Source organism: Lysinibacillus sp. NPDC097231 (assembly GCF_044761885.1).
Lineage (GTDB): Bacteria > Bacillota > Bacilli > Bacillales_A > Planococcaceae > Lysinibacillus.
The window spans coordinates 6,879-122,221 of record NZ_JBIWDH010000005.1 but is presented as its reverse complement, the minus strand read 5'-3'; the positions used below and the strand labels follow the sequence as shown (position 1 = coordinate 122,221).

Genomic DNA, 115,343 nt, shown 5'->3' with positions numbered 1-115,343 from the left:
GCCCATCGTTCTTTAACATGTGCTTGTAAAAATTGCTGTTGTTCAAGATAATGCCACTCAGGTGCAAGCTCTGCTAAAAGCTCAGCATTGGTTAATAGGGTACGATAAAGAGTCTTTATATTATGTTTGGAAAAGCGGCGCATATAAACAGACGCTGTGGATTTTGCCTCTTTCTCAATAGCAGGAATTCGTTCGTCCCGTTCATCGATAAATTTTGTGACGATGCGACGGCGTTTTTCATCCTGCCGAATACCATCTAATGCTTTGCCAATCGCCACATCATATTTTTGATTCAGCGTATTTAAGACAGCTTGTTTCTTTTGACGAACATGACTTGCTAGAACCTTTTTAATATGTGCGAGTCGTTTTTCGATGGGCATATAAGAAAATTCATATAAAAATAGTTTCTTTAAATGGGATGCTCTCATAATGCAATATTTTTCGATGAAAACATCCTCGAATTGGTTGGCGATTTCCTGCTCTATCTTTAGAAAGTATCGTTCTATAACATCACGATAAAAAAGTGAACCTTTCATTTCGGATATCCAGGTTGTTTCCTGTCGAGTTCCTCCTGCAACAAGTGATTCTAACTGATCATTAGGGTTCTGAAGTTTGAGTTTCAGCTTAGTCGCAGCTAACACATAATCGGTAAAGGTTGTCTGGCAAATTTTCTCGACTCCAAGCTCTGGTAAAACATCACCAATATAATCGATAAATAACTTATTCGGTGCTAAAATCATGAGCTGCTCAGGGTTAAAATGCTCGCCCATTGTATAGAGGAAGTATGAAATACGGTGGAGTGCAATCGTTGTTTTTCCGCTACCAGCAGCTCCCTGTACAATAATAGGCTGACGAAGATGTGCGCGAATAATTTCATTTTGCTCCTGTTGAATGGTTGAGACGATTTCTGTTAAACGAACATCTGCCTTGCCCGCTAACGCCTCTTGAAGCAATTCATCATTTGTCGTTAGATCTATATCACGAATATCGAGCAATTCACCATCCTTGATTTTATATTGTCGCTTGGCAAATAAATGTCCTTTGTGAATTTCCCCACGAACATCATATTCCATATCACCTAGGCGACCATCATAATAGACATTTGCTACGGGTGAACGCCAATCAACAATAATAGGCTCATGAGTCTCTCGATGGAACAAAGAAGTTTTACCGATATAAAGAAATTCTTCAGGATCTCCAGTCTTTTGAAAATGGATTCGCGCAAAATAAGGCTTTTTTTGAACTGCCTCCAAACCTTCTTTTTGGTGACGAGCCATTTCAAAGAATCGAGCATTTGTTAAGATATTTAAATAGCTCAAACTAGAATCTAAATAATCAAGGTCTGCCATCGACTTACGAATATTTTCCTGAGCTGATCGTAAATCTCTTTGCGATTCATTTAAAATCTGCTGCATATAATTTTTCGTGTAAGCTAGCCGTTCCACTTCATCCTGAAAATCTGGATGTTGTACAGTCATTTTTTAGCACCTCCTAAGTACTTACAATTTCAAGTAGATTCTCATACTACTATATAAAATATTTACCATCAAGTGAAAGCGTAATAGGCTGATTGTGTTACTCTTAGTTCAAGATACAGTGAAACTCAATTTCCTATACTCATTCTCTATTAAGGGATGCATGTTTTATTGTATTACTGGCTGGTAATGTGGAATAAAAGGGGGTTATGATTTGGATATTTTTGCACATAGGGGTGTTTCTGCCCATTATCCTGAAAATACTATTGCTGCTTTTAAGGCTGCATCAAAATTGCCTGTTACGGGTATTGAACTGGATGTTCACTTAACTGCGGATGGGGAGTTAGTGGTTATTCATGATGAAACGATCGATCGAACATCTAACGGCTCTGGCTATGTAAAGGACTATACACTGCAAGAGCTACGTACATTTGATTTTGGTTCATGGTTTTCTACGGAATTTGAAGGTGAAGGCCTTCCAACTCTAGGTGAAATATTAGAGTTGTTTATAGGTACAAATCATCGTATTAATATTGAGCTCAAAACAGATGTATTTCCGTATGACGGAATTGAAGCATTAGTGATTAAGGAAGTAGCCGCATATCAAATGACAGAAAGAGTAATTATCTCTTCCTTTAATCATGAGTCAATTCAAATCGTTTCACAAATAGCTCCGTACATTGAAAAGGCGGCTCTATTTGCGGAAATTTTAGTTGATTTTAATGGTTATACGTCTCGAATTCCTGCAAATGCGATACATGTAAGCTTGCCTACAGCGTTTCGAAAATCTGTCGGAAAAGCTTTGCAAGAAGGTGCAATTGTACGTGTATACACAGTCAATAACATCGAGTATGCATATCAATTACAGCAGCTTGGTATACAGGCAATATTTACAGATGATCCAGAGAAGATCAAATCTGCATTGGCTATGGAGTAAGAAAGATTCTTAATAGGGGACTGATAACTGCCAAGAATCTAACACGCGGGGAATAGCTGATTGTCCGTGCGTTAGATCCTAGTAATATTTGATATTTAGTTTTTAGAGACTTTTACTTTTGTAAAGTTAATGATATTGTTTGCTTCTATTTTTGTACTAAAATAGGTATTCTATCCTTACCATTTCGCAAGATGTTCTTCGATACAACCTAGCATTTGCTGAATGATAAGTGTTTCACCATTGTCTAGTAAAACAGAGCCGTCGTAGTAGCCAAACATCTGATGTACTTCAGATTTTACGAGTCCTGCATTTGTTTCAGCAATTCGCTCGAAAAACGGGGAGAATGTTAATGAAACTTGGTTAGAAAATTTAGTTTTAACTTTCCACCTTTGCATAAAGTCCTCTCTATCATAATGGAACAGTAAATCCTCGTGTATTTTGGTCATTTTACCATCAACGAAAACAGCATTCTCTGTCATTCCAGTTCCGTCTGTCCACTTACCACCTAAATTGAGTCCAATCCGTCTACCCCGAACTCTCTGCGAGGCCATTCCCCAATTCCATGTAGCTTCACGTGGCCAAACTCCGCGACCATAATCTAATACAGCAAAGTTTTCCTCGGGTGAAAATGTAAAGCGGCGAGTACCAATTGTTACAACTCCAGAAGTGGGAAGTATATGATGCTTGCCTGTAAATTGGAATGTTTTACGGTTCCAGGGAATGACTACATTCAGTGACTCATCTGTAGGTGGATGCTGAATGATAAGCTTCGCGCGTAAAGCATCTCCATCGAAGTTTGGGATTGAAACTGATAGATGTGTTTCATTTTGTATATAGGTCATATCAATCATCATTTCACTGTTTTTAAATGATACTGATTCTAGCACCTGTGTAGGCATTTTTAGTTTGCCACCCAATGGTATTGTAATTGTTTTTTCAAAGTAGCGCTGTGTTTCATATTCAAGGAAATAGACGAAGCAGACCGCTGCATAGTCTAGGTGGCTAATCGTAGCAGAAAATAAGATCTCATCACCATAGACACACCAATAATTCCATTTCTTTTTGCGCATAATATGGCCGCTTAAATTGCTGTTTATAAGAGGTTTGCGTGCAAATCCGATGGCAGCTGGATTTAAGTTACCTTTTTTATCGCATAAAAGAGTAGGTTGTAAAATTTCTTTCTCAGCATGCTGCTTCACATTCAACATCCCTTCTGGTCGTAAAATAAAAATCTATACTACTGTTAACCTTATTGTAGCAAAAACTATCTTAAAATTGGAAAATATAGTGCTGGATGAGGCCGCTTTCAGCAATTTTACGAATAAGGACCTAACTAATAGAAATGCCTATATGTACATATGATGAACATAAGGAGGAGAAGCGTGGCAAAAATGTATAACAGGCAGGCCGCCGTAAAATATGCGAATTTGTGGTGGAACAGGCGTAATCCAGCATTTCCGAACTTTACTGTTGATTGTACGAGTTATATATCTCAATGTTTACTAGCTGGGGGGGCACCCATGAGGGGGGCTCCAAACAGAGGGAACGGTTGGTGGATACAACAGGGCAATTGGAGCTTTAGCTGGTCTGTTGCACATTCCCTAAGATGGTATATAGATAGCTCTAAAACCGGTTTGAAGGGTAGGCGTGTACAATCTGCAGAGGAATTGGATCTTGGAGATATTATTTTTTACGATTTCCAAGGTGATGGGAGGATTGATCATTCGGTAATTGTGACTAGTATTCAGAATGGGATTCCATATGTTAATGCACATACTTCAGATAGTATTAATCGACCATATTTTTATGAAGATTCAACAGCCTATACGCCAAGTATGACTTATTATTTCTACCATATAGATGATAGTTTTGCTTAGAAAGATAGCAGTTTTAAAGCTCATCATTTTGTGATAATGTGAAGGGTAGAAGATATTAATTCTAATATGTTGTATTGCTATAGAAGGAGATATGAGTATATGAGCGAACAATTTTTGTCTGTTAAGGATGCAATCATTCAGCGTCGTTCGATTAAAAAGTTTAATGGTCAACCTGTAGATCGTGAAGATTTAATGGCCATTATCGACGATGCAGTATGGGCACCGAATCACGGTAATAGAGAGCCTTGGCGTTTAGTAGTTGCATGTGGTAAGGAGTTATTTGCACTTCATAATTTATTACGTGATTTAGCTATACCGAAATGGCAAGAGCTTTCGAGCGAAGATTTAGCGAAGCAAATGACGAAATTTACATTACCAGGTGGCTATGCATTTGTTATTGTTCCAGAGGATGCACGACAAAAAGAACGTTTAGAGGATTACGCAGCAGCAAGTATTTTTATTCAAAATATTCAATTGCTAGCATGGGATAGAGGAATCGGTTCATGCTGGAAAACTCCTGCTTTTTTAGATAATCCAAAATTCCGCGAAGCCTTAAAGGTTCAGCCAGGCGAACGTGTTATCGCAATGCTACAAGTCGGTTATTTTGATGAAGTACCAAAAGGTAGAGAACGTAAAAAATCAGCAGATGTTGTAACCATTTTTGGAGAATAACATAGTAAAATCCCCTCGTTAAAATGAGCGAGGGGATTTATTAATTTGTATCGGCGGAGGGCTTTAGGCCAACAAGATGTTGGTCACTCAGTCGTGTGTTGTTGCTGTTGTTGTTGCTGTCGCTTCGCTTTCGCACAGAAAAAACCGTGTTGCTGTCGCTTCGCTTTCGCACAGATAAATTGTCACAGGACGTGGCGTTTTTAGACTGAGTTCCTCTATTTCAGCGGATGTCTTTTGTACCGAAAGCGTAGCGACAGGTACAGATGTTTGGACATCCGCTGAAAGAAGTTGAAATTACTTTTATAATTCAGCGATCTCAAATAAATAATCACTTAAAACGCGAAGCCCTTTATCGAAGTTTTCTAAATGGAAGTGTTCATTTGGTGCATGGAAGTTTTCACTTGATAAACCAAAGCCCATTAGAACAACAGGCAATCCTAAAATATCATCAAAGGAAGCCACGATAGGGATTGATCCTCCTCCACGTGTGTAAGCAGTTGGTACGTTATATACCTTTTCATATGAGCGACCAGCAGCTTGAATAAATGGATGATCAAATGGTGTTAAAAATGGACGACCTTTATCGAATTCAGAGATTGTCACTTCAACGCCAGTTGGCTTATGTTTTTCGATATGCGCCTTTAATAGTGCGACAATTTCATTTGGCTCTTGGTTTGGAACAAGACGGCATGTGATTTTTGCGCCAGCCTCAGCAGGCAGCACCGTTTTAATGCCTTCACCAGAGAAGCCACCAAACACACCATTTACTTCTAAGGTCGGACGTGCCCAGGTACGCTCTAAATAAGAATATCCAGCTTCACCGAATAATTCCTTCACACCAACTTCATCCTTCACCGATTCTTCATCGAAACCAAGAGCTTGGTATGCTTCACGTTCTTCTTCAGTTAACGGTAATACTTTGTCATAAAAACCCTCAACTTGAATTGTGCCATGCTCATCACGGAAGGATGCTAAAATTTCAGCTAATGCATGGATAGCGTTTTGTACACCACCGCCGTAAAGACCTGAGTGAAGATCACCTTTTGCACCGCGAACATCAATTTGAACACCTGTTAAGCCACGTAAACCATAGCATACAGCGGGCTTACCAGGACCATATAGACCTGTATCAGAAATCAAAATTAAGTCTGCTGCTAATTTTTCTTTATGTTTCTCAACATAGGCAGGAAGGTTAGGACTGCCAATCTCTTCTTCACCTTCATAGATAAATTTCACATTCACAGGTAAAGTACCGGTTGTCGCAAAAAGTGCTTCAATCATTTTTAAGTGCATAAACACTTGTCCTTTATCATCACTAGCACCACGAGCAAACAATTTGTTATCACGGACTGTAGGGTTGAAAGGCTCGCTCTCCCATAAATTTAATGGATCAACAGGTTGTACATCATAATGACCATAAAACAGAATTGTAGGTTTGTCTTCTGCATGTAACCAATCAGCATAAACCACTGGGTGACCGGCAGTTTGAGTAATGGAGATGTTTTCAAGATTTAATTTTTGAAAAGCGTTGGTTAACCACTCGGCAGCATTTTGGATATCTCCTTTATGCTCAGATAAAGAACTAATACTTGGAATACGTAAAAATTCCTTTAATTCATCTAAATGTTTTTCACGGTGTTCAGTAAAATAAGCATCTAATTGCTGTAGATTTACCATCTAGTATCCCTCTTTTCAAATATTTCGATAATAGAAATAGTATAGCATAATGTGGCTGGGGAATCTTGTTATAGCAATGTTTTCGGAGACTTTTTAACCCCAACTTGCTAAGACTCTACCGATTCTTTCATGATCTGGCTGTGTTCAAATCATGTTCTGTGATTGTGAACACATTTTGCCGATTATTTAATAGGATGGCTGCATGAGTATGTCTTAATCCATATAGCGAAATTCTAGAGTTTCCATGTTCAACTGTGACCTCATAGGGTGTAAGAAACCATTCGCCGAATAATAATTATGGAGGAAACTAAAAGACACTGTAAAAATGCCTCTACAGTGTCCTTTAGATGGTTCATCATCAGCGAAGGGTAACTTATAAGATATTAACCTCAATTTGAAAACCTTTATTTATTTTTCGATTTACTGCTACTAATATTTGGTGATGGGGGAGAGTTATAAACACGAGAATATGGTGGGATTGAATTCATTAGCCAAATGTTACTGCCTAAAACTGAATCGTGACCAATCGTTGTCTCGCCACCTAGGATTGTCGCACCTGCATAAATAACAACATTATCCTCAATATTCGGATGACGTTTAATCCCTTTAATTGGATTACCATTTTCATCTAGAGGGAAGCTTAATGCCCCCAACGTTACACTTTGATATATTTTCACGTTATTGCCGATTATACATGTTTCACCAATAACAACGCCTGTACCGTGGTCGATAAAGAATGATTCACCAATCGTCGCACCTGGGTGAATATCGATTCCTGTTAAACTGTGCGCATACTCTGACATAATACGTGGCACAATCGGTACGCCCATTTCATATAGTTCATGTGCAATGCGATGTATATATACTGCAACGATTGATGGATAGCTTAATAAAATTTCTTCTGTAGAAAGTGCAGCAGGGTCCCCAGTGTATGCCGCCTGAATATCCGTTTGCAAAATTTTTCGGATTTTCGGAAATTGCGAAATTAAATTCATCACAATACGGTCCGCATCCTCTTGGCAAGTGCAGTTTTCTGATTTGCTATATTCCATATTGTAAATTAATACTTTTTCAATAATATCTCGTAAATCTAATGCCGTTTCACGCAATTTATTACTACTTATAATATTGATACGTGTATTATCAATCGGTGGAGCAGTATGAATGCCAGGAAACAGGACTTCATGAAAATTATCTAAAATTTTGTAAATTTGATTACGCCCTACAAAGCCAATTGAATTTTCAATATCAACATATTGCCGATTAATATCGTTTAACGCACTCGTAATTTCTGGTACCTTTTCATTTAGCCAATCATTTAAACCCATAACAAAATCGCATCCCTTCCATTTCATAATTAAACATATAACACTACTGACTTTAATAAAAGTATAAAAGATTTCATCCATTGCGAGGTAAATACTTTTAAGCAGCTCTTTTAGCTTTAAATATACTAATATTTATAATATAAAAATATACTCGCATTTTGAGAAGAATTCTAATAAATAATCCATAGCTTCTATATTGTTTTATAATAAATTAATATTTTCTCCTTTGCTTTATTCTAACAGTGTCTATTGATACAAGTGATAAAACAGTTTGGGAGATTTTCATACATAGAAATGCAAAGGTGAACATTTGAAGTTGCCAATGTTACTCATTACTACAATTAACACAATAAAATAGGCCTACTCATAAACTGTGCACTATCGAAAAAAAGTGGTTTATGGGTAGAGTTAAATACTAGGCATGGTCTTTTATAAAATGAATCCATGCCTTTTTGGTGAATTTCTAAAAAACTCTTATTTATAAGGGTTTTACTTTAAAACCTCTAATAAAACATTCCCTAAATAATATTCCTGAAAATATAAAATGAACTATTTATATTGCTAAATTGTTACTTGTGTAGAAATCGGAAAAGGAGGTGGGATTGTGGAACAATTTAGCGATGAGAGGGTTTTGTTTCAAACATATTATAAAGACGTCTTCAGGGCCTGCTATTACTTGCTTCAAAATAAATACGATGCGGAAGACCTTTGTCAGGATGTATTTGCGAAAGCTTTGAGCGAAGATTTTCGAGCCATACAAAATCAAAAATCTTGGTTACTTAGTATCGCCATGAATATGTCTCGAAATTATTTAAAGAAAAAGAACAGACTGCTATTAAAAGGGAATTTTGATTTCCTATCATCTAAACGGTTTGACAATACCCAAAATATTGAGCGAACAATACAGCTCAATGAAAATAAAAGTGAGTTAGTCGATTTAATGAACAAACTGCCTGTTCGTATTCGGAAGGTAATGGTGTTGAAATATGTGCATGATTGTAAAGATAGAGAAATTGCTCAAATTCTAAAAATTCCTGAGGGTACAGTTAAGTCGAGGCATTTTAAAGGTAAAAAATTAATGGAAAAGTTTATACAAGTAGATGAAAATTTGTTATTTGAATGGAGGGGTCATCGTGAGTAATATGGACGATTTCATAAAAGAAAAAGTAAAGTACGATCAAGTAGATTATCCTAATGAAAATGAAATGTGGAGTAAAATCATCCGTAAACAACAAAATCGTAATTATAAAACTGAAAGACATAGTTATAAACCTCGAATTATAGTAAGTGCCATTTTGTTTACAATTGTTTTATCATCCACACCTGTATTTGCTAAATATTCAACAGAAATATTGGACTGGATGCGAAATATGAATAGAACGGGCGTTATTACTTCCTTAGAAAATGGATTTGGACAAGAAATCAATAAAACTGCAGAAAACGAAGCTGGTGTATTAACTATCCATAATGTTATTTCAGATCAAAATGGTACTACTATTAATTTTAGCTTAGATATTGATCACGATTATCCAATAGATTATGCAGACTTCGAACAAGCATTACTCAAATTAGGTGACGGAAAAGAAATACAGATGGAAGCAAGTGCAGTATATAATCAGGAAACGGATAAATTAGTAGGGGTCCTTCATACAGATGAGGAAATCCCGCATAACAGCAATGTTACACTTCAACTAGGTGGTGTAAAGGAGATACAACTGAAAAGTATAGAGCTAAAAGATTTGGCTCAATCGAACGTATATCCTGAAAAGATTAACATTCACCAAGATGGAATATCACAAATAGATTTCATTTCAAATGATTATCAAAACGGACAATATATATTGGATTATCTCATCGAACTGGAGGAGCCTAATAACGTAGAACACGCATATTTATCCTATACCATTGAAAATGAACCCATTGTGAATTCTGGCGTTACTGATAAACGTCCACAACCAAATGTCATTAAACAAAGTGATTTACTGGAGATACAAAAAGACGCGGTAGCAAAATTAAGCGTATTTTTAAATTATAATGATACGGTAAGTTATAAATCAGAAACATGGAACCTAGATTTTCAATATAATCATGATCTTGCAAAACAATCTACCTTTGTTATAGACGTGGACAAAAAAGTTGAGCTAGGCTCTCGGGAACTTCAATTTAAAGAGCTTGTGATTACACCGAGTAAGGTGAAGCTTTATTTTGATGAAAAAAATATAGATGCTAAATCTAGTCTAGTTTATATCAAATATGATCAGATTAAATTACGCATTGGTGAACAAGAATTGTTAGGGAATTATTGGGGTGATTATCTTTCCTTTGAAACACAGGAGCTAATAAAGGATATTACGAATAAAGAAATTGCTCTTACTTTAAATGATGCGAGCGTTGAATATGAAGCCGAAAAGCAAGACAAAGTAGAGCTAACAAATATTTCTGATGTACCACAAACCATAAAAACAGAATTAAATGGATATCCAATTGATATTACCTACTATGCTAATGGTAGTGATTTAATTGTTGAATCAGAAAGTAAGAACGAGCAATTTGGTGGTATTGTTCAAAATGTTATTTATCAGGATGGCAAAAGAATCTTTGCAGAAGATCGTTCTAATGATGGATTGTTTAGTATAAACAAACAAGTAGAAACATTTAATAATATCAAAGATAAAGACATTACATTAAACTTCTTCCTTTATACTGTTAATGAAGACCGCTCCGAAACTATTATTTTTCAGTAAATCTTTTGTAGTGTTTCAGGTGCTAATTAAAGTTTAAGGTAAAATGGCTTGATACGTTAAAAAAGGTCTGAATTCGAATGATGCCGAATTCAGACCTTTTCCTATATTGGTGAACAGTATAACCGCCAACAATGGCAATTACATTAATTGGTGGTGGTTTAAGTGAATACTATTGAAATTATAATGAAAAAGGAGGAGGAGGGGCGTCTAAAGTTGCTTTTCTACGTATAAGAGATATAGTAGTAAAACAATTTTTACGAATATTACAAGTGGAAGCATCTAAGCTTACACGATTGTAATGAAATTGAAAGCCAATACGATAGAGTGTAATACATTATTTTGCGAGAATGTGTATAGAAGCAAGAACAAGAAGCGGAGGAATACACAATGAATGAAAAATTAGAAGGCGTATATGAAGAATACAACCGTTATATATACCACTTATGTTTAAAACTTACTCGCAATAATGTAGAAGCAGAAGATTTAATGCAAGAGGTCTGGGTAAAAGTTGTACGCTATGAAGACAGCGTTGCCGAGGTAGAGCATATTAAAGCTTGGCTGACAACAATTACAATGAATACATTTAGAGATCGCTATCGTAAAAAAGTGCGACGTAGCAAATATATGATGAACCAACCTGAAACATTAGACGTACCGATTTTAGATTTGGTTCCCAACAATGATATTTCGACAGAAGAAAAAATTGAAAAAGATATTGTTACAAAATTAGTGCAAGATAAAATGGAGCAATTAGATGCCATTTACCGAAAAACTTTATGGTATTTCTACATAGACCAATATTCACTAGCTGAAATCTCTACGATTATGAAAGTTTCCATTGGTACTGTGAAATCTCGTTTATTCCGTGCAAAAGCTCGTTTAAAAGAAATGCTAATGTCCGATGTTTCAATTGTGGAATCTATACTGCCAGCGTAATTAACTACATTGGCCGCACATCGCAATTACTTAGACGGAAGTATTCGTACGGCTAATCCAAAAAAAAGATGTATTGCAAAATTACTTTGCGATGCATCTTTTTTTATGCGATCCAATCCTTTTGATAAGGATCAAACTCAGAGTAAACATTTAGCAAAAATATCACGCAAGGTTTGAACCTCCTCAGCTGAGAGCATCCCGAACATATTGTTGATAATTTCGCTAACTTGTTGGCGAGATTCTTGTAGAATATTTTCACCTTCAGCAGTAATGACTAATTGAGAGGCTCGTCGATCTGTTGCGTGCTGTGTTTTTTCAATAAAACCAGCATTAATCAGCTTACTTGTTAAAACAGTGACACCGCCTGTTGTCACTTTTAACCGATCAGCAATGGCAGAAGGGCGCTTTGGGCCCTCCTGCGATAAATAGTCTAATATTAAAATATGGGATTTTGAAAAGCCGAGTACATTATGATTATTCCACTCGTTTGCCCACTTACGCTCAATGGAAAAAACTACTTCAAATAACGAGGTAATGGCTTTTTGTTTTTCTTGATCCATATAAGGTCATCTCCAAAACTGTTTTAACTTTCTTGTGCCAATCTTGTCATCGCATTTAATTCGTAAGCACGTACTTTACGTGGAATAAAACGACGGATGTCCATCTCATTGTACCCAACTTGAATACGTTTTTCATCAATTAAGATAGGGCTGCGCAACATTCTTGGATGTGCTTGTATGATTGCAAACAACTCTTGAATAGAAAGTTGTTCAATATCAATATTTAGATTTTTAAAATCGTTTGAATTGGTTGCGATAATTTCATCCGTTCCATCTTCTGTCATGCTTAAAATTTCTTTAAACTCTGCAAGTGTAAGTGGATGAGAAGTAATACGTTTCTCTTTATATTCGATGTTGTGATCTTTTAACCATTTTAGTGCTTTTCTGGATGAAGAACAGCTCGCTTGTGAATAAATAGTAACTGTCATTCTTCATTCCCCGCTTTCTTTTTTGGATTATATTTTATAAATATCTTATCAGTAAGTTAAATAGGTTATACATATATCTTACTAGTAAGCTATATATAAATCAATAACTAATTGAAAAAACTTTATATAGAAATTAAATTTTTGCAACTATATTAAAATATACGCAGAAAAGAGTGAAAAGTTTCGTTAATTCAGCTTACAATGATGTAAGTTTACTTAATATTAATAATAGATGCTCATAGTATAAGGAGAATTGTCCTGATATAGAAAGAAATAGTCTGACTTAAGGAAACGAGATAAAGTGTTAATCCACTGATTATTAATATGATTGAATGCAGGCTTTTATGCATAGAAGAATAAAGTTTTTTTGAAGGCTTAGAAGGAAGAAAATCCTAAAGTTCGGGTAGGATAGAAAAATGCTCAGGTAGTTCGGGAACAGCTCAGGTAGGACAGAAAAACGCTCAGGAAAGCCCGGGAACAGCTCGGGTAGGACAGAAAAACGCTCAGGAAAGTCCGGGAACAGCTCGGGTAGGACAGAAAAACGCTCAGGTAAGTTCGAAAACTACTCGGGAAAGTCGAAAAAATGCTCAGGTAAGTCCAAGAGCCTCTCAGAAACCACGTCGCATGCTATGCATGTTCCATTATTAGTTACTAAAAGAAGGGCAGTCCCGAGTGATCCATGAATCACACCGGCAACTGCCTACATAAATAATACTTCTAGCTTTGTTGTCCTGAAGTAAACCAGTCTTGGACATTCCAAACCTTTGTTGCTAAACCTTCATAGAAATCAGGTTCATGGCTTACTAGTACGATTGTGCCTTTAAATTCTTTCATGGCACGCTTTAGCTCATCTTTTGCATCGACATCTAAGTGGTTTGTCGGTTCGTCAAATACAAGCCAGTTTGCCTCTTCCATCATTAGCTTACATAAGCGTACCTTTGCTTGCTCACCACCAGATAAAGAGTTAAGTGGGCGCGTAATATGCTCAGTTTTTAGTCCTGCGCGTGCTAAAGCTGCACGCACTTGTGCTTGCTCCATAGAAGGGAAAGCATTCCACACGTCATCGATTGGCGTTATTTTGTCTGCCTTCACCTCTTGCTCAAAGTAAGAAGGGGAAAGATAGTCACCACGAATAACTTTTCCATCTAGCGGATTTATTTTACCTAGCATCGTTTTTAATAATGTTGATTTACCGACACCATTCATACCGACTAGAGCAATTTTCTCTCCACGCTCAATAGCAAAGGTAAGCGGAGGAAGTAATGGCTTTTCCTTGTCATACCCTATGACTAAGTTTTCAGCCTCCACTACATAACGACTTGAAGAACGTGCCTCTTTAAAGCCAAATTCAGGCTTTACAGCTGTTTCAGGACGATCAATACGCTCTAGACGGTCAAGCTGCTTAGCACGGGATTTTGCGCGACCTGTAGTTGAGTAGCGAGCTTTATTTTTCGCAATAAAATCCTCTTGCTTTTTAATGAATTCCTGTTGTTTTTCATAGGCATCGATATGCTGGCGTTTATTAATTTCAGCAAGCTCTAAAAACTTTTCATATGTCGCTGTATAGCGAGTTAATTTTGAAAACTCTAGTTGGAAAATAACATCCACAGTTTCATTCATAAACTCTGTATCATGCGAAATTAATAAGAATGCATGAGGATAATTTTTTAAATAGTTTTTCAACCAAGTAACATGCTCTTCATCAAGATAGTTTGTTGGCTCATCGAGTAATAATACTTTTGGTTTTTCTAATAATAGCTTTGCCAATAAAACCTTTGTACGCTGTCCACCGGAAAGAGCAGCAACATCACGCTCTAAACCGATTGCATCAAGACCAAGTCCACGCGCAACCTCTTCAATTTTCATATCAAGGGAATAGAAATCACCTGCATCAAGAGCATCTTGAACCTCAGCCATTTGCTCTAATAAGACCTCTAATTCTTCAGGTGTAGCTTCAGCCATTTTTCCTGTAATATCATTGAGTTCTTCTTCTTTTTTATATAAAGGAAGAAAGGCATCACGTAATGCATCACGCATAGTACGACCAGCTGTCAGTACAGTATGCTGATCTAAATAACCATAATGCGTTCCTGGAAGCCATTCAACTTTTCCAGTATCGTGGATTGCTTGGCCCGTAATAATGCCCATTAATGTTGATTTACCGACACCATTTGCACCTACAAGACCAATATGATCACCTTCAACTAAGCGAAAGGAGACATCTTTAAATAGAGTACGGTCACCGAAAGAATGACCTAAATTTTCAACTGTTAATATTGCCATATATGTTCCTCCAAATTAAATCAAATCAATACATTTTATGTGAATTGGCTGTCTCCCAACAAAGACAACGGCTAACTGACCTGCATCATGTTGCTGTCGCTACGTTAGCACTGCGCTTTCGCACAAAAAACATCTGCAGGCCTAGGCACAATTCAAAATAAAGACGCAATTACGCCAAGGCGAAATTGATTTTTAAAGCTCTGCTAATTGTTTATTTAACTCTGCTAGCTTTGTTTCCATGTTGGCAAGGCGTTGCTCTGCTTTTGCCACTTGATCATTATGACCTGTAGATTCAAGCTTTTCGATGTCGCCTTGTAAATTCATGTAATCCATTTTTAGCTCTTTAATCTGATATTCAATATCACTTTTTGATGGCATGGTGGTGATGCTCCTTTATGAGTATATTTGTATAACGAATGCGTGTAAAAGCGATGGAGGTTTATTTTATCCCCCACCGCTTATTAGTTAAAATCAATCGGGTACTTATAATGTTTGAATTCACTGATGTTACACCTAGTAATAGGAGATCAACGAAAGTGAAAAATTCTAATATATTGTATCATATCCTCCTTCAAAGAATCACTAAGTAGAAGCGATATTATGTCGATCATAAGCGAAATCTAATAACAATGACTGTAGAGCTTCATTGTTGCTTGCGAGATTTAGCTGTCGTTGTTTTTTGACCGCTCGTTCGCTACGAGCCTCATGTAATAGGAACTCCATTACAGCATTTTGAATTTGTGATTGCTTCATTTTGCGACCAAGACCAAGATGAATAAAACCGTTCTGCTCGCGAGGGAAAGCGTGAAGAAGCTCTGTCTCTGTCTGCGCAAGAGTAATACAAGGTACGCCATAAGAGGCAATTTTGTATGGCGTATAATTAGCATTACAAATGATAACATCCGCTTTTGGCAATAGTTTTAGGAGTGCGTTTTTGTCACGTAGAATGGCAGTATTACGACGACTTAGCACCATCATTTGCAAATCCTCTGTTGCATGTAGATAGTTATCGTCAATCATCACTGTAATTTGTAGTGGAATTTGTAGCTGCGTTAAGTGCCGAAGAGTACGGTAGGTTAAGTTATGCTCGTCCCCATCCTCGAAAGCAACAACAATATGAGGTGGGTTTTCAGGTGTTTTACTTTCGGGTATTTCACCGAAGTTCTGATAAGTTTCTGGAAGTGCAAAGGCAAAACTTCCACCAATATAATGTGATGGCAAATAATCTTTAACTTCTTGATAGAGTGCTAGTAATACACAGTCGCAGGCTTGGCCACCATCACCAAAATCATCAAAATGGATGATTGTTTTGCAAAATGGACGTAAATTTTGAACCTGCCAGCTTTCGGAGTTACGGCCGTCCCTTACGATTAAATCAGGTTGAATTCCCTTCATTTGCTTCGGTAACTCGTCGAAATGTTCGAATAAGATAGGTGAGATATTTTCATTCATTAAAATTTGAATGCCATCATTTGAAGGGGTCTTTACAAATATGAAAACTTTTTCATTTGCAAGTAGCTTAGCCAGCGTTGCAACCCGTTCAAAAGGATACGGCCCTTTATCAATACAGCTTTCAATAATGAAAACAATCGTCTTTTTCAGTTCCATTGCTTGAGTTTCGTTATGCAAGTGTATCCCATCCTTTCATCTGTCTATTTAAATTATGGTGAGTAATGGGCAAGTATGTGTAAAAATTAGGATTAGATAAATAATGACATAATATGAAATGTAGAATTCTTCATTTAATAGCTCTCATTTCCCATTATTTTATTAATAAAAAGCTTCTTCTTTTACCGATAAATAAAGTAGAACGCTTAGCTGTAGAAAATATGTATAAAAATGAGTAAGACAGCTAAAAGAGTTTAATCGCAATTGTCTAGATGAGCTATTGAAGCAAGAGAAGCGGTTCATCATGCCAATCTCCAAATATCATGACTGTCTGGAATTTAATAAAGGAATTTACGTGAAAGGGGTACGATAAATGGGAATGCGTGCAGCGATTGTTGTAGGGGCTACTGGTTTAACTGGTACCTCTCTTGTAAAACAGTTATGTGAAAATGATGAATATGTTTCAGTTACGGTTATTGCACGAAGAAAGCCAGCATTTACACATCCGAAACTAGAAGTGAAAATTCGTAATTTTGATACCTTAGAAGAAAAAGATATTGAATTTGCACATGAACTTTACTGTTGTTTGGGGACAACAATAAAAAAAGCGGGATCTCGTGAGGTTTTTGAGAAAGTGGATTTTGAATATCCACTTGCAATCGCCTCGTTAGCAAAAAAACGCGGAATCCCGCATATGCTTGTCATCACAGCGATGGGGGCAAATGAGAATTCTCCACTTTACTATAATCATGTAAAGGGAAAGCTGGAACATGATCTTATGGAGCTAGGCTTACAAAGGCTTTCTATTATTCGCCCATCATTATTAGTAGGAGAGCGGGAGGAATTTCGCTTGGGTGAGAAGGCGGGAGAGAAAGTTTTAAAGTTAGCAAAGCCGATATTAGTAGGGCCACTCAAACGTTCGAGGGCTATTGAAGCTTCACAGGTTGCGAAGGCAATGATCGTTATTGCATTGCATGGTAAAAAACAGCCTGTAACAATTTATCAATCACAAGAATTGGCTAAGTTAGATTTTCCTGAAACTAAGGATGAAGATGTTTCGCGAGAAAATTTATTTAACTGGGAGAAGCACAAATTATCGGGTTCAAGCGACGATGGAGACAAAGTAAATCGTGAAGTCGTTATTAATCATGATAAGTATAAAATAGAGGAAACCGTTGTAGATAAAGAAGTAAACTTTCATCGTCGTGAGGATAAATAAAAGGTTTATCACGAAAATTATTCATAAATATGTATAAAAGTTCACATAGGATGTTAGCCTGAAATCATCGCATCCATGCGATAACGACTAACTGACCTGCATCGGTAAAAACGCACGTCCTGAGGCTATACCAAAATGACCGACATCGTGTCGGCCCTCGTGTTGTTGTTGCTGTCGCTACGCTTTCGCACAGATAAAACCGTGTTGCTGTCGCTACGCTTTCGCACAGATAAAACCGTGTTGCTGTCGCTACGCTTTCGCACAGATAAAACCGTGTTGCTGTCGCTACGCTTTCGTGCAAAAAACATTTGCAGGCATGAGCACAAAGCCGATTCTGGACGCAATTATGCCCATGCATAATTGATTAACAAGTAATCGAAATACCAAAGTCTCTAAAGCAATATTTCTTGTGTAGACTATGTTCCGCCTAAAGACTGAATTTACGGTTTTAACCACTACACTTCTTTCCGTGCCACTTTTCATTTGTTACAATATTATTGTAGAAGATGAATGTGGAGGCAAAGTGAAAATGAAAATTTTACTCGTTGATGGCACAATGTTTGGTCGTAAAACTGGTGCTATTTTAGAGCAAGTGGAGCAATATATTAAAGAATTAGATGCTAGTTTCGATTTAGAAATTATGCATTTTAGTCAATATAAGCATCAAATTGTAGACGGTTCACCGTTAAACGATGATATGAAGAATATGATTCAAAAATTTGAGGAAGCCGATGCGTATATTATCGCTACACCGATCTTCCAAGCATCAATTCCAGGCGTATTGAAAAATGCATTTGATTTCTTACATCCAAAAACAATGCGCTATAAACCAGTATCTATCGTGGCAAATGGTGGTACGTATCAACACCATTTAGTAGTAGAAAATCAATTGAAACCAATTTTAGACTACTTCCGTGCACTTGTAACTCCGAACTATGTATACACACACACATCTCATTTTGATGCAGATAATAATATTGTAGACGAAGATGTTCATAACCGTTTGCGTGAATTGGCTCGCGTTTTTGTTCAGTACTGTGAAATGAGCAAAACTTTGCCAAAAGAAACGCTTGATCAGCATTAATATAAAATACTCATCCCTTGTACAGTGGAAGGAAATCACTGTGCAGGGGATTTTTCTTTTCAAGTATCCTTTTACAATGTGATAAAATAGAATTTTAGCGAAACGGAAGGGAGGGCTGCTCGTGCAGAACATAGCTTTACTAGAAAAACAACGCTGTAATCTCATTCTGACAAATAAGGCGAAGGAAGCGGTAGAGGAATGCTCAGCAAATGAGCATGCCTTTTTTGCGTTGCAAAAAACGTTCACCGTCTACATCGAAAAACGCAAGGCAAAAACACTTGGTGAAACGTTTTTATCGATTTATTTTAATGCAGAGCAAAATGAAAAATTAACAGATGCCATAGCAGAAAAAACAGCCATCATGGATTGTGTCTTAAAGGCAGAAGGGTTACTAGCTACAAATATACGTTTTGTACATATGCGAGGGCCTATTCATACTAATCGACGCTTATCAGCAGCATTACAATTTGTGACAAGGCCAAATAATGGTGTAGGGATTCCGCTTGATCTTCATAAAAAAATAAGAGAGCTACCAATTGCCGAGGAACGTACTGAATATGTGAAAAAGCGTATTGCGAGCTGGGAAGGTTATTTAAAGATTCAAGAGCGCAATGCCACAATTGATGATATTCATACAGAATTTAAACAAAGCTATTTTAATGAAGATTTTACTCGACTGACAATTGTATGTCCCTATATAAAGTCAAAGGAATGGAAGCAGCTTGAAGGGTTAAGCGTTAACATTCAAGGGGTTCGTGGTGAAATTGGACAAGTATTAAAGGCTCATGCAGGAAAGCAGACAGTAGAGATAGATTTAAAGCCTTTTGTACAGGATTTAGCTCGTAAAGATCAGCTTAATCTACGCTCAAAGCAAGCGGGTTTTAGCAACTTTGCCACATTGAGTCAAATTAGACGATTACGCAATGGTTTTACAAAGCTAGAAAAGGGCGAGGCGGTTAATCCCAATTTAGAGACAATATTATTTGAAAAACGTCCAACTGTCCGAACAGCAAAAGTACGAGAGGATATTGTTTTTCATAATACTTTAAACGAATATCAGCGACGAGCTGTTTTAGGAGCGTTGTCTGTTGAAGATTTGTATGTGATTCAGGGACCTCCTGGCACCGGAAAGACAACCGTTATTTCTGAAATTTGTCAGCAAAATGTCAAAGCTGGCTTAAAAACACTCGTGGCTTCTCAATCAAATTTAGCTGTTGATAATGCATTAGGACGACTTCTCTCGAATCAAGAAATTCGAATTTTACGCTATGGTAGAACAGAAAGCATTGAAGAAGAAGGTAAAAAATTTATAGAGGAAAATGTTGCACTTCAATGGCGCGAACAAACACTATTAGCGATTGAAGAGGAGATCACAGCCTTTACTGAGCGTGAGCAAGAACTAAAATCAAGCATTATTAAGGCTAAAGAAGAGTTAGACAAGCTTGAGGCGTGGCTTGAGGAGCTGACGACAGAGATAGCTGCCAAAGAGCAGGCCGCAATAGATGAGCCCATTTTACAGCAAGAGATTCAAGCACTTAAAAAAGAATTAAAAGCGGCAAAGGCTGAGCAGCAAGAGTGTGAGGCACAAAAAGAGCATTACCAAAAACAGCTGGCACAAATCGAGCCTACAGTAAAATCGCTGGAACAAGTCCTTGTCGAAAATCCTTCAGCTGAGCAGTTACAGCTTACTATACAGGAGACTACTCAAAAGATTGAGCAATTGGAAGCAGCTAGTCAATATAAGGAGTTACAAGAGCAAAAGCAACAGCTGTCGCTTCAGTTCAAAGATATCCAATTGAAATATGAAGAAGAAGTTAATAGACTTCGTTTAATGAAGGAAGCAGAAAAGTATATTGGTACTTTAACGTCCTATGAACGCATCCAACGTTTTTTACAGCATTATCAAGTTCGCTCTTCCTATGTACTGACACAACAAATCAGTCGGTTACAGCATTTAGAGGATGCCAAAGATTTAGATGCATGGGCAACAATCAATGCACGTCTACAAAAGGCTATACTAAAGCTGGAGGCATTAGTATCAGATGAAGAGAAGGAACGTGCCCTTGCCAAAAGCAGATTACAGCCAATCCAATCGTTTTCATTGCAAAATCTAACAGGTGTCTTTGCGCAACTAAATAATACCTTTCAAGAAGGGCAATCACCACCTAATGAGCAAGTTGAGAGTTACTTGCTCGGTCTGTATATGCGCCGTGATTTTGTTTGGCAAAAAGGTATAGCACTGAAACAACAACAAGAGCATAAAGATCAAGAATTTGAGTCTTTGCGTAAAAGCATTGAAGGCATATTACATCAAGAGTGCGCGATTACAAGCTTCGATGTTCAAAGTTTACAGCGACAATTGCAACCGTATTTACAGCATACAGAACGACTTCAGCAGCTAGCTGAGACGTTCCAAATTGACGCTGAGCCAGAGGAATCTGTTGAGCATTTGAAAATACTTGTATCGCAATCAAAATCTTCTCTTCAAACAATGCAAAGGCAGCTTGAGGCTGTTGAGCAGGCAAATACACAACTTCTACCAAAGAGAGCAATCCTTCAAACAGCACAGAATAGTTTACAAGAGATTGAACAGCAGCTTGCACAATTAGAAGATAGTATAAAAGAAATTAATGTAGCTGGATTGACGAAAGAGAAGCAGCACACAACTTGCACAAAGCTCCTACAATCAACACCAGAGCGCACTTATGAGGAAGTAGAGGAAGCTATTGCATCTTCACAAACGGTCATAGAGGAATTACAGCGTAAGGAACAACAGCTACCGCTTAGAAAAAAATTGCAAGAGCAATGGCGAGACAAGCTACAAAACGCTACTGAATATGATTTGGATGAAATTCGTAAATTATATGTGCGACACGCGAATGTTATCGGTACAACATGTGTTGCTTCAGCAAGTAAAGAATTTATGGAAAACTATCCGACATTTGATGTAGTTATTATCGATGAAGTATCAAAAGCAACTCCACCAGAGCTATTATTACCAATGCTAAAGGGTAAGAAAATTATTTTAGTGGGCGATCATCATCAGCTCCCACCTCTACTCGGAGATGATACATTAGAGGAAACGTTAAAGGCGATGCTAGATGAACATCCAAACTTTGACGGCGCACAGGAATTAAAAAATCTACTGCGCGAATCATTATTTGAACGCTTATTTAATAATTTGCCACAAACACATAAGCAAATGCTGGCATTGCAGTACCGAATGCATGAAAAAATTATGCATAGTATTACACCATTTTACGCGAAAGAAGAAAATGGTCTGAAGTGTGGCTTGCCAGATTCAGACGCAGCTCGGGATCATTGCTTAGAAGGACAATTTATGAGCCGAGATGATCATTTGCTATGGATTGATATTCCTACTGAAAAACCTTATCTTGAGGAGCAGGTTAAGGGGGGAACAAGTCGTTATAATGAGGGTGAATTACAAACAATTCGTCGTATTTTAATAGATTTGAATGATGCTGTTATAGAGGCTAAAGAAGCGGGCCGCATGCCTCAGGATGCACGAAAAAGCGTAGGAGTTATTAGCTTCTACGGGGAGCAAGTAAAGAAAATTAATCGCCTTATTCAACAGGAATTACAGCTACCGCATCTTCAATTTAGAACAGGGACAGTCGATAAATTCCAAGGTATGGAGATGGACGTCATATTAGTCAGTATGGTACGTAATACACCTAAAGGGGGAGACGTTGGTTTTGCAAAGGATTACCGCCGTTTAAATGTTGCTTTATCTCGTGCCCGAGAGTTATTACTACTTGTCGGAAGTGCAGAAATGTTTGCAAAACGTGCGAAGCATCAAGATACTCAAGAGATGTACAGCAATCTGTTAGAAACAGTGAAATCCTATAACGGCTTACGTAATCACGAAGGACAGGTGATGTAAGATTGTCAAAACTACAGCAGCGATTAATGAGAGAACTGCAACAAAATCGAAATGTTAAAATCGTTAAAACCGATGAATGGTGTATACCAATCCGAACGGTAGAAGTAACCTATGAGCCAGTCCGCCGTTCCACTATGGATGTCTTGATGACAATGCTGTTAATCAGCATACAGGAAGCGGATATTGCAAGTGCCCAGGATTTAAGTGAGTTATTGCTAGTTGATCCGTTATTTATTGTGGACCTAGTATCGTTAATGTCTCGAGTAAGTCTTATTGAGCAAAAGGACGGCTTCTATAGATTAACATCTAAAGGGCAGCAGCAACTGGAACATGGCATCTTCGAAGAGGAGCTAGATGTAGAAATGGCCAACCTTTACTATAGCCCATGCCATCTTGCATTTCTTGCTGTCGACGAGGACAATATGGAAGAATATGATGATCTACCAGAGCTATATCGCTTTGTGGATGAAAAGGCAGAGAAGCAGGAGCATTTCGAAGAAGCAATGTTAATAAAAGCATTACAGCAAGAGGATCACGAAGAAGCTGGAGCCTCGCAAAAAATAATTGCAAAAATTGTTCAAACAGATGCTAAACAAATTAATGATATTCCATGCCTTGAATTTGTCTTGCATGATAAAGAGCAAGATATTTTGTTTGTTCGTGTATGGAATGCGCTGTTAAATCAATGGGATTCGCACCTAGAACAACAGCTCACAGAAAAAGAACAACTACAATGGCGTGAACAATACTTATAAAACAAAAAACGGACGTATACAGCGTTCGTTTTTTTGTTTTTGCTTTTTGAGCTGTTTGTCGATAAAACGGAAAAGTTAGGCGATAAATTCAAAAAATAGGGCGATAAAATGGTAAAAAGCCTCGATAATTTTTTACGCTTGCATATATTACTACAAAAAAGGAGGGGACAGATGTTTACGATTAGTTTATGTATGATTGTCAAAAATGAAGAATGTATTATTGAAAGATGCCTAGATTCTGTTCAACATTTAGTGGATGAAATCAATATTATTGATACAGGCTCAACTGATCGTACAAAAGATATCGTCCAAAACTATACTTCTAGGATTTTCGACTTTACTTGGTGTGATGATTTTGCAAAAGCTCGTAACTTTTCTTTTCAGCAGGCAACGAAAGATTTTATTTTATGGCTCGACGCAGATGATGTAATCACAACAGAACATCAGCAAAAGTTCCTACAGCTTAAGCAATCTCTTTATCACCCAAACGTCGATGCTGTTTCAATGGATTATTATGTGGCGCTGGATGCTGATGGCTGTGTAGAATCAAGTGAAAAAAGATTTCGTCTCGTAAAACGTGCATGTAATTTCCAGTGGTTGGGGGCTGTCCATGAGTATTTAGATGTATCTGGCCAGCTCTATCATAGTGATATAGCGGTTACGCATTTGCCATTAAAAAAAGATGCCCATCGCAATATTCTTATTTATGAGCGTTTAAAGAAAGAAGGGCATCTATTTTCGGCAAGAGATACATTCCATTATGCAAATGAGCTGAAAGAGCATCAGCGATGTTTAGAAGCTATTAATCAATATCATCTTTTCATAGATACTGCTAAAGGATCTGTTGATGATAATATACAGGCTTGTTTAAATTTAGCGGATTGCTATCAACAGCTACAAGATTCAAAACAAGCTACTCAAGCTATTTTACAATCATTATTGTATGATCGACCAAGACCAGAAACGTGCTGTCGGATTGGTCAATTTTTTATGGAGCAACTGAAAAATAAAGAGGCTATTTATTGGTATTCACAAGCATTACAGCATCCTACAGAAACATTCGGTATTCATAAGAGATCTTATTCCACATGGCTTCCACATTTTCAATTGAGTTTGTTATATAACCGTTTGCGTCTCTATGAAAATGCTCAACAACATAATGAGGAGGCACGTAGATTTAAGCCAAATGATCAGCGCATACTGGACAATCGAAAATATCTGCTAAGTCAGTTAAAGAACTAAAAACCATACTTCCATCATGGAAAGGGAACATCAATAAAATTTATATATATACCGTATCCAATTAACATCGATACAAAAACAACAATTGTCATAAAAATCACGTTCCGAGGTCTGAAAGTTCGAGCATCCATTCATTCATCCCCTTTCGATTTTGTGAACATTCTGTTAACTCAACATATGTTTTGAGAGTTAGAGTATGCAATTGATCGTAAATATTTTTTTGAAGCACGGAAAAAGAGCAAATTCACAATAAGCGTGAATTTGCTTTATACATTGATTGGTAATGACTATTATGTAGAAGTAGATGGCTCTAAGCAATTTCTGCCTTTAACTTATGGTATATTAGACATTACATAGTTAGTAAAGGAGTACGAATATATGGTTAAAAGTGTAGTTATTGCTGAAAAACCTTCAGTTGCACGTGATATAGCAAATGTATTGAAATGTAATAAAAAAGGAAATGGATTTTTAGAAGGTGACAAATATATAGTTACTTGGGCATTAGGGCATTTAGTGACATTAGCAGATCCAGAAGCCTACGATAATAAATATAAAACGTGGAATTTAGAAGACCTTCCAATGTTGCCGGAACGAATGAAATTAGTTGTTATGAAGCAAACAGGGAAGCAATTTAATGCAGTTAAATCACAATTAACACGTTCAGATGTAAATGAAATCATTGTGGCTACTGATGCAGGACGTGAAGGTGAGTTGGTTGCACGTTGGATTATTGAAAAAGCCAATGTTAAGAAACCAATTAAGCGTTTATGGATTTCATCTGTCACAGATAAAGCGATCAAAGAAGGATTTGCTAATTTAAAACCGGGTAAAAACTACGATAATTTATATGCTGCAGCTGTCGCTCGTTCCGAAGCAGATTGGTATATTGGCTTAAATGCGACGCGGGCTCTAACAACAAGATTTAATGCACAGCTAAACTGTGGTCGTGTGCAAACTCCGACTGTTGCGATTATTGCTGCACGAGAAGATGAAATTAAAAATTTTAAACCACAGACGTACTACGGTATTGAAGCACAAACAGATTCGTTAAAGCTAACATGGCAAGACGTAAACGGTAATTCACGTAGCTTTAATAAAGACAAAACTGACGTTATTGTCAAAGCATTGGGCAACCAAGATGCAAAAATTGTTTCAATTGATCGCAAGCCTAAAAAATCATTTGCCCCAGGTCTTTATGATTTAACAGAATTACAACGTGATGCCAATAAATTATTTGGCTATTCTGCAAAAGAAACATTAAATATTATGCAAAAGCTATATGAATCTCATAAAGTGCTGACATACCCTCGTACAGATTCACGTTATTTATCTTCTGATATTGTTGGCACATTACCTGAGCGTCTAAAAGCTTGTGGCATTGGTGAATATCGCACATTAACAAATAAAATCTTAACAAAGCCGATTAAAGCAAATAAATCATTTGTAGATGACAGTAAAGTATCCGATCACCATGCCATCATTCCAACTGAAGGCTATGTGAACTTATCTGCATTCAATGATAAAGAACGTAAAATTTATGATTTAGTAGTAAAACGATTTTTAGCTGTATTATTCCCAGCACATGAATTTGAGCAATTAACAGTACAGGCTCAAATAGGTAATGAGAAATTTATTGCAAAAGGGAAAACTGTAACCAATGCTGGCTGGAAAGAAGTATATCAAAATCGTTTTGATGATGAGGAATCAACGGATGATGTACAAGAGCAACTACTTCCTCGTTTAGAACAAGGGCAAGTGTTAAAAACAAAGCTAATTACCCAAACATCTGGACAAACAAAGCCACCAGCACGTTTTACAGAGGCGACTTTGCTATCAGCTATGGAAAATCCTACGAAGTATATGGAAACGAACGACAAGAAGCTAGTAGATACTTTGAAATCAACAGGTGGACTTGGGACAGTTGCGACACGAGCAGATATTATTGAAAAGTTATTTAATTCATTCTTAATCGAAAAACGTGGTGGCAAAGAAATTTACATTACATCTAAAGGTCGTCAATTGCTTGACCTAGTGCCTGAAGAATTACGTTCCCCTGCGACAACAGCCGAGTGGGAGCAAAAGCTTGAGCTAATTTCAAAAGGTAAGCTGAAAAAAGATGTGTTCATCAATGAAATGAAAAAGCACACGAAAGAAATAGTTGCTGAAATTAAAGCAAGTGATAAAAAATATAAGCATGACAATATCTCAACAAAGTCCTGTCCTGATTGTGGCAAGCCAATGCTTGAAGTCAACGGTAAAAAAGGCAAAATGCTTGTCTGCCAAGATCGTGAATGTGGCCATCGTAAAAATGTATCACGTGTGACAAATGCACGCTGCCCGGAATGTAAGAAAAAGCTAGAATTACGTGGTGAAGGTGAAGGCCAAATCTTCGTATGTAAATGTGGTTATCGTGAAAAGTTATCTGCATTTGAAGCCCGTCGTAAAAAAGAAGGCGGTGGTAAAGTAGATAAGCGTAGTGTACAGAAATACTTGAAGCAGCAAGAAAAAGAAGCTGAACCTCTTAATAATGCATTTGCGGATTTATTAAAAGGGATGAAGTTTGATGAATAGATGTAAACGCAGGAATGTTAATTATTATTAACGCTCCTGCGTTTTTTTTGTAGCAAGGGAAAAATGGAGGCAGGAAATTTACTTCACATTAATGGGCAAAGTGAAACGTAGGTATAAGAAGCCTTAAAATTGAGCGAAAGTAAAAAATTTAGGTGGGAGAATAACTGCCCGTAAAAGCCTGATTGAGGCCAACACGATGTTGGTCACACAAGCGTTTCCGTAGGATGAGGAGTACTTAGCTTGTGTTCCACTACAATAATCAATGGGGATGAAGATAAACCACTTTATAAATCAACGCGCTACTCTAGTTTGTAAAAGTAAAGCATATTAATTAGCGGTTATTAACTTTTTGTGAAATGGTATATATAAGAGGTGCATATAAGCGTTTTCTACAAGTTTAATTTATAAACAGAAATTTCAGAAAAAATATTGAATTGCGAAAAATATTGTGGTAGGCTAAGTTACATGAAAATGAAGTTTAAACTTCAAAAAATAAAATAAAAAGGATGCACTTCTTTGATGGAAAATCAAACAATTCAACAAGTCATTCAAGATAAATATCAGGAGCTTTCAAAAAGTCAACAAAAGGTGGCAATCTTCATACTCAAAAATTTGCAAACGGTTGGTGTTCATTCCGCTTCATATGTGGGGGAAAAAGCCGGCGTTAGTGAAACGACAGTCATACGCTTTTGCTACGCAATAGGATTATCGGGTTATGCGCAATTGCAGCGAGAGATTACAGTGCATCTATTCAATGAAGGGAATACTAGTAGCCTGCAAAATTATTTGCAATCGAAGCAGGCACTTTTTGAAAATCCACGCTTTTATGAGAAAACAATGGAAAAGGATGCATCAAGCATTTTAAACGTAGCAAAAAACATTAACGAGGAAGATTTTAATCGTGCTTCGATACTGCTACATACGAAGAAGAAAATCTATATTGCTGGTAATGGTTCTTCGCATTTAGCTGCACAATGGCTGCATTTTACATTAAATCTATTACGACCAAATGTAACACTTTTGAATTTTGAAACGAGTGAGGTTATTAGATCGATACAGGAAATTGATGAGGAAAGTGTTGTTATTGTTTTATCGTTCCATCGTTATTTTAAAGAACCAATTCAATTTGCAGCGGAAATTCAAGAAAAAAATTGCGAGATAATTGGTATTACAGATTCTCGCATTGCGCCTATCACGCAGTATGCAACCATCACTTTTGTAAATGAACAACAAGAAATGTCTACGATTGATGCTATGCCAGCACTTATTTCATTTTTAAATACGCTAATTGCGGGTATGACGGCACATAATCACAACTATTATGAGAATCGGCGCGTAAAATATGATGATTTCCAAAATAGCTTTTTAGCAAATCGATGGAGTTGAATATCATGAATCAAGTTTTACAAAGCCTACAGCCCAAATTGGCAGAAATTTTTACACATCTACATGAGCATCCAGAAATTAGCTGGCAAGAAGAGAAAACAACACAGTACATTTCGAATCTATTAAAGGAGGCGCAAATGGAGCCTCAGCTATTCGATGATATGACTGGACTTTATGTAGATATTGGAAAAGGGACACCAAAAGTAGGCTTCCGTACAGATATAGATGCGTTGTGGCAGGAGGTAGAGGGTGAATTTAAAGCTAACCATTCTTGCGGTCACGATGGTCATATGACGATGGCTATTGGGACAGCACTATTGTTAAAGGATATGGAGCATTTACTTCCTGGTGCAGTACGTATTCTTTTTCAGCCTGCTGAAGAAAAGGCGCAGGGCGCTCGTGCATTTGTAGAAAAAGGACTTATTGATAATCTAGAATTCTTATTTGGTGTCCATGTTCGTCCGTTAAAAGAGTTACAGGACGGTAACTATGCCCCAGCATTGTATCATGGTGCAGCGAAGCTTTTTACTGGGACAATTATTGGAGAAGAGGCACATGGTGCTCGACCCGAACTGGGAATAAACGTTATAGAGGTAGGGGCAGCCATTGTCGAAGGTCTACAAAAAATTTGGACGGACCCGAATGTCTCTGCATCAGTGAAAATGACGCAATTTCATGCAGGAGGTACCTCCACAAATATTATTCCTGGAAAAGCAACATTTAGTATTGATGCACGTGCACAAACGAATGAAGTTATGCAAGCTATCACAGAAGGTCTTGAGCGCGTAAAAGCATCAGTAGAGGCGATGTATGGAGCAAAGATTTCATTAAATGTCGATGCTCATATAGTAGCTGCATTAGTGAATGATGAGGCATTAAAGCATATGAACTCGGCTATTATTGATGTGGTAGGTGAAAAAGCTTGTGCTTCACCAGTCGTCACTCCTGGTGGAGAGGATTTTCATTTTTATACGTATGAGCGTCCTAACCTTAAAGCAACGATGCTTGGTTTAGGTTGTGGTGTAACACCAGGTTTACACCATCCAAAAATGACATTTAATCGAGAGCGGCTTATTACAGGTGTAAGCATCATTACGAGGGCTATTTTAAGAGCATTATAAAATGAATTTTACGGGCAGTTATCTATGACTTCTAGCAAGCATGCCATTGAAGGAATTTACTGCCCGTTATAACGAGAAAAAGAATGGAAAGAAGTGATAACTGTGTTTGACATAAGGGAAATAAAGACAATCAAACAGCTTGAGCAAGTTCAACAATTGGAATATGACGTATGGGGCATGCCACCTATTCCAATTCATCAAACGTTAACAGCTGTGAAAAATGGTGGTATTGTTGTTGGTGCTTATGATGGTGATAGATTAGTAGGGTTTAGCTATGGTTTTTCGGGTTTTAGAGAGGGGAGAAGCTATTTATGCTCCCATATGTTAGGGATAGATAAAAATTACCGCTCCCAAGGAATAGGAGAAAAATTAAAACATGCCCAGCAAGCCATTGCTGTTGAAAGAGGCTATAATTTAATGGTATGGACCTTTGATCCGCTTGAAACACGTAATGGTTATTTAAATCTTTCTAAATTAAATGGTATTTGTTATACGTATATAGAAAATTGTTATGGTGAAATGCAGGATGGTTTAAATAAGGGACTACCCTCAGATCGTTTTGAGGTGAGCTGGTATTTAACCTCTGATTACGTGGTTAAGAATGTATCAATAGAGTCAGCGGTTGCTGTACCAGTGGCAAGTTGTGTACTAAATGAGCAGGGCCTTCCATGTTTACAAATAACTGAAAATTTAAAATATGATGACAACTCTTATGTATTACCTGTGCCAAAGGATTTTCAAGCATTAAAAGTGCAAGATCCAGCATTAGCATTGGACTGGCGTTTCAAAACAAGGCATATTTTACAACGATTATTTGCGCAAGGTTATGCAGCAGTTCAACTACAGCAGCAAGAAAATTACAACGAGTATGTGCTCGTAAAATTATCAACATTAAAGCTAGAAGGAGCAAATTAATATGAAAATTACTGAAATTACAATTCGACAACTAAAAATGAAATTAAAGGCACCGTTTTCCACTAGTTTTGGCACGTTCGATAATAAAGATTTTTTAGTACTAGAGGCAAAAGATGAATCAGGAACAATTGGTTGGGGAGAATCTGTTGCGTTCCATTCTCCTTGGTACAACGAGGAAACACTGCAAACGAACTGGCATATGCTAGAGGATTTCTTAATTCCTCTTATTCTAAACAAAGAGATCCATCACCCAGATGAGGTGAATGAACTATTTCAGCCCATTCGAAAGAATAATATGGCGAAATCAACTATTGAAGGTGCTATTTGGGATATTTATGCCCAACAGACTAATCAATCACTTGCTGCTGCACTTGGCGGGAAAAAGGACAAGATTGAAGTAGGTATCAGTATTGGTATCCAAAAATTGATCGAGGATTTAGTAGCGTTAGTAGATGGTTATATTAAAGATGGCTATAAACGAATAAAAATTAAAATCAAGCCAGGTTGGGATGTAGAAGTAATGCGAACATTACGTGAAACGTTCCCTGATGTGGCGTTTATGGCGGATGCTAACTCAGCTTATCGTCTCGCAGATGCTGAAACGCTAAAGCAACTTGATGCATTTAATTTAACAATGATTGAGCAACCATTGGCGTCAGATGACATTATTGATCATGCAACATTACAAAAAATGATTGATACACCAATTTGTTTGGACGAAAGTATTCACTCTTTAGAGGATGCACGTAAAGCTGTTGAGTTAGGCAGTACAAAAATTATTAACATTAAAATCGGTCGTGTTGGTGGCTTAACAGAAGCAAAGAAAATACATGATTATTGTGAAGCAAATAACATCCCAGTTTGGTGTGGAGGCATGCTGGAGTCCGGTATTGGTCGTGCACATAATGTGGCGTTAACGACATTATCGAACTTTATTTTACCTGGTGATACAGCAGGCTCAAATCGTTATTGGGAAAAAGATATTATTGATCCAGAAGTTATAGTGAATGACGGCTTTATTGAAGTACCACAAAAGGCTGGAATTGGTTATGAAGTAAATAGAGAGACGATTGATTCATTCACAGTAGCTCAGAAAACATATAAATAATGTGGCAAAACTTATTTTAAAAATTATATCGATATATTTATGTGAGGATAGTTAGCTGCAGAACTTGGATTGTTCAACGACCACCCGTAGATAGCGACCTGCTGTAACGAGATGAGCCCTTGGGTGGAGTAAATGGGTGAGGAATTATCGGATTGGAAATTTACCTATATTAAAGAATAGATTAGTAGGTGTTCTATGAAAAAAAGTTGGCAAATAGGTGGCGCATTTGTAGGATTAATCATTGGTGCTGGTTTCGCATCAGGGCAAGAAATTATGCAATACTTTACGAGCTTTGGTCTTTACGGTATAGCAGGAGGAATTATCGCAACAATCGCATTTGCTTTTTTAGGGATGAGTCTAGCGCAATTAGGAGCAGATTCTCAAACGACATCTCATAAAGAGGTTATATATCACATTGGTGGGCGTTATGTTGGGGTTATATTAGATATAGTCATTACGTTTTTCTTATTTGGTGTTGCTGTTGTTATGTTTGCTGGATCGGGTTCAACGTTCGAGCAAATGTTCAGTATGAACTCGATGATTGGCAGTATTTTTATGGTAATAATTACAATTTTAACTTTACTATTAAACGTGAAAAATATTATTAACATAATAGCTTTAGTGACACCATATTTAATGGGGATTGTTTTTATTATTTTAATTTACTCTATTTTCACAATGGACTTAACAATTGCAGAACAGAATATGTTAGCAAAGGAGCAAACATCTGCGGCTTCGAATTGGATATTGGGAGCACTGCTCTATGTATCTTATAACATAGCTGCTGGTACAGCCATGTTAATTGTTATGGGGGGAACAGTAAAAGAGCGCAAGATTGCTGGTTTAGGCGGTCTTCTTGGCGGCATAATGCTTGGTGTATTAATAATACTTATAAATATTGCTTTGTTCGTTAAAATAGACGTAGTTAGTGGTGTAGCAATGCCAACATTAGAGCTAGCAAAACAAATTCATCCTGTAGTAGGTATCTTAATGTCCATTGCTTTATTAGGCATGATGTACAATACAGCTGTAGGGATGCTTTATGCATTTACAGTACGCTTTATAGCCCCTGAACATAAATATTTTAAACTAAGCATTGTTGTCATTGGTTTAATAGGCTTTTTGGCAAGCTTAGTAGGCTTTACAACATTGGTTGGAAAAGTATATTCAACGATGGGCTATTTAGGTTTCGCCTTAATTATTGCTGTTATTATTTCATGGCTACGAAAAATACCGAGAGTTTCATAAACGTGTCCTTTGACATTCCCTAGTGCAATGGCTTTGTGCTAGGGAATTTTTTTATGAATTTTAGTGATGAAAACAGGAGGAAAATCATACAGTAAATGTGTGTTTGCAGAATTTCGATCTTAATTCTACTTTATGTACAAAAAATTCTCGTAATTTTAAATAAAATCTACTTTGTTACTAGACACTAATTTTAGTGAGTGCTATATTAAAGGTGTCATAGTATTTTTATAATTAGAAAAAATATCATTCGTCAAGAATTAGGGTGACTTTCTGACATCCTAAGTTAAGTGGGGAAGCGAAGTTAGTATAGGTTTTTCTAATTATAAGGAGTGATAGAGTAAAGAGCTATATGAAGGATGATAGATGCCTATGGTAAAGAAAACGTTAAAACAAAGAATTGTAGACGCTTCTGTCTTGCTGTTTCAACAGGATGGCTATCACAATGTAACTGTTGATCGCATTGTTGAATACATTGGTGCATCAAAGGGTGGATTTTATCATAATTTTAAATCGAAAGATGAACTGTTATATGAAATTCACGATGTGTTTATTTCTTATGTTATTAAACAGTCACAGGAAGCATATGACAAATATGATACGCCGATAAAACGCTTATGTGCAATGCTACAAACGCTGACGCAAGTGTTTGATATGTATCAAGCACATATTACTGTTTTTTATGAGGAAAGCCGTTCACTACCAGAGGAATATAGTGAAATTATTCATAAAAAACGAGATCAATATCGGGATATTTTACAAATAGTCATAGTGGAGGGCCAGCAAACAAAGGATTTCCGTACAGAGTTACCTTGTACTATAGTAACGATGGCCATTGTCGGGATGATCAACTGGACATACAAATGGTTTAAACAATCAGGGCCATTGACGATGGAAGAAATAACAGAGGTCTTTACGGACATGGTATTACGCGCAATAGTTACGGAACAAGCAATGGAGGAAGCAGCGCAATTTATGGTAAAGGGGTAGCCAGTAACAAAAACTGGTTTTATTAATTGTTCAAAACAAACCGACTGGTCGGTATTTCTTTATGCAACTGTCGTCTAAGCAAAATCTGCTATGGCAAATTTGAAACTAGGGGGACTAGGGATGAACTTTGAATTAACGAAAGAGCAAGCAATGATTCGGGACATGGTGCGTGATTTTGCAGAAAAAGAAATTAAACCGTATGCTCGTGAGGTTGATGAGACATCGACAATGAGAATAGAAAGCTTTCAAAAAATGGCGGAACTAGGCTTATTGGGTATCCCATTTCCTGAAGAATACGGGGGTTCAGGTGGGGACACAGTGTCTTACGCTTTAGCAGTTGAAGAAATTGGCCGTGCATGTGGTGGTACAGGATTAAGCTATGCAGCAGCAGTTAGCTTAGGTGCCTCACCCATTTATAATTTCGGCACAGAGGAGCAAAAGCAAGAATGGCTTGTTCCGTTAGCAAAAGGTGAGACATTAGGATCATTCGGTTTAACAGAGCCTAATGCAGGTTCAGATGCTGGTGGCACACGCACTACAGCAGTTATTGATGGTGATGACTACATCATTAACGGTGAAAAATGCTGGATTACCAATGCAGGCCACGCTCGACAAATCATTGTAACAGCAGTGACAGGTAAACGCGAAGACGGCAAGAAAATTATTTCAGCCATTATTGTACCAACGAATACACCTGGCGTAACGATTAATTGCAATTACGATAAAATGGGTGTTCGTGGCTCAAATACGTGCGAGATTATTTTGCAAAATGTTCGTGTTCCAAGGGCTAATCTTTTAGGGGATGAAAAACGTGGGTTTAGTCAATTTCTAAATACGCTAGATGGTGGCCGTATTTCAATCGCTGCCCTATCTGTAGGAATTGCACAGGCTGCTTATGAAAAGGCATTAAAATTCGCAAAAGAACGTGAGCAATTCGGTGCACCAATATCAAAACTACAGGCTATTCAGTTTAAATTAGCTGATATGGCAATGGAAATAGAGCTTGCGCGTACGTTAGTACATAAGGCGGCATGGCTTAAGGATCAAAAGAAAGCATTTGGAAAGGAAGCAGCGATGGCAAAATTATTTGCTTCTGAAATGGGCTTCCGTACTTGTAACCAGGCAATTCAAATTCATGGCGGTTCAGGCTATATGAAAGAATATGACGTAGAGCGTCATCTGCGTGACATTAAGTTAATGGAAATCGGTGAGGGAACATCTGAAATTCAACGTCTCGTTATTTCTCGTCTAATTGGCTGTTAATCTTAATCAATTATGCCTCGGCATAATTGCGTCCGGAATCAGCTTTGTGCTTAGGCCTGCGTGAGGGCCGACACGATGTCGGTCATTTCGGTAATGCCACAGGACGTGGTGTTTTTACCGATGCAGGTCAGTTAGCCGTTATCGCATGGATGCGATGATTTTAGGCTAACATCCCCTAAGCACTCCTTTCAGATTCCGTGACATCCGCCGGAGGCATTAGGCCAACGTGATGTTGGTCACTCAGTCTTGCCACAGGACGTGGCGTTCTTAGACTGAGTTCCTCTATTTCAGCGGATGTTTGGACACCTATGAAAAGTGACTTAAATCCGCATTCTTCTCACCACCTATAGAGGTGGGAGACTTCTGTAACTGCCGTTTCACTTACGTTACAAATCACTTGCTGAAAGAAGTTAAATAGCATAAATAAGGGGGATTTTCATGGCAGAGCTTGTGTATCAAACTATTGGTCAATTGCTAGATGAACAATCTAAAAAGTATCCACAGCGTGAAGCATTGGTGTATGCAGATAGGGATTTACGTATGACCTATGAGGAGTTAAATCATCAAAGTCGCATAGTAGCGAGGGGATTAATGGCTCTTGGAATAGAGAAAGGTGAACATATTGCAGTATGGACGACGAATGTTCCTGAATGGGTACAACTGCAATTTGGCACAGGAAAGATGGGTGCCCCAATCGTCACAGTAAATACTAATTATCGTTCAAGTGAGTTGGAATATTTATTAAAGCAATCTGATGCAAAAACGATTTTTTTAATTGAAAATTATCGAGACCATTCATTTATAAATACACTGCAAGAGTTATGTCCAGAGCTTCAACATTGTGAACCTGGTAATTTGCAATCAAAGCGACTACCTTTATTGAAAAATGTTATTTTAATTGGCGAGACGAAATATCCTGGAGTGCTTAATTGGTCTGACGTGTTATCTGCTGCTGAGCAAATAACTGAGGAGCAGTTAAATGAAAGACAACAGGCGCTTCATTATGATGATGTGATTAATATTCAATATACTTCGGGGACAACTGGTTTCCCAAAGGGTGTTATGTTAACACATTATAACTTAGTAAATAATGCGATTAATATTGCAGAATGTATGCGTTTATCTTCTGAAGATCGTTTATGCATTCCTGTACCATTTTTCCACTGCTTTGGCTGTGTCATTGGGACATTAGCGATTACAACTAGTGGAGGGACGATGGTACCAGTGCAGGAATTTTCACCTGCAGAGGTGCTACGAACAGTTGAAAAGGAAAAATGCACCGCGTTACATGGCGTACCAACGATGTTTATCAGTGAACTGAATTTACCGAATTTTTCATCTTTTGACTTATCAACATTGCGTACAGGTGTGATGGCTGGTTCAAACTGTCCTATCGAAGTTATGAAGGCCGTTATTAACAAAATGGGTATGACGGACATCACTATTTGTTATGGGCAAACAGAATCCTCTCCTGTTATTACACAAACGAGAATAGAAGACCCGTTAACATTAAAGGTAGAAACGGTTGGTCGTGCATTGCCAAATCTAGAAGTTAAGATTGTCTTACCTGGTACAGATCAAGAAGCTGCGCCGAATGAGCAAGGAGAGCTATGTACGAGAGGCTATCACGTCATGAAAGGTTATTATAGAAATCCAGAAGAAACGGACCTGGCAATCGATCAGGATGGCTGGCTGCATACTGGGGATTTGGCAACAATGGATGAAGCGGGCTATGTTCGTGTAACAGGGCGTTTAAAAGATATGATTATTCGCGGCGGTGAAAACTTATATCCCCGAGAAATTGAAGAATTCCTTTACACACACCCAAAAATTGCAGACGTGCAGATTGCAGGTGTCCCAGATCCAGTTTATGGAGAGGAAGCGGCTGCTTGGATTATTTTGCGAGAAGGAGAGCAGGCAACAGAGGAAGAGATTCGTGATTATTGTCGGGATAAAATTTCTAGACATAAAATCCCACGGCATATTTTCTTTATCGACAACTATCCGATGACTGCTTCAGGAAAAGTTCAAAAGTATAAATTACGTGAGGATTTTGTCGCGACAGTGAAGTAGGGAGGGGGCAGTGTTATGTTTAAGAAAGTTTTAATTGCAAATCGTGGAGAAATAGCCAGACGTATTATAAGAACATGTAAACGGCTAAATGTTCACACAGTTGCGGTATATTCCGAGGCAGATGCTGAAAGCTTGCATGTAAAGGAGGCTGACGAGGCGTATTGTGTAGGGAAACCGCCTGTTGCGCAAAGCTATTTAAATATGGACCGTATTCTTGAAATTGCAAAGGAGAGCGGTGCGGACGCTGTTCATCCTGGCTATGGTTTATTATCGGAAAACGCTGAATTTGCTAAGCGTTGTACAGATGCAGGTTTAGTTTTTATTGGGCCGAGTGCTGAGGTTATTGCTTCAATGGGTAGTAAATTAGAAGCACGTAAAACAATGAAAGCAGCAGGTGTACCGATTGTAGAAGGCGTGGAGACACCAGTGAAAGATGTAACAGATGCTATAGAAATTGCTTCCCAGCTTGGCTACCCTATTATGTTGAAAGCCTCTGCTGGCGGTGGTGGCATAGGCATGCAACTAGTTGAAAATGAAGAGGAATTGGCAAAAGCCTTTGAGGGCAATCAAAAGCGTGCACAATCATTCTTTGGTGATGGCACGATGTATATGGAACGATTTATTGCTAATCCACACCACGTTGAGGTACAAATTATTGCCGACCATGAAGGTAATGTCGTACCGCTATTTGAACGTGAGTGCTCCATTCAACGAAGAAATCAAAAAGTAGTGGAGGAAGCACCATCTCCTTTCATTTCAGAAGAAACAAGAAAACGTATGCTAGATGCTTCCGTTAAGGCAGTTCAACATATTGGGTATGTTAATGCAGGTACGATTGAGTATTTAGTAGATGCTGATCAAAATTTTTATTTCTTAGAGATGAATACGCGCTTACAGGTAGAGCATCCAGTGACAGAGGAAATAACGAAACTGGATCTTGTGGAGGAGCAATTGAAGATTGCGGCAAAGCAACCATTGGCATTTACTCGCGATAACATTCAAAAAGAAGGGCATGCGATTGAAGTACGTATATACGCTGAAAATCCTTCGACCTTCTTCCCTTCTCCAGGCACAATCACGGCTCTTGAATTACCTACAGGTGAAGGAATTCGCCATGAATGTGGGGTAAAAGCAGGCACTACGGTAACGCCTTTTTACGATCCGATGATTAGTAAACTAGTAGTATGGGGAGAAACACGAGCAATTGCGTGTGAAAGGCTTATTCAAGCACTTAAAACGTATAAAGTGGAAGGAATTCAAACAAATATTCCTATGCTGTTAAAAACAGTTACACATGAACAATTTTTAAAGGGCTATACAACTACAAAATTTGTCGATGAATATTATCTACCCCAATTAGCAGAGACGAAGTAAAGTTTTTTTTAAAAAGCATTCGCACTTAACATTTAGTGCGAATGCGCTACAAAAATTGAAATTTTTTAATTGAGATAACTTGCGGACATCCGTACATTAAAACACTTTGGAGGGATTCAGAATGACAACAGTTAAAGCGAGCATGGCAGGAACAGTATGGAAAATCGTTGTAGCGGAAGGCGAGAAAGTGACGGCAGGACAAGATGTAGCAATTTTAGAATCGATGAAAATGGAGATTCCTATTGCAGCAGAAGAGGACGGAGTTGTAACAAAAATTATTGCAAACGAAGGAGATTTCATAAACGTTGATGATGATATTTTAGAAATCGAGTAAGGAGGCTTCTTTATGCAGCTACCAAAGCATGTAACGTTAAAAGAAGTAGGTCCTCGTGACGGTTTGCAAAATGAGAAGGCGCATATTGCAACCACCGATAAAGTACAGTTAGTGAATTTACTTAGTCAAACAGGATTGAACTATATAGAGGTAACGTCCTTCGTACATCCGAAATGGATTCCACAGCTGGCAGATGCAGTGGAGGTTCTTCAAGCCATTAAACGACAAAAAGATATTACGTATGCTGCACTAGTACCGAATACTCGTGGCTTAGAACGTGCATTGCAGGCCGACGTAGATGAAGTGAGTGTTTTCATGTCGGCCAGTGAAAGTCATAATCAAAACAATATTAATAAAACGATTAATGAAACATTTCCTATATTAGAGGAAGTTGTTATAGGGGCAAAGGCAGCACATAAAAACGTGCGTGGGTATATCTCAACAGTGATAGGTTGCCCGTATGAGGGCTACATACAACCGGAAAAGGTTTTGCGAGTAACAGAAAAATTATTAGAAATGGGTGTCCATGAAATTTCACTTGGTGACACAATTGGTGTTGGCGTACCGACACAGGTGGAAAGTCTCTTAGAAGAATTGCTAAAAAGATATCCTGTAGAACACTTTGCAATGCATTTCCATGATACACGTGGTACAGCACTAGCGAACATCCTGAAGTCACTAGAAATGGGTATTACTAAGTTTGATAGTGCAGTTGGAGGGCTTGGTGGTTGTCCATACGCTAAAGGTGCATCAGGCAATGTAGCGACAGAAGATTTATTGTACTTATTAGATGGAATGGGAATTAAAACAGGCGTAGAACTGGACAAAGTGCTAGATGCGGCGCTTTTTATTGAACAGAAACTTGGAAAGGCAGTTGCCTCTAAACAAATGGCGATTGTCCGTAATGAAAGGAGTGCAAATCAATGATGACGCAACTCGTTCGTTTTGAGTTATTAGATGGTAGCATTGGGCTTATTACACTTTCAAGGCCAGAAGCTGCTAATGCAATGTCTATACAATTACTCCAAGAACTCAGTGATACACTCGACAAAATCAATGGTGATCCAGCAGTGCGAGTTGTCCTACTAACTGGTGCAGGGGAAAAGGCTTTCTGCGCGGGAGCAGATTTAAAAGAGCGTAGAGGAATGCCTGATCGACAAGTAAAGCAAATAGTGCAATTGATCGGTGCCACGGTAGCAAAAGTAGAAGCACTCGCTCAGCCAGTGATTGCCGTATTAAATGGCGTTGCTTTTGGTGGTGGTCTTGAACTTGCGTTAGCCTGTGATTTACGTATTGCAGCTGCACATACAAAGATTGGCCTTACGGAAACGTCTCTCGGTATCATCCCAGGGGCAGGAGGAACACAGCGACTTCCAAGGCTTATTGGTATTGGAAAAGCGAAGGAATTAATTTATACAGCACGCCGATTAAATGCAGAAGAAGCAAAAGACTTTGGTATTGTAGAGTATGTTTATGAGGGGCATGAAGTACTTGAAAAGGCTCAGCAACTTGCACTTGAAATGGCGAAAAATGCTCCACTTGCATTAGTGCAGGCAAAAATCGCTATTAATCAAGGCGTTGAAGTAGATATAGCTACAGGTTTAAAAATTGAATCACTTGCATATAGTGCTTTGATTCCTACAGAAGATCGCTTAGAGGGTCTACTTGCCTTCCAGGAAAAGCGAGCACCGCAATATTTAGGAAAATAAGCTGTGTACGGCAAGTATTATTATAGGGTATAACCGATTGGGCAAAAGGAGGAATTCAATATGAGCAATGTATCGACAGAAAATACAGCGAATACAATGAAGGAACAAATTTTAGCTGGTGGTCTGCCAAAATATCATGATAAAAATGCACAGCAAGGCAAGCTATTTGTACGTGAACGTCTCGAATTATTATTAGATGATGGACTACAATCAGAGGATGGCTTGTTTGCGAATTGCTTAGCTGGTGATTTACCAGCAGACGGTGTCGTAACTGGAATCGGTAAAATCCATGGCCGTACTGTTTGCGTTTTAGCAAATGATTCGACGATTAAAGCAGGCTCTTGGGGTAAACGTACAGTAGAAAAAATGATTCGTATTCAAGAGACAGCGGAGAAGCTAAATTGTCCGTTATTGTATTTAGTCGATTCAGCAGGTGCGCGCATTACTGATCAGCTAGAAATGTTTCCAGGTCGAAGAGGAGCTGGACGCATTTTCTATAATCAGGTAAAGCTTTCCGGGAAAGTACCTCAAATATGTCTATTGTTTGGTCCATCCGCAGCAGGTGGCGCATACATCCCTGCATTCTGCGATATCGTAGTGATGGTAGAGGGTAATGCTTCCATGTATTTAGGATCTCCCCGTATGGCTGAAATGGTTATTGGTGAAAAAGTAGACTTGGAGACGATGGGTGGCGCAAAAATGCACTGTTCGGTTTCAGGCTGTGGTGATGTGCTCGCTAAAACGGAGCAAGAAGCCATTGCGTATGCTCGTAAATATCTAGGATATTTTCCGAATAACTTTGCTGAGCGCAGTAAGGTAGAGGCGCCAAAACCACCAGCTTCATTTGACAAGTCCATTGCAGAATTAATACCCGAAAATCAAAACGTGCCATTTGATATGTATAAGCTAATTGATCGTATCATTGATGAAGATTCGTTTTGTGAGGTGAAAAAATTATTTGCTCCAGAATTAATCACAGGGCTTGGACGCATTAATGGTCAATCTGTTGGGATTATCGCCAATCAACCGCGCGTAAAGGGAGGCGTATTGTTCCACGATTCTGCTGATAAAGCAGCAAAGTTCATTTCACTTTGTGATGCGTTTAATATCCCTCTTATTTTCCTTGCTGACGTACCAGGCTTTATGATTGGTACTCAAGTTGAAAAAGCCGGGATTATACGCCATGGTGCGAAAATGATTTTTGCAATGAGCGAGGCCACTGTTCCTAAGTTAACTGTCATTGTCCGTAAGGCATATGGCGCAGGGTTGTATGCTATGGCAGGTCCAGCTTTTGAGCCAGATTGCTGTATTGCGCTATCCAATGCACAAATTGCTGTAATGGGTCCTGAAGCGGCGGTCAATGCGGTCTACGCAAACAAAATTGCAGAACTCCCTAAAGAGGAGCAAGCAAGCTTTATTGCTGAGAAACGTAAAGAATATCAAGAGGAAATTGATGTATACCGTCTAGCATCAGAACTTATCATTGACGATGTAATTGAGCCAAATGATTTAAGGAAAGCACTTGAATCCCGCTTAGAGCTTTATATGTCAAAGTACTTATTATTCTCAGAACGCAAGCATGGGGTTAATCCAGTATAAAGTAAACGTCAATCTTTTAAGGGTAGATTTTACTTCACTTACATTTTGAAGTGGAAGTCTTGTACCTGACGCTTCGCTTTCGGTTCAACAAGTTTACTATTAAAAAGCTGTCTCATTGAGGCAGCTTTTTCGATTTGATAGAAAGAGAATGCAAATGGAGATGTTTGAATATAAATATTAACTAGTATTACTTATTGTTACCTCTTGCATAGGGTGGGGGTGCATATTAAAATATGGGAAGGAATAAGGAAGTAGGTAGTTCAGGCATGCAAAAAAATAACATATCAAATGTGCAAGGTGATGCAAAGCTACCATTACCTTATCGTTCGTTGATTGATACATATTATTTACCTATAAAGATAGTAGGTTGGATTTTTTTTAGTATTTATTCGTTTATGGCTTTTTATAAATTGGTGATCAACCGTCTAGTGGATGTAGTTATTATAGTATTCAAGGGTAAATATTCTCTTGTTGAATTAGGGCTGTTTGATTATAGTGACTGGCGATTAACCACAAATTTTGTTCCCTTTGAAACAATTCTCCGCTATATAAATTACTCTCGGTATTTTGATTTGGATATCATCATTATCAATTTACTTGGCAATTTATTAATATTTACACCGATGGGATTTTTACTGCCACTGTTGTCGAAAAAGTTCCGTAAAGCTTGGATAGTTATTTGTGTAGGCTTCATCTCTAGCCTAGCTGTAGAATCTATACAATTTATTTTTACTGTTGGATCAGCAGATATTGATGATTTGATTTTAAATACACTAGGAGCATGGCTTGGATACTTAGCTTATAAAAGTATACTAATCAAACCTAAAAAAATTTGATAGAAACAGTCCGTGTCAAAGGGCTGTTTTTTTGTGAATTAACACTGTTTAAAAAGTGTTAACAGTAATATTTTTTATTGAAATAAACATGTAAGTAATAAATGAATGAAAAAAATAAGTTTTATAGAAGGTCTTTATATCTATATCGTTGGAGATGAATTATTTTTTTAGGAGGTTAGTATTAAATTTACTCTTGAATTTAGTAAAGAATATTCCGATAATTAGTGTACAGAAACTGTTCAGATAGTATAGATATAATTAATGGAAGATACTATCATATCTATTATTTAATTAGCATATTAAATTAGAAAGCCGAGGTGAAAATATGAGACTATCAAGCTTAATAGAACAAGAAAGAATTACATCACACTATAATCGTAAGAGAATTCTACAGAGAAAAGAAGTAGGTGATACGTATCGGAAAAACGCGCTATATTTTCAGCCAAAGAAAAATCCGTTATTGCTTGAGTTAGAAAATTTACTATTAGGGCGCAAGGATCAAGAGCTTTATGAGCAACAAAAAGAGGAGTCAAAAGAAGTCACACCTCAACAACAAACAATTATCCAAGATTTTCGCCAAACAGAAAAGAATGTGCGTGAGCAAACGCATAGATCTGAGAAAAATGACGCCCTTGAATTAACAAATTCACAGCTATCAGCTATAGAGTATATAGATGAAGAAGTGCCTATAGTAGCCGATGAGAATGCCAAGGAGACGTTACAAATTCTAGCACAAGTACGGAATGCAGCGCTAGCACCAGCTCAACCATCATCACAAGATTTACGAGTGGCAGCAAGTGCAAAGGCTCAAATTCAACATATGAAGGCGCAGTTAAGTGACCAAAAAGTAGATGAGAGTGCACTAGATGACAATGAGCCTGCTTTTGTGCACGAAATAATTGAAGTCAAAGTACCAGAACGTTTTTCGAAGGAATTGAAATTGGATCCATTTGCAGATACAATTTTCGGTAAGAGTTATGAGGAGGCATTTAAGGCGCGTACATTTAAATATGCTTCTGACAAATATGCTACTCATATTCAAATGGCGAAAAACGGCTATCTACCAGGAAGTGGCTCTGTATTCTCTATGATAGCCTAATGCTGTAGATGGGAGATCTTAAAATGGCAAAGGCAAAATATGCAAAGACAAATGCTATAAGATTGTTGGAGCAACAAAAAATACAATTCCAAGTAATTGAATATGAGACTGGTGACGGTCAGGTTGACGGAATTTCGGTTGCTGAAAAAATTGGTCACCCAGTTTCTCATGTTTTTAAAACATTAGTAGCGAAGGCAAGTGCACAAAAACTGTTTGTGTTTGTTATTCCTGTGGCAGAAGAGCTAGATTTAAAAGCTGCTGCCAAGGTTGTTGGAGAGAAAAAAATCGAAATGCTTGCTGTCAAAGAGTTACTTGGTTATACAGGCTATGTACGAGGAGGATGCTCACCAGTAGGCATGAAGAAGCTTTATCCAACAATCATTGATGCATCGGCACAGGAACAAGGAAGTATTGTTGTTAGTGCAGGGAAAATCGGTATGCAGATCCATGTCCAACTAAATGATTTACTCGATGTAACAAAGGCCAAGCTTGCACCGATTACAACTACCCATGAATGATAGGAGGGTAGTTTTTTTATTTGGAACTTAACAGAAGATTTGTTGTGTTGATGCTAATGATTAGTAGGGAACCGCTCAAGTAAGCAGGAGAATCACTCAGGTAGACTGACAATTCGCTCGGCAAAGTAGGGAAATCGCTCAGGAAGACTAACAATTCGCTCAGAAAAGCATGTGAATTGCTCAGGTAGAGCAAAAATCCGCTCCGCAAAGCAGGTAATCTACTCTATTATAAGTAGCCAAGAGAAATCCAGTATCTTTTTTAGTGAAAAGTAACCAATATCCACCTCCTCGATTTTTGTAGAAAATATGGTACAGTTAAAGCAATATTATACATAGAGAGGGATATGGAATGCGAAAGATTATGGGGTGGCGTTGGACATTTTTTATAGGTGGCTTAATGGTTATGTCACTTGGAATTACAATGTCCATTAAAGGGAAAATAGTAGGAACGAGCCCTTGGGACGTGTTGCATGTGGGCTTATTTCAAAACTTTGGTTTATCAATTGGTACTTGGTCTATTTTAACAGGGCTTTTAATTGTGGTTTCAACCTCAATTGTTTTACGACAATGGCCAAAGATAGGGACATGGCTTAATATGCTACTTATCGGATCATTTATAGATGTCTTTAATTGGCTATTGCCGTCAACAAATATTTATGGCTTACAGATAACATATTTCGTGGTAGGTTTATTTGTTTTAAGCTTTGGCTGCGGCATGTATATTGCACCAAATATGGGGGCGGGACCACGAGATACGTTAATGATGATACTTGTTGAAAGATTTGGAGGAACGATTAAAACTGCACGAATGGGTATCGAGATACTAGTGACGATTCTTGGCTGGTTACTGGGTGGCCCTGTTGGTGTTGGTACAGTGGTCATTGCATTAACATCAGGTTATATTGTTCAATATTCCTTACCTTATTGCCGTAAAGTATTAATGAAGTGTATTGGCCATATCGAGGTCATGAAGCCATTCTATTAAATAGGAAGCTACTTTTATTGGAAAAGATAAAAGTAGCTTTTCATTTTTTTTAAGGCTCCATCATATAATGCAAGGCATAAGGTAAAGGGGGAGCGATAGTGAACGGAAATGTGACCTATTATTTTGGACACGCACTCACTGGGCAAGGAATCAAACATTTATATAAAGAAATGATGGATGAGGCAGAACTAGTATATATTTTGCAAGGTGCACCGACGTTTAAAGGATCTGAGCTTCTTAAAGAGCTTGGGTATTTTTATGTGAAACAAGGCTTTGCTGTGGAGTGGTTCCAGCATGCTTTGCTGGAGGATATTGTTGAGGCAGTGTATGTTCGTGGGTGCAATCGACTATTTGTATGGTCTTCGGAGTGGGGCATCGAGCCAATTTTTCTTGGATCAAAGCATCGTGTAGTATCATTTTATGATTGTTTAGAAGAAGTACAGCTTGAAAAGGTTGGCGAACAGCTCGCTGATACAATAAAGGAACGAGAATTATGGCGTGACAAGTGTATTTCAATGCTAAATAGAGCTATCAAGATTCACGATGATTGGGAGGAAGTCACTCAGAGCTGTATGAACTGGCAAGCATTAAATGAGCAAGTTGAAATTTTAAAGACAGATGTTTTCCAATCAATCGTTTTGAATAAAACAGGAATGCGTACGCATCGCTTACTTGGAACATTAACACCAAGGGGCGCCGAAAATACAGTAGAGAGCATAACCAAAAATTTAACGCGTAGATTGATGATTAAAGGAAAGCCGGGTACAGGTAAATCTTCTTTAATGAAGGGATTAGCAGACGAAGCTAATGCGAGAGGGCTTGATGCACAAATTGTTTGGTGTGGTTTGGATGCAGGCTCTGTTGACATGGTCATTATCCCGGAATTAAATTTCTGTATCTTTGATAGTACAGAGCCTCACGTTTTTGACCCACAGGATGGAAGACTGGGGGATGAAATTTTTGATATAGGGAAACATTGCGCATTAACACAAGAAGCAGAAGTTCAACTCGAAGAAATTCGAGCAAAATATAAAGAAGCAATGCAGGATGCAATTGGCTATTCGAAGCGTTATGCGGAAGCGGAGTATACGGCGCGTCGATTATTAGACCATTGTCTATCAGCATCTCTTTGGCGAGAGAGAACTGCTCCACTATTCGAAAGATTAACAAAGTAATTTTTCAAATCACATGCTTATGCTACACTAGGAGCTAGAACAGTTTTCCTAGGAAAGGATGATACGCTTGTCTAAAGTATTAAATACATTTTTAGATGAAAACCTACATGCCTTACGAGATCAAGGCTTATACAATGAAATTGATCCAGTAGAGGGAGCGAACGGACCTGTTATTCAGGTGCGTGGCAAAAGTCTTATTAACTTATCCTCAAACAATTATCTGGGCTTAGCGACAAATGAAGAATTAAAGCGTATTGCCAAAGAGACGATAGAGAAATACGGTGTGGGAGCTGGAGCAGTTCGTACAATTAACGGCACACTTGATCTGCACGTTAAATTGGAGGAAAAGCTTGCTGAATTTAAAGGAACAGAAGCTGCTATTTCCTATCAATCAGGTTTTAATTGTAATATGGCAGCCATTTCAGCAGTTATGGATAAAAATGATGCGATTCTTTCTGACCAATTAAACCATGCTTCCATTATTGATGGTTGCCGTTTATCACGTGCGAAAATTATTGCCTATAATCACTCAGATATGGATGATTTACGTGCGAAGGCAAAGGAAGCTACAGAATCGGGCTTATACAATAAAGTCATGGTCATTACAGATGGTGTATTCTCCATGGATGGTGATATTGCAAAATTACCAGAAATCGTAGAGATTGCGAAAGAGTTTGATTTAATAACGTATGTCGATGATGCACATGGATCAGGTGTCACTGGTAAAGGAAAGGGCACTGTGAAGCATTTCGGTTTAGAAAAAGAAATCGACTTCCAAATAGGTACACTTTCTAAAGCAATTGGTGTTGTTGGTGGCTATGTAGCCGGTAAGAAAAATTTAATTGACTGGCTGAAAGTTCGTTCACGTCCATTCTTATTCTCAACAGCATTACCACCAGGTGATGTTGCTGCCATTACAGCGGCGGTGCAAATGCTGATTGACTCCACAGAGCTTCACGATAAGCTTTGGGAAAATGGCGATTATTTAAAAGCGGGTCTTGCTAAGCTAGGCTTTAATATTGGGAAATCTGAAACGCCAATTACACCATGTATTATTGGTGATGAAAAGCTTACGCAGGAATTCTCACGTCGCTTATTTGAAGAGGGCGTCTATGCAAAATCAATCGTTTTCCCAACGGTTCCTAAAGGCACAGGTCGTGTTCGTAATATGCCTACAGCGGCGCATACAAAAGAAATGCTTGATGATGCGCTAGCGGTTTACGAGAAAGTTGGTCGTGAATTAGGCGTGATTCAATAATAAAAAGGGCTACCTCAGTTTTAAAATGAGGTAGCCCTTTTATTAGGTTCAGACGGATAGCGGACCTTAAGTGATAGATAGAATAGTCAAAGCGACGGATAGCTGGCATGAAATGATGGATAGGATAGCAAAAATGACATTTAAAACACAGATTGAGGATTTACTTTACAGTCAGTTAAACATATATTTAATTTTTTTTTTAAAACTGTAACTTTTATCGCACTTATTCGTACATATTAATAGAATCTTAAACTAAGGTAAATTAGTAAGATTCACTTTCGCAAAAAAGACCAGGACTCATTTAATAGATGAGATCCTGGTCTTTTTGTATTTATTCGGTATGATGGAATGATTCGATTTCGCCCTTTTTCTCTAATAACATGCTTTTATAGCAGACAACAACGATATCATTTTTAGTTGTAGTATAATGGAATATAGAAAAGCACAAATTCAGTAATAACACTTAGTGTTAAAAGTTACTTGCAATACTATTATTTTTTACTAATTGTCCTGGGGAGGAATCACAATGAAAATTGGTTGTATCCAATTAAATGTTGGCTTTGGCAAAGTAGAAGAAAATTTTATTCGCGCTGAGGACAAAATTCGTGTAGCTGCAAAACGAGGTGCAGAAATTATTGTACTACCAGAAATGTGGAATACAGGCTATGCACTTGAACGATTAACAGAGCTTGCGGATATTAATGGAGAACGTACGCAAGCATTTTTATCAGACTTAGCGAAAGAGCTTGGTGTACATATTGTTGGAGGCTCTGTTTCAACGAAGAAGGGTGATAAATTTTATAACACAATGTATACGTATAATAAGAATGGTGAGCTAGTAGGTGAGTATAGCAAGGCACATCTTTTCCGCTTGATGGACGAGCATCTATACTTAGAAGCGGGAGATGACATGAATCGCTTTGCACTAGGAGATATCGAGGCAGCCGGGGTAATTTGTTATGATATTCGTTTCCCAGAGTGGTTACGTGCTCACGCTTTAGAGGGGGCAAAGGTATTATTCGTTCCAGCACAATGGCCAACGCCACGTATTGATCATTGGAAAACGTTATTACAAGCTCGTGCCATTGAAAATCAATGCTTCGTGATAGCTGTCAATCGTATTTCGAAAAAGGTAGAAAACTTCAATGGGCAATCCATGATTATTCAGCCATGGGGGGAAGTACTTTGGGTTGGCGCAGAGGACGAAGAAGTGGCTGTCATAGATGTGGACTTTTCGATTGTCGATGAAGTTCGAGGCAGAATTCCAGTTTATGACGACCGTAGACCTGGGTTATATAGTGGCGTTGTGAACAAAAATTAATGTACCTGACTAGCACACTCAAGGAGCAAAGTAACTTGAGTGTGCTTTTAACTTCTTTCAGCAGGTGTCCAAACATCCATTGAAATAGAGGAACGGAGTCTAAGAATGCTACGTCCTGTGAACGACTGAGTGACCAACATCCCGTTGGCCAAAAGTCTCCGGCGGATGTCACGGAATCGGGAAGGAGTTAATAAAGGATGTTGGCCTAAAATCATCGCCTCCATGCGATAACGGCTAACTGACCTGCATCACGCAGGCCTATAGCACAAAGCCGAATCCGGACGCAATTATGTCGAGGCATAATAGATTAGAAGAGCTGTATCCTAAGTCCACAAAGACTTTCGGATACAGCTCTTTGAATGTCTATAGCATAAGAAAAGCGAGGCGGATTATTAGTATGAACAAAGCTCCTCCTGTTAAAAATAGTAATAATAAAATTCTCTTTTTTAAAGTAGAGTCCATACGCACCATACCTATTCCTGTGTTGTTTAAAACATGTAATCGCAATAAGAGTTATAGATAATCATAACTATACCCATTAGCAGTAAGGTTATATACAAATTTAACTTTTGATTTACAAAATGGTATATCTTCACAACCCTTTGAACAATTTTTACAAAAACATAACACTGGCTTTATATCTGAGTACTATGATTATTGGTAAGAGTTGGAGAAGGAGCTAAGGATAATGCATTTTTTTCGTTACATAATGGTGAAGGACAAGTTACTTGTACTGATGATTGTTTGTGTACTATCGAATGTATTGCTAGGTGTTTTTAGTGTTGATTATTTGCGGAAAATGTCATGGCATGCGAGTGAGAGTTATACACAAGGGCTTGTACCAATCGGTTGGTTAAATGAAATTGAGGAATCACAACGACAATTAGATTATTTAGCAGATTCGACTGGGAACTATCAAGAATTGACAGCCATTTTAAAAAATGTTGAGCAGCCTTTAGGTCATTTAGAAAGTCTTGAGATTGATAAAAAGATGGATCATCAGATGAAGAAATACAAATCCTTATTAGCACAGCAGGTAGAATTGGTTGACAGCTATAAGGAATTGAATCAAAACGAAAGACAACAGTTTTATACGCAGTCATATTTACCAGTAAGCCAGCAAGGTCATACAATATTAGAAGAAACGCAAAGCTACTTGGTAGAAAGGGCTAAGCAGCAACAACAGGCATACCAAAAAGACGTACAATTTGGTTATTGGCTATTAGGAGGAGTGTGTTTATTTGTTGTTCTGTTAGTCATACTTATAGGGTTTATTGCAACGAAGGCTGTAAATGTACCAACACGTCAACTGAAGTCATTATTAAAGCGCGCAGAACAGGGTGATTTCACAGCCAATGCCAGCTATGTAGCACATGATGAGCTTGGCGAGGTAGTTCTGTCTTACAATCAAATGGTAACAGAGGTCAAAACGCTACTTCATACGGTAACAAATAGTGCGCAGGAGGTTGAAGAAATGACTAGTAAATTACAGGATTCCTCAGAACAGTCGTCTACTACTACGTTGAAAATTGCAAAGGATGTGCAGTCCATTTCAGATTCTACTGCTGCTTCTACAACAAAATTAGCTTCCAATACAGCTTCCTTAGAAGAAGTTCTGAATGATGTACAAGTTATTTTAGAAAAAGTACAGGTTGTTGAAGATTTTGCTCATAAGACTGCACGTGATGCGGAAAGTGGTACGGAAATAGTACAGGCGAATTTAACACAAATTCAGGCTATTAAGCGTGCAGTTGAAAAATCGAATACAGCAATTTTTACTCTTGTAGAGAGAGCAGCTACTATCGATCAAATGGTTGAGGTAATTGAAAAAATTACAGCACAAACTAATCTTCTAGCCTTAAATGCATCCATTGAGGCTGCTCGGGCAGGGGAGCATGGTAAGGGATTTGCGGTAGTGGCCAATGAAGTACGGAAGCTTGCAGAACAGACAGTTCATTCAACACAAACGATTACGTCCATTGTTCAAAACATTCATTTAGACTCTAGCTATGCTGTGCAAATGATGGAGGGTGTGTTAGCTGCAACAGAAAAGGGTGTACAGGTAACTGGTGAAACATCAACAAGCTTTGATCAAATTTTAGAAAAAGTACATACAATGAAGCCATATATAATGGAGGTATCTGCAACCGTTCAAGAGATTGCCAACCATACGAAAAAGGTTAGTGAGGATGCGGTGATGTTAACTACCTTTTCAGATACGAATGCAGCATCAACTAAAAATGTAGCTACATTAACGGCAGATCAATTAACCGCACAGCAGCAATTCCATAATTATATTAAAGAGCTACGTAAGGTAACAAAAGTTTTGCAAATAGCCGTAAAGCGTTTCTCAATTTAACTTCTTTCAACGGGTACCAAATGTCTGTTGAAATAGAGGGACTCAGGCTAAGAGCTTCACTTCCTGTGAAAACGCCTGAGTGACCAACGTCATGGGCCCAAAGCCTCCGAACGCAATTATGCCAAGGCATAATTGATGAAGTATAGTTTGACGAAAAAGAACCTTTCTTTGGCAGAAGGTTCTTTTTTTATGGATTCAGATATGTGATAGAGAATGAACATATTATACTTATGTAAAAAATGGATAATTGTACATCTGGGATATACATATGTATTTTATATGTTTTATTAGCACAATATTTTTAAGGGCTCATATACTGATAATAAAGGATTGTACGTTCTTTTTACCAAAAATATAAATATAATAGTTGTATTTTTAATGTGAACACATTATAATAAATTTCATCGAAAGTGTTATTAAATCAATGTTTGTATGTATGCTATTGTACTTTCCTGAAGTACAATTGTTTATAGGTGGAGGTTTGGAGAAATGAAAAAGATAATGGTTACAGGAGCACTTGGTCAAATAGGTTCTGAACTTGTAGAAAAACTTCGTAGTATTTATGGAGAGGACAATGTATTGGCGACAGATATTCGAAAGCTTGAACATTCTAAGGGTCCTTTCGAATTACTGGACGTGACGGATGGACAAAGAATGCATGATTTAGCGAAGGATTTTGGTGCAGATACAATGATGCATTTAGCGGCATTATTATCAGCGACAGCTGAAAGAAATCCATTGCTGGCATGGAATTTAAATATGGGTGGTTTAATGAATGCGTTAGAAGTATCGCGTGATTTAAATCTGCAATTTTTTACGCCGAGCTCAATAGGCGCGTTTGGTCCGTCGACACCAAAGGACTATACTCCGCAGGATACATTACAGCGACCAACAACTATGTATGGGGTAAATAAAGTTGCTGGTGAACTATTATGTGATTATTATTTCAATCGTTTTGGTGTAGATACTCGTGGTGTACGTTTCCCAGGGTTAATTTCGTACGTAACTCCTCCAGGAGGTGGTACAACAGACTATGCTGTAGAGATTTTCTATGAGGCGGTTCAACAAGGTAAATATACTTCTTATATTCAAGAAGGTACGTATATGGATATGATGTACATGCCAGATGCATTGCAGGCTATTGTGGATTTAATGGAAGCAGATAGCAGCAAATTAGTACATCGTAATGCATTTAATATAACTGCCATGAGCTTTGAACCATCTGAAATTGCGGCTGAAATTAAAAAGCATTTGCCACATTTCCGTATGGATTATAATGTAGATCCAGTACGTCAAGCGATTGCAGATAGTTGGCCAAACTCTCTAAATATAGAAGCAGCGCAGAAGGAATGGGGCTTCAAGGCTCAGTACGACTTAGCAAAAATGACAGTGGATATGCTTGAAAAGTTAAAAATTAAACTACAAACAAAAGCCTGCTCATAAATAAGCAATTCAAAAATGAAAGGATGAAGAAAACAATTTAGTTTTCTTCATCTTTTTTTTGACAATCATCAAAAATTGGAATAAAGTTTGACCCACGTTGTGCAGATGCACTATTTTAGAAAAAGTTAGCAATAAAAAGAAAGTTATTGGAATATATAGCGTAATTTATAAATTTAAAATATAATCATATTCAGAATATTAGTAGTATTCAGTTAAACAATGCTATTAATATTTCACAAGGGGGAAAGTTCACAAGACGAAGGGATGGTTGATTTTTATGATGCAAACGCCGTTAGTATTAACAAGCTTCTTTAAACGAGCAGAAAGTTATTTTGCTAGAAAGACTATTATTTCACGTACAAGCCCACAGAAGATTCATCGTTTAACATATGGAGAGTGGGCAAAAAGGACACGCCGTTTAGCAGATGCGCTAACAAAGCTGGGGATGAAAAAGGGGACAAAAATTGGTTCCTTCGCCTGGAATCAGCATCGCCACTTAGAGGCTTATTTTGCGGTGCCGTGCTCAGGTGCTGTTTTGCATATGGTGAATATTCGTCTATCAGAAGAGCATTTAATTTATATTATTAATCATGCTGAAGATGAGATTTTAATGATTGATGTTGATCTCGTACCAATCATTGAAAACATTGCGCCAGAGCTTAAGACAGTGAAACATTATATTATTATGACGGATGAGGATACTCTACCAGAAACGACAATACCAAATGCATTATCATATGAAGAACTTTTAGCAACTGCAGATGAGAACTATCAATTCCCAGAGGATTTAGAGGAAGAAGCGCCTGCTGGTATGTGCTATACAAGTGCTACAACTGGCAATCCAAAGGGTGTTGTTTATTCACATCGGGGCCTAGTACTGCACAGTATGATGCTTAGTATGTCTGATTCAATGGGTATAGCCGAGCGCGATATCGTGATGCCTATTGTACCAATGTTTCATGCAAATGCATGGGGTCTACCATTTGCAAGTGTCAATGTGGGGGCGACTCAGGTACTGCCTGGTCCACAATTTACATCGGATTTAATATTAGATTTAGTGGAACAGGAAAAGGTTACTTTAACAGCTGGAGTGCCGACAATTTGGATTGGGGCTTTACAGGAACAGGAGAAGCGTGAACGAGATATCAGCTCGTTGCGTGCAATTTGTTGCGGTGGTTCTGCTTCACCTACCCGATTGATTCGTACATTTGAAGAGAATTATGGTATTCCGTATATTGTTGTATATGGGATGACGGAAACAACTCCTATTGTAGCATTATCGAATTACATGTCTTGGATGGATGAATGGCCAATTGAAAAACGCATTGAAGCGCGAGCTATGCAAGGGATGACGATGGCTGGTATTGAATCGAGTATTATTAATGACAATGGAGAAGTACCGTGGGATGGAGAGACGATGGGCGAGTTACGTTTAAGAGGTCCATGGATTTCGCACGAATATTATCGCGATGACCGTACAGCAGATGCCTATCGAGATGGCTGGCTATATACAGGAGATATTGCGGTACGAACAGAGGATGGCTTTATCAAAATAACAGATCGTACAAAGGATTTAATAAAATCTGGAGGGGAATGGATTTCTTCTGTTGATTTAGAAAATGCGTTAATGACCCATGATGCGATTTTGGAAGCGGCAGTTATAGCGATTCCACATGCCAAGTGGCAAGAACGTCCACTAGCTTGTGTTGTATTGAAAGAAGGAAAATCAGCAACAGAAGAAGAGCTATTGGCATTTTTAGAAAGCCAATTCGCAAAATGGTGGGTACCAGATGATGTTGTATTTTTAGAGGAAATTCCAAAAACATCCGTTGGGAAATTCCTGAAAGCTAAGCTGCGAGATAATGTGGCAGAAATTTATCCTAAATTAAGTACATTAGTATAGTAGAAAGAGCGATTCCCCTAAGGGAAGTCGCTCTTTGTTTCATTATCTATTTAACATTTGGAAAACTTGTTCTACATCTTTGTCCCCGCGACCAGAGATATTAATAATAATAATCTCTTCAGGAGATAATGCTGGAGCAAGCTTTAGTGCATGTGCTACTGCATGTGAGCTTTCAAGTGCAGGAATAATTCCTTCAACTTTTGACAGCACTTGGAATGCTTCAAGCACTTCTTCATTTGTCACCGTTACATATTCTCCACGACCAATTGTTTTTAAATAGCTGTGCTCAGGACCTGCTCCAGGATAATCTAGTCCAGCTGCAATCGAATAAGTTGGTAATGGATTGCCTTCTGAATCTTGTAGTACTAAACATTTGAAACCGTGTAATTCACCCGGTGTTCCTTCATTTAATGTTGCAGCCTTATCTGGCTCAATACCAATAAGACGAACATTTTCGTCAGCAATATACTCTGCAAACGCACCGATTGCGTTACTACCACCACCTACACAAGCGAGTACTGCTGTTGGAAGTTTTCCTTCCTTTTCTAATATTTGTTCACGACTTTCACGGCTAATAACTGATTGGAAATGCTTGACCATTGATGGGAAAGGATGAGGTCCAACGGCTGAACCTAGTAAATAGAAAGTCGTTTCATAGTTTTCTACTAAATCGGCAAATGCTTCATCAACAGCATCCTTTAGTCGTCCTTGACCTTTATCGACAGCAACTACCTTTGCACCGAGAAGCTCCATACGGAACACATTCAATGCTTGGCGCTTCGTATCCTCTAAGCCCATATAGATTGTACAATCTATCCCAAACATAGCACAAGCAGTTGCCGTTGCTACGCCATGCTGTCCAGCACCTGTTTCGGCAATCACGCGATTAGCACCCATACGCTTTGCCAGTAAAATCTGTCCAAGGACGTTATTGATTTTATGTGAACCTGTATGGTTAAGGTCTTCACGCTTTAAATATATTTTTGCTCCGCCTAATTGTTTTGTTAAATTTTCTGCAAAATAAAGTGGAGATTTGCGACCTACATATTCACGGAAATAATAATCTAGCTCTTTAATAAAGTCTTCATCATCTTTATATTTCTGGAAGTTTTCATCTAAAATATTTAATACATTCTGAAGTTCTTCGGGAACAAAGCTTCCGCCAAATTCACCAAAATATCCTTTTTTCTCTGCTACTGTACCCATCTTCTCTCGACTCCTCTTTCTAATTTTTCCATAAAAAAAGTCACTTCAATCCCTCTGTAAAAAGGACGAGTAACCGTGGTGCCACCTTCATTCGCAAAAACTGCGCGCTTTCGTACTCCGGTAACGGGGAGTAAATTCGACCTCACATTTGATGAGGCTGCTCAAAAGTCCATTCACAAGTATGTACTACTGATTTGCACCAACCATCAGCTCTCTTTAAGTACTGCAGCTTGCTACTATTCTTTTTCATAGCATTTATTATTGAAATGAATTGTAAAGTATTTTCAGAATAGTGTCAAGATATGCTGGCTCCTAAAATCAATTTCGCCTTGGCCTAATTGCGTCCAGATTTTGAATTGTGCTTCTTAGACTGAGTTCCACTATTTCAATAGGTGTTTGGACACCCACTGAAAAGGTTCAAAACCGCATCCATTTGCTGAATGAAGGTAAAAAAGACGAATCTGAAAAGACTCGTCTGTTAGATTAAATTTTTAAAGTTTAAACGTTTATTCAGTATATACATAATTGGCGCACCGACTGCTAAGACAACAAATTCACCTGCAGCAACAGTTAACCATGTCCAGAAGAATGGTAATTCTAAGGCTAAGTTCAATTCAAAGGCAATGATGAACATTGTGCATGTAAATAAAAAGGTATTGATGACTAAACGTGCCCAAATATTTTTGACAAATTTACAGATTAAAATGAATAATCCCAGAGTAATCATGGAATGTCCTACACCGAATACTAAATCATAGATGCCTAGTGGTGAAAAAAGATTAGAGATAAATACACCCAGAATAACCCCAACTGCAAAACGTGGATTAAAGGCTACTAAATGATTAAAAATTTCCGATACACGGAACTGCACCTCTGTAAAGCCAAACGGTGCGACTAGCATTGTAACAGCAATGTAAAGCGCTGCAATAATGCCACTAGCTGCTAAAAATTTTATTTTCATATTTTTTTCTCCTTAGTTTTTTTGCGTGGGATGGTTACGAACCACGGTGCTTTTCGCACAATTAAATATTTTAGTATAGAAGGTTAAATGAAGTCAAATGTAAGAATTAGTCATTTGTTATTGACGAATTAATTAATCAATAATAACATATTGTTAATTGATTAATTAATTAATAACAATAGGAGGTCTTGTATGTTAAGCGTAGAAAATGTAGTGAAAAGTTATCGAAATGGAAGTGAATTGCTTTATGCATTAAATTCAGTTTCATTGTCAATTGAAGATGGGGAGTTCGTAGTAATTCTGGGCCCTTCTGGATCCGGTAAATCTACACTTCTTAATGTAATTTCTGGGTTAGAGCCATCTGATTCTGGGAGCATTACGTACGATGATTACGAGATTATTGGGTTGAATCAGAAAGAATTAACATTATTTAGACGTGATAAAACAGCTTTTATTTTTCAAGCCTATTATTTACTGCCATTTTTAAATGTAGAATCTAACATAAAAATGGGTGCGGACTTAAAAGGGAATCCAAATATTACAGAAATAATTGATGGTGTAGGACTTAGTGGATTAGAAAAACGTCTTCCTTATGAACTTTCGGGAGGTCAACAACAACGAGTTTCTATTGCACGAGCATTAGCAAAGCAACCTGATTATTTGTTTTGTGATGAACCAACTGGAGCATTGGACGAAGAAACGAGTAAACAAATCTTAACTTACTTGAAGCAGCTTCAAAAACAACTGAAATTTACAATTATTATGGTAACGCACAATGTTAGTATTGCTCAAATTGCAACAAAAATAATTAAAATGACTAGCGGAAGAATAGTTGAAGTTATTAACAATGCTCATCCACGCAATGTGAACGAGATTACATGGTGAGGAGAGTTGGCACACTGATGAAATTAAAAAAACAATATCCGTTAGTATTAGTTGTTGTCTGTGCAATGTTTATTTGCGCGTTACTGGTTTTCTACCTTCAAAACGTAAGCTCTATAAAGAAGGCTCTAGAACAGCAAAATCAGCAGGACTTTACGCTAGTTATGCAGAGAGAGGAAATATCGGACCTTTCAAATAAGTATTCTTTTACGTTTGATCCTCTAACATATAAAGTGATTTATGCTGGGGAAAATGTATATCGTTTAATGCGAACTACGCGCAGCATAGATATACCAATGTACTCAGAGGGTGTTACACCTGAAAAAATGAATGAAATTGCGATAGATAAAAATTTTTCCCGTGAGAATAATCTGACTCTAGGTGATTTAGTTGCTATTGGCAATAGATCATATTCAATTAGCGGGATTTTTACCTTACCAGATGCAGTCACACCAGTAGTAGCTGATAATGGTATAACTTATAAACCAAATACTCAGGCATTAATACTATGTAGTGAAGAAATGTACTCAATGTGGGATGAACAAGAGAGGATAAGTTATTCAGGTCGATTTACTGAGCATTTGTCAGAAGAACAGAAGCAAACTTTTTTAGAAAAAATGCTTATGGATCCAAATGTAAAGTCAGTTGTGAGTAAAGAAGATAATCCCCAAGTACTTTCTGCATTAAACGCGAAAGAAAAAATGTTTAAAATCTGTCTTATAAGCGCTTTATGTTTCTTGGGCTTAACTGCAATAATATTGCTTATTATGACCATTATGCAAAGTATAAATGAGACAAAATCTGATATAGGTGTTTTCAAAGCACTTGGTTATACTACAGTACAAATTGCCAAAAGATATTTCATAATAGGCGCTTTTGTATTTATAGGTGGAGTAATAGGATATTTAATGTCCTATGTAATCAGCCCACTCTTTATTAATCGAATCAATGCTATATTTCTTGTACCGAATGTTTCACAGCATTTTGATACTGCACAATTTATACTGTTTACAACAATCCCAGCACTATTGTTCTCTATATTGGCTTTTGGAATTGCAGTATTTGCCTTACGTAAACCACCATTAGAAATGATTCATAATGCAGAGTCAGTAAAACTGAATGGTTTTGTGAAACGAAGTCAAAAAAATAGAAAAACTAAACCATTTATCAGAATAGTATTTACATCAATTATTGTTAATAACATTCTTTTAGTCTTTTTAACTTTGCTCACAGGCTTCATGGCTAGCGCTAATTTACAGATTGCTTTTTCTTTACAAGGAATGTCTGATAAGGTATCTTCATTAACACTTAAAGGATCCGAATATAAAAGTAACGTTCGATTTATTAAAGCGAAAGAAATGGAATTTTTAGACTCTGAAACACCTTATTTTTCAGAAGATTGTAAAATAGAGTTTCCAAACGGTAGAGTATTAAATAATGGGCAATTTATGGCGTTATCTAATAGTATGTCTCTTTTTAAACTTTATAGCATCCAGAAGCAGGAGAACATTGACATTTCAAGGCAAGAAGGCATCGTTGTGAATGATTGGATGCGCAAGAAATATGATTTGTCGGTTGGCGACACTGTGAAAATTTATTTAAATAATGTTGCTTATCAGTTACCTATAACAGCTATTGAACAATCAGTGTATGGAGAAGTAGTTTACAGTAATATTGATTTTGCAATCAAGGCTGGCCTTTTAGAAAAAGAAGAATATAATGGTGTATTTACTAATGATAATGTAGAGTTTGACAACCAAGAGCATATGTTTGTTTCAAAACTTGAAGATATATTATATTCAAGTTCCCAGCAAAAGAGGACGTATGTGGCACTTTCATTTTTATTTATCGCAATCGGTTTAGCTTTAAGTGTTCTAACGATTAGTATTGTAATGAAAATCATTATTTCCTCTAATCGTAAGTACTTGGCGATGATGAAAGCGGTTGGATATACAAACACAGAATGCAATCGCATCGTATTGTCAGGTTTTCGTATAATTGCATACATCGGATTTATGATTGGCACAATCTATGCGATTGTTTTGTCAAAACTTTTGTTTGACTCATTAGCTAAATCATCTACAATGGCAATACCGATGACACCAGATATTAAAGTGATAGCACTTTCTCTTGTAATCTTTGCTGTTTCATATGAGGTTATTATGTTACTCTATAAAAAAAGCATGAATGCAGTATCATTGCAGGAGGTTATGATGAAATGAATAAACGCCGCGAACAGAAGGAAGTTAGACGAGAACAAATTCTAAACGCGGGCTTGGATTTGTTTATTAGAAATGGTTATCAAGGGACAACAACAAAAGAGATTGGGGACTCCATTGGAATTAGCCAAGGATTACTGTTTCATTATTTCGGCTCTAAAGAAGAGGTATACCTTGAACTTTTAAACAGGGCTAAAATGGCTAATATTCATATTTCTGATGAGGAATTAGAACAACCTTTAGTGTATTTGAATGATATGGTTACGATGATACTGGACTCTTTTAAAACATATCCATTATCGGCAAAATTATTTATGCTAGTTGCACAAACACAAATTGCAAGTAACTTACCGGATACAATTCAACAAATGGCAAAGGATATCGCTGCATCAAAGGAATTTGAAGGTTTAGTAAAAGTAGGTCAATCTAAAGGGGTAATTCGAGAAGGCGACCCTAAGGCACTGGCAGGATGTTTTCACTCTGCAATTCAAGGTGTTGCTCAAACTTATGTTTGTTTCCCGGATATCCCTTTACCTCAAAGTAGTTGGTTAGTAGATATCTTGAAAAAGTAAAATGATAAATGACAGCCTGACATTTTCTACCGAAGATTGTCAGGCTTTTTTATATGGAAATCAAATGTCAGAAAAATAAAAGACTTTTATTCTACTTGTGCCCATAAAATAACTTCGCAAAATTGTCATAAAATATTTTGTTATGTTAGAAAAAGAAATCGATTTGTAAGAATAGCGTAGTTTAGCGGTTTAAAGCGACAAATTGAATGAAAAACTAAAATATTTCGTCAAATTTAAAAGTCAGAACATTCATAATGTTGTTGACGAACCTCGGTAATAACGATAATATAGCGATACGTTCACACTTCGTTTGGATGAAGTGTGATAGATATTAGAGATAATAATCGGGGGGATTATTTGTGAAGAGCAATTTGAAAAAGCTTTCGTTCCTATTATTTGGATTAGTATTAATGCTTGCTGCTTGTGGTAGCGGTGGCTCTAGTTCATCTGATTCAAAGGGAGACGAAAAGAAGAATGCAAGTGAGAGCGGCAACGTAGATGAGAAGACTTATAAAATCGGGATTACTCAAATTGTCGAGCACCCATCTTTAAACGCAGCCACTGAGGGCTTTAAAAAAGCAATCGAAGACTCAGGCTTAAAAGTTGAGTACGATCCACAAATAGCTCAAAGTGATAACAGTCTTAACACAACGATTGCCAACAATCTAGTAAGTGCAAATGTAGATTTAATCTTTGCTAATTCTACACAGTCTGCACAAGCAGCAGCAACAGCGACTAGTGATATTCCAATTATCTTTACCTCAGTAACAGATGCAGTTGGTGCACAGTTAATCGAATCGATGGAGAAGCCGGGGAAAAATATTACAGGTACGACTGATTTACATCCTGAAACGATTGCCAAAACAGTAGCGTTCTTAAAAGAACTTGGCGCTAAAAATGTAGGTATGGTCTACAACGCTGGTGAACAAAACTCAGTAGCGCAAGTAACAGAAGTGAAAAAATTGATGGCTGAGCAAGGTCTTGCGGTTAAAGAGGCTTCTGCAGCAACTTCTGCGGATGTAAAACAAGCGACTGAATCATTAATCGGTAAAGTGGATGCATTCTATATTATTACTGATAATACAGTAGTTAATGCTTTAGAATCTGTGATTGATGTAGCAAATGTCAATAAATTACCTCTAGTTGTAGGAGAGCTTGACTCTGTAGCACGAGGTGGTTTAGCTGCATTTGGTTTTGAATATTTCGACATTGGTTATGAAGCTGGTCAAATGGCTGTGAAAATTCTAAAAGGTGAAGCAACACCTGCTGACACGCCAGCGCAATATCCACAGAACTTAAAACTATTAATCAACAAAAAAGTAGCGGATGATTTAGGAATCGAAATTAAGGATTCTTGGGGAGCAGAGCTTTTAGAAAAGTAATGTCCAAAGTGGCATTATATTGGGGTGAAGCGGGGGAGGATTGTCCCCGCTTTCTCTTCATTTTATACGATAATTTTAGGAGATGATTCAACGATGTTTACAGCAATATTTGGCTCAGTGGAGCAAGGAATCATCTATGCAATTATGGCACTTGGTGTGTACTTAACATTCCGTGTGTTAGATTTTCCAGATTTAACGGTTGATGGAAGCTTTGTTACAGGGGCGGCCACAGCAGCAACGATGATTCTGCTTGGTTACCACCCAATCTTAGCTACTTTAGTGGCAATTGTTGCTGGATTTATTGCAGGATGTATGACAGGAATTCTTCACACAAAAGGGAAAATTAACCCGCTATTATCGGGAATTTTAATGATGATTGCTTTATATTCTATTAACCTACGTATTATGGGGTTAACTGCAGAAAATACGATAGGTCGTCCGAATATTCCATTATTGAACTCTGAAACTTTATTTTCAAAGTTTCAATCATTTTGGAGTAACTTAGGTATCGATGATGCATTAAATAACCTATTAAAAGGCATTGGCGTTCAGCAAGTACCATCTACATGGGGCACGCTGATTGTAGTATTAATCATCACGATTTTAATTAAGTTAATTGCAGACTGGTTCTTAAAAACAGAGGTCGGACTGGCTATTCGAGCAACAGGCGATAATAAGCGTATGATTCGTAGCTTTTCAGCAAATACAGATACACTTATTATCTTAGGGCTAGGGCTTTCTAATGCACTTGTCGCATTTTCTGGAGCTTTAATCGCGCAATACTCGAAATTCGCAGATGTAAGTATGGGGATTGGTATGATTGTTATCGGTCTTGCATCTGTCATTATCGGTGAAGCAATCTTTGGTACCAAAACAATTATGCGTACGACCTTTGCTGTCATTGCAGGGGCTATTATTTATCGCATTATTTTAGCATTAGCATTACGTGTTGATTTCCTTGATTCAGGAGATATGAAATTAATAACGGCTATCATTGTTATTATGGCGTTGATCTTACCTCAAATTATTAATAAGAGTAAGGAGCGTAAACGTAAGGCGAATCGCAAAGGAGGGAAAGGCCTTGCTTAAATTAAAAGGTATTAATAAAGTTTTTAATGAAGGCACACCTGATGAAAAAATTGCACTTGCCGAAATCGATTTGCATTTAATGCCAGGTGATTTCGTCACGATTATTGGCAGTAATGGTGCCGGTAAATCGACAATGATGAATATGATTTCAGGTGCACTAACGCCTGACTTTGGTTCGGTTTTAATTGGTGAAGATGAAGTTACAACCTTGCCAGAATACAAGCGCTCTCACTACATCGGTCGCGTGTTCCAGGATCCAATGGCTGGGACAGCACCAACAATGACGATTGAAGAGAACTTAGCGTTGGCTTACTCACGAAATAAGAGTAGAGGCGTGCGTATCGGTGTTGATAAAAAGCGTCGGGAGTTTTTCAAGGAATCATTAGAGATGTTGGGCTTGAACCTAGAAAACCGTCTCTCAGCAAAGGTCGGCTTACTTTCAGGAGGGGAGCGCCAGGCTTTGTCTCTATTAATGGCAACGTTCACGAAGCCATCGATATTATTGCTGGATGAGCATACGGCGGCGCTTGACCCATCACGTGCAGAGTTAATCACTCGTATTACGAAGTATTTAGTCGAGAAAGACAACTTAACAACATTGATGGTAACGCACAACATGCAGCAGGCATTAGACTTAGGGAATCGCCTTATTATGATGGATAAAGGTCAAATCATTTTAGAGGTTGGCGAGGATCGCAAGCACGAATTGACGATTCCTGATTTAATGGCAGAGTTTGAACGTATCCGCGGTGAAAAAATGAACTCCGACCGTGCACTACTAGGTTAATGATGTTAGAACGCTCATACATAGGTATGGGCGTTTTTTGCTTTATGTCGATATATTTTTAAAGTTGGGTGATAAATCTTTGAAGTTGGTCGATAAACAGGTGAAAAGTTTCGATAAATCTCTAAATTGTTTCGATAAAGTGCATTATAATCTAGAGAAAGGAGGTGAAACTGTGTTACTGAAAAAGAGGGAAGTTTCATCAAAGCAACGTATGTTAGAAATGATTGAGAGAAGATTACCGAAATCTCACGCTAAGTATGATTATTTTCAAGAAATGTTAAGGAGAACTAAAGCTGGGTATGCAGGTGAAAAAAGGGTAGATCAGGAATGGCAAGAAATTCATTTGCAGCAAGCATATTATTTATTGCATGATGTGGAGTTTAAAGCTGAGGGTGGATCAATCTATTAAATTGATACATTGTTAATGTCACAAAATTTTACCTTAATAGTGGAAATCAAAAATATCGCTGGACGCGTCGATTTTATGGCCGATAACCACCAGTTCATTAGGGTTACTTCTGATGGGAGAGTAGATGGCTTCAGAAACCATTCGATCAGGTAAAGCGACATGCTAGATTTTTGCATAGGCTGTTTCAGATGTGTGGGCATCATATACCTATTGAATATCTGGTCGTTTCTGCAAATCCAAATATGGTTATGTCGCCTCGTTTCTCGTCTCAGCCAATTCTGCATGTAAGTGGCCTGGCTGAAAGGATAGAGCAACTATTTAAGAAACATCAACAGGTGCATATAAGCGAACATGATTTTAGTGAATTCTTAGAGCATATGCTAGGGATGCACAATCCAACCCAATGGACTCCAAATATTAAGTTGAATGAACTAAAGAAGGGGCCTTATGCTCACGATGTAATTTTGAGCATACCTTGTGTTATACCCATGGAAAATGGCGTTGTAGTCATTGCCTATTAATTGATAATCAATCGATGCTTGTTGCATTGCACGATTTCCGATTAATGATGGGCACCAATATTTCAAATGCTCAATTTCGCGAATTTTTTGATATTGCTTCAGAGAAAGCGGCTTATTATTTATTGAAAAAGTTAAAATTTGAAGCACTAGGTGAAAATAAAAATAGAAAATATATAATTCCTGCCAAATTATTATTAAATGTAAGTGACTAAAACTATCGGAGCGGTCAGATAGTGTCGCTTGTAGGGTAGATGTCTATATTTTTTAAAAAGTGAGCGATAAATCGTTGAAGTTGGTCTATAAACAGGTGAAAAGTTTCGATAAATCTCAAAATTGTTTCGATAAACTTCTAAATCCACACAAAAAAAGCCACACTTACATAGATAGCAAGTGTGACCCTCCCTCTTATTATACTAATAAGCCAAACAATTGAATGTCGTTATTTACTTCTTTATATTTGAAGCCAAATTCATTCATACGTGCTAGTAATCCTTCGTATTCATCACGATTACCAAGTTCGATGCCGACTAAGGCAGGACCACTTTCTTTGTTGTTTTTCTTTGTATACTCGAAAGTCGTAATATCATCATCTGGTCCTAGAACACTTGTGAGGAATTGACGAAGTGCGCCTGCACGTTGTGGGAAGCTTACGATAAAGTAGTATAGTAAGCCTTCATGAATTAACGATTTTTCTTTAATCTCCTGCATACGTCCAATGTCGTTATTCCCACCACTAATAATAACAACGACTGATTTGCCTTTAATTTCTTCTTTATAATAGTCGAGTGCTGCAACTGATAATGCTCCGGCAGGCTCCGCAATAATAGCATGTTTATTGTAAAGATCTAATATCGTTGTACATACTTTTCCTTCCGGCACTAAGACAATGTCGTCTAAATAGCGACTACAAACATCATACGTGTGATGACCGACGCATTTTACTGCAGCACCATCTACGAACTTATCAATCCAATCAAGTGCCACTGCGCCACCCTCTGCAAATGCAGCTTTCATACTGCCCGCACCAGCCGGCTCTACACCGATAATTTTACTATTAGGAGAAAGATTTTTCACGTAGGCAGAAACACCTGACATTAAGCCACCGCCACCGATACTACCAAATACATAGTCGATAGGTTCTTCCATGTCATTCATAATTTCAACAGCAACTGTTCCTTGACCAGCAATGACATCGAAATCATCGAATGGATGAATAAAGATTTTATCGTGTTCTTCACAGTAGGCTAATGCACTTTCGGCAGAATCATCAAAGGTATCGCCTGCTAAAATAATTTCCACATAATCCCTACCAAACATACGCACTTGATCAATTTTCTGCTTTGGAGTTGTTTGAGGCATAAAAATGCTTGCTTGAATTTTCAATTGTGCACAGGCGTAAGCAACACCTTGGGCATGATTACCGGCACTTGCGCAAACAACGCCAGCCTTGCGAGCATCTTCCTCAATTTTTTTAATTTTATAGTAAGCCCCGCGAAGTTTAAATGAGCGTACATGCTGTAAATCTTCGCGTTTGAAATAAATATTAGCTCCGTATTTCTCTGATAAATAGTCGTTTTTTTGTAGAGGTGTGTGTACCACTACGTCTTTTAAGAAATGATGTGCAATTAAGATGTTTTCTACTTGCACAGTTCTAGTATCGGTAACTTCCATAGTATTCATCCTCCGTTTTACGTATAAAACATTTATCTATGATAGCATATTTCGTTAGACTTTTGTTATAAATTTTTAGTAAATTCTAAATTTTCGGTGTCTATTTAAATTTATAATTACATCAAGGAGAATATTTAAATTTCTTCGAGAATTTTTTGGGGAAAATAAAGTGGAACTTAATCTTTACGGGTAGTCAATTGTGGGATAAAGGATGTGCTCATTTCCTTCATAACAAAAATGGTCAAGCATATACTAGACTAGCTCAGGACAAGTAGGAGGGTATGTAATTGGAAATCATCCAAGGAATTCTATCTACATACATTCAATTTTTCGATTGGGAAATGTGGAAAGAAATTTTATCTGACCCCGTATCTTGGGGATTAATTTCAACACTCATCATTATTGAAGGCTTGCTCTCAGCAGATAATGCGCTTGTATTGGCAGTACTAGTCAAGCATTTACCAGGTAAGCAACGAAAACGAGCATTAATGTACGGAATGTTAGGTGCTTATTTTTTCCGATTCTTGTTTATTGGAATAGGCGTTTATTTGGTAGAGTTTTGGTTTATTAAATTGCTAGGAGCCTTATATTTGGGTTGGCTATGTGTAGCTCATTTCTTACAAATAGGGGAAGAGGACAGTGTAAAGGAGGTCAAAAAATCAGGGTTGATGGTTCGCCTTTTTGGAACGTTTTGGGCGACGGTCATATCAGTAGAGTTGATGGATATTGCATTTTCGATTGACGCAATTTTTGCTGCATTCGCAATATCCAATCAAATTTGGATATTACTGATCGGCGGGATGTTAGGCATTTTAATGATGAGAACCATTGCTGGCTTATTTTTAATCATTATTGAAAAAATACCTGAACTAGAGGCGACAGCGTTTATTATTATTGGAATTATTGCGCTAAAAATGCTAGCTAGCGTAGTTGATATTCATGTTCCACATTATATGTTTTTTGTTGTTTTAATTATTGTATTTGGGATAACTTTCATTGTTCATATTTTAAAAAAATTAAGAGTCGCTTAACAAAAAGCGGTTCTGACCTCTTTCCCAAACGAGGTCAGAACCGTTTTATCGTCATTCAGTGGGTGTCCAAACACCACTGAAATAGTGGAACTCGATCTAAGAACGCCACGTCCTGTGGTAATTTATCTGTGCGAAAGCGAAGCGACAGCAACAACAACAACAACAACACACGACTGAGTGACCAACATCACGTTGGCCCAAAGCCTTCGGACGCAATTACGCAAAGGCGAAATTGATTTTTATTTTACATACTGGTCAGGATTTACAATATAGAACTTTTCAACATTCAACCAGCTGTCGCTCATAGGCTCACCGTCGTCGATGCGTTTTTCAGTTTCTTGCATCATCCAGGCTGTTTGAGATGCATGTGCTTGTAATGCTTTTACTTTATCCATTTTCATTTCACGAATATCGATGACAACATGGGGTTCCCCATTTTTTTCGATGGTATCGTTTGCAAAGGCACATCCAAATACTTGTGGGCGTGCAGCTTTTGGCATACGGCGAACTGCTTCTACTACAGCACGAGCTGTAGCTTCATGGTCGGGATGCACGGCAAAGCCAGGTAAGAATGTGATGATAAGAGAAGGCATTAGCTCCTCTATTAAATCTTCAACAAGCTTTACCATTTTTTCGTCGTCTTCAAATTCAATCGTTTTATCTCGGAAACCAAGCATACGTAAATCTTGTATACCCATAGCCTCTGCTGCATCGACAAGTTCCTTACGTCGAACTTCTGGTAAGGATTCACGTGTAGCAAAAGGTGGATTTCCTAAATTACGCCCCATTTCGCCTAACGTTAAGCAGGCATATGTAACAGGTGTATTCAATTTCTTTGTATAGTAGGCAATTGTTCCAGCAACTGAAAAAGCCTCATCATCTGGGTGAGGGTAAACAATTAAAATATGACGTTGTGGTTGTAAATCCAAAAAAGTCGTCCCCCTTAATAAGTAAATGGCGTTTCGCTAATTTCTAATGCAATCGCCAATTTACCCGAGTAGTCTAGTCCAGCCATTAATAAACGGCCTAAATCATCTAATTCATAATGTGTAATGCCTTGAGCATAAACCCAGCCATGCGCCATTTTTAAACCGACACGATGGGGTGAATCGTCTACAACTTTTGCAAGCTCGTAATTGATTTTAGCATTACGAATAAAAGCACCTGCATTAAAAAATTTTTCATCAAAGTGTGCTGCATAAGAACCGTTCGTCGTCTCAAGATGAATATAAACGTCTTTGTTGGCGAAAGAATTCAATAATTCCTGTAACGTCTTTACTTGTACTTCTTGCATCTTAACACTCCTCTCGATTATTTCTCCTTTAAGTATAGTAAAAAAAATTCACAAAGGGAAATTGAATGCCCAAGTAATGTTGATAACCACGTACAAAACAAGCTAAAAAATTATACTCTATGTAATACAAAGGCTTGTTCATTATAAGGCATCATGTTAATAACCATACAGACTTTTTTCTTGTGGATACTTTACCTATAGTAAATATCAGGCATATTAAACCTATGAAGACTTTTTAAGCAATATTCTTGAAAAAATTATTGTAATGTATCAATATAGGAGTGTGAAAACAATTTTGTACAAAATGTGTCGTTTTGTATTGTAACGGTTTCACAAATCTAAAGATACTGTAACCATGTCTTCTTCCTAAAATGCCGAATAGACAGCACATAAATGTAAAAGGGAATTTAACTTCTTTCAGCAGAAGCCTTCACCTCTATAGGGTGAGATGAATGCGGGGTTAGACTACTTTTCAGCGGGTGTCTAAACACCTGTTGAAAGAAGTTAAAGCCTCCGGCGGATGTCACGAAATCGGCTTTGTGCAAGAGCACAAAGCCGATTTCGGACGCGATTATGCCGGGCATAATTGATTAACATAACGAATTCTATCTTGGTACAATAGAGTGACGTTCCTTCTGCATCGACAAATTATGTGTAGCTGTGAAAGGAAAGAAGACTGAAAGTTCATTATCATAGTATAGTAAAAAAGCCGCGATTCTCTCTTATGACGGAGAAGCGTGGCTTTTTATTTATAGTAGTTTTTTGGGGTATGTATTTGTTAATATCGGTTGAGTTTTCGTTCAATGGAATCTAGGCGATTGTTGAGATTTTGTAGTTGCTTATGCATTTGTCTAAATTGTAAATTTTGATTTTGTACGTCTGATGTTCTTGCTTGTTCATTTTCCTCTTCTTCCTGCAACGCTAAGATGGTGGAGAGGGTTGCTAATGAATACCCTATTGTTAAAACCATTGAAGATATTAATTCTACTTTGGTAGAGGTTATATCTCCATTTAAGATACCTGTGTCTTCACCTAGGAGACCTGCTTCTTCACCGCCTAGGAAGCTTGCTTCTTCATTTGTGTTTTGTTGTTGTCTACGTTTTTTCATTTTTCTCCCTCCCATATACAGCTAATATATGGCATATGAAGTAGTAGCGTATCTTGTCCTATGCTATTTGAATTTGGAGCAATCATTCTCTACGTTCTTAAGTTAAGAATTTGTAATTTTCTAATAGTTTAATTGATTTTTATAGAAAAATAGAGCATTATAGTGGGAATAAACACTTTGATTTTAGGGGGAATTGATGTGAAAAAGGGCTTTAAATATTGTAAAGAATCAAGAGTCATGCGTACAAGTCGAGTTTTTCCAAACGATGTTAATAATCATAATACATTATTTGGCGGTCGATTAATGAGTGATATCGACCAAGTGGCCTCGATATCTGCTGCTAAACATAGTCGCAAAGACTGTGTGACAGCCTCAACGGATTCTGTCGACTTCTTACATCCTATTCGCCCGACTGACTCTGTTTATTTTGAATCTTATGTAGCATGGACGGGAACGTCTTCAATGGAGGTTTTCGTAAAGGTCATTTCAGAAGATTTGAAAACAGGAGAACGCAAGGTAGCGGCAACCGCATTATTAACCTTTGTCGCATTAGATGAAAATAATAAACCAGCTCCAGTTCCACGCGTTATTCCTGAAACAGTAGAAGAGACTAAACTACATGAAACAGCTTCTGAACGAGCAAAGGCGCGTGCAGAGCGTAAAAAAGAAAGCAAGGCATTAGCCCAATTCATTTCGATGAATGATCCATGGGATTATCGGCTCGAAATGATGGAGAACTACTATATGTAAAGGGGGCATCTGATTAGCAGTAGGCGCTAATCAGATGCCTTTTCATTTTATATTTCTGTCACCGTTACTTGTGGTGCTCCAAAGCGGGATTTTGCACCGTGCATAACTGGTCCTACATAATCATTTAATGCCCAACCGTGAGCGATTGCAGCTGAAACGAATTCTTTTGCCTCAATAACAGCCTCTCTCACAGAAAGACCGTTTGCTAGGTTTGCCGTCACTGAAGCAGCAAATGTACAGCCTGCTCCATGATTATGAGTTGAAGCGACTTTTTCAGATTCTAATAAGTAGAATTTTTCACCATCAAAGAATAAGTCTGTTGCTTTTTCTGTAGCTAATGCTTTTCCGCCTTTAATCACAACAGCTTTAGCGCCTAGCTCATGAATTTTACGTGCTGCTGTCTTCATCTCTTCGATTGTCTTTGGTGTGCCAGTACTAGCTAATTGTCCAGCCTCAAACAGGTTAGGTGTTGTGACTGCAGCTAATGGTAAAAGATATTGAATCATCGCATCTGTGTTACCAGGATTTAACACCTCATCTTCTCCCTTACATACCATTACAGGATCAATAACAACATTTGTCGTGCCAGATTTTGCGATAGCATCACCGGCAATACGAATAATTTCCTCAGTTGAAAGCATACCGGTTTTTATGGCATCAATGCCTGTTGAAAGGGCCGTATCGATTTGTTTTTGTAAAAGATCTGATGGTAATGGTGTTACATTATGTGTCCAACCGTTTGGATCCATTGTTACGACAACCGTTAAGGCCACCATGCCATATGTGCCATGTTCTTGGAAAGTTTTAAGATCGGCTTGCATACCTGCGCCGCCTGATGTATCTGAACCAGCAATTGTTAAAGTTTTTTTAAGAACCATATAATAGATCTCCTTTATTAGATGAAAGTTTAAAATTACCATTAGTATAGTCTGATTCTGGTTCTATAAAAATAGTCAGAACGTGATATTTTTACAAGGTCAGTTTTTCTAAGGGCGTCCAAACATCCGCTAGAATAGAGGAACTTAGGCTAAGATCTTTACATCCTGTGAAAAAGCCTGAATGACCAACATCGTATCGTCCCTCCTAGCACAAAGCCGGTTCCGGAAGCAATTATGCCAAGGCATAATTGATCTGATGCTTGAATTCACCAGTAATTTTTTGTACCGTTGTAAGAAGAGAAAGGGGCTTATGGTACGATGAAACAAGTATTTCCGAATGACTGGCAAACAATACTTACAGAAGAATTAGAAAAACCATACTATAAAAAGCTACGCCACTTTGTAGCACATGAATATTCTACAAATACAATTTATCCACCAATGAATGACGTCATGAACGCTTTTTGTACAACTGCTTATCATGATGTAAAAATCGTCATTTTAGGCCAAGACCCATACCATGGTCCAAACCAAGCACACGGCTTAAGCTTTTCGGTAAAGCCTGGTATTCCACATCCACCAAGCCTGCGCAATATGCTACAAGAATTACAGGATGATCTTGGTTGCCCAATCCCTCGGGATGGCACATTAACAAAATGGGCACAGCAGGGTGTTATGTTATTGAATACTGTTTTAACTGTGCGAGCAGGTCAGGCTAATTCCCATAAAGAACAAGGGTGGGAGCTATTTACAGATGCTGTCATTGATAAATTAGCATCAAGAGAAAAGCCAATTATTTTTGTTCTTTGGGGCAAACCAGCACAGCGGAAAAAAACATTAATTTCTAAATATCCAACACCTCATGTCATTTTAGAAGCACCCCATCCGAGTCCGCTTAGTGCCTATCGAGGTTTTTTTGGCAGTAAACCGTATTCGAAGATCAATGCACAGTTAATAGAATGGGGAGAGCAGCCGATTGATTGGTCTCTAGCGTAGATTGGCACAAATCGTTTACTTTATACACTTATAGATTCATGATACAGTTAATAATAGAAGAAAGTGAGGGGCAACGATGAAGGTAAATTGTTTCAAATGTCAATATTTTAAAGTGACATGGGACCCACAAACGCCACGGGCCTGTGTAGCATACGGCTTTAAAACAAAGCAACTACCCTCCGTTGTCGTTAAACAATCCTCTGGCACGGACTGTTTAAAATTTGTGCCGAAAGTAGAAAGTGGGAGAATGCAATGATTCCTTATCAAGCCGTTATTCAACAACTTGAAAAACAATTATCTGGCGTTAAAAATGCAGGAAACGAACAGCAAATTCGCGAAGCCTTAACAGCGATTCGAGCATTATGTGATGTAGTATTAGATTCAGCTGAAGGCATATCGAAAGTACAGTCGAAACATATACCACAAATGCTCGTATCAGAGCCAAAGCAATCGAGTTTATACTCAGCAAAAATTGAAGAAGAAGATGGGGCGAATGGTGATTCCATTTTTGATTTTTAATCATTATTAAAGGTAGGGAAAATGATATGAAGAAATTTATTGTGACAGGTGCACTCCACGGTTTTTTAGCAGTGGCATTCGGTGCATTCGGTGCACATGCTTTAAAAGAAGTTCTAGATGATTATGGTCGTGGTATTTGGGAGACAGCTGTACAGTACCAAATGTTTCATGCCACAGGATTACTTATCATCGGCTTGTTAATGAGCTCCAAACTATTGGGAGAGGTAAAGCAGTTAAATTTGGCTGGAATTTTCTTTAATCTTGGTATTGTCTTCTTTTCAGGAAGTTTATATGTACTGGCCATCAGTGGCGTTAAAATCCTAGGTGCTATTACACCGATTGGTGGTGTACTGTTTTTAGCAGGATGGATTCTAATTATCGTATCTGCCCTAAAACATGCTCGATAATAAAATTTAATGAAGTAGATTAATAAAGTACTCTCTCACTATAAATGTGGGGGAGTTTTTGTTGCTATAATGTGAATTTTAACTCCTTGTCTGCAATATAATTTCTATAGGATATTAGTTTTTAATTCTTATTGTTATTGTAAGGATTTATAGTACACTATTATTACCAGAAGAGTTCGACAAATAGGAAAGGGGGCTATGTGATATTGGAGAAGCTATTTACATTATTAGATCATTATTACGATGAAATGGTTACCATTCGTCGTCATCTACATGAATACCCAGAATTATCCTTTGAGGAAGTTGAAACACCAGCATATGTAGCTTCTTTTCATCGAGCTTTAGGACATGAGGTTCGTGAGCATGTAGGCGAACGTGGTGTAGTTGCGATATTACATGGTGGAAAACCAGGAAAAACAGTGGCATTGCGAGCTGACTTTGATGCATTAGCCATTCATGAAGAAAATGATGTCCCTTATAAGTCAAAGATAGATGGAAAGATGCATGCATGTGGACATGATGGTCATACTGCAACATTACTTGGGCTCGCTAAGGCACTCAATGCAATAAAGGATGAAATTTCAGGTAATGTGGTATTTATTCATCAGCATGCGGAGGAACTTGCACCTGGTGGAGCTAAGCCGATGATAGAGGATGGCTGCTTAGATGGAGTAGATGTTATTTTCGGAACTCATTTATGGGCACCGACGCCACTTGGGGATATTTTGGTTAGAGATGGAGCAATCATGGCAGCAGCTGATAAAGTGGAAATCATGATTCAAGGGAAAGGTGGACATGGTGCGGAGCCGCATCATTCTATTGATGCTGTCGCCCTTGCTTCACAATTTGTTGTCAATGCTCAACAACTTATTTCTCGACGCATAGATCCTTTGAAGTCAGCTGTTTTAACGATTGGTCATTTTGAGGCGATTAATCCTTTCAATGTGATTGCTGAGCGGGTGGTACTAGCTGGAACCGTCCGCACTTTTGAGGAGCAAGTGCGTAAGCAGATGGAGCAAGAGCTTGAAGCTGTATTGAATGCAACTTGTTTGGCTTTTGGCGCTAGCTTTGAGTACCGTTATACGAGAGGTTATCCGCCTGTTTATAACCATGTGAAAGAAACAGAATTTATTGCACAGCTTGCAGCAGATGTACCAGGAGTAGAGAATATTATAACGTGCCCGCCATTTATGATTGGTGAAGACTTTGCGTATTACCTAGAGAAAGTACCAGGTACATTTTTCTTTACAGGTGCCAAAAAGCCAGAATGGGAAGTGGCATATCCTCATCATCATGCACGTTTTGATTTTGATGAACGTGCAATGTTGATAGCTGCCAAAACATTAGGAAAAGCAACATTACAATACTTACAAGAAAATCAATAAGCGTTTACCGTTTCGAAAAGTAAAATTGGCATGCTAGGACACTTCCTAGCATGTCAATTTTTTAATCTAAATGAATATAGACTCCTGCCAATCATATTTGTGGTAAGGAACTTTTTTTACTTCTACTATTATGGGTTTTGATTAAAATAAGACATTTCCTCATCATATTCAGCAAAATCAAAGTAAATCATTGGGAATAGGAAACGATGATTCGATTTAAGCTCACGAATAATCACATGATCTCGACCAGCAGCTTCAACAACACCCCGAACAGTTTTTGTGTTTTTCCCTTGCTCAATGGCATGCTCGAAAGAGAAATGGAATGTAGCGGGTTTTCCACGATTCAAGCGAAAAATGTTTTCAATATAGGATTCCTCACGTCCAGGTGGGCGTCCGCCGCTTGGAATTGTTACTGGTGGAGGAGTCATTTGTTGCGTTGTTGGTGTCCAATAATATGGCATCATAAGTTATCAACCTTCTTCCTTTTAAATTTGAGGGCAAGCTTCTTCCGTTGGTGAGAAGAAGCAATGCGCTTTGAATCTTCCTGTGTTCCACTGACCGTACCATTGTGCAGGACAATCTCCTGGAGGTCTGAAGAACCATAGGGAACGAGTGGCTGGATGAAATCTTTCACCTTGAATTACTCTTCTGGCTAATCTAATGTCTTGATCACGTGCTCGCTGATAAAAATAACTCTTTGTTGTTGCTTCAAAACCTCCTGGACGCTGAAAAACCATCTGTTCAATTGTTCTAATATCAGAAAAATCTAAACAATCTGCTCGTACACGATTGACGCCAACATTGCCGACCATGAGCATTCCTAAGTCTCCATCGCCCTCTGCCTCAGAGCGCATTAGCCTCGCGAGCAGAGCTGTTTGTGCATCATTCGTCTTTATAACAGCGATTTTCATTCCTCCTCGCAGACAGTATATGCATGGAGGTGATGTAGACATGTTAATTTTGAAGAGAAAGATATCACATTTAAAAATGATTAAGCATATGCTAGTAATAACGAGTAGTAGTCTGTAAAAGAGCGTTAAAATGCTCAAGTTTTTATATTTGATCCATAAAAACGGGTAAATAGAGAAGAGAAAAAATATAAGTAAATTTAGTGGGAAAACTGAGATAGGAAATTGCATGTGTATTGAATACATGTGAGGTGACAGCGGATGGAGATTGGGATTTGGATTGCAATTTTATTGAGTGCTGTACTGGCATTTTTGCTGGGGGATTTTTACGGACAGCCACTGCATTGGTATCTCTTTATTTTAATAATCGTTGTGGGTTTTTTTATTCATACGATTATATTAATTTTAAAAGTTAAGGATGAAAAATCTTGAAGTACCCTGTGGCAAATGAAAATAAGAAAGTGTCATCGTAGTGGGGTGACGCTTTCTTATTTTTTTGTTATATTTTTGTTATAAAAGAGGCGGAATCTTATGTTTTGCAAGTATATTGAAAATAAACTGTGACATACTAAAATGGAAAATTATTTTTTGCTTTCATGAAGGAGTGTTACAATGCGTATTTTTGGTATGTTTGTAGCAATTATTGTAAGTGCATTTATTGCCACTGGTATAGCAGAATACTATCATCAACCTTATAATTGGTATTTAGTTTTCCTAATGATTCTAACTGGTTTTTTTATTCATACAATTATTTTGATATTGGAATCAGAGACAAGTGAAGAAAACGAATTTTAAAAATGCGAGCCCACTAGTAGGACTCGCATTTTTTATAGTTGTATTAGACAGTTAATAATTTCACTAGTTTTTCATTATCAAGAAGGTTACCAACGAAGAATGCACCGAATTCACCGTAGCGAGCAGATACTTCATCGAAACGCATTTCGTATACTAATTTTTTGAATTGTAATACGTCGTCTGCAAATAAAGTTACGCCCCATTCATGATCATCGAAGCCAACAGAACCAGAAATAATTTGTTTCACTTTACCAGCATAGCCACGACCAATCATACTGTGAGAACGCATTAATGACTTACGTTCGTCCATTGAAAGCATATACCAGTTATCATTACCTTGACGACGCTTATCCATTGGATAGAAGCATACATACTTAGAACGTGAAAGTTCTGGATATAGACGTGCACGTACATGTGGATTTTGGTATGGGTCTTCGTTTGATTCGCCAGCTAAATAGTTAGAAAGCTCAACAACAGATACATAAGAATATGTAGGAATTGTAAAATCAGCAATCGCCAATTTATTAAATTCAGCTTCAAGTTCTTGTAGTTCATCCATTGTTTCACGTAATGTCATAATCATAAAGTCAGCTTTTTGACCGACGATTGCGTAAAAGGCATGAGCACCTGTTTTTGCGATATCAGCTTCATTTAATTTTTCTAAATAAGCAATAAATTCTTCTACTGCTGCTTGGCGTTCTTCAGCAGAAACTAGTTTCCATGAAGCCCAGTCGATTGAGCGAAAATCATGTAAAGCGTACCAACCATCTAAAGTAATTGCTGCTTCATTCATTATTTAAAACACTCCTTTATAAGTGAATAATATTCAAATTTTAGTTTATCATAGTTTGTACAAAATCCCTAAGTTCATGATTGTATTTCACCAATTTGACACCTTCCATAGATAATGTATTCTAAAGAGAAGAGATGTAAATAGAGGAGTACCAATCATGAAAAGTATTTTACAACAGCCGATTTGGCGTTTTTACGATCAATCCATTAGCGCGAAGCAAAGATCGCCACTTGAATCCTTTGCAACAGACGATACATTATGTCAGCTTGTTGGACAATTAGCCTCTCCACCAACTATTCGTACATGGGTGCATGATGCATCTGTTGTGCTTGGTATTCAGGATCACCGTCTACCATATGTGCAGCAAGGTATGGACTTGCTCAAAACACGTGGCTATCATCCGATTGTACGTAACTCTGGGGGATTAGCGGTTGTCCTTGATGAGGGTGTACTTAATATTTCTATTGTTTTATCTGAACAAACGCAAGCGTTAAGTATTGATGATGGCTATGATGTAATGGTAGCTCTAGTAAAGGGAATATTCCCTGAAGTGGCAGATAAAATTGAAGCCTATGAAATAGTAGGCTCCTATTGCCCAGGCTCCTATGATTTAAGTATTGAAGGAAAGAAATTTGCTGGTATTTCTCAAAGACGTTTACGTCAAGGAGTAGCAGTGCAAATTTATTTATGTATTGAAGGAAGCGGTTCAGAACGAGCGGCTCTAATTCGCGATTTTTACGAGGAAGGTTTACGAGGAGAGGAAACAAAATTTACGTATCCTAACATCGTCCCCAATGTGATGGCATCATTATCTGAACTTATTGATGCAACATTAACGGTAGAGGCAGTTGTTATTCGATTACAGCAGCTACTTAACAATATGACAGAAGAAATTCGATTTCAGTCTTTTCGTGATGAAGAACTAACATTATATGCGTTTTATTTACAACGTATTTTAGAACGTAATACAAAAATGCTTGAACCAAAGTGAATGAATGATCAAAGAAAAAAGCGATGCTACTAACTAAGCGCATCGCCGTTTTCTTGTTGATAGTTTGAACTACTTACAACAAGATTTCCGTTTTTCTCCATTTTGAATACAGGTGCAATTCGTTCTTCCTCTTCATCTAGCGTTACTAATCGTCTAGCACGATTCATAATTTGGACAAATTGCTCGTAATCTTTTCGAATAGCTCGATTTTCCTCTTCTAGCTGTGAAATGGTCTTCTCTAGTTTTTTATTTTTCTCAGATGTTACGTGTACTAGTTGTCTCCATTTTGAAGACTCATTCCCTATTTCACCAGAGTGCTGTAAACGTAGTAAATAGGCTATGACAATATCAAGAGATAATGCAGATAGAGGAATCGATTTGCCCTCTGCAGCACTACTATTTACCGTAAACATACTAGAAGCGCGACGTCTTGCTGGAGCACCTAACACTCGCATTCTCTCTTTTCTTTCTTTTTTCGCTTCTGTTAATTGTTCCTCATATTCTTTGCGAACAACAGCATTCCATCGAAAACCACAGGCAGCTGCAGTACGGTTCAAAGCATCTCCAGCCTCTTCGAAGGCATTTAACTGTGTACTACCTTCCGTTACATGGCGAATGACCGCCTCTGCTAATAATTCATCATTTTCTTCTAACCAAGCATCTTGTCTTAGTTTACTCATATAAAAATCCTCCCACCTTTATTTGGAACTTAATTATTTACAACTAGCATGACCAATCTTTTAACCTTTTATTCATCTATGTGGAAGGAATTATGCTTGAATACAAGGGGAAAAGTGCGATACAATACCCGATGTAGGTTTGTACGTATGCTACATACTTAAATATGTGAAGGTCATACGTTCAATAGAAACGATTTTGTCTGAAAAAATACTATATAGAAAGGGTTGTTGACAAAATGGCAAACGAATTTAAAGTTTGCGATGAATGTCAGGCCGTTAACTTAAAAACGTTAATTCCAAAATTAAAGGAAATCGATCCTGATGCAACCATCGAAATTGGCTGTCATTCCTATTGTGGCCCAGGACGTAAAAAAACATTTACCTTTGTAAATAGCCGCCCTGTTGCTGCATTAACAGAAGAAGAACTAATGGAAAAGGTTTTAGCAAAGTTAAAGAAATAAATAACACAAAATGCTATCTTCACTTGTTGGAGATAGTTTTTGTTTTTTGTGCATTTTTAATATCAATGTATAGAGGTGTTAGAGCGACGGAAAATCCTTGAGATGACGGATGGAAGAGCTAAAGCGACGGAAAGTCCTCGAGATGACGATGGAAGAATTAGAGCGACGGATAGTCCTTGAGATGACGGAAAGAAGAGCTAAAGCGACGGATAGAATCATTGAAGTGACGGAAAGAAGAGCCAGAACGATGGATAGTCCTCGAGATGACGGATGGAAGAATTAGAGTGACGGATAGAATCATTGGAGTGACGGAAAGAAGAGCCAGAGCGAAGGATAGTCCTCGAGATGACGGATGGAAGAATTAGAGTGACGGAAAGAATCATTGGAGTGACGGAAAGAAGAGCCAGAGCGAAGGATAGTCCTCGAGATGACGGATGGAAGAATTAGAGCGACGGATAGAATCATTGGAGTGACGGAAAGAAGAGTCAGAGCGAAGGATAGTCCTTGAGATGACGGAAAGAAGAGCTAAAGCGACGGATAGAATCATTGAAGTGATGGAAAGAAGAGCCAGAGCGACGGATAGTTCTCGAGATGACGGATGGAAGAGCTAAAGCGACGGATAGAACCTTCGAAGTAGCGGAAAGAAGAGCCAGAGTGACGGATAGAATCATCGAAGTGACGGAAGGAAGAGCCGGAGCGACGGAAAGTCCTCGAGATGACGGATGGAAGAGCAAAAGTGACGGATAGAATCATCGAAGTAGCGGAAAGAAGAGCCAGAGTGACGGAAAGATTCACGTTCGCTTCATCTCTTGAAAATTAGGTCAATAGAATCCTAAAATTAGACAAGAATACATCGAGTTTGGTTGATAGTATCTTTAATTAAAGTGAATTATGTATGCTAGTCCTCCATTTATCGCATATAATAGAACAAATATGAAACGGGGGTGCTGTACAGATGACACATTATGCAAAAGCTAAATTACAAGAGGAAAAAGTATTTAAGGACCCAGTGCATCGCTATGTGCATGTACGGGATCAAGTGATATGGGATTTAGTTGGTACCAGAGAATTTCAGCGATTACGTCGAATTCGCCAACTTGGTACTACGTTTTTAGTATTCCATGGAGCTGAGCATAGCCGCTTTAGTCATTCACTTGGCGTTTACGAAATTGTACGTCGTATAGTAGATGATATATTTGTAGGCCGTCCTGAGTGGGATGAAGGCGAACGACTGCTAGTGCTTTGTGCAGCCCTATTACATGATTTAGGGCACGGGCCATTTTCACATGCTTTTGAAAATGTCTTTGAGCTTGACCATGAATTTTATACAAGGCAAATTTTACTCGGTGATACGGAAGTGAATGCAGTATTAAAAAAAGTATCTGCTGATTTCCCTGAGAAAGTATCACAAGTTATTGAAAAAACATATCCGAATAAGCAAGTCGTTAGTTTAATATCAAGTCAAATTGACGCAGATCGGATGGATTACTTACAGCGAGATGCTTATTTTACTGGCGTAAGCTATGGCCATTTTGATATGGAACGAATATTAAGGGTGATGCGTCCACGGAAAAATCAGGTGGTGATTAAGGAGACTGGTATGCATGCGGTCGAGGATTATATCATGAGCCGCTATCAAATGTACTTACAAATTTACTTCCATCCAGTATCTCGCAGTGCAGAGGTTGTATTAAATAATATTTTAAAGCGGGCGAAACAATTAAGCTTGGATGGCTACCAGTTTAAGCATGAGCCTACACACTTTTTAGCATTTTTCCGCAACTCCATTACGCTTGAGGACTATCTTGCATTAGATGAGAGTATTCTTTTTACATATTTTCAACTTTGGATGCAAGAGGAAGATGCAATATTAAGTGATTTAAGTCGTCGCTTTGTCAACCGAAAGCTGTTCCAATACATCGATTTAGATCCAGGTGTGGAGTTAGACAAATATCAAAAACTACAAGAGCTTTTCAAGCAAGCTGATTTAAATCCAGAATATTATCTTGTTCATGATACGACGGCGGATTTACCTTATGATTTCTATCGACCTGGAGAGGAAGAAGTACGCGTTCCTATTTTCTTAGAAATGAAAAACGGAGAACTACGGGAGCTATCTCGTGAATCTATTATTGTGGATTCTATTTCTGGGCGCATGAAGCGGGACCATAAAGTATATTTCCCACTAGATTTCTTAGAGGATAACAGTACCCACTCTATTATAAAAAAACAAATATTAACCTTGCTGCAGGGAAATGGAAGAAATTAAATAAAAAATTTCTTATGTATAAAAATTGAATGATATTCCAATATAACAATGGTGGAAAACAGTGAAAGTACTCTGTTTGAGTAATTTTCACTGTTTTTTGCTGTTGTATAAAAATAAATAAAATGGAAAATATATAGAAAATTTTAGGGCTATATAAGCGATAATCCTAGAATTGTTCAGAATTTGTTCAGTAGCCTTCTTTATAATGAGACTAAAACCCTAAAGGGGGTGAGGTCCATTTTAAAAGGCGTCACAAAAGTAATACGAATACACTCAAATTTGTACATCGCACATTCATAAGTCATCATGATCATGTATCTATCACGTGAAGTACTTATTAGAATGTATGCAGCTATGACGACAAGTTAATTGAAGGAAGAGGGAAAACCTATTGTTTGTGTCATACCTTTCCGACATGAAGAAAGGATGCAACGTCGTCAGCAAACACCAACAGGTATCTCTCTGGACTAGAAAAGGAGAGAAACATGAGGAAATTAAAAAAATTAAACATAGCAATAATCTTATTGCTACTCGTATTCCAAACAGTGCTTTCACCGATTTCGGTGTTTGCAAGCGAAAACACTTCTACAACAACGTCGGAGCAATCAGAAGGCACTATACAACAAGCTGACACAGATATTGGAGACGAGGGATCTAATGAAAATGACAATGCCATCAATGAAGAGGAAGGCACAGGTCAAGCTCCTGAAAGCGATACTGAAGAAGCCATAGGAGAAGATGTAGAAGAAGATATAGGTGAAGAGGTAGATGGGGATAGTGAAGAAGCAGAAGCAGAAGCAGAAGCAGCAACTGATGACTTGGAGAAAATAGTACCGTTGAGTGTGGGAACATTAGCTGCTCAACAAGTTCCAGCTATATTAACATCATTTGAGATGAAAATTGATGGAAAAACAGTTGAAGATGGTGTTTTTGAAAGAGAATTACCTCAAGATACATTAGCTAACTTTACTGTTAAATTCTCAGTTCCTATGCAAGATGATCAAGGAGAAGCTTGGGGAGACGGTAGCTGGTTTGAATTCCAATTACCTAAATCATTAATTGACTTTGAAGAAGCATTTAAAGGTAGGAAAACAGTAAATGGTATCACATATGATTATACAACTACTGATAATAAAGTAGTTGTAGAGTTAAGTGGTATGACACTAGAATCAGCGAGCTCTCAACCAGAAGAATTGACAATAACATTCACTTCTGGATTTAACAATCTTTCTGATGAAATTGAGCAAGAGCTAGAAATTCCAGGACTTATTGGAGGTAGTCAAACCATTAAAGCCACATTTACTTTCTTACCTTCAACTAAAGATAAAAAAGTAAGTAAGTCAAAAGTAGGTACTCCTACACCAACAGCAAGTGGTAACCATGAAATGGAATGGCAAGTTTGGGTTAACGAAGCTGGTAAAACATTAAATAATGCAACTTTAACGGATAAGGCAACAGGAGGACACGTCATTGTTGCTAATTCTGTGAACGTGTATCAATATGAAGTTGGTTTAAGCGGTGTTAGAGATCAAACAGGTCCTGGGAAGCCGGTTCTTACAGATGGTGACTGGGATGATATTGCAAGTAAGCTAACTGGTAAATACGCATATAAAATTACGTATAAAACTGCAGTTAATTTAGAAGCTGATGAGCGTGATGATGTAGTTAACTTCAATAACACAGTTACATTTACTAATGCTGGACAACCGAATGAAACTTCTAATCAAGCAACTCATACAATTACGTATGGTAAAGCTTTAGAAAAAAAGTTAATCAGTAATACAAACTATAAAACAACGTGGCGTATTGATTACAATCATAACCTGTTAAATATCGATCAAGCTAATGCAAAGATTACTGATACAATTACAGGCCCTCACGAAATTGACGCATCAAGCATTAAAGTATATAAAATGAATGATGCAGCTGGAAATGTAGCTACTGAGGTGACGAGTGGTCAATTAGTAAATACAAGTGAATATAGTATTGAATCAGTTACAAAAGAATCTTTCACATTAGCATTTAAGAATAATATTTCAGATGCATATACCATTGTGTATGAAGCGAACTATAATAAACAAGATTTCTATGAAACGGAAACAGGTTCGTTTAATAACAGCGTGACAAGCGGTTCAGGTAAAACATTTACTAAGCCATTTACACTAACTGAAAATTTACTTTCAAAATCACATAAAGTTGACTTTGATGAAAAAGTAATTTCATGGACAATCGAAATTAAATCTGATAATCCAAAAAAATCGATTAGTAACTTAACATTAACTGATACATTTACAGCAAATGGCGCTGATGGTACACATTCGTTAGTTCTCGAAAGTATAAAAATTAGTGGAAATACAGGTGCACCAACAATTACACCTGATGCAGATTTAACTAAAGGCTTTACAATTACTGGTATTAATGTACCAGCAGGTGGAACAGCGAAAGTAACTTATCAAACAAGCTTTGCAATTGAAGATGATGGTCAAGTGCAAAAAAATGGGTATGGTAATACAGCTGCTACAGAGTGGACAAGTGGTGATAAAACATACAAGAAATCAGAAACATCAAGCTATGTTCCACAATCAACTACCGTTAATAACGGTAGTAAATCAGGTACCTTCAACTACTCAACACAGGAATTTACATGGGATGTAAAAGTTAATATTAATAAAAAAGATATTAATGGAGCAGTGTTAGTTGATACAGTTGGAGCTGGACATAAGTATGTAGAAGATACTATTGTTGTACTGCCTTTAACTAACTTAGGTGGTAGTGATACAGGTGGGACAATTGGGACAACACCAATTGATCCGAGCAACTACACTATCTCAAATGAAACCGATAAAGGCTTTACATTAACATTTAATATAGCAGATGGTTTAAACTACCAAGCATACGTTGTTCGTTATAAAACGATTGATGATGACAACATTTTAGGTATCGGTTCTGATAATGAAAATGAAAAAGGAAATGTTTATACAAATGGTGCTACATTTAAAACAAAAGGTACTCAAGAGTTTACACTTGATTCAACTCCAGTAATAATTGATGGAAACGTAGCGAATAATTTAATTACGAAAAATACACCAACTCAAAATGCGACTACAGAAAAAATTACTTGGACGTTAGATGTAAATAAATCTCATTCTGATTTAGGTAACAACGTAACATTAACAGACCTACCAGGAAACAATTTAATGTTATTAGAGAATAGTATCAAAATAGCACCATATACGGTAACTTCAACAGGTATTACGAATGGTACTACATGGAAAACACCTGCGGAATTAGGATGGACTGTAACGTTCGATACAGTAGGTGGCTTTAGCATCGTTTTCCCTGACTTAATTAAGAAGGGCTATCGAGTACAGTATGAAACAGTGGGCTTCGGTAAGAAAAATGATCCTTTAGAAAATACAGCAACATTGAATTATACTGGTCAAACAATGGCTAACCAAAAAACGGAAGAAAAGTTTACTGGTCAATTTAACTTTAGTAGCTCAGAGTCAGACTTCACTTCTACACGTGGAAGTGCGAAATTCAAAAAAGTTGGTATTGATTCAGCTACGGGCCAATTTAAAGAAAATCTAGCTAATGTTACATTCCAACTTATTAAAAAAACAGCAACAAATGAATATATCATTAAAACGGCTACAACAGATGAAAATGGCGAATTTACATTTGAAAATGTACCGTACAACGCATATCTAATTCGTGAAGTAGCAGCACCAACTGGCTACGATAAAATGGAAGATTATCCATTTAAGTTAGATGGAGAAACTACACTAGATAGTAATCCAGATTTAGTAACTGAACTTGTAAATACAACACCAGTAACTGGTTGTACACAATTTAAAATTGCTATTAATGATGTTGATGGTACGCCTATTACAACAGGCACAGTTACATTAAAAGATAAAAACGGTGTAGAAACAGGACCATACACAGTAACAAGTGGTGAAGTAACATTACCTAATAATTTCACAGTTGGTGAGTATACAGTAACTCATTCAGTTGAAGGTGATCTTGGTAAAGTTACTGTGAAATACGATGGTACATGTGAAGCGCCTCCAATTCAACCAGAACCAAAATGCGACAACTTCACAATTGTAGTTGAAGATACGGAAGGAAATATCCGTACAAACATTCAAGAGTTAACTTTAAAATCAGGTACTACAGAAATAAAGGTATCACCTGATGCAGCAGGTAAGTTTATTGTTGAATCTAACAAAAATAACCCTACAAATGGTGTAAAACCAGGTACGTATACTGTATATGAGGGTAAGCAGTATATAGGGACGGTACATTTAACATACCAGAAGGCTTGTGGTTTTGAATTTATCATTCAACAAGCACCAAAATGTGAAACGTTTGAATTAACTGTATATGATGTTGATGGCAAATTAGTTGCTGACGGCACTTCAGTGACAGTTAAAAATAAAGATAATGATAACGTTGTAGCTACAAAAACTACAAACAACGGTGTTATTGAATTAATCGATTTAGAGCCAGGTGTTTACACAGTTGAAGTGGGTGGAGAAGAAATTGACGAGTTCGAAAGCAATATCAACTGTAAAGCTGAAGCTCAGCCAACACCTAAATGTGAAGCCTTCACAGTAGTTATTAAAGATGATAAAGGTGTAATTAAGCCAGGTAAAGATGTCATCATTAAAGATAAATCTGGTAATGAAATTCCAACGAAAAAAGACGGCAATGGTAACTTAACATTTGAATCTAAAACAATTCCAGCAGGTAAATATGATGTTTATGACAAAAATGTTTACTTAGGTGAGATTGAAGTTTCTTATGCACAAGAGCCTTGTGAAACTACATTACTAACTGCACCAGTTTGTCCAGACTTCACTTTAACAATTAACAATATGTACAGTCAGCCACGTGTAGGTGTGAAAGTTACCATTACAGGTGAAGATGGTACAGAAGTTGAAGATAATGGTTCAACAGAGTTTACAACAGATAGTAAAGGGCAAATTACAATTAGCAATTCAATAATTAAGCCAGGCAAGTATATTGTAAGAGAGAACGGTAAGACAATTATTGGTACAGTTATAGTAGGGAATACTTGTGAGGCTAAAATTCAGCCGACACCACCTACAACAACAGATCCAGGTGAACCAACAGATCCAACAACAAACCCTGGTAATCCAGGTGGACCAACAGATCCGACAACAAACCCAGGCAAGCCAGGAAAACCAACAGATCCAACAACAAACCCAGGTAAACCAGGTGAGCCAACAGATCCAACAACAAACCCAGGCAAACCAGGTGAACCAACAGATCCGACAACAAACCCAGGTAAACCAGGCGAACCAACAGATCCGACAACAAACCCAGGTAAACCAGGTGAACCAACAGATCCGACAACAAATCCAGGCAAGCCAGGTGAACCAACTGATTCAAATAATTCAACGACTCCTGGGAAAACAGAAACGTCTAAACCATCTGTACAAAATGTCATTGATCAAGGGAAAAACTTACCACCGTATGATTCTACTAAAGCAACTAAAGACACACTAGATGCGTATAAGGATTTCCTCAATAAATATAACAACTTATCAAAAGAGGAACAGGCAGAGGTAGCAAAATCTCTTGATATCGATAGTATAAAAGCAGATGCAAAACGATTAGAAGCACAATTAAATGCGAAAGGCAAACTACCACAGACTGATGGAGCAGATCAAACAGCTCTTACACTAATCGGTGTAGCTCTTGTTTTAGGTGCATTATTGTTATTGCGTCGTCGTAATGCTGAAATAAAATAATCTTCAAGAAGAAGAACCCCAAGACCATGAAATCTTGGGGTTCTTCCTATTTTAAAAGGTTTTTGATAACTTTGCTGGTGCTTCATCGAATGGATACTGCTCGACAAAATCTGCTTGAATGGCAAGGCGTTTCGTACCCTTATCAGCGCATGTAATGAGGGTCAAAGCAGTCTTATTAGGGATATCATCAATCACATAAACATCCGTTGCAGCGATAATTTTCTTAATCGTTAATTTGTACTCGTAAATATTTGTTAAATCTGTTAGATAAATCGTATCTCCGATGCTCGCTTTGTATAAGGGGCTAAATAAAATATCTTTTTCCTCAAAATAATGGCCTGCTAATGCATAGTTTCCTTGTCCAAGCTTTTGATTAGGCTTCATGGTACCAGCTCCGACGGCAAGGGCGACATTCCCAACTCCTTTGACGATAGGAAGCTGCATATTAACACTAGGAACAGCAATACTACCAATGACAGGCATTTTATTTGCCTTAGTTTGTGCTTTTAAAACCTCCGCAATGGATAATGATTGTACATCTTCAAATTCAAAATCGGCGTCCGCTTTATTGTTCTTTTCAATGTCCTTAGTACTATAATCAGTTGTATTTAATTGGTTACTCAAATGAGCGATAATAGCATTTTGAATGGGATTAATAAATATAAATAAAAGGCCAATGATGAGCATACAAATAAGTAGGGACAGTCTAAGTTTATTCATTTCAACATCACATCCTAGTAGTGAAATTACGAATCGCCAATAAGGTTCCTTATAATAATTTAAAAAATGGGTAGAGCGCTAGGCAGCTCTACCCGTTCTGATTTTATTTATCACTGAAGCGAACGCCTGCAACACCGTAATGATTTTTAGACATTTCTTCGATGAAAACTGTTACGTTTTCTGCAGGTGCGTTAACTGTACGAGAAACGGCTTCTGTTACTTCCTTTACTAGAGCACGTTTTTGTTCTTCTGTGCGACCTTCAAGCATTTTCACTGTTACATATGGCATAATATTGCCTCCTTTATTGAATAATGTTGTATAGTTAGTTTATCTCCATTCAGTAGAAGACTTCAACCTCTGAAGGTGGTAAGATGAACCCGGACATGGTTCCTTTTCAGTGGGTGTCCAAACACCTACTGAATGAAGATAAAGCCCCCGGCGGATGTCACGGATTTTCAAAGGAATGAATTGTGCAGCCACAATTCAAAATCCGTACGCAATTACGCCAAATCGAAATTGATAAGAAAGTATAAACTTCTTACTTGAATTTAGGCATTTGCGCAATGCCAGTGTCACATACAATTTGGCATCAATGCGCGTAACTATGCTTTACTTTATAATAGCAGAATGGAGGAAATTAAAGTATGGCAAATGAAGAAAAACCAAAACAAAAAATGGGCTTTACCATTATTAAAAACGATCCAACTGACGGACATAAGGGATTTGGAATCGGTTCGCTTTCACTTGAAAACGTGTCACCAGTCATTATCGATATAGAAGAGGGGAAAGCATCAGTTGAAATCGGTGCTATGCATGCGCGCAGTGATGTTGAACGAGGCATTAAGTTTACGACGGATCGTTCTGATTCAGAGGGTGGAAAATCATATTGGTTAGTATGGGTGACAATAGATCATAAAGAGGATGGACCTTACTATGCAGGTGTAACAGCTTGCGAAATGGTGGTCAATCGTGAAAAACGTCGTGGCTATAAAATTTTAGCTGATCATGTTAACAAAATGGATAAATCGATGAAGCGTCAAATTATCGTAGATCATATGGATGCACCATCTAAAAAAGTATTAGCTACTTTCCTGGAAGAGCTCAATCCGGACCTGTGGGAACGTAGTGAGGAGCAATTGCGTCAAGACTTATTTGTATAATAGACCTACAATGATTGAACAATCTGTGACATTTTGCAATCGCTTTCGATATAAGGTTGAAAGTGGGTTTGAAACAAAGTAAACTTGATGCATAGCTTACATTTTAGTAAGCTAGGACACTTGGTTCCGCGAATGTGATGAGCGCTATGCGGCATTTGAACAACCCAAACCCAAGCCAAATGCCCCATGATGCTCATCTACTTCGCGAACCATAAATAAGAAAAGCTTTCTGTTCCCACGGACATGTCTCCGGGGAAGAGAAAGCTTTTCTTTTTCGTATATATCTATTTCTTTGTCGAGAGCCTTCAACAATAAGAACGTCTATAGCTAATGAAGGTTCCATAGTATTAGTTAATCTTTAAAAATAGAGAATGGCAACATATTCCAAAATTCACCCCATGTGTTTTTATCTAGAATATCGAAGTTTGTACATTTTTCAGTCGGTACATCCTTAGCATCTAAATAGACGAGACGTTGTTTAGGACATGCATCTGTTGCCAGCTTACCTGTTTCAATATCGATGACAACACCTTTAACGTTTTTAGGTTTTGTGAAATCCTCGTTCTTTGTTCCTTTATTGACAGCCTCCATAAAGTCAATCCATATGTGCTTTGTAGCTGCAGTATCTTCTTTTGCCGTTAAATTTTTCCCTTGGTCATAGCCGTTCCACACACCAGCAGTTAAGTTAGGTGTAAATCCAATTAGCCACTGATCACTATTTGTAGAGCCAGATTTAGCTGCATACGTATGCGTCATACGAGAGCGAATGCTAATCCCTGTAGCTGGAGAATAATCACTAAATACAGGGTCGAAAATACCTGTCATCATTTCTGTTAAGATATACGTATTTTCTTTTGAGAGAACTGATTCAGCTTTGTTATCAACTTCTTTATTTTCATAGATGACATCACCATTAGCATTTTCAATAGAAATAATAGTCGTTGGCAGTGTTTTCTGACCCTGTGATGCTAAAACATTATAGGCATTCGTCATTTCATATAAAGTTGTTTCAGTCGTTCCAAGCGCTATGGATGGATTGTCCTTAGTGCCAATATTCACGTTGAAGCGATTAGCCATATCGTGAAATGCTTTAAATCCAATCTCCTCTAGAGTCTTAACTGCGTAAATATTATCGGAAATAGCGATAGCTTGTGCCATAGACATATCATGATTTGCAAATTGACCATTAACGTTTTTAGGTGCGTATGTGGCACGTCCATTATCATAAGTGAAAGTTGTCTCTCCTACGTTTAAAAAAGTTAATGGTGAATAGCCATTCTCTAATGCTGCTGCATATAATATAGGTTTAATAGTTGAGCCTGGTTGACGCTTTGCTTGTGTAACCCTGTTAAATGAACTTGCAGAATAGTCCCTGCCTCCGACAAGCGCTGTAACGGCACCTGTATTAGATTTCATACTAACAAATGCGGTTTGGAGATCATCAGCAGGCATATTTTTGGCTACAGCTTCCTCTGCAGCTTTTTGATGACCAATGTCGAGTGTTGTCTGAATAGTCCAGCCACCCTCGCTTATGTCGAGATTTTTTGATTTCAGAATTTCACTTGCTTCTTGCCATGCTACATCAAGGAAATATGGTGCCACTGATTTTGTAGCCACCCAGCTGTCGTTCTTTAGGACAAGCTGTTCACTTTCCGCACGTGATTTGTCATCTTGCGTAATAGCACCTTGATCGGCCATCAGTTTTAAAATCACATGCTGACGATTAGTTGCCTTTTCTAGATTGGCAATAGGTGAGTAGATGCTTGGTCCTTTTGGAACACCTGTTAACATGGCTGCTTCTGCTAGTGTTAAATCACTTGCAGATTTTCCGAAATAAAATCGACTAGCTGCTTCTACACCGTACATTCCATGTCCGTAATAGACAGTATTTAAATAGCCTTCCAGTATTTCATCCTTATCATAAAAAACTTCTAATCTATAAGCATACAGTGCTTCATTTAATTTCCGGGTCCAAGACTTTTCATGAGAAAGATATAGATTTCGCGCATATTGTTGCGTAATTGTACTTGCACCTTGCACTTTACCTCCAGCCTTAAGATCAATTAATAATGCACCAGCGATACGTGAAAAATCAAAACCCCCATGCTTATAAAAATCTTTATCCTCAACAGCGACCACTGCTTGCTTTAAATAGGGTGACATCTCATCAAGACTAACCCAATAACGTCGTTCATTCGTAAAGTGATCCCCAATCTGGTTCCCATTTTCATCTAAGAAAATAGAGGCTTTAGGTACGGTTAGAGGCGGAGCACCAGCCACTTGAACATAGATGCGTATTGCTACAAATGCTACTACAATTGCAGATGTAAAGGCGACAAAAAGGGTAAGTGTTTTGCGTGTACGCTTCGCACGTTTTTGCTTAAGTTGATAGCTTTTTCTCTTCATCCGACTTCACCTCGTTTTCTCACACTTAGTCATAGTATGTGTCTGAACATTCATCTTTAATCGAAATTCTAGGTAAAAACTATTGCACTTTATTCAAAAACATCTATACTTTTTTTGTACTGTTTGAAATGCTAGCATTCGACATCTTGTAGATTTTAATCGAATTTTGCTAGATGTTCCAATAATGTATACGAGGATGGAAGGATAGAGGTTTCATTACAATCCTGTAAGTCCTTCATAGTGCAATGGTAAGAAGGTTCATCATCGAAAGAATATTAAAATATATTTTACGTGGATAAGTTGATTTTCGTTCCGCCTGAACGGAAATCAACCCCACGTTATAATGATTAGCCGATAAAAATGAATTCAATAAAAATAATTCTAATAAAAGTGGAGGGCGAGTAATGAGATTTGATGAAGCTTATTCAGGAAATGTTTTTATAAAAAGTCATCCTACATATGAGGATGCTCAGGCAGTCATTTATGGTATGCCAATGGATTGGACAGTTAGTTATCGTCCAGGCTCACGTTTTGGTCCGCAACGTATTCGAGAGGTATCAATTGGTCTAGAAGAATATAGCCCATATCTAGACCGTGAGCTAGACGAAGTTAAATATTTTGATGCGGGAGATATCCCATTGCCATTCGGGAATGCGCAACGCTCATTAGATGAAATTGAAAAGTTTATCGAAAAGCTTTTAGCAGATGGCAAAATTCCAGTTGGTATGGGTGGCGAACATTTAGTGTCATGGCCTGTAATGAAGGCTGTTTCAGCAAAATACGATGACCTAGCAATTATCCACTTCGATGCACATACAGACTTACGTGTAGAATATGAAGGGGAGCCACTCTCTCACTCAACACCTATTCGCAAAATTGCCGAACATATCGGACCGAAAAATGTATATTCATTTGGTATTCGTTCAGGTATGAAGGAAGAATTCGAATGGGCGAAGGAAAACGGTATGCACATTTCAAAATTTGAAGTATTAGAGCCGTTAAAAGAGGTATTACCATCATTAGCAGGACGTAATGTTTACGTGACGATTGATATAGACGTACTTGATCCGGCACATGCACCAGGCACTGGTACTGTAGATTGTGGAGGTATTACGTCGAAAGAATTATTAGCGTCAATTCATGCGATAGCAGCAAGTGGTGTCAATGTTGTTGGCTTTGACCTAGTTGAAGTTGCACCAATCTATGATTCATCAGAAATGACTGCAAATACAGCTTCAAAATTATTAAGAGAAATGATTTTGGGTTGGGTAAAATAAGTAGGGCATAATAAATGCTGATATGAAGCGGTTTAAATGGGGTTTAGCTATGAGCTAGCCCCATTTTTCTCTTAGAGAAAGTAGGATGCTCTAGATGCTGTTATCAAGCTGCTGCAAGTGATGCCATTCATGTGATAGATACCTTATTATTCTAAAAAGGAAAACGCCATCCAAAATACATTGGACAGCGTCTTGATATTTTAGATAGTTCTATTAAGGGTTCGTTGACCAAAGTCCAGCATGTTTTAATACAACGCGTGGATGAAGTTTTAGCTGTGCAACCATTAAATCTGCTAAATCTTCTGCTTGCATCACTTTTTCTGGATTGCCGTCTGTTAAATTTAGCTCAACAGCCATATCTGTTGCAACTGTACTTGGCGTCAATGTTGTAACGCGAATATTTTTCTTACGTACTTCAAGCATTAATGACTCACTTAGTCCGATAACAGCAGCTTTTGAAGCTGAGTATGCACTTGTAATTGGTGCACCTTTTTGACCAGCTGTTGATGAGATATTAATGATGTCACCCGTATTTCGCTCTATCATCTCCGGTAAGACAGCACGTGTTGTGTAGTACACACCTTTTACGTTGACATCGATAATATTTGTCCATTCTTCAGGCGTTAAGTCCATGAAGTTACCGAATTTTGAAATGCCAGCGTTGTTTACTAAAATATCGATTGCACCAAGCTCGCCACGAATAGATTCAACAGCTTTGGTAATAGAGTCTAAATCCGCTACATTTGCCGCAGCGATTGCTACTTTCACATCATACTGTTTAAGCTCTTCTGCTACTTGTTGTAAATTTTCAAGAGTACGGCCCACAAGACCTACGTGAATACCTTCTTGCGCAAATGCTACTGCTGTTGCGCGTCCTATTCCGCGCCCTGCTCCTGTAATTAACGCCACTTTTCCTGCGATTGTTTGCATGTTTTTGCTCCTTTAGGATGAGATAGTTTTATTTTAGGCTAAATAAAGCGTATTTAACTAAAACATTTAGTGAGTTTGATAAAATTACCCTGGTAATCATAAATGTTTGCCGCCTAAAAAGATTAAGATTTGTCTTTAAGACTAACCTCATTCTACTACGTTTTTCTACAATGTGAAGAGTGCACTTTTTGGTGCGGAGGTTACTAAAAGTTACTTAGATGAAAGGGAGCTAGCTCAGTGTCGGATAAATTAAGAGACGAGATAAAAGATAGAATATTAAATAATGATTATCATTGTGAAAAAGAACTTACATTATCAATTATTAGTGGGAAATGGAAAGTTGTTATTTTGTGGCATTTAGGTGTAGAAGGACCGCATCGTTTCAGTGAGCTTCAAAGACTCTTTCCGAAAATATCGCATAAGATATTAACAAACCAATTACGTGAACTTATGGAAGATGAGATTGTTCATAGAGAAGTGTTTCCAGAAGTTCCCCCGAAAGTCGAATATTCAATGACTGAACTAGGGATGACGTTATTACCAATCGTCGAGATGATGTATGAATGGGGAAAAAAGAGAATCAATCAAATTAAACAAGAAAGCCATCAGGAAAATAACTAGGTCATTTCCGATGATTTAAATTGCCAGAGCTGTTAGCAAATACATCCAGTGGTTTTGGGCTAGGTATGGGGATAAAAGTGGGGTTTCGTAATGAGACACTTTTATCCCCTTTGCTTTTTGAATTTAGCTAACATAATCGTTCCGGGATTCATCGCTATAGGAGTTCACCGTTTACATAGTGAGCTTTTTTCATTTCTTAGGAATCTTTTCGATTACCTTATTGACAAAGATAGGAAAATGTTGATACATTATAGGTAACGGATGTTACCTATCGAAAGGAGGAGGAATTTTTTGGCACCAAAAGAACGGTTTACAGAGGAAATTTTATTGGATTGTGCTTTTGAAATGGCTAGAAAAAGTGGCATTGATAGTATTAATGCAAGGGATTTAGCAAAAGAGTTAGGTTGTTCGACAAAGCCTATCTTTCGATTATTCTCGAGTATGGACGATTTAAAGCACGCAATCTATGAAAGAGCTAGCAATCTTTATAATGAAAGAATGTTTCATGGCTTGCATGAAAGTTCTTTTTTAGGAATGGGGTTAGCTTATATTGACTTTGCTCGCGAAGAAAAAAAGCTTTTTGAGCTATTATTTCTATCCAATAAATATAAAATCTCCAGCTTTTCGGATTTACTAAGTGACGTAGAAAACCAAGGGATTATAGCGATAATTTCCAAATTAACAGGATTAACTCAAACCTCTGCTAAATCTCTATTTATAGATGTATGGCTAACTACGCACGGTATTGCGACAATGTGTGCGACGAATACTTGTGATTTAGATAGTTCGGAAATTGAGAGCATTTTAAAGGACGTTTTTGAAGGCGTCAAACAAAAATTATTGAATGGAGAAAATAAATGAAAATAAAAAATTCACCTATTCTTTTATCGATATTATTTACTTTACTTGCACTTGTTTTTCCTTTCATAGCTGGTGCAATTATAACTGTCAAAAATATAAGTAGCTTAAGTTCTATAGATTTAATTCGATTTATTGCCTTTGCAGTTGGTGCACTAGTTACTCTCTGGATCATGAAAAAAAGTAAATTTTCTTTCCAAGATTTCGGTTTTAGAAAGTTTAAAGCAGAGGCATGGATGGCTGTTATCGTTATTTCTGAGTTGATTGCATTCTTTAGTGGTATTACAGATCGAGATGGTTTTTCTGCGCAATATGTATTTATTTTGCTTCTATTTGTTATTGCCGTTGGTTTTTATGAAGAGTTTATTTTCCGGGGCCTAATTTTCAAATATTTATCAGCAAAAGGGCTTAAAACAGCTATTATAGGTTCTTCTATTTTGTTTGGGATTGGACATCTTGAAAATTTATTTGCCGGTCAAGATTTCTTATTGACATTACTAAAAGTAGCTTTTGCATTCCTCTTTGGGCTAGTTTGTGCAGAAATTGTTGCAAAGACAAAAAGTATTATTTTCCCGATTGTCTGGCACGCTTCGCATGATTTTATTGCTTTCTTGACTGATCAAAGTGAGCCTACGGTTCTTGCTACTTCTCTTTATATCTTTCATGTTCTAGTGTTAATTGGTCTCGCAATTTATTTCTGGAGAGCTTTATTTCCTAAAAAGGACGTTATGAATTTAAAAAATCCTGAGAGTTACGTTTAAACTCGACAAGCAAAAAAAGCATCTACTCGTTAAATTTGAGTGGATGCTTTTTTTGCTAGTACCTTAATGGGCTTATTGTTGTAATGCAACATTGCCTCCTGAAATAAGGAAGCACACTTTTTCGTTTTTACGAATAGGCAAAGCTCCTTGTAGGGCAGCGCCAAGCCCGATAGAAGAGGAGGGCTCCGCGATGATTTTACCCTCGGAGAGTAAGGTTTTCATCCCATGTTGGATCAAAGTCTCATCCACATTTACAACCTCATCGACAAGCTGTTGAACAATTGGAAAATTCCTTTCTCCAGGCTGTAAAGTTAGTAGAGCATCAGCCAAAGATTTTTGTTCCGCTAAAAGCAATCTTTCGCCAGCTTTTAAGCTTTTGCTATAACGCGAAATGACAGCAGGCTCCACACCAATTATTTTGATATGAGGGGCCATAGACTTTACAGCAGTTGCAACGCCACTAATTAATCCACCACCGCCAATAGGAACAACAATAATATCGACATCAGGGAGCTGTGCTAATATTTCCAAGCCTACTGTTCCTTGTCCGGCCATAATATCGTAATCATCATAAGGGTGTATGTTGCAATAGCCATGATCACGACTAAGCTTTTCTGTTAGTACATGTCTTTCTGCCAGCTTACATTGTACAACCTCTGCACCTAAGGCACGTATTCCATCAACCTTAATGGTAGGAGCTGAATCTGGAAGAACAATTGTCGCCTTACTATTTAATAACTTGGCAGCATAGGCAACACCTTTGCCATGATTACCTGAGGATGAAGCAACTACGCCTTTTTGTAATTGTTCTAACGACATGGAAAGCATTTTATTGAGAGCCCCTCGAAGCTTAAAGGAGTTTGTTTTTTGCATATTCTCGGCTTTTATATAGACGTGACATCCTAAAAGTTGATCGAGCCCATTTAAACGAATAATAGGTGTTTCATATATATAAGATGAAATTCTTTGTTTAGCAGCATGAATTTGTTCAAGTGTTAACATATAGCAGCCCTCATTTCGATAAAATGATTGAATATTCCAACTTATTGATATAACTGTAATTTTATAGACTATTTATGTCAATCATTAAATAATGAGCAAATTACTGCCACATCGGATAGAATACTCACTTCTACCTTGAAAAAATATGAGGATTCATCCTATAATAAAAAGGTTATAGTAAAAACAATAAAAGGGAGCGTCCATAATGGCGAACGAAGCAAGATCGCAGGTGAACATTAAGCTCATTTCTACGATTCGCCCGATTGAAGGGGAGTTCGAAAGTTATGAAATGTGGCTTACAGGGCAGCTACTTGAAAAAGCAGGAAGCATGTATTTGAAGTATGAAGAGGTGCAGGAGGGTAAAACCATCCGCACAACGATGAAGCTAGGCAATAAACGGGCACTAATTATGCGTGCCGGAGCAGTTAATATGCGATTACCACTTAACATAATTGAACAACAAACGGGTCATTATGAAAGTGAATTTGGTTCAATGCCACTTGTCATACAGACGAAGGAAATGACATTTATAAAACGGGCAGTAAGCGGAGATTTCCATGTACAGTACGATTTACTAATGGGTGGGCAATCCGTTGGCAATTATACATTAGACATTACATTTACGGAGGTACAATAATGAACGCAGTAGAACAAGTACAACAAGCCATTAAAGCAGCGATTGTGCAGGCTGTTGAAAAAGCTGGCTTAGTAGAGGCTGGCACAGAGTTAAATATTCACCTAGAAACACCGAAGGATAAGGCAAATGGAGACTATGCCACAAATATTGCTATGCAATTAACGAAATTAGCAAAAAAACCACCGCGTGCAATTGCAGAAGCGATTTTAGAAAATCTTGACATAGCAGGTACAGATATTGAGAAAATCGATATTGCTGGCCCTGGCTTCATGAATATTACTGTGCGTAAAGATTTCCTATCAGGTGTCGTAAAAGCAGTGCTTGAGCAAGGTGCTAATTATGGCCGTTCTAATGCTGGCGCTGGAGAAAAAATTCAAGTTGAATTTGTATCTGCCAATCCAACAGGTGATCTTCATTTAGGTCATGCACGTGGAGCTTCTGTAGGGGATTCATTATGTAATGTGTTAGATATGGCAGGTTACGAAGTATCTCGAGAGTACTACATTAACGATGCAGGTAACCAAATTAACAACTTAGCTTATTCACTAGAAGCGCGATATAAACAAGCTCTAGGCTTGGATGCTGAGATGCCTGAGGATGGCTACCACGGTTCAGATATTATTGAAATCGCTGGTAAACTAGCTGGAGAGCATGGTGATGCCATTTTATCGAAATCTGATGAAGAACGTTTTGCATTCTTCCGTCAACATGGTTTAGCGTTAGAATTAGACAAGTTAAAAACAGACCTTGCAAACTTCCGCGTAAACTTTAATGTATGGTATTCTGAAACTTCATTATATGAAAACGGCAAAATTGAAGTAGCGTTAGATAAACTAAAAGCTAATGGTCATGTATTTGAAGAAGACGGTGCTACTTGGTTCCGTTCAACAACATTTGGCGATGACAAAGACCGCGTATTAATTAAAAATGATGGTTCTTTCACATATCTAACTCCAGATATCGCCTACCATGAGGATAAAATTGTACGTGGCTTCGATAAATTAATCAATATTTGGGGAGCTGACCACCACGGCTATATCCCACGTATGAAAGCAGCGATTCAAGCGCTTGGCTATGACCGTGATACACTTGAAGTAGAGATTATCCAAATGGTTCAGCTATATAAAAACGGTGAGAAATTCAAAATGTCAAAACGTACAGGGAACGCTGTTACAATGCGTGAACTAGTAGAAGAGGTAGGCTTAGATGCGGTACGTTATTTCTTCGTGAAAACTGCAGGCGATTCTCACATGGACTTTGACCTTGACCTAGCTGTGTCCCAATCAAATGAAAACCCAGTGTATTATGCACAATATGCACATGCACGTATTTCATCTATTTTACGTTCAGCCAATGAGCAAGGCTTTGCTGCAACAACAGATCATTTAACGCTGTTAACTGCTGAAAAAGAGATTGATTTACTGAAAAAAGTGGGTGACTTCCCGAAAGTGGTAGCTGACGCTGCGAAGCACCGTACACCACACCGTATCGCCAACTATATTCAAGAAACGGCAGCTGCATTCCATAGCTTCTATAACGCTGAAAAAGTGTTAGATGCTTCAAATAAAGAGCTAACAGAAGCTCGTTTAGCCCTTATTACTACTGTGCGTACAACTATTGCAAACGCACTACGTTTAATCGGTGTATCTGCACCAGAAAAAATGTAATGATAGTCTTTTTAGCCCCCGGCACGATAATGTGTCGGGGGTTTTTTGTGTAGATTTGGCTTAGTCGGATAGGGAAGCCGAAGTGACGGGTAGAAAAGCTGGATCGACGGATAGAAAGGCTGAAGCTATGGATAGAAAGGCTGGAGTGATGGATAGAAAGCAGGAACGACGGAGTGACGGATAGAAAGGCTGAAGCGATGGATAGAAAAGCGGGAACGACGGAAAGAAGCAGGAGTGACGGATAGAAAAGCAGGAACGATGGATAGAGAAGCCGAAGCGACGGATAGAAAGGCCGAAGTGATGGAAAGAAGCAGGAACGACGGATAGAGAAGCCAAAGTGATGGATAGAAAAGCTGAAGCGATGGATAGAACAATGAAAGTAACGGATAGAACTCCGAACTTTGCCTTTCATCTCCTTTATGTAATATTTTTTCTGTTAATTCCGATTATTTTGTTGAAGTTTACGTTAACGTCAATGGTATACTGATGGAAATTGTGAAGGGGGAGATGACGATGAAGACGATTCATGAAGTGGCGAAGCAGTTTAATGTGTCTACAAGGACAATTCGCTATTACGAGGAGCTTGGGTTGCTTAATCCCAATCGTTCGTCTACCAATCAACGAACCTTTTCCAAGAAAGAGTTAGCCAAGCTTATTTTCCGTGGAAAGCGCTATGGATTTTCGCTTGAGGAAATCAAGGAGATGATATTGCTGTTTGATTTTGATCGTACGGGCATTCAGCAATTGGAGCGTACGGTCGAATACGGAGCACAAAAAATTCAAGAAATTGAAAGCAGAATGGCAGAGCTTACGCAAATGAAAAATGAATTACAGCAATTGCATGGCATGTTTAGTGAGAAATTAGCGACTTTAAGGGGAGAGATGCACGTTGAATAGTTCGAATTTGTTAGCACGTAATGCCCGAAAGTATTCTATGAATGAAGCGATTGTCTGTCAAGGTAGACGAGTATCCTATCGTGATTTGGACGAGCAAGCGACGCGCCTCAGTCATGCTTTGTTAGAGCAGGGAGTACGGCAAGGCGATAAAGTAATCATTTTTATGCCTAATGTTGTCGAGTTTGTTGTTAGCTATTTTGCGATTCAACGCATTGGAGCTATTGTCGTTCCGGTAAATGCGAAATTTACGTTGCAAGAGGTAGAGTATGTAGCGCACCATGCTGAGGCAAAAGCGATCCTAGCACATGAAGCTATTTTCGCAGCAGTCGAAAACATCACAGTAGTCCCTCTAAAAATTAAAACAGGTCAAGAGCAGGCTGGCTGGATAAACTATGAAACACTTATTCAACATGCAAGCACTCAAACCATTGATTGCCAACTCAATGAAGATGATGCATCAACGATTTTATATACCTCAGGTACAACGGGAAAACCAAAGGGTGTGCTGTTTAGTTATCGTAATATTTTAACCGTAGCGCAAATGATTGCGGTAGAAATGGAAGTAAAGCCTGAAAGCCGCATACTTCTAATGATGCCGTTAACTCATTCGGCTCCATTGCATTTATTTTTAATGTCAGGAGTACTTGTAGGCTCTACAAATGTGCTAACGCCAACCTTTACGCCTGATTTGTTGATTGATTCGATTGAGCAAGAAAAAACAACACATTTCTTTGGTGCGCCTGTCGCATATTTGTTAACTGCTCAAATGCCTAGGTTGCTATCAGCGGATTTATCATCAATGAAATGGTGGATTTATGGTGGTGCACCGTTATCGCAAAACGAAATTCGCTTTATACAAAAGGCTTTCCGGACAGATGATTTAACTTGTGTTTATGGGTTAACAGAGGCTGGTCCAAGCGGCGCGCTATTGTTTGGCAAAGAGCATGAAACAAAGGCAGGAAGTATTGGTCAGCGTGCACCACTCGGAACAGAGCTACGTATTATTAACGACCTTGGAGAAGATGTCATTGGTGGTGAAGTCGGAGAGATTGTGTTATTTGGTGAAGGTAATATGCTGGGCTATTACAAGGACGATATTGCGACGAAGGCTGCATTTATAGATGGCTGGCTGAAAACAGGTGATTTAGCTCGAGTAGATGAGGATGGATATATTTGGATTGTTGATCGGAAAAAGGATGTCATTATATCGGGTGGAGTGAATATTTATCCCAAAGAAATTGAAGACAGCATTTTAAGCTATGAAGGGATTTTTGAGGTTGCTGTAATTGGTGTACCACATCCACAATGGGGAGAAACGGTGAAGGCTGTTTTTGCTGCTAAGGCGGAGATTGATGAAAGTACACTTAAAGCTTATTTGGAGGAGCATCTTGCTAAATATAAAATCCCGCGGGTATTTGAACAAGTGGAAGCGCTACCACGAAATGCAGCAGGGAAAATTTTGAAGCAATCATTGAAGGGACAAGAGGTGAGGTAGGATGAAGGTTTTACAGCAGGAAGAAATAAGAACAACGAATTTTTTTAAAGATGATGATACACTTCATAAAGTTTTAGAAATGATGCTAGATAAAGAGTTTGTAGAATATGCAACGCGTGAGCTCACAGATTTTGGTGAGCTTTGTGCTGGGGATATTGATGTTAGAGCGAAATATACAGATAGAGAGGGTGAACCTCGATTACAACGGTATAATGCATATGGTGAAGAAGTGTCAGAGGTTTGGGTCAACGATGGTTACAAAAAAACCATTGAAGAGACGTACAATACAGGCATAGTAGGCTATGTGCATAAAAATATTCCACAATTAGGACGAAAGGGCAACTATGTGTATAGCTTTGCTCAAGGGTATTTACTGTCCCATGCTGAGCCTGGCTTTTATTGTCCTGTAACTTTAACAATGGCAACGGCTTATTTACTCGATCATTACGCAAGTGATGAGGTGAAGGAGCGCTTTTTACCACATGTTTGTGCAACAGGCGATACTGAGCTTTATGAAGGAGCGACATTTTTAACGGAGCGTCAAGGTGGCTCAGATGTTGGTGCGAATGTTGTAGAGGCAAGACTGGAAGGAAATCAGTACCGTTTATATGGCGAGAAATATTTTGCATCCAATGCAGGGATGTGTGGAGTTGCCATGGTATTGGCACGTCTGAAGGGGGCACCGGCTGGCTCAAAAGGCTTAACTTTGTTTGCGGTTCCTTGGCATAAGGAGGATGGTACTGTTAATCATCTTCGTATTCGTCGTTTAAAAGATAAACTTGGCGTTAGAGCGGTACCTTCTGGTGAGGTTGAATTTGATGGTGCAGTAGCATATGTTGTAGGCGAGCCGAATAAAGGAATTTATTACATGCTAGAGGCACTTAATTTATCAAGGATTTGCAATGCTGTTGCCTCTATAGGCATTATGCGTCGAGGTTATTTAGAGGCAAAGCATTATGTAACAAATCGTTTTGCATTTGGGAAGCCTTTAACACAATATCCTATGATTCAGGACACACTAGGGAAATTTGCTGCCAAGCTTCATGTAGAAGTTGCCACAGTTTTTGATCTTATTCAGCTGTACGATAAAGTAACAACTGGACAGGGCAATGAACAAGACATCATTATGAATCGCTTAAATATTGCTATCATGAAAAGAGAAACGGCAGAGCAAGCTGTACATTATGCTAGTGAAGCCATTGAATTACATGGTGGAAATGGCTATATTGAAGATTTCGTTACACCTCGTTTATTAAGAGATGCACAGGTGCTTACTGTGTGGGAGGGAACTGCCAATATTTTGGCATTAGAACTAATTCGTTTAGTTGATAAGTTTCAGGCGCATGAATTATTTGTTCGCGTAATGCAGCAACGTTTAGAAAAACTTACGGACAGTCGACTGGTTAAAATTGTTGAGAAGCAATTAGTGAAACTAGAATCCACATTGCAAACATTTAGCTATTTAGATGAAGCAACGAAAACGTTTGAGGCAAAAGAGATTGCTGAAAAAATGGCACATTTATATGAAAGTGTTGTAGCAGTCGAATGGGCTCATAGATTTGGTGGAAAATATGATAAGCTAGCAGATATTTATTTAGAGCACACATGGGCATTACGAGAAATGGGTGCACCGATGAAAACGGTACAGTATTTTTTAGATATAGTTTAACTGTTTAGAAGTCGTCTCGAATGGAGGCGACTTCTTTCATTTTCATGTATAATACAATCAACTGAATATTATAAAGGTTCTTTACTTATGTAAAGTGAAAAGGGAAGTCGGTGAAACTCCGATGCGGTCCCGCCACTGTATGTGCGAGTTTTTTCAATCTACGCCACTGAAAATTTTCGGGAAGGCTTGAAAAAGCGTATGGAGCACGAGCCAGGAGACCTGCCTTTATAGAAACACGTTGCAGCCTACGAGGATAGGGTGGTGGATTTTGTATACATATTTTTGTGCAAATTTGCCCCCCTCATCTTATTGTGATGAGGGGTATTTGTTTTGTAAGATCGCTGTCGATAAATTTGAAAAAGTGGGCGATAAATTCACAATGTTCGTCGGTAACTAATCGAAATGTATCGATCAATCAGAAAAACAGGTCATAAAGATATACTTACAGATATACGAGGAGGATTAACATGAAGAAATTTTGGAAAATAGGATTATCAGCATTTTTAGCTATTGGCTTGCTTGCTGCATGTAATACAAAAGAGGCAACAAATGAAAAGCCGTTATCTTCTGAGCAACAAAAACAACAAGAGACATCAAAAGTGGACGAAGCAACATTCCCAATCACAGTTACGGACGCTACTGGCAAGGATATTACGCTTGAAGCCGCTCCAGAAAAAATAGTCTCTCTTATTCCAAGTAACACAGAAATTTTATTTGGACTTGGCTTAAATAATGAAATAGTTGGTGTAACAGACAATGACGATTATCCAGCGGAGGCAACTAAAAAAGAAAAGGTTGGCGGCATGGAATATAATGTTGAGCAAATTATTGCCCTAAAACCAGATATCGTTTTTGCTCATGAATCAAGTATGTCATTTTCTGAAGGAGCAATTGAACAGCTCGAAGCTGCGGGTGTGAAGGTTTTTGTTGTTACAAATGCGAAGGACTTTAATGAAACGTACACTACAATTGAACAACTTGGTCGTGCAACAGGGAAATTACCTGAAGCTGAAAAAATTATTGCTAATATGAAAGCCAAAGTGGAAGAGATTCAAGCAAAATTAGAAGGTGTTGAGCCAAAGAAAGTGTTTGTAGAAGCATCTGATGAGCCAGAAATTTATACTACTGGTAATGGTACATTTATGAATGTAATGCTTGATATGATTCACGCAGAAAATGTAGCTGCAGATTCAAATGACTGGTATAAAATCGATGCTGAACAAATTATCGTAAAAAATCCAGATGTCATTGTAGTGACATATAATTATGTACCTGATATTTTAACGAAAATTCCACAACGTGCAGGCTTTGAGACAATTAATGCCGTGAAAAATAAAGCAATAGTGCAAGTAGATGAAAATACGACAAGTCGTCAAGGTCCTCGTTTAGCAGATGGTCTTGAGGAATTAGCGAAAGCCATCTACCCAGAGGCGTTCAAGTGAGTAGAATAGTTACTGCCTATGTAACAGCCATTACGCTTCTTATCATAAGTATTTGGTGTGGCGTAGCTATAGGCTCGGTCCATATTCCACTAGAAGTATTGTGGAATAAGGCGGCTGATGAAACAGCTGCCAATATTTTATGGAAAATTCGTTTGCCACGAGTCTTGTTGGCAGGGCTTGTTGGGGCATCTCTTGCCATTGCAGGAGCAGCATTCCAAGGCCTATTAAAAAATCCTTTAGCTGACCCTTATACTTTAGGTGTTTCCTCAGGTGCATCAGTTGGCGCAGTAATGACGATTTTCTTCAGCATATCTATACCCGTAGTTGGCCTGTATGCACTACCAACGTTCAGTATGATAGGTGCAGTATTAACGATGGTAGCTGTCATGAGTTTTGCAAGAATGGTGGACCGTTCATTGAAAATGGAAACACTTATTTTAACAGGGATCATATTTAGTTCATTTTTAGGTTCTTTAATTTCCTTAATGATAGCATTATCTGGTGAGGAGTTACGACAAGTTATCGGATGGCTGCTCGGCTCAGTATCGATGCGGGGCTGGCCTTTTGTTCAGATGATTATTCCATTTGTAATAATTGGCTCTATTATACTTTGGACACAAAGAAGAGAACTGAATGTTCTGCTATATGGAGAGGAACGTGCAAAGCATTTAGGTGTCAATGTGAAGCGCAGTAAATATTTGATTTTAGTAGGTGGGTCAATGTTGACAGGAGCGGCGGTAGCTGTTTCTGGAACGATTGGTTTTGTGGGTTTAGTTGTACCGCATATGACAAGGATGATTTGGGGCTCAGATCATCGTCATTTATTGCCATTATCATTTTTAAATGGCGCAACTTTGCTGATTATATGTGATTTAATAGCGCGAACAATTATTATGCCAAGAGAGCTACCTATTGGTGTAATTACTGCATTTATTGGAGCGCCTGTCTTTTCCTATATTTTTTATCAGCAACGTAGAAGCAAGGGGGTACGGGCGTGATTGTTGTTGAACATCTTTCTGGTGGCTATGAAAACGTACCAATCGTTAAGGATATAAGTTTTACTGTTGAAAAAGGAAAAATACTAGGTATTTTAGGGCCTAATGGTAGCGGGAAATCCACATTGTTAAAAGTTATGAGCGGCATACTGCCAGCAACCACTGGCACTATATTAGTAGATGGTAAAAACATTAACACATACAATGCTCGGGCATTGGCAAAAAAAATGGCAGTATTGCCACAACTGCATGCGAATGCCTTTTCAAACAGTGTACGTGAGGCGGTATCACTTGGACGGTATCCACATCAAACAGGCTTCTTCTCTAGCTGGACTGAGCGTGATGAACAAGCAGTACAACATGCAATGGTTCAAACAGGTGTAAAACGCTATGAACAAGCACCAATGGAATTTTTGTCTGGTGGTGAGCAACAAAGAGTTTTTGTAGCACAAGCTCTTGCGCAGACAGCGGAAGTATTGCTGCTAGATGAGCCAACGAATCATTTAGACATTGCCCATCAGCGTCAGATTTTAGATATGGTGCGAAAGGAAGCAATAGAATGTGGCTTAACCGTTGTTATGGTGTTACATGATATGAATTTAGCCTCCCTTTATTGTGATGAATTATTACTAATGGAGAGCGGACAAATGCGAGCTTTTGGAGCGCCACATGAAGTTTTAATTGCCTCTCAAATTGAAGAGGTATATCAAGCGCGTGTAGCGACTTATGCACATCCTGAAATACCAAAGCCTCAAATTACTATGATGCCAGCATCAAGCGAATATCAGCAACGCGCTGTTATTGAAAAAGAAAATTTCACTGTCACAGATAATTATATCCAGCTAAAATCAGCGTTTCCTTTAAAAATAGTTTCCTCAGCTGTACATAATCCAGGTATCGGCTGGTATGATTGCCTATTAAACCGCTCTGTACCAGCAGATTATGTGATTAATGATGTTAAGAAAGAGGTCGCTGAATTTTTACAAAAGGAGCACTTTTCATCTACAAGTACAGTTGTCATGCTAACAGCTGTCCCAACAAATCTTGTAGCTATTAATGAATTTAGCGCTTCCTTTGGTAGTATCTTCGTTGTAGTAACGGCTGGTGTCGGTAATGCTGTTGATGTGTCACATGCACATGAAAGACAGGATGATCTATATATCGGTACTATTAATACATGGGTTATTATTAATGGATGCTTATCAGAAGAGGCGTTTTTCCAAGCAATGATGACAGCTACCGAGGCGAAAACGAAGGCATTACAGTCAGAAGAAATTCGTGATAAGCTTAGTGATACAATTGCAACAGGTACTGCTACAGATAGTTTATTGATTGCAGCGACACAAAAAGGGGAAGAAATGCTGTACGGCGGTCCAATTACAGAGGTAGGCAAGATTATTGGTAAAGGTGTTTTTGAAACAACTGTGCAGGCAATAAAAAATTATAAGAATAAACTATAGGAGATGAGAGGAATGAAGCTTTACACGAAAACAGGCGATACAGGGAAGACAAGTCTTATCGGAGGGCGTGTTGACAAAGATAGCTTACGCGTGGAGACATATGGTGCAATCGATGAATTAAATTCTTTTATTGGCAAGGCTGTAAGTGAATTGGATCATGAGCTATTCAAGGATATTCTAATGGACTTAGAAGCTATTCAGCATGAGCTTTTCGATGCAGGTGGGGACCTTGCTAATGTCATGAAGGAGCGACAATATAAGCTCACGGAGAAGCCAATTGAAGTGTTAGAATCTCGCATTGATGCAATGTCAGATGAAGCACCACCATTACAGCGCTTTATTTTACCAGGTGGTGCACCAGCAGCAGCAACCTTACACATTGCTCGAACAGTAGCACGTCGAGCAGAACGTCAAATGGTAACACTTATGAAGGAAATTGAAGATGTACCGACGATTGTACAAAAGTATTTAAACCGTCTGTCTGATTATTTATTCGCAGCCGCACGAGTTGTTAATTTTAGACTCAACGTTGCTGATGTTGAATATATTCGCAGCGGTAATGTCTTTAAAAAATAGCCTGTAACTTATCTTCATCCATTAAATGTTTACTGTAGCGAAAGCAAAGAGGCAGCTACAAGTATGCTAATGCAAAAAGAATTTATGGAAAATTGCACTCATCTTCAAAAGTTGAGGATGAAATTTATTAAAGTTTTTACCATGCAAATAGGTTGATTGGAGTGGAGACTGGTCGGCTCCTTGGGGATCATCAGCGTTTCAGATGAGACCTAGCGAGTAGGGAAACGAAGGCTATAAGCATCACGTCCTTTGATAACGCCTTCGTGACCAACATTCGGTCGATGCCGCTACGTTAGTACTGCTCGAAAGCGAAGCGACAGCAACATAGCTCCCAGTCGGAATGGAAATCTTAGTGAAAGCACATATAAAAAGAAATAGCTACTTTGAAATTTGAGGCACTGAAAAAGTCGATTTGTTATTATCAAAAACATGATACAAATCGACTTTTTTGAGTATCTAAATAACACCAAAGACAAATTTATAATATAAAAAATAAATTTATAAAGTGTTTTAGTGCCCTCTTCAAAATTCAGGGTGGCTTTTTTTCTTGTAAAATGTAAGAATATAAAATTATCAGAAATATTTCCGTTTTATGTTGACTGAATGCTCACTCATTTATTAGAATAGGAATATAATGATGAAATGACATACATTTACGTATGAGCTAGCGAATTTATCACAAAGAGAGAAAATTATGACGAACTAAAGGGGGGACCAACCATGAGTCCATTAGTAATTGCAAACATTGTTCTAGCAGTCGTGGTTGTGCTTTATGCAGTAGGATTGTTCTTTTATCTGTTAAAAACACGCTATAAGTTTGTGCAATTGGGGAAAAAGGTTGAGTTTGATGAAAGTGTTAAAGAACGAATTCGTTATCTTATGGTCAATGTACTTGGCCAAAATAAGCTATTAAAAGATCCAAAGAGTGGTTTAATCCACGTCATGTTCTTCTATGGATTTTTGATGGTGCAGCTAGGTGCCATTGATCTAATTTGGAAGGGGTTAGCACCTGGATCACATTTGCCGCTTGGCATTTTCTACAGTGTGTTTACATTCTTCCAAGAGCTTGTGGTATTAATGATTTTAGTGGCGGTTGTGTGGGCATTTTACCGACGCTATGTAGAAAAGCTAGTACGTCTAAAACGAGGCTGGAAAAATGGTCTTGTCTTAATTTTTATTGGCGGATTAATGGTATCCACATTGCTTGCAAATGGTATGGGAATAATTTGGCATGGTGAAGAGCTTACTTATACTGAGCCAGTTGCTTCTGGTATTGCAGCGATTTTTGGCTTCCTACCTACATCAGCTGCTGCTGTAATTTTCTATGTAATGTGGTGGGCACATTTATTAATTCTATTAACATTCTTAGTTTATGTACCACAGTCGAAGCACTTCCACTTAATTGTAAGTCCGATTAATGTGTACATGAATCGTTTAGATCGTACAGGTACTCTAACACCAATCGACTTTGAAGCATTAGAGGAAGCGGGGGAAAATGCTGAAAGTGAAGATGATATCCCATCAATTGGCGTAGGACGTATTCAAGACTTTACACAAAAACAAATGTTAGATTTATATTCTTGTGTAGAATGTGGACGTTGTACAAATATGTGTCCAGCAACAGGGACAGGAAAAATGCTATCACCGATGGATTTAATTGTGAAGCTTCGTGATCATTTAACATTTACGGGGGCAGTTGTTACAAAGCAAAAGCCGTGGGTACCTTATCAATTCTTTGCCAATACTAAGGGGAATCAACTAGCGATGGCAGCTGGTGCTGAGGGGGCAGTAATTGAAGATATCTACAGCCCATCTTTAATCGGAGATGTCATTACTGAAGAAGAGATTTGGGCATGTACGACTTGTCGTAACTGTGAGGATCAATGTCCCGTTATGAATGAGCATGTCGATAAGATTATTGACTTGCGTCGTTACTTAACAATGACTGAAGGGAAAGTAAACCCTGATGCACAACGCGCGATGACAAACATCGAACGTCAAGGTAATCCTTGGGGCTTAAACCGTAAAGAAAAAGAAAATTGGCGTGACTTAGATCCAACAATTCAAATTCCAACAGTGAAAGAGCTGAAAAAATCAGGCGAGGAAATGGAATATTTATTCTGGGTAGGCTCAATGGGTGCATTTGATAACCGCTCACAAAAAATTGCATTAGCTTTCTGTCGCCTATTAAATGAGGCAGGCGTGAAGTTTGCGATTTTAGGAAATAAAGAGAAAAACTCAGGGGATACACCTCGACGTTTAGGAAATGAATTTTTATTCCAAGAGCTTGCAACAGCGAATATTGATGAATTTGAGAAAAATGAAGTGAAGAAAATCGTGACAATCGACCCGCATGCCTACAATATCTTTAAAAATGAATATCAAGACTTTGGCTGGAAGGGCGAGGTCTATCACCATACTGAATTATTAAATCAGTTGATTGAAGAAAATCGATTGACGCTAAATTACGAAGTGCATGAAATGATTGTTTTCCATGATTCTTGTTACTTAGGTCGTTACAATGATGTCTATGATGCACCACGCGAAATATTACGTGGTATTCCAGGTGTTAAACTTGTGGAAATGGAACGTAATCGCGAAACAGCAATGTGCTGTGGTGCAGGTGGCGGTTTAATGTGGATGGAAGAGCATGTCGGTAACCGTATAAACGTAGCACGAACAGAACAAGCTTTAGCAACGAATGCATCGGTTATTTCTTCAGGATGTCCTTACTGTTTAACGATGCTTGAGGACGGGACAAAAGCCAAAGAGGTTGAGGATTCCATTGGTACATTTGACATTGCAGAATTATTGGAGCGTTCAGTGTTTGGTGAAAAAGTGAAGGTTGTTGAAAATTCTGTTGAAGAAGCAGCAGATGAAATGCTTGAAGAGGTAGTAGCTTCTGTAGAAAGTGTCGAACAAGACGAGAATACAGAGATGAACGCAGAAAAATAATAGTTTTTGTAGAAATATTTTAGTTATCTGAAAAATATAAATTGCACAATAAATAATTGTTTTGTAGAATAAGATTAAATGGAGATGGGAGTTGAGCGAGCGTTCAGTCAACAAAGATGCTCTGATACTTCATCGAGAACGTAAAACAAAAGGGGTGTTTTACTTGAATAGAGCTGTAATTTTAGCAGGAACAAGAACTGCATTTGGTAAGTTTGGAGGTTCATTATCAGCATTGAGCGCAAGTGATTTAGGTGCTATCGCTATAAAAGGCGCATTAGGGAAAGCGAATATTGCACCTGATGAAGTGGATGAAGTGATTCTAGGCTCCGTTTTACAAGGGGGACAGGGCCAAATTCCTTCGAGACAGGCAGCGCTGAAAGCAAATTTACCAGTAGCAGTAAAAACAGAAACAATCAATAAAGTTTGTGCGTCGGGGATGCGCGCGGTAACACTAGCGGATCAACTAATTCGTTTGGGGGACGAAGAAGTGATTGTAGCTGGTGGTATGGAGTCAATGTCTAACGCACCCTACTATCTACAAAATGGTCGAACAGGATTACGCATGGGCGATTCAACAATAGTGGATGGCATGCTATATGATGGCTTGACATGTGCGTTCGATAAGGCAAGGCCACATATGGGAAGCTACGGAAATGCAACAGCTAAAGAGTTTTCGTTAAGCCGTGAGGAGCAGGATGCTTGGTCTGCTCGCAGTCATGAACGTGCACTTGCAGCAATCGAGAAAGGTTACTTTGCTGAAGAAATCGTGAATGTGGAAATTCCGCAACGTAAGGGAGAAGCGCTTCAATTTGATACAGATGAGGCACCAAGAGCTGGTACGTCAATGGAGGTACTTGCAAAGCTGAAACCAGCCTTTGACAAGGACGGGACGATTACAGCAGGTAATGCACCAGGAGTAAACGATGGGGCATGTGCTTTAGTGGTTATGAGCGAGGAGCGTGCAGCACGTGAAGGCAGGGAGCCACTTGCTATTATCATCGGCCATGAAGAGCTTGCCATTGAGCCGGAGAACTTCCCGCAAACACCAGGGCTTGTGATTAACAAATTACTGAAAAAGACAGGGAAATCATTAGCAGACATTGATTTATTCGAAATCAATGAAGCCTTTGCGGCAGTAGCTCTTGTTAGCAAGCAATTGGCTGATCTAGATGCTGAAAAGGTCAATGTGAACGGTGGTGCAGTTGCACTAGGTCATCCAATTGGCGCATCTGGTGCACGTATTATTTTAACACTTGCTCATGAATTAAAACGTCGTGGCGGTGGCATCGGCATTGCAGCTATCTGTTCAGGTGGTGGGCAAGGCGACGCAATCATGATTGAAGTACCGAAAACAGGGGGACATGAATGATGGGAATTCAAAAGGTAATGGTTATTGGCGCTGGGCAAATGGGTTCCGGCATTGCGCAAGTTTGTGCGCAGGCTGGCTTTGATGTCAAACTGAACGACATGGAGCAAGAATTTTTCGAGCGTGGTTTAGGAGTTATTACGAAAAACTTGACACGTGATGTCGAAAAGGGGCGTAAAACAGAGGATGAGAAAGCGGCTATTTTAGGTCGTATTAGTATGTCACTAGATTTACAGGATGCTAGTGCTGTAGATATTATCATCGAAGCAGCTGTAGAAAATATGGAAGTGAAGCAATCCATCTTTAAGCAAATAGATCAAATTGCACCAGCACATGCCATTTTAGCTACGAATACATCATCTTTACCAATTACGGAAATTGCAGCTGTCACAAATCGTCCAGAGCAAGTAATTGGTATGCACTTTATGAATCCTGTGCCTGTTATGAAGCTTATAGAGATTATTAGAGGATTGGCAACAAGTGATGAAGTCTACAAAGCAGTTGAAGAGATGACAGTAAAATTATCAAAAACGCCAGTAGAAGTAAACGACTTTCCAGGTTTTATTTCAAATCGAATTTTACTACCTATGATCAATGAAGCCATCTACGCATTGTATGAGGGTGTAGCGACGAAGGAAGCGATTGATGATGTGATGAAGCTCGGTATGAATCATCCGATGGGCCCGTTAACATTGGCAGACTTTATTGGTCTTGATACATGCCTCTACATTATGGAAATTTTACATGAGGGCTTAGGTGATAGTAAGTACAGACCTTGTCCATTACTTCGTAAATATGTGGCAGCAGGCTGGTTAGGTAAAAAATCAGGAAGAGGCTTCTACGTTTATGAATAATCCTATGGGGATGGGACAATTCAAGAAAGAACGTAATGCTACGGGACAACATTGTGGGGTGAAATTATAGATGCATTTACAATTTACAGATGAGCAAAAGATGATGCGTGATATGGTTCGTAATTTCGCTCAAGATAAAATTGAACCATGGGTAGAGCGTATGGAGGCAGGAGAGTTTCCACGTGAGCTCCTTACACAAATGGGGGAATTAGGTTTAATGGGCATAACGGCGCCAGAAGAATTAGGCGGCTCTGCGATGGATTTTACATCGTACATAATTGCGATCAATGAACTATCGAAGGTTAGTGCAGTCATGGGTGTTATTTTATCTGTGCATACATCGGTTGGTACTAATCCAATTATTTATTTTGGCAATGATAAACAGAAACAGCGTTATGTTCCGAAGCTTGCAGCCGGCGAATATTTAGGGGCATTTTGTTTAACAGAGCCAAGTGCTGGCTCTGATGCCGGCTCCTTACAATCAAAAGCGGTCCGAGATGGTGATGAATATGTCATCAATGGCTCCAAAGTGTTTATTACAAATGGTGGAGAAGCAGATGTTTATATTGTTTTCGCATCTACAAATCCTGCTGCAAAAACCCGTGGTATTTCAGCGTTTATTGTTGAAAAGGGAACACCTGGCTTAATTGTAGGAAAAGATGAACATAAAATGGGCTTACATGGCTCTCGCACAGTGCAATTAACATTCGATAACTGTCGCATTCCAGCCGCGAACCTTCTTGGAGAAGAAGGAGAAGGCTTTAAAATTGCAATGTCCAACTTAGATGTTGGACGAATTGGCATTGCTGCACAAGCTTTAGGTATTGCCGAGGCAGCACTTGAGGCGGCTACTGCTTATGCAAAGGAACGTGTTCAATTCGGAAAACCAATTGTAGCGCAACAAGGGGTTAGCTTCAAACTTGCAGATATGGCAACTGCTGTAGAATCAGCAAAATTACTAGTATATCGTGCAGCAGATTTACGTGCAAAAGGGGTGCCATGCGGAGCAGAGGCATCTATGGCGAAACTCTTTGCCTCACGCACAGCTGTACAAACAGCAATAGAGGCTGTCCAAATTTTTGGTGGCTACGGCTACACGGAAGATTATCCAGTAGAGCGATATTTCCGCGATGCGAAGGTTACAGAAATCTATGAAGGCACAAGTGAAATTCAAAGGTTAGTTATTAGTAAACATTTACTGAAATAAAGTCTTATTGTATGTTGCAAAGTTGATATTTGGCTCAGGTAAATTAGAGAATCGCTCAGGTGGTGCGGCGAATTGCTCGGGTAGCCAAGGAAATCGCTCAGGTGGGACAGAGAACTGCTCGGGTAGAAGAAATCAGGTGGTGCGGCGAATTGCTCGGGTAGCCAAGGAAATCGCTCAGGTAGGACAGAGAATTGCTCGGGTAGCCAAGGAAATCGCTCAGGTGGGACAGAGAACTGCTCGGGTAGCCAAGGAAATCGCTCAGGTAGGACAGAGAATTGCTCGGGTAGCCAAGGAAATCGCTCAGGTGGGACAGAGAACTGCTCGGGTAG

104 protein-coding genes, 2 riboswitches and 1 other annotated feature (1 of these 107 only partly in view) are annotated in these 115,343 nt (G+C 38.2%); of the genes, 79 read left to right on the top strand and 25 right to left on the bottom strand.

Annotation, left to right across the window (positions count from 1 at the left end):
• Nucleotides 1-1,478 carry the 5' portion of an RNA polymerase recycling motor HelD gene (gene helD, locus ACIQXF_RS05610; RefSeq protein WP_402780025.1) on the bottom strand. Its footprint begins 760 nt before the window's first position, so 1,478 of the gene's 2,238 nt are visible here — the first part of the coding sequence; the start codon lies at nucleotides 1,476-1,478; its stop codon lies off the left edge, out of view.
• Nucleotides 1,479-1,689: 211 nt separating this feature from the next.
• On the opposite strand from helD, the gene ACIQXF_RS05605 reads away from it, so the two are divergent.
• Entirely contained in the window at nucleotides 1,690-2,412 is a 723-nt protein-coding gene (locus ACIQXF_RS05605; protein ID WP_402780023.1) for a glycerophosphodiester phosphodiesterase, read from the top strand.
• Between the two features lie 176 nt (nucleotides 2,413-2,588).
• On the opposite strand, the gene ACIQXF_RS05600 is transcribed toward ACIQXF_RS05605, so the two are convergent.
• The gene (locus ACIQXF_RS05600) at nucleotides 2,589-3,611 is read right to left on the bottom strand and encodes a DUF2804 domain-containing protein (RefSeq protein ID WP_402780021.1); all 1,023 of its coding nucleotides are present in this window, start codon (nucleotides 3,609-3,611) and stop codon (nucleotides 2,589-2,591) included.
• Nucleotides 3,612-3,794: 183 nt separating this feature from the next.
• Here ACIQXF_RS05600 and ACIQXF_RS05595 point away from each other — a divergent pair, with 183 nt between their 5' ends.
• Nucleotides 3,795-4,289, top strand: coding sequence for an amidase domain-containing protein (locus tag ACIQXF_RS05595; protein WP_402780019.1), 495 nt, complete (start codon nucleotides 3,795-3,797; stop codon nucleotides 4,287-4,289).
• A 99-nt stretch (nucleotides 4,290-4,388) separates the two neighbouring features.
• Nucleotides 4,389-4,961 (top strand): nitroreductase family protein, encoded by a 573-nt coding sequence (locus ACIQXF_RS05590; protein ID WP_402780017.1) that lies wholly within the window; start codon nucleotides 4,389-4,391, stop codon nucleotides 4,959-4,961.
• 300 nt (nucleotides 4,962-5,261) lie between these two features.
• Here ACIQXF_RS05590 and ACIQXF_RS05585 read toward each other — a convergent pair whose 3' ends face one another.
• Together ACIQXF_RS05585 and epsC are read right to left on the bottom strand one after the other, a co-directional pair.
• The gene (locus ACIQXF_RS05585; RefSeq protein WP_402780015.1) at nucleotides 5,262-6,638 is read right to left on the bottom strand and encodes a dipeptidase; all 1,377 of its coding nucleotides are present in this window, start codon (nucleotides 6,636-6,638) and stop codon (nucleotides 5,262-5,264) included.
• 404 nt (nucleotides 6,639-7,042) lie between these two features.
• On the bottom strand, nucleotides 7,043-7,966 hold the full coding sequence (gene epsC, locus ACIQXF_RS05580) for a serine O-acetyltransferase EpsC (protein WP_402780013.1): 924 nt from the start codon (nucleotides 7,964-7,966) through the stop codon (nucleotides 7,043-7,045).
• A gap of 604 nt (nucleotides 7,967-8,570) precedes the next feature.
• On the opposite strand from epsC, the gene ACIQXF_RS05575 reads away from it, so the two are divergent.
• From ACIQXF_RS05575 to ACIQXF_RS05565, 3 genes are all read left to right on the top strand, one after another.
• Nucleotides 8,571-9,107 carry an RNA polymerase sigma factor gene (locus tag ACIQXF_RS05575; RefSeq protein ID WP_402780011.1) on the top strand — a complete coding sequence of 179 codons (537 nt, stop codon included), beginning with the start codon at nucleotides 8,571-8,573 and terminating at the stop codon, nucleotides 9,105-9,107.
• Nucleotide 9,108: 1 nt separating this feature from the next.
• A complete protein-coding gene (locus tag ACIQXF_RS05570) occupies nucleotides 9,109-10,710 on the top strand; it encodes a DUF4179 domain-containing protein (protein ID WP_402780063.1) in 1,602 nt (533 codons plus the stop codon).
• A gap of 387 nt (nucleotides 10,711-11,097) precedes the next feature.
• On the top strand, nucleotides 11,098-11,646 hold the full coding sequence (locus ACIQXF_RS05565) for an RNA polymerase sigma factor (protein ID WP_402780009.1): 549 nt from the start codon (nucleotides 11,098-11,100) through the stop codon (nucleotides 11,644-11,646).
• Between the two features lie 137 nt (nucleotides 11,647-11,783).
• On the opposite strand, the gene ACIQXF_RS05560 is transcribed toward ACIQXF_RS05565, so the two are convergent.
• The 5 genes from ACIQXF_RS05560 to ACIQXF_RS05540 form a co-directional block, all read right to left on the bottom strand.
• Nucleotides 11,784-12,206 carry a MarR family winged helix-turn-helix transcriptional regulator gene (locus tag ACIQXF_RS05560; protein WP_402780007.1) on the bottom strand — a complete coding sequence of 141 codons (423 nt, stop codon included), beginning with the start codon at nucleotides 12,204-12,206 and terminating at the stop codon, nucleotides 11,784-11,786.
• A 23-nt stretch (nucleotides 12,207-12,229) separates the two neighbouring features.
• The gene (gene spx / locus ACIQXF_RS05555) at nucleotides 12,230-12,634 is read right to left on the bottom strand and encodes a transcriptional regulator Spx (protein ID WP_274795441.1); all 405 of its coding nucleotides are present in this window, start codon (nucleotides 12,632-12,634) and stop codon (nucleotides 12,230-12,232) included.
• A gap of 717 nt (nucleotides 12,635-13,351) precedes the next feature.
• On the bottom strand, nucleotides 13,352-14,917 hold the full coding sequence (locus tag ACIQXF_RS05550; RefSeq protein WP_402780004.1) for an ABC-F family ATP-binding cassette domain-containing protein: 1,566 nt from the start codon (nucleotides 14,915-14,917) through the stop codon (nucleotides 13,352-13,354).
• A gap of 192 nt (nucleotides 14,918-15,109) precedes the next feature.
• Entirely contained in the window at nucleotides 15,110-15,295 is a 186-nt protein-coding gene (locus ACIQXF_RS05545; protein ID WP_402780003.1) for an SE1832 family protein, read from the bottom strand.
• A gap of 204 nt (nucleotides 15,296-15,499) precedes the next feature.
• Nucleotides 15,500-16,546 (bottom strand): PseG/SpsG family protein, encoded by a 1,047-nt coding sequence (locus ACIQXF_RS05540; RefSeq protein ID WP_402780001.1) that lies wholly within the window; start codon nucleotides 16,544-16,546, stop codon nucleotides 15,500-15,502.
• A gap of 352 nt (nucleotides 16,547-16,898) precedes the next feature.
• Here ACIQXF_RS05540 and ACIQXF_RS05535 point away from each other — a divergent pair, with 352 nt between their 5' ends.
• From ACIQXF_RS05535 to ACIQXF_RS05385, 31 genes are all read left to right on the top strand, one after another.
• Entirely contained in the window at nucleotides 16,899-17,744 is an 846-nt protein-coding gene (locus ACIQXF_RS05535) for an NAD(P)H-binding protein (protein WP_402779999.1), read from the top strand.
• A 135-nt stretch (nucleotides 17,745-17,879) separates the two neighbouring features.
• Nucleotides 17,880-18,104: a hypothetical protein gene (locus ACIQXF_RS05530; protein WP_402779997.1), complete on the top strand. Its 225-nt coding sequence runs from the start codon at nucleotides 17,880-17,882 to the stop codon at nucleotides 18,102-18,104.
• Nucleotides 18,105-18,273: 169 nt separating this feature from the next.
• Nucleotides 18,274-18,828, top strand: coding sequence for an NADPH-dependent FMN reductase (locus ACIQXF_RS05525; RefSeq protein WP_402779995.1), 555 nt, complete (start codon nucleotides 18,274-18,276; stop codon nucleotides 18,826-18,828).
• Between the two features lie 121 nt (nucleotides 18,829-18,949).
• Nucleotides 18,950-22,732 (top strand): DEAD/DEAH box helicase, encoded by a 3,783-nt coding sequence (locus ACIQXF_RS05520; RefSeq protein ID WP_402779993.1) that lies wholly within the window; start codon nucleotides 18,950-18,952, stop codon nucleotides 22,730-22,732.
• Nucleotides 22,733-22,758: 26 nt separating this feature from the next.
• Nucleotides 22,759-23,487 carry a hypothetical protein gene (locus tag ACIQXF_RS05515; protein WP_402779992.1) on the top strand — a complete coding sequence of 243 codons (729 nt, stop codon included), beginning with the start codon at nucleotides 22,759-22,761 and terminating at the stop codon, nucleotides 23,485-23,487.
• 171 nt (nucleotides 23,488-23,658) lie between these two features.
• Nucleotides 23,659-24,729 carry a glycosyltransferase gene (locus ACIQXF_RS05510; protein WP_402779990.1) on the top strand — a complete coding sequence of 357 codons (1,071 nt, stop codon included), beginning with the start codon at nucleotides 23,659-23,661 and terminating at the stop codon, nucleotides 24,727-24,729.
• Nucleotides 24,730-25,107: 378 nt separating this feature from the next.
• Nucleotides 25,108-27,300, top strand: coding sequence for a DNA topoisomerase III (locus ACIQXF_RS05505; RefSeq protein WP_402779988.1), 2,193 nt, complete (start codon nucleotides 25,108-25,110; stop codon nucleotides 27,298-27,300).
• 519 nt (nucleotides 27,301-27,819) lie between these two features.
• A complete protein-coding gene (locus tag ACIQXF_RS05500) occupies nucleotides 27,820-28,686 on the top strand; it encodes a MurR/RpiR family transcriptional regulator (RefSeq protein WP_402780061.1) in 867 nt (288 codons plus the stop codon).
• A 5-nt stretch (nucleotides 28,687-28,691) separates the two neighbouring features.
• The gene (locus ACIQXF_RS05495) at nucleotides 28,692-29,807 is read left to right on the top strand and encodes a M20 peptidase aminoacylase family protein (protein WP_402779986.1); all 1,116 of its coding nucleotides are present in this window, start codon (nucleotides 28,692-28,694) and stop codon (nucleotides 29,805-29,807) included.
• 102 nt (nucleotides 29,808-29,909) lie between these two features.
• On the top strand, nucleotides 29,910-30,722 hold the full coding sequence (locus ACIQXF_RS05490; protein ID WP_402779984.1) for a GNAT family N-acetyltransferase: 813 nt from the start codon (nucleotides 29,910-29,912) through the stop codon (nucleotides 30,720-30,722).
• 1 nt (nucleotide 30,723) lies between these two features.
• Entirely contained in the window at nucleotides 30,724-31,830 is a 1,107-nt protein-coding gene (gene menC / locus ACIQXF_RS05485; RefSeq protein WP_402779982.1) for an o-succinylbenzoate synthase, read from the top strand.
• 195 nt (nucleotides 31,831-32,025) lie between these two features.
• On the top strand, nucleotides 32,026-33,078 hold the full coding sequence (locus ACIQXF_RS05480) for a YkvI family membrane protein (RefSeq protein WP_402779980.1): 1,053 nt from the start codon (nucleotides 32,026-32,028) through the stop codon (nucleotides 33,076-33,078).
• Nucleotides 33,079-33,447: 369 nt separating this feature from the next.
• A complete protein-coding gene (locus tag ACIQXF_RS05475; RefSeq protein ID WP_402779978.1) occupies nucleotides 33,448-34,065 on the top strand; it encodes a TetR/AcrR family transcriptional regulator in 618 nt (205 codons plus the stop codon).
• A 120-nt stretch (nucleotides 34,066-34,185) separates the two neighbouring features.
• Nucleotides 34,186-35,328: an acyl-CoA dehydrogenase family protein gene (locus ACIQXF_RS05470; protein WP_402779976.1), complete on the top strand. Its 1,143-nt coding sequence runs from the start codon at nucleotides 34,186-34,188 to the stop codon at nucleotides 35,326-35,328.
• 26 nt (nucleotides 35,329-35,354) lie between these two features.
• A complete protein-coding gene (locus ACIQXF_RS05465) occupies nucleotides 35,355-35,486 on the top strand; it encodes a hypothetical protein (protein ID WP_402779974.1) in 132 nt (43 codons plus the stop codon).
• Between the two features lie 280 nt (nucleotides 35,487-35,766).
• The gene (locus ACIQXF_RS05460) at nucleotides 35,767-37,401 is read left to right on the top strand and encodes an AMP-binding protein (protein WP_402779972.1); all 1,635 of its coding nucleotides are present in this window, start codon (nucleotides 35,767-35,769) and stop codon (nucleotides 37,399-37,401) included.
• A gap of 15 nt (nucleotides 37,402-37,416) precedes the next feature.
• Nucleotides 37,417-38,775, top strand: a complete 1,359-nt coding sequence (locus ACIQXF_RS05455) for an acetyl-CoA carboxylase biotin carboxylase subunit (protein WP_402779970.1) — start codon at nucleotides 37,417-37,419, stop codon at nucleotides 38,773-38,775.
• Between the two features lie 121 nt (nucleotides 38,776-38,896).
• Nucleotides 38,897-39,109 (top strand): acetyl-CoA carboxylase biotin carboxyl carrier protein subunit, encoded by a 213-nt coding sequence (locus tag ACIQXF_RS05450; RefSeq protein WP_402779968.1) that lies wholly within the window; start codon nucleotides 38,897-38,899, stop codon nucleotides 39,107-39,109.
• A 12-nt stretch (nucleotides 39,110-39,121) separates the two neighbouring features.
• Nucleotides 39,122-40,036 (top strand): hydroxymethylglutaryl-CoA lyase, encoded by a 915-nt coding sequence (locus tag ACIQXF_RS05445; RefSeq protein WP_402779966.1) that lies wholly within the window; start codon nucleotides 39,122-39,124, stop codon nucleotides 40,034-40,036.
• Entirely contained in the window at nucleotides 40,036-40,818 is a 783-nt protein-coding gene (locus tag ACIQXF_RS05440; RefSeq protein ID WP_402780059.1) for an enoyl-CoA hydratase, read from the top strand. Before ACIQXF_RS05445 ends, ACIQXF_RS05440 begins: the two co-directional genes overlap by 1 nt.
• 60 nt (nucleotides 40,819-40,878) lie before the next feature.
• Nucleotides 40,879-42,417 carry an acyl-CoA carboxylase subunit beta gene (locus ACIQXF_RS05435; protein ID WP_402779964.1) on the top strand — a complete coding sequence of 513 codons (1,539 nt, stop codon included), beginning with the start codon at nucleotides 40,879-40,881 and terminating at the stop codon, nucleotides 42,415-42,417.
• 233 nt (nucleotides 42,418-42,650) lie between these two features.
• Entirely contained in the window at nucleotides 42,651-43,253 is a 603-nt protein-coding gene (locus ACIQXF_RS05430) for a VanZ family protein (RefSeq protein WP_402779963.1), read from the top strand.
• Between the two features lie 325 nt (nucleotides 43,254-43,578).
• Nucleotides 43,579-44,352 carry a putative metalloprotease CJM1_0395 family protein gene (locus tag ACIQXF_RS05425; protein ID WP_402779961.1) on the top strand — a complete coding sequence of 258 codons (774 nt, stop codon included), beginning with the start codon at nucleotides 43,579-43,581 and terminating at the stop codon, nucleotides 44,350-44,352.
• A gap of 23 nt (nucleotides 44,353-44,375) precedes the next feature.
• Entirely contained in the window at nucleotides 44,376-44,870 is a 495-nt protein-coding gene (gene ybaK, locus ACIQXF_RS05420; protein ID WP_402779959.1) for a Cys-tRNA(Pro) deacylase, read from the top strand.
• A gap of 349 nt (nucleotides 44,871-45,219) precedes the next feature.
• The gene (locus ACIQXF_RS05415) at nucleotides 45,220-45,855 is read left to right on the top strand and encodes a YczE/YyaS/YitT family protein (RefSeq protein WP_402779957.1); all 636 of its coding nucleotides are present in this window, start codon (nucleotides 45,220-45,222) and stop codon (nucleotides 45,853-45,855) included.
• Between the two features lie 98 nt (nucleotides 45,856-45,953).
• Nucleotides 45,954-47,030, top strand: a complete 1,077-nt coding sequence (locus ACIQXF_RS05410) for a nucleotide kinase (RefSeq protein ID WP_402779955.1) — start codon at nucleotides 45,954-45,956, stop codon at nucleotides 47,028-47,030.
• A 58-nt stretch (nucleotides 47,031-47,088) separates the two neighbouring features.
• Nucleotides 47,089-48,288: a glycine C-acetyltransferase gene (locus ACIQXF_RS05405; RefSeq protein ID WP_402779953.1), complete on the top strand. Its 1,200-nt coding sequence runs from the start codon at nucleotides 47,089-47,091 to the stop codon at nucleotides 48,286-48,288.
• A 526-nt stretch (nucleotides 48,289-48,814) separates the two neighbouring features.
• Nucleotides 48,815-49,609 (top strand): carbon-nitrogen family hydrolase, encoded by a 795-nt coding sequence (locus tag ACIQXF_RS05400; protein ID WP_402779951.1) that lies wholly within the window; start codon nucleotides 48,815-48,817, stop codon nucleotides 49,607-49,609.
• A 688-nt stretch (nucleotides 49,610-50,297) separates the two neighbouring features.
• Nucleotides 50,298-51,968 (top strand): methyl-accepting chemotaxis protein, encoded by a 1,671-nt coding sequence (locus tag ACIQXF_RS05395; protein WP_402779949.1) that lies wholly within the window; start codon nucleotides 50,298-50,300, stop codon nucleotides 51,966-51,968.
• A 489-nt stretch (nucleotides 51,969-52,457) separates the two neighbouring features.
• Nucleotides 52,458-53,411 (top strand): L-threonine 3-dehydrogenase, encoded by a 954-nt coding sequence (locus ACIQXF_RS05390; protein ID WP_402779947.1) that lies wholly within the window; start codon nucleotides 52,458-52,460, stop codon nucleotides 53,409-53,411.
• A 277-nt stretch (nucleotides 53,412-53,688) separates the two neighbouring features.
• Nucleotides 53,689-55,314, top strand: coding sequence for a long-chain fatty acid--CoA ligase (locus ACIQXF_RS05385; protein WP_402779945.1), 1,626 nt, complete (start codon nucleotides 53,689-53,691; stop codon nucleotides 55,312-55,314).
• Nucleotides 55,315-55,356: 42 nt separating this feature from the next.
• On the opposite strand, the gene trpB is transcribed toward ACIQXF_RS05385, so the two are convergent.
• Nucleotides 55,357-56,520 (bottom strand): tryptophan synthase subunit beta, encoded by a 1,164-nt coding sequence (trpB, locus tag ACIQXF_RS05380; RefSeq protein WP_402779943.1) that lies wholly within the window; start codon nucleotides 56,518-56,520, stop codon nucleotides 55,357-55,359.
• A 58-nt stretch (nucleotides 56,521-56,578) separates the two neighbouring features.
• Nucleotides 56,579-56,779, bottom strand: a binding site (T-box leader).
• 219 nt (nucleotides 56,780-56,998) lie between these two features.
• Nucleotides 56,999-57,481: a QueT transporter family protein gene (locus ACIQXF_RS05375; RefSeq protein ID WP_402779941.1), complete on the bottom strand. Its 483-nt coding sequence runs from the start codon at nucleotides 57,479-57,481 to the stop codon at nucleotides 56,999-57,001.
• A 6-nt stretch (nucleotides 57,482-57,487) separates the two neighbouring features.
• Nucleotides 57,488-57,532: riboswitch (PreQ1 riboswitch) on the bottom strand.
• Nucleotides 57,533-57,673: 141 nt separating this feature from the next.
• On the opposite strand from ACIQXF_RS05375, the gene ACIQXF_RS05370 reads away from it, so the two are divergent.
• The 8 genes from ACIQXF_RS05370 (at nucleotide 57,674) to ACIQXF_RS05335 (ending at nucleotide 65,554) form a co-directional block, all read left to right on the top strand.
• Nucleotides 57,674-58,366 (top strand): ABC transporter ATP-binding protein, encoded by a 693-nt coding sequence (locus ACIQXF_RS05370; protein WP_402779939.1) that lies wholly within the window; start codon nucleotides 57,674-57,676, stop codon nucleotides 58,364-58,366.
• 17 nt (nucleotides 58,367-58,383) lie between these two features.
• The gene (locus tag ACIQXF_RS05365) at nucleotides 58,384-60,585 is read left to right on the top strand and encodes an ABC transporter permease (RefSeq protein WP_402779937.1); all 2,202 of its coding nucleotides are present in this window, start codon (nucleotides 58,384-58,386) and stop codon (nucleotides 60,583-60,585) included.
• Nucleotides 60,582-61,154 (top strand): TetR/AcrR family transcriptional regulator, encoded by a 573-nt coding sequence (locus tag ACIQXF_RS05360; protein ID WP_402779935.1) that lies wholly within the window; start codon nucleotides 60,582-60,584, stop codon nucleotides 61,152-61,154. The genes ACIQXF_RS05365 and ACIQXF_RS05360 overlap by 4 nt, the downstream gene beginning before the upstream one ends.
• A 359-nt stretch (nucleotides 61,155-61,513) precedes the next feature.
• The gene (locus ACIQXF_RS05355) at nucleotides 61,514-62,536 is read left to right on the top strand and encodes an ABC transporter substrate-binding protein (protein ID WP_402779933.1); all 1,023 of its coding nucleotides are present in this window, start codon (nucleotides 61,514-61,516) and stop codon (nucleotides 62,534-62,536) included.
• Nucleotides 62,537-62,629: 93 nt separating this feature from the next.
• Nucleotides 62,630-63,625: an ABC transporter permease gene (locus ACIQXF_RS05350; protein ID WP_402779931.1), complete on the top strand. Its 996-nt coding sequence runs from the start codon at nucleotides 62,630-62,632 to the stop codon at nucleotides 63,623-63,625.
• Nucleotides 63,618-64,412: an ABC transporter ATP-binding protein gene (locus ACIQXF_RS05345; RefSeq protein ID WP_402779929.1), complete on the top strand. Its 795-nt coding sequence runs from the start codon at nucleotides 63,618-63,620 to the stop codon at nucleotides 64,410-64,412. Before ACIQXF_RS05350 ends, ACIQXF_RS05345 begins: the two co-directional genes overlap by 8 nt.
• Nucleotides 64,413-64,584: 172 nt before the next feature.
• A complete protein-coding gene (locus ACIQXF_RS05340) occupies nucleotides 64,585-64,821 on the top strand; it encodes a hypothetical protein (protein WP_402779927.1) in 237 nt (78 codons plus the stop codon).
• Between the two features lie 565 nt (nucleotides 64,822-65,386).
• Nucleotides 65,387-65,554: a hypothetical protein gene (locus tag ACIQXF_RS05335; RefSeq protein ID WP_402779925.1), complete on the top strand. Its 168-nt coding sequence runs from the start codon at nucleotides 65,387-65,389 to the stop codon at nucleotides 65,552-65,554.
• A 196-nt stretch (nucleotides 65,555-65,750) separates the two neighbouring features.
• On the opposite strand, the gene ilvA is transcribed toward ACIQXF_RS05335, so the two are convergent.
• Nucleotides 65,751-67,013: a threonine ammonia-lyase IlvA gene (ilvA, locus tag ACIQXF_RS05330; RefSeq protein WP_402779923.1), complete on the bottom strand. Its 1,263-nt coding sequence runs from the start codon at nucleotides 67,011-67,013 to the stop codon at nucleotides 65,751-65,753.
• Nucleotides 67,014-67,300: 287 nt separating this feature from the next.
• Here ilvA and ACIQXF_RS05325 point away from each other — a divergent pair, with 287 nt between their 5' ends.
• Nucleotides 67,301-68,044 (top strand): TerC family protein, encoded by a 744-nt coding sequence (locus ACIQXF_RS05325; RefSeq protein ID WP_402779921.1) that lies wholly within the window; start codon nucleotides 67,301-67,303, stop codon nucleotides 68,042-68,044.
• A 239-nt stretch (nucleotides 68,045-68,283) separates the two neighbouring features.
• Here ACIQXF_RS05325 and bshB2 read toward each other — a convergent pair whose 3' ends face one another.
• The 3 genes from bshB2 to ACIQXF_RS05310 all read right to left on the bottom strand — a co-directional run bounded on the left by bshB2 (nucleotide 68,284) and on the right by ACIQXF_RS05310 (nucleotide 70,446).
• Nucleotides 68,284-68,973, bottom strand: a complete 690-nt coding sequence (gene bshB2 / locus ACIQXF_RS05320; RefSeq protein WP_402779919.1) for a bacillithiol biosynthesis deacetylase BshB2 — start codon at nucleotides 68,971-68,973, stop codon at nucleotides 68,284-68,286.
• A gap of 14 nt (nucleotides 68,974-68,987) precedes the next feature.
• Nucleotides 68,988-69,338 (bottom strand): YojF family protein, encoded by a 351-nt coding sequence (locus ACIQXF_RS05315; protein ID WP_402779917.1) that lies wholly within the window; start codon nucleotides 69,336-69,338, stop codon nucleotides 68,988-68,990.
• Nucleotides 69,339-70,116: 778 nt separating this feature from the next.
• The gene (locus ACIQXF_RS05310) at nucleotides 70,117-70,446 is read right to left on the bottom strand and encodes a hypothetical protein (RefSeq protein ID WP_402779915.1); all 330 of its coding nucleotides are present in this window, start codon (nucleotides 70,444-70,446) and stop codon (nucleotides 70,117-70,119) included.
• A 198-nt stretch (nucleotides 70,447-70,644) separates the two neighbouring features.
• On the opposite strand from ACIQXF_RS05310, the gene ACIQXF_RS05305 reads away from it, so the two are divergent.
• On the top strand, nucleotides 70,645-71,196 hold the full coding sequence (locus ACIQXF_RS05305) for an acyl-CoA thioesterase (RefSeq protein WP_402779913.1): 552 nt from the start codon (nucleotides 70,645-70,647) through the stop codon (nucleotides 71,194-71,196).
• A gap of 47 nt (nucleotides 71,197-71,243) precedes the next feature.
• Here the strand turns inward: ACIQXF_RS05305 and thiD are convergent, their stop codons facing one another.
• Nucleotides 71,244-72,074, bottom strand: a complete 831-nt coding sequence (gene thiD / locus ACIQXF_RS05300) for a bifunctional hydroxymethylpyrimidine kinase/phosphomethylpyrimidine kinase (RefSeq protein ID WP_402779911.1) — start codon at nucleotides 72,072-72,074, stop codon at nucleotides 71,244-71,246.
• 318 nt (nucleotides 72,075-72,392) lie between these two features.
• Between thiD and ACIQXF_RS05295 the strand changes: the two genes are divergently transcribed.
• The 5 genes from ACIQXF_RS05295 to ACIQXF_RS05275 all read left to right on the top strand — a co-directional run bounded on the left by ACIQXF_RS05295 (nucleotide 72,393) and on the right by ACIQXF_RS05275 (nucleotide 75,381).
• Nucleotides 72,393-73,070, top strand: coding sequence for a uracil-DNA glycosylase (locus ACIQXF_RS05295; protein WP_402779909.1), 678 nt, complete (start codon nucleotides 72,393-72,395; stop codon nucleotides 73,068-73,070).
• Nucleotides 73,071-73,146: 76 nt separating this feature from the next.
• Nucleotides 73,147-73,326 carry a uracil-DNA glycosylase gene (locus ACIQXF_RS05290; RefSeq protein ID WP_402779907.1) on the top strand — a complete coding sequence of 60 codons (180 nt, stop codon included), beginning with the start codon at nucleotides 73,147-73,149 and terminating at the stop codon, nucleotides 73,324-73,326.
• Nucleotides 73,323-73,589, top strand: a complete 267-nt coding sequence (locus ACIQXF_RS05285) for a YwdI family protein (protein ID WP_402779905.1) — start codon at nucleotides 73,323-73,325, stop codon at nucleotides 73,587-73,589. Before ACIQXF_RS05290 ends, ACIQXF_RS05285 begins: the two co-directional genes overlap by 4 nt.
• A gap of 26 nt (nucleotides 73,590-73,615) precedes the next feature.
• Nucleotides 73,616-73,996, top strand: a complete 381-nt coding sequence (locus ACIQXF_RS05280) for a DUF423 domain-containing protein (protein ID WP_402779903.1) — start codon at nucleotides 73,616-73,618, stop codon at nucleotides 73,994-73,996.
• 206 nt (nucleotides 73,997-74,202) lie between these two features.
• On the top strand, nucleotides 74,203-75,381 hold the full coding sequence (locus tag ACIQXF_RS05275; protein WP_402779901.1) for an amidohydrolase: 1,179 nt from the start codon (nucleotides 74,203-74,205) through the stop codon (nucleotides 75,379-75,381).
• A 128-nt stretch (nucleotides 75,382-75,509) separates the two neighbouring features.
• Here ACIQXF_RS05275 and gerQ read toward each other — a convergent pair whose 3' ends face one another.
• Entirely contained in the window at nucleotides 75,510-75,845 is a 336-nt protein-coding gene (gerQ, locus tag ACIQXF_RS05270) for a spore coat protein GerQ (protein WP_402779899.1), read from the bottom strand.
• Nucleotides 75,846-75,866: 21 nt separating this feature from the next.
• Nucleotides 75,867-76,292 carry a cell wall hydrolase gene (locus tag ACIQXF_RS05265; RefSeq protein WP_402779897.1) on the bottom strand — a complete coding sequence of 142 codons (426 nt, stop codon included), beginning with the start codon at nucleotides 76,290-76,292 and terminating at the stop codon, nucleotides 75,867-75,869.
• A 258-nt stretch (nucleotides 76,293-76,550) separates the two neighbouring features.
• Here ACIQXF_RS05265 and ACIQXF_RS05260 point away from each other — a divergent pair, with 258 nt between their 5' ends.
• Both ACIQXF_RS05260 and ACIQXF_RS05255 read left to right on the top strand, forming a co-directional pair.
• Nucleotides 76,551-76,721, top strand: coding sequence for a hypothetical protein (locus tag ACIQXF_RS05260; RefSeq protein WP_402779895.1), 171 nt, complete (start codon nucleotides 76,551-76,553; stop codon nucleotides 76,719-76,721).
• A 180-nt stretch (nucleotides 76,722-76,901) separates the two neighbouring features.
• Nucleotides 76,902-77,084, top strand: coding sequence for a hypothetical protein (locus ACIQXF_RS05255; protein WP_402779893.1), 183 nt, complete (start codon nucleotides 76,902-76,904; stop codon nucleotides 77,082-77,084).
• Between the two features lie 43 nt (nucleotides 77,085-77,127).
• Here the strand turns inward: ACIQXF_RS05255 and hemQ are convergent, their stop codons facing one another.
• On the bottom strand, nucleotides 77,128-77,877 hold the full coding sequence (gene hemQ, locus ACIQXF_RS05250; protein ID WP_402779891.1) for a hydrogen peroxide-dependent heme synthase: 750 nt from the start codon (nucleotides 77,875-77,877) through the stop codon (nucleotides 77,128-77,130).
• Nucleotides 77,878-78,034: 157 nt separating this feature from the next.
• Between hemQ and lipL the strand changes: the two genes are divergently transcribed.
• On the top strand, nucleotides 78,035-78,868 hold the full coding sequence (gene lipL, locus ACIQXF_RS05245; protein WP_402779889.1) for an octanoyl-[GcvH]:protein N-octanoyltransferase: 834 nt from the start codon (nucleotides 78,035-78,037) through the stop codon (nucleotides 78,866-78,868).
• A gap of 29 nt (nucleotides 78,869-78,897) precedes the next feature.
• Here the strand turns inward: lipL and ACIQXF_RS05240 are convergent, their stop codons facing one another.
• A complete protein-coding gene (locus ACIQXF_RS05240) occupies nucleotides 78,898-79,548 on the bottom strand; it encodes an RsfA family transcriptional regulator (protein ID WP_402779887.1) in 651 nt (216 codons plus the stop codon).
• A 236-nt stretch (nucleotides 79,549-79,784) separates the two neighbouring features.
• Here ACIQXF_RS05240 and ACIQXF_RS05235 point away from each other — a divergent pair, with 236 nt between their 5' ends.
• The 5 genes from ACIQXF_RS05235 to ACIQXF_RS05215 all read left to right on the top strand — a co-directional run bounded on the left by ACIQXF_RS05235 (nucleotide 79,785) and on the right by ACIQXF_RS05215 (nucleotide 88,058).
• Nucleotides 79,785-80,009: a YuzB family protein gene (locus ACIQXF_RS05235; RefSeq protein WP_049667962.1), complete on the top strand. Its 225-nt coding sequence runs from the start codon at nucleotides 79,785-79,787 to the stop codon at nucleotides 80,007-80,009.
• A 142-nt stretch (nucleotides 80,010-80,151) separates the two neighbouring features.
• Nucleotides 80,152-80,292 (top strand): hypothetical protein, encoded by a 141-nt coding sequence (locus tag ACIQXF_RS05230; RefSeq protein WP_402779886.1) that lies wholly within the window; start codon nucleotides 80,152-80,154, stop codon nucleotides 80,290-80,292.
• 308 nt (nucleotides 80,293-80,600) lie between these two features.
• A complete protein-coding gene (locus tag ACIQXF_RS05225) occupies nucleotides 80,601-80,756 on the top strand; it encodes a hypothetical protein (protein ID WP_402779884.1) in 156 nt (51 codons plus the stop codon).
• Nucleotides 80,757-80,964: 208 nt separating this feature from the next.
• Entirely contained in the window at nucleotides 80,965-82,278 is a 1,314-nt protein-coding gene (locus ACIQXF_RS05220; RefSeq protein WP_402779882.1) for an HD domain-containing protein, read from the top strand.
• Between the two features lie 485 nt (nucleotides 82,279-82,763).
• Entirely contained in the window at nucleotides 82,764-88,058 is a 5,295-nt protein-coding gene (locus ACIQXF_RS05215) for a collagen binding domain-containing protein (protein WP_402779880.1), read from the top strand.
• Nucleotides 88,059-88,109: 51 nt separating this feature from the next.
• On the opposite strand, the gene ACIQXF_RS05210 is transcribed toward ACIQXF_RS05215, so the two are convergent.
• Both ACIQXF_RS05210 and ACIQXF_RS05205 read right to left on the bottom strand, forming a co-directional pair.
• The gene (locus ACIQXF_RS05210) at nucleotides 88,110-88,778 is read right to left on the bottom strand and encodes a class A sortase (RefSeq protein ID WP_402779879.1); all 669 of its coding nucleotides are present in this window, start codon (nucleotides 88,776-88,778) and stop codon (nucleotides 88,110-88,112) included.
• 103 nt (nucleotides 88,779-88,881) lie between these two features.
• Nucleotides 88,882-89,067 (bottom strand): 2-hydroxymuconate tautomerase, encoded by a 186-nt coding sequence (locus tag ACIQXF_RS05205; RefSeq protein ID WP_004231516.1) that lies wholly within the window; start codon nucleotides 89,065-89,067, stop codon nucleotides 88,882-88,884.
• A gap of 356 nt (nucleotides 89,068-89,423) precedes the next feature.
• Between ACIQXF_RS05205 and ACIQXF_RS05200 the strand changes: the two genes are divergently transcribed.
• Nucleotides 89,424-89,939, top strand: coding sequence for a YwhD family protein (locus ACIQXF_RS05200; protein ID WP_402779875.1), 516 nt, complete (start codon nucleotides 89,424-89,426; stop codon nucleotides 89,937-89,939).
• 351 nt (nucleotides 89,940-90,290) lie between these two features.
• Here the strand turns inward: ACIQXF_RS05200 and ACIQXF_RS05195 are convergent, their stop codons facing one another.
• Entirely contained in the window at nucleotides 90,291-92,345 is a 2,055-nt protein-coding gene (locus tag ACIQXF_RS05195; protein ID WP_402779873.1) for a transglycosylase domain-containing protein, read from the bottom strand.
• Nucleotides 92,346-92,749: 404 nt separating this feature from the next.
• On the opposite strand from ACIQXF_RS05195, the gene speB reads away from it, so the two are divergent.
• On the top strand, nucleotides 92,750-93,622 hold the full coding sequence (gene speB, locus ACIQXF_RS05190) for an agmatinase (RefSeq protein ID WP_402779871.1): 873 nt from the start codon (nucleotides 92,750-92,752) through the stop codon (nucleotides 93,620-93,622).
• 213 nt (nucleotides 93,623-93,835) lie between these two features.
• Here the strand turns inward: speB and ACIQXF_RS05185 are convergent, their stop codons facing one another.
• Nucleotides 93,836-94,552, bottom strand: coding sequence for a 3-ketoacyl-ACP reductase (locus tag ACIQXF_RS05185; protein WP_402779869.1), 717 nt, complete (start codon nucleotides 94,550-94,552; stop codon nucleotides 93,836-93,838).
• A gap of 237 nt (nucleotides 94,553-94,789) precedes the next feature.
• Here ACIQXF_RS05185 and ACIQXF_RS05180 point away from each other — a divergent pair, with 237 nt between their 5' ends.
• The 3 genes from ACIQXF_RS05180 (at nucleotide 94,790) to ACIQXF_RS05170 (ending at nucleotide 96,792) form a co-directional block, all read left to right on the top strand.
• Nucleotides 94,790-95,173 (top strand): winged helix-turn-helix transcriptional regulator, encoded by a 384-nt coding sequence (locus ACIQXF_RS05180; protein WP_402779867.1) that lies wholly within the window; start codon nucleotides 94,790-94,792, stop codon nucleotides 95,171-95,173.
• Nucleotides 95,174-95,464: 291 nt separating this feature from the next.
• Nucleotides 95,465-96,034 (top strand): TetR/AcrR family transcriptional regulator, encoded by a 570-nt coding sequence (locus ACIQXF_RS05175; protein WP_402779865.1) that lies wholly within the window; start codon nucleotides 95,465-95,467, stop codon nucleotides 96,032-96,034.
• Nucleotides 96,031-96,792, top strand: coding sequence for a CPBP family intramembrane glutamic endopeptidase (locus tag ACIQXF_RS05170; protein ID WP_402779863.1), 762 nt, complete (start codon nucleotides 96,031-96,033; stop codon nucleotides 96,790-96,792). The genes ACIQXF_RS05175 and ACIQXF_RS05170 overlap by 4 nt, the downstream gene beginning before the upstream one ends.
• Before the next feature lie 72 nt (nucleotides 96,793-96,864).
• Here the strand turns inward: ACIQXF_RS05170 and ACIQXF_RS05165 are convergent, their stop codons facing one another.
• Entirely contained in the window at nucleotides 96,865-97,794 is a 930-nt protein-coding gene (locus ACIQXF_RS05165; protein ID WP_402779862.1) for a threonine ammonia-lyase, read from the bottom strand.
• A gap of 205 nt (nucleotides 97,795-97,999) precedes the next feature.
• Here ACIQXF_RS05165 and ACIQXF_RS05160 point away from each other — a divergent pair, with 205 nt between their 5' ends.
• The 14 genes from ACIQXF_RS05160 (at nucleotide 98,000) to ACIQXF_RS05095 (ending at nucleotide 115,014) form a co-directional block, all read left to right on the top strand.
• Nucleotides 98,000-98,431 carry a YwiB family protein gene (locus ACIQXF_RS05160; RefSeq protein WP_402779860.1) on the top strand — a complete coding sequence of 144 codons (432 nt, stop codon included), beginning with the start codon at nucleotides 98,000-98,002 and terminating at the stop codon, nucleotides 98,429-98,431.
• The gene (gene argS, locus ACIQXF_RS05155; RefSeq protein ID WP_402779858.1) at nucleotides 98,431-100,098 is read left to right on the top strand and encodes an arginine--tRNA ligase; all 1,668 of its coding nucleotides are present in this window, start codon (nucleotides 98,431-98,433) and stop codon (nucleotides 100,096-100,098) included. Before ACIQXF_RS05160 ends, argS begins: the two co-directional genes overlap by 1 nt.
• A gap of 337 nt (nucleotides 100,099-100,435) precedes the next feature.
• A complete protein-coding gene (locus ACIQXF_RS05150) occupies nucleotides 100,436-100,585 on the top strand; it encodes a hypothetical protein (protein ID WP_402779856.1) in 150 nt (49 codons plus the stop codon).
• 26 nt (nucleotides 100,586-100,611) lie between these two features.
• Nucleotides 100,612-100,995, top strand: a complete 384-nt coding sequence (locus ACIQXF_RS05145) for a MerR family transcriptional regulator (RefSeq protein WP_402779854.1) — start codon at nucleotides 100,612-100,614, stop codon at nucleotides 100,993-100,995.
• Nucleotides 100,988-102,490: a class I adenylate-forming enzyme family protein gene (locus ACIQXF_RS05140; RefSeq protein WP_402779852.1), complete on the top strand. Its 1,503-nt coding sequence runs from the start codon at nucleotides 100,988-100,990 to the stop codon at nucleotides 102,488-102,490. The genes ACIQXF_RS05145 and ACIQXF_RS05140 overlap by 8 nt, the downstream gene beginning before the upstream one ends.
• A 1-nt stretch (nucleotide 102,491) precedes the next feature.
• The gene (locus ACIQXF_RS05135) at nucleotides 102,492-104,159 is read left to right on the top strand and encodes an acyl-CoA dehydrogenase family protein (RefSeq protein ID WP_402779850.1); all 1,668 of its coding nucleotides are present in this window, start codon (nucleotides 102,492-102,494) and stop codon (nucleotides 104,157-104,159) included.
• A 57-nt stretch (nucleotides 104,160-104,216) separates the two neighbouring features.
• Nucleotides 104,217-104,400, top strand: a riboswitch (cobalamin riboswitch).
• A 226-nt stretch (nucleotides 104,401-104,626) separates the two neighbouring features.
• Nucleotides 104,627-105,601 (top strand): ABC transporter substrate-binding protein, encoded by a 975-nt coding sequence (locus tag ACIQXF_RS05130; RefSeq protein ID WP_402779848.1) that lies wholly within the window; start codon nucleotides 104,627-104,629, stop codon nucleotides 105,599-105,601.
• A complete protein-coding gene (locus tag ACIQXF_RS05125) occupies nucleotides 105,598-106,599 on the top strand; it encodes a FecCD family ABC transporter permease (RefSeq protein WP_402779846.1) in 1,002 nt (333 codons plus the stop codon). The genes ACIQXF_RS05130 and ACIQXF_RS05125 overlap by 4 nt, the downstream gene beginning before the upstream one ends.
• On the top strand, nucleotides 106,596-108,056 hold the full coding sequence (locus ACIQXF_RS05120) for an adenosylcobinamide amidohydrolase (protein ID WP_402779844.1): 1,461 nt from the start codon (nucleotides 106,596-106,598) through the stop codon (nucleotides 108,054-108,056). Before ACIQXF_RS05125 ends, ACIQXF_RS05120 begins: the two co-directional genes overlap by 4 nt.
• Before the next feature lie 12 nt (nucleotides 108,057-108,068).
• The gene (locus ACIQXF_RS05115) at nucleotides 108,069-108,632 is read left to right on the top strand and encodes a cob(I)yrinic acid a,c-diamide adenosyltransferase (RefSeq protein ID WP_402779842.1); all 564 of its coding nucleotides are present in this window, start codon (nucleotides 108,069-108,071) and stop codon (nucleotides 108,630-108,632) included.
• Nucleotides 108,633-109,352: 720 nt separating this feature from the next.
• Entirely contained in the window at nucleotides 109,353-111,587 is a 2,235-nt protein-coding gene (locus ACIQXF_RS05110) for a heterodisulfide reductase-related iron-sulfur binding cluster (RefSeq protein ID WP_402779840.1), read from the top strand.
• 163 nt (nucleotides 111,588-111,750) lie between these two features.
• A complete protein-coding gene (locus ACIQXF_RS05105) occupies nucleotides 111,751-112,956 on the top strand; it encodes an acetyl-CoA C-acetyltransferase (RefSeq protein ID WP_402779838.1) in 1,206 nt (401 codons plus the stop codon).
• Nucleotides 112,956-113,807 (top strand): 3-hydroxybutyryl-CoA dehydrogenase, encoded by an 852-nt coding sequence (locus ACIQXF_RS05100; RefSeq protein WP_402780057.1) that lies wholly within the window; start codon nucleotides 112,956-112,958, stop codon nucleotides 113,805-113,807. Before ACIQXF_RS05105 ends, ACIQXF_RS05100 begins: the two co-directional genes overlap by 1 nt.
• A gap of 70 nt (nucleotides 113,808-113,877) precedes the next feature.
• Complete coding sequence (locus ACIQXF_RS05095; protein WP_402779837.1) at nucleotides 113,878-115,014, top strand: acyl-CoA dehydrogenase; 1,137 nt, start codon at nucleotides 113,878-113,880, stop codon at nucleotides 115,012-115,014.
• The last annotated feature ends 329 nt before the right edge of the window (nucleotides 115,015-115,343 follow it).

Coding starts and splice junctions, on each gene's coding strand:
- ACIQXF_RS05500 (WP_402780061.1), top strand. CDS start 27,820: ATGGAAAATCAAACAATTCAACAAGTCATTCAAGATAAATATCAGGAG.
- ACIQXF_RS05375 (WP_402779941.1), bottom strand. CDS start 57,481: ATGAAAATAAAATTTTTAGCAGCTAGTGGCATTATTGCAGCGCTTTAC.
- ACIQXF_RS05550 (WP_402780004.1), bottom strand. CDS start 14,917: ATGGCAATATTAACAGTTGAAAATTTAGGTCATTCTTTCGGTGACCGT.
- ACIQXF_RS05095 (WP_402779837.1), top strand. CDS start 113,878: ATGCATTTACAATTTACAGATGAGCAAAAGATGATGCGTGATATGGTT.
- ACIQXF_RS05225 (WP_402779884.1), top strand. CDS start 80,601: ATGACGGATGGAAGAGCTAAAGCGACGGATAGAACCTTCGAAGTAGCG.
- ACIQXF_RS05460 (WP_402779972.1), top strand. CDS start 35,767: ATGGCAGAGCTTGTGTATCAAACTATTGGTCAATTGCTAGATGAACAA.
- ACIQXF_RS05280 (WP_402779903.1), top strand. CDS start 73,616: ATGAAGAAATTTATTGTGACAGGTGCACTCCACGGTTTTTTAGCAGTG.
- ACIQXF_RS05205 (WP_004231516.1), bottom strand. CDS start 89,067: ATGCCATATGTAACAGTGAAAATGCTTGAAGGTCGCACAGAAGAACAA.
- thiD (WP_402779911.1), bottom strand. CDS start 72,074: ATGGTTCTTAAAAAAACTTTAACAATTGCTGGTTCAGATACATCAGGC.
- ACIQXF_RS05235 (WP_049667962.1), top strand. CDS start 79,785: ATGGCAAACGAATTTAAAGTTTGCGATGAATGTCAGGCCGTTAACTTA.
- ACIQXF_RS05415 (WP_402779957.1), top strand. CDS start 45,220: ATGCGAAAGATTATGGGGTGGCGTTGGACATTTTTTATAGGTGGCTTA.
- ACIQXF_RS05435 (WP_402779964.1), top strand. CDS start 40,879: ATGAGCAATGTATCGACAGAAAATACAGCGAATACAATGAAGGAACAA.
- speB (WP_402779871.1), top strand. CDS start 92,750: ATGAGATTTGATGAAGCTTATTCAGGAAATGTTTTTATAAAAAGTCAT.
- gerQ (WP_402779899.1), bottom strand. CDS start 75,845: ATGATGCCATATTATTGGACACCAACAACGCAACAAATGACTCCTCCA.
- ACIQXF_RS05385 (WP_402779945.1), top strand. CDS start 53,689: ATGATGCAAACGCCGTTAGTATTAACAAGCTTCTTTAAACGAGCAGAA.
- ACIQXF_RS05110 (WP_402779840.1), top strand. CDS start 109,353: ATGAGTCCATTAGTAATTGCAAACATTGTTCTAGCAGTCGTGGTTGTG.
- ACIQXF_RS05570 (WP_402780063.1), top strand. CDS start 9,109: ATGGACGATTTCATAAAAGAAAAAGTAAAGTACGATCAAGTAGATTAT.
- ACIQXF_RS05215 (WP_402779880.1), top strand. CDS start 82,764: ATGAGGAAATTAAAAAAATTAAACATAGCAATAATCTTATTGCTACTC.
- ACIQXF_RS05515 (WP_402779992.1), top strand. CDS start 22,759: ATGAGAGAACTGCAACAAAATCGAAATGTTAAAATCGTTAAAACCGAT.
- ACIQXF_RS05440 (WP_402780059.1), top strand. CDS start 40,036: ATGACGCAACTCGTTCGTTTTGAGTTATTAGATGGTAGCATTGGGCTT.
- epsC (WP_402780013.1), bottom strand. CDS start 7,966: ATGGGTTTAAATGATTGGCTAAATGAAAAGGTACCAGAAATTACGAGT.
- ACIQXF_RS05535 (WP_402779999.1), top strand. CDS start 16,899: ATGGGAATGCGTGCAGCGATTGTTGTAGGGGCTACTGGTTTAACTGGT.
- ACIQXF_RS05455 (WP_402779970.1), top strand. CDS start 37,417: ATGTTTAAGAAAGTTTTAATTGCAAATCGTGGAGAAATAGCCAGACGT.
- ACIQXF_RS05285 (WP_402779905.1), top strand. CDS start 73,323: ATGATTCCTTATCAAGCCGTTATTCAACAACTTGAAAAACAATTATCT.
- lipL (WP_402779889.1), top strand. CDS start 78,035: ATGAAAAGTATTTTACAACAGCCGATTTGGCGTTTTTACGATCAATCC.
- ACIQXF_RS05590 (WP_402780017.1), top strand. CDS start 4,389: ATGAGCGAACAATTTTTGTCTGTTAAGGATGCAATCATTCAGCGTCGT.
- ACIQXF_RS05230 (WP_402779886.1), top strand. CDS start 80,152: ATGACGATGGAAGAATTAGAGCGACGGATAGTCCTTGAGATGACGGAA.
- ACIQXF_RS05405 (WP_402779953.1), top strand. CDS start 47,089: ATGATACGCTTGTCTAAAGTATTAAATACATTTTTAGATGAAAACCTA.
- ACIQXF_RS05310 (WP_402779915.1), bottom strand. CDS start 70,446: ATGAAAAAACGTAGACAACAACAAAACACAAATGAAGAAGCAAGCTTC.
- ACIQXF_RS05450 (WP_402779968.1), top strand. CDS start 38,897: ATGACAACAGTTAAAGCGAGCATGGCAGGAACAGTATGGAAAATCGTT.
- ACIQXF_RS05165 (WP_402779862.1), bottom strand. CDS start 97,794: ATGTTAACACTTGAACAAATTCATGCTGCTAAACAAAGAATTTCATCT.
- ACIQXF_RS05365 (WP_402779937.1), top strand. CDS start 58,384: ATGAAATTAAAAAAACAATATCCGTTAGTATTAGTTGTTGTCTGTGCA.
- ybaK (WP_402779959.1), top strand. CDS start 44,376: ATGGCAAAGGCAAAATATGCAAAGACAAATGCTATAAGATTGTTGGAG.
- ACIQXF_RS05370 (WP_402779939.1), top strand. CDS start 57,674: ATGTTAAGCGTAGAAAATGTAGTGAAAAGTTATCGAAATGGAAGTGAA.
- ACIQXF_RS05210 (WP_402779879.1), bottom strand. CDS start 88,778: ATGAATAAACTTAGACTGTCCCTACTTATTTGTATGCTCATCATTGGC.
- menC (WP_402779982.1), top strand. CDS start 30,724: ATGAAAATTACTGAAATTACAATTCGACAACTAAAAATGAAATTAAAG.
- ACIQXF_RS05135 (WP_402779850.1), top strand. CDS start 102,492: ATGAAGGTTTTACAGCAGGAAGAAATAAGAACAACGAATTTTTTTAAA.
- ACIQXF_RS05360 (WP_402779935.1), top strand. CDS start 60,582: ATGAATAAACGCCGCGAACAGAAGGAAGTTAGACGAGAACAAATTCTA.
- ACIQXF_RS05185 (WP_402779869.1), bottom strand. CDS start 94,552: ATGCAAACAATCGCAGGAAAAGTGGCGTTAATTACAGGAGCAGGGCGC.
- ACIQXF_RS05315 (WP_402779917.1), bottom strand. CDS start 69,338: ATGCAAGAAGTACAAGTAAAGACGTTACAGGAATTATTGAATTCTTTC.
- ACIQXF_RS05220 (WP_402779882.1), top strand. CDS start 80,965: ATGACACATTATGCAAAAGCTAAATTACAAGAGGAAAAAGTATTTAAG.
- ACIQXF_RS05195 (WP_402779873.1), bottom strand. CDS start 92,345: ATGAAGAGAAAAAGCTATCAACTTAAGCAAAAACGTGCGAAGCGTACA.
- ACIQXF_RS05475 (WP_402779978.1), top strand. CDS start 33,448: ATGGTAAAGAAAACGTTAAAACAAAGAATTGTAGACGCTTCTGTCTTG.
- ACIQXF_RS05200 (WP_402779875.1), top strand. CDS start 89,424: ATGGCAAATGAAGAAAAACCAAAACAAAAAATGGGCTTTACCATTATT.
- ACIQXF_RS05145 (WP_402779854.1), top strand. CDS start 100,612: ATGAAGACGATTCATGAAGTGGCGAAGCAGTTTAATGTGTCTACAAGG.
- ACIQXF_RS05100 (WP_402780057.1), top strand. CDS start 112,956: ATGGGAATTCAAAAGGTAATGGTTATTGGCGCTGGGCAAATGGGTTCC.
- ACIQXF_RS05510 (WP_402779990.1), top strand. CDS start 23,659: ATGTTTACGATTAGTTTATGTATGATTGTCAAAAATGAAGAATGTATT.
- ACIQXF_RS05390 (WP_402779947.1), top strand. CDS start 52,458: ATGAAAAAGATAATGGTTACAGGAGCACTTGGTCAAATAGGTTCTGAA.
- ACIQXF_RS05255 (WP_402779893.1), top strand. CDS start 76,902: ATGCGTATTTTTGGTATGTTTGTAGCAATTATTGTAAGTGCATTTATT.
- ACIQXF_RS05430 (WP_402779963.1), top strand. CDS start 42,651: ATGGGAAGGAATAAGGAAGTAGGTAGTTCAGGCATGCAAAAAAATAAC.
- ACIQXF_RS05395 (WP_402779949.1), top strand. CDS start 50,298: ATGCATTTTTTTCGTTACATAATGGTGAAGGACAAGTTACTTGTACTG.
- ACIQXF_RS05495 (WP_402779986.1), top strand. CDS start 28,692: ATGAATCAAGTTTTACAAAGCCTACAGCCCAAATTGGCAGAAATTTTT.
- ACIQXF_RS05160 (WP_402779860.1), top strand. CDS start 98,000: ATGGCGAACGAAGCAAGATCGCAGGTGAACATTAAGCTCATTTCTACG.
- spx (WP_274795441.1), bottom strand. CDS start 12,634: ATGACAGTTACTATTTATTCACAAGCGAGCTGTTCTTCATCCAGAAAA.
- ACIQXF_RS05290 (WP_402779907.1), top strand. CDS start 73,147: ATGAAGGTAAATTGTTTCAAATGTCAATATTTTAAAGTGACATGGGAC.
- argS (WP_402779858.1), top strand. CDS start 98,431: ATGAACGCAGTAGAACAAGTACAACAAGCCATTAAAGCAGCGATTGTG.
- ACIQXF_RS05560 (WP_402780007.1), bottom strand. CDS start 12,206: ATGGATCAAGAAAAACAAAAAGCCATTACCTCGTTATTTGAAGTAGTT.
- ACIQXF_RS05350 (WP_402779931.1), top strand. CDS start 62,630: ATGTTTACAGCAATATTTGGCTCAGTGGAGCAAGGAATCATCTATGCA.
- ACIQXF_RS05170 (WP_402779863.1), top strand. CDS start 96,031: ATGAAAATAAAAAATTCACCTATTCTTTTATCGATATTATTTACTTTA.
- ACIQXF_RS05480 (WP_402779980.1), top strand. CDS start 32,026: ATGAAAAAAAGTTGGCAAATAGGTGGCGCATTTGTAGGATTAATCATT.
- trpB (WP_402779943.1), bottom strand. CDS start 56,520: ATGGGTACAGTAGCAGAGAAAAAAGGATATTTTGGTGAATTTGGCGGA.
- ACIQXF_RS05470 (WP_402779976.1), top strand. CDS start 34,186: ATGAACTTTGAATTAACGAAAGAGCAAGCAATGATTCGGGACATGGTG.
- ACIQXF_RS05130 (WP_402779848.1), top strand. CDS start 104,627: ATGAAGAAATTTTGGAAAATAGGATTATCAGCATTTTTAGCTATTGGC.
- ACIQXF_RS05115 (WP_402779842.1), top strand. CDS start 108,069: ATGAAGCTTTACACGAAAACAGGCGATACAGGGAAGACAAGTCTTATC.
- ACIQXF_RS05565 (WP_402780009.1), top strand. CDS start 11,098: ATGAATGAAAAATTAGAAGGCGTATATGAAGAATACAACCGTTATATA.
- ACIQXF_RS05240 (WP_402779887.1), bottom strand. CDS start 79,548: ATGAGTAAACTAAGACAAGATGCTTGGTTAGAAGAAAATGATGAATTA.
- ACIQXF_RS05295 (WP_402779909.1), top strand. CDS start 72,393: ATGAAACAAGTATTTCCGAATGACTGGCAAACAATACTTACAGAAGAA.
- ACIQXF_RS05505 (WP_402779988.1), top strand. CDS start 25,108: ATGGTTAAAAGTGTAGTTATTGCTGAAAAACCTTCAGTTGCACGTGAT.
- ACIQXF_RS05545 (WP_402780003.1), bottom strand. CDS start 15,295: ATGCCATCAAAAAGTGATATTGAATATCAGATTAAAGAGCTAAAAATG.
- ilvA (WP_402779923.1), bottom strand. CDS start 67,013: ATGGAAGTTACCGATACTAGAACTGTGCAAGTAGAAAACATCTTAATT.
- ACIQXF_RS05400 (WP_402779951.1), top strand. CDS start 48,815: ATGAAAATTGGTTGTATCCAATTAAATGTTGGCTTTGGCAAAGTAGAA.
- ACIQXF_RS05260 (WP_402779895.1), top strand. CDS start 76,551: ATGGAGATTGGGATTTGGATTGCAATTTTATTGAGTGCTGTACTGGCA.
- ACIQXF_RS05425 (WP_402779961.1), top strand. CDS start 43,579: ATGAGACTATCAAGCTTAATAGAACAAGAAAGAATTACATCACACTAT.
- ACIQXF_RS05445 (WP_402779966.1), top strand. CDS start 39,122: ATGCAGCTACCAAAGCATGTAACGTTAAAAGAAGTAGGTCCTCGTGAC.
- ACIQXF_RS05525 (WP_402779995.1), top strand. CDS start 18,274: ATGAAAATTTTACTCGTTGATGGCACAATGTTTGGTCGTAAAACTGGT.
- ACIQXF_RS05585 (WP_402780015.1), bottom strand. CDS start 6,638: ATGGTAAATCTACAGCAATTAGATGCTTATTTTACTGAACACCGTGAA.
- ACIQXF_RS05265 (WP_402779897.1), bottom strand. CDS start 76,292: ATGAAAATCGCTGTTATAAAGACGAATGATGCACAAACAGCTCTGCTC.
- ACIQXF_RS05530 (WP_402779997.1), top strand. CDS start 17,880: ATGACCGACATCGTGTCGGCCCTCGTGTTGTTGTTGCTGTCGCTACGC.
- ACIQXF_RS05335 (WP_402779925.1), top strand. CDS start 65,387: ATGATGGGCACCAATATTTCAAATGCTCAATTTCGCGAATTTTTTGAT.
- hemQ (WP_402779891.1), bottom strand. CDS start 77,877: ATGAATGAAGCAGCAATTACTTTAGATGGTTGGTACGCTTTACATGAT.